113 protein-coding genes and 1 pseudogene (1 of these 114 only partly in view) are annotated in these 112,854 nt (G+C 61.4%); 66 read left to right on the forward strand and 48 right to left on the reverse strand.

From position 1 onward, the window contains the following. Positions 1-257: 257 nt before the first annotated feature. The 4 genes from C2I35_RS08010 to C2I35_RS08025 form a co-directional block, all read right to left on the reverse strand. Positions 258-1,244 carry a nucleotidyltransferase family protein gene (locus C2I35_RS08010; RefSeq protein WP_245890446.1) on the reverse strand — a complete coding sequence of 329 codons (987 nt, stop codon included), beginning with the start codon at positions 1,242-1,244 and terminating at the stop codon, positions 258-260. Between the two features lie 313 nt (positions 1,245-1,557). After that, positions 1,558-2,457 (reverse strand): carboxylating nicotinate-nucleotide diphosphorylase, encoded by a 900-nt coding sequence (gene nadC / locus C2I35_RS08015; RefSeq protein ID WP_103762533.1) that lies wholly within the window; start codon positions 2,455-2,457, stop codon positions 1,558-1,560. After that, positions 2,457-3,425, reverse strand: coding sequence for a quinolinate synthase NadA (nadA, locus tag C2I35_RS08020; RefSeq protein ID WP_103762534.1), 969 nt, complete (start codon positions 3,423-3,425; stop codon positions 2,457-2,459). The genes nadC and nadA overlap by 1 nt, the downstream gene beginning before the upstream one ends. A 90-nt stretch (positions 3,426-3,515) precedes the next feature. Continuing rightward, positions 3,516-4,412 carry an NUDIX hydrolase gene (locus tag C2I35_RS08025; RefSeq protein WP_245890447.1) on the reverse strand — a complete coding sequence of 299 codons (897 nt, stop codon included), beginning with the start codon at positions 4,410-4,412 and terminating at the stop codon, positions 3,516-3,518. Positions 4,413-4,697: 285 nt separating this feature from the next. Here C2I35_RS08025 and C2I35_RS08030 point away from each other — a divergent pair, with 285 nt between their 5' ends. From C2I35_RS08030 to C2I35_RS08055, 6 genes are all read left to right on the forward strand, one after another. Then, positions 4,698-5,384: an IS6 family transposase gene (locus C2I35_RS08030; protein ID WP_103762536.1), complete on the forward strand. Its 687-nt coding sequence runs from the start codon at positions 4,698-4,700 to the stop codon at positions 5,382-5,384. Positions 5,385-5,497: 113 nt separating this feature from the next. Then, positions 5,498-6,670: an ROK family transcriptional regulator gene (locus tag C2I35_RS08035; protein WP_170067158.1), complete on the forward strand. Its 1,173-nt coding sequence runs from the start codon at positions 5,498-5,500 to the stop codon at positions 6,668-6,670. A 25-nt stretch (positions 6,671-6,695) separates the two neighbouring features. Continuing rightward, positions 6,696-7,682, forward strand: a complete 987-nt coding sequence (locus C2I35_RS08040) for a Bug family tripartite tricarboxylate transporter substrate binding protein (protein ID WP_103762538.1) — start codon at positions 6,696-6,698, stop codon at positions 7,680-7,682. 54 nt (positions 7,683-7,736) lie between these two features. Then, a complete protein-coding gene (locus C2I35_RS08045) occupies positions 7,737-8,240 on the forward strand; it encodes a tripartite tricarboxylate transporter TctB family protein (protein WP_103762539.1) in 504 nt (167 codons plus the stop codon). A 15-nt stretch (positions 8,241-8,255) separates the two neighbouring features. Then, positions 8,256-9,809, forward strand: a complete 1,554-nt coding sequence (locus tag C2I35_RS08050) for a tripartite tricarboxylate transporter permease (protein WP_103762540.1) — start codon at positions 8,256-8,258, stop codon at positions 9,807-9,809. Between the two features lie 43 nt (positions 9,810-9,852). After that, positions 9,853-11,748 carry a metallophosphoesterase family protein gene (locus C2I35_RS08055; RefSeq protein ID WP_170067159.1) on the forward strand — a complete coding sequence of 632 codons (1,896 nt, stop codon included), beginning with the start codon at positions 9,853-9,855 and terminating at the stop codon, positions 11,746-11,748. Between the two features lie 155 nt (positions 11,749-11,903). On the opposite strand, the gene minE is transcribed toward C2I35_RS08055, so the two are convergent. The 4 genes and pseudogenes from minE to C2I35_RS08075 form a co-directional block, all read right to left on the reverse strand. Beyond that, positions 11,904-12,188, reverse strand: a complete 285-nt coding sequence (gene minE, locus C2I35_RS08060) for a cell division topological specificity factor MinE (RefSeq protein ID WP_103762542.1) — start codon at positions 12,186-12,188, stop codon at positions 11,904-11,906. After that, positions 12,185-13,033 (reverse strand): septum site-determining protein MinD, encoded by an 849-nt coding sequence (gene minD / locus C2I35_RS08065; protein ID WP_103762543.1) that lies wholly within the window; start codon positions 13,031-13,033, stop codon positions 12,185-12,187. The genes minE and minD overlap by 4 nt, the downstream gene beginning before the upstream one ends. Then, complete coding sequence (gene minC / locus C2I35_RS08070; RefSeq protein WP_103762544.1) at positions 13,030-13,779, reverse strand: septum site-determining protein MinC; 750 nt, start codon at positions 13,777-13,779, stop codon at positions 13,030-13,032. Before minC ends, minD begins: the two co-directional genes overlap by 4 nt. Positions 13,780-14,160: 381 nt before the next feature. Further along, a pseudogene (locus C2I35_RS08075) lies at positions 14,161-14,460 on the reverse strand (helix-turn-helix domain-containing protein); the annotation flags it as partial. Positions 14,461-14,780: 320 nt separating this feature from the next. Between C2I35_RS08075 and C2I35_RS08080 the strand changes: the two are divergent. The 7 genes from C2I35_RS08080 (at position 14,781) to C2I35_RS08110 (ending at position 21,974) form a co-directional block, all read left to right on the forward strand. Further along, the gene (locus C2I35_RS08080) at positions 14,781-16,772 is read left to right on the forward strand and encodes a TonB-dependent receptor domain-containing protein (RefSeq protein ID WP_170067160.1); all 1,992 of its coding nucleotides are present in this window, start codon (positions 14,781-14,783) and stop codon (positions 16,770-16,772) included. Positions 16,773-16,808: 36 nt separating this feature from the next. Further along, entirely contained in the window at positions 16,809-17,732 is a 924-nt protein-coding gene (locus C2I35_RS08085) for an ABC transporter substrate-binding protein (RefSeq protein ID WP_170067161.1), read from the forward strand. After that, positions 17,729-18,796 (forward strand): FecCD family ABC transporter permease, encoded by a 1,068-nt coding sequence (locus C2I35_RS08090; RefSeq protein WP_103762547.1) that lies wholly within the window; start codon positions 17,729-17,731, stop codon positions 18,794-18,796. The genes C2I35_RS08085 and C2I35_RS08090 overlap by 4 nt, the downstream gene beginning before the upstream one ends. After that, positions 18,793-19,545: a heme ABC transporter ATP-binding protein gene (locus C2I35_RS08095; RefSeq protein WP_103762548.1), complete on the forward strand. Its 753-nt coding sequence runs from the start codon at positions 18,793-18,795 to the stop codon at positions 19,543-19,545. Before C2I35_RS08090 ends, C2I35_RS08095 begins: the two co-directional genes overlap by 4 nt. A gap of 17 nt (positions 19,546-19,562) precedes the next feature. Beyond that, positions 19,563-20,216, forward strand: a complete 654-nt coding sequence (locus C2I35_RS08100; protein WP_103762549.1) for an O-methyltransferase — start codon at positions 19,563-19,565, stop codon at positions 20,214-20,216. 68 nt (positions 20,217-20,284) lie between these two features. Next, positions 20,285-21,121: a glycosyltransferase family 25 protein gene (locus C2I35_RS08105; protein ID WP_170067162.1), complete on the forward strand. Its 837-nt coding sequence runs from the start codon at positions 20,285-20,287 to the stop codon at positions 21,119-21,121. Then, positions 21,108-21,974 (forward strand): glycosyltransferase family 2 protein, encoded by an 867-nt coding sequence (locus C2I35_RS08110; RefSeq protein ID WP_103762551.1) that lies wholly within the window; start codon positions 21,108-21,110, stop codon positions 21,972-21,974. The genes C2I35_RS08105 and C2I35_RS08110 overlap by 14 nt, the downstream gene beginning before the upstream one ends. A 14-nt stretch (positions 21,975-21,988) precedes the next feature. On the opposite strand, the gene C2I35_RS08115 is transcribed toward C2I35_RS08110, so the two are convergent. Together C2I35_RS08115 and C2I35_RS08120 are read right to left on the reverse strand one after the other, a co-directional pair. Continuing rightward, positions 21,989-23,083 (reverse strand): DegT/DnrJ/EryC1/StrS family aminotransferase, encoded by a 1,095-nt coding sequence (locus C2I35_RS08115; RefSeq protein ID WP_103762552.1) that lies wholly within the window; start codon positions 23,081-23,083, stop codon positions 21,989-21,991. Continuing rightward, positions 23,080-23,490 carry a sugar 3,4-ketoisomerase gene (locus tag C2I35_RS08120; protein ID WP_103762553.1) on the reverse strand — a complete coding sequence of 137 codons (411 nt, stop codon included), beginning with the start codon at positions 23,488-23,490 and terminating at the stop codon, positions 23,080-23,082. Before C2I35_RS08120 ends, C2I35_RS08115 begins: the two co-directional genes overlap by 4 nt. Positions 23,491-23,605: 115 nt before the next feature. On the opposite strand from C2I35_RS08120, the gene C2I35_RS08125 reads away from it, so the two are divergent. The 3 genes from C2I35_RS08125 to C2I35_RS08135 are packed head-to-tail and all read left to right on the forward strand — an operon-like array spanning position 23,606 to position 26,155. Further along, positions 23,606-24,280, forward strand: a complete 675-nt coding sequence (locus tag C2I35_RS08125) for an acetyltransferase (protein ID WP_103762554.1) — start codon at positions 23,606-23,608, stop codon at positions 24,278-24,280. A 1-nt stretch (position 24,281) separates the two neighbouring features. Then, positions 24,282-25,211, forward strand: coding sequence for a hypothetical protein (locus C2I35_RS08130; protein ID WP_103762555.1), 930 nt, complete (start codon positions 24,282-24,284; stop codon positions 25,209-25,211). Continuing rightward, entirely contained in the window at positions 25,208-26,155 is a 948-nt protein-coding gene (locus C2I35_RS08135) for a GNAT family N-acetyltransferase (protein ID WP_103762556.1), read from the forward strand. The genes C2I35_RS08130 and C2I35_RS08135 overlap by 4 nt, the downstream gene beginning before the upstream one ends. 16 nt (positions 26,156-26,171) lie before the next feature. Here the strand turns inward: C2I35_RS08135 and C2I35_RS08140 are convergent, their stop codons facing one another. The 8 genes from C2I35_RS08140 to C2I35_RS08175 form a co-directional block, all read right to left on the reverse strand. Further along, entirely contained in the window at positions 26,172-27,119 is a 948-nt protein-coding gene (locus tag C2I35_RS08140; protein WP_103762557.1) for a glycosyltransferase, read from the reverse strand. 32 nt (positions 27,120-27,151) lie between these two features. After that, entirely contained in the window at positions 27,152-28,306 is a 1,155-nt protein-coding gene (locus tag C2I35_RS08145) for an FkbM family methyltransferase (protein ID WP_103762558.1), read from the reverse strand. After that, the gene (locus C2I35_RS08150) at positions 28,306-29,163 is read right to left on the reverse strand and encodes a phytanoyl-CoA dioxygenase family protein (RefSeq protein ID WP_103762559.1); all 858 of its coding nucleotides are present in this window, start codon (positions 29,161-29,163) and stop codon (positions 28,306-28,308) included. The genes C2I35_RS08145 and C2I35_RS08150 overlap by 1 nt, the downstream gene beginning before the upstream one ends. A gap of 501 nt (positions 29,164-29,664) precedes the next feature. Beyond that, positions 29,665-30,417 carry an ABC transporter permease gene (locus tag C2I35_RS08155; protein ID WP_103762560.1) on the reverse strand — a complete coding sequence of 251 codons (753 nt, stop codon included), beginning with the start codon at positions 30,415-30,417 and terminating at the stop codon, positions 29,665-29,667. Between the two features lie 5 nt (positions 30,418-30,422). Beyond that, positions 30,423-31,217, reverse strand: coding sequence for an ABC transporter ATP-binding protein (locus C2I35_RS08160; protein WP_211286126.1), 795 nt, complete (start codon positions 31,215-31,217; stop codon positions 30,423-30,425). Further along, the gene (locus tag C2I35_RS08165; protein WP_103762561.1) at positions 31,217-32,029 is read right to left on the reverse strand and encodes an ABC transporter permease; all 813 of its coding nucleotides are present in this window, start codon (positions 32,027-32,029) and stop codon (positions 31,217-31,219) included. The genes C2I35_RS08160 and C2I35_RS08165 overlap by 1 nt, the downstream gene beginning before the upstream one ends. Positions 32,030-32,090: 61 nt before the next feature. Next, on the reverse strand, positions 32,091-33,080 hold the full coding sequence (locus tag C2I35_RS08170) for an ABC transporter substrate-binding protein (protein ID WP_245890448.1): 990 nt from the start codon (positions 33,078-33,080) through the stop codon (positions 32,091-32,093). A gap of 67 nt (positions 33,081-33,147) precedes the next feature. Continuing rightward, positions 33,148-33,801 (reverse strand): FadR/GntR family transcriptional regulator, encoded by a 654-nt coding sequence (locus tag C2I35_RS08175; protein WP_245890449.1) that lies wholly within the window; start codon positions 33,799-33,801, stop codon positions 33,148-33,150. Between the two features lie 206 nt (positions 33,802-34,007). On the opposite strand from C2I35_RS08175, the gene C2I35_RS08180 reads away from it, so the two are divergent. The 6 genes from C2I35_RS08180 (at position 34,008) to C2I35_RS08200 (ending at position 40,125) form a co-directional block, all read left to right on the forward strand. Next, a complete protein-coding gene (locus C2I35_RS08180) occupies positions 34,008-34,694 on the forward strand; it encodes a fumarylacetoacetate hydrolase family protein (protein ID WP_103762564.1) in 687 nt (228 codons plus the stop codon). 308 nt (positions 34,695-35,002) lie between these two features. After that, positions 35,003-35,173: a hypothetical protein gene (locus tag C2I35_RS22120; protein ID WP_170067163.1), complete on the forward strand. Its 171-nt coding sequence runs from the start codon at positions 35,003-35,005 to the stop codon at positions 35,171-35,173. 11 nt (positions 35,174-35,184) lie between these two features. Further along, positions 35,185-36,447, forward strand: coding sequence for an imelysin family protein (locus C2I35_RS08185; protein ID WP_103762565.1), 1,263 nt, complete (start codon positions 35,185-35,187; stop codon positions 36,445-36,447). A gap of 61 nt (positions 36,448-36,508) precedes the next feature. Continuing rightward, positions 36,509-38,065 carry a di-heme oxidoreductase family protein gene (locus tag C2I35_RS08190; RefSeq protein WP_103762978.1) on the forward strand — a complete coding sequence of 519 codons (1,557 nt, stop codon included), beginning with the start codon at positions 36,509-36,511 and terminating at the stop codon, positions 38,063-38,065. Continuing rightward, positions 38,062-39,045 carry an imelysin family protein gene (locus tag C2I35_RS08195; RefSeq protein WP_103762566.1) on the forward strand — a complete coding sequence of 328 codons (984 nt, stop codon included), beginning with the start codon at positions 38,062-38,064 and terminating at the stop codon, positions 39,043-39,045. Before C2I35_RS08190 ends, C2I35_RS08195 begins: the two co-directional genes overlap by 4 nt. A gap of 3 nt (positions 39,046-39,048) precedes the next feature. Beyond that, the gene (locus C2I35_RS08200) at positions 39,049-40,125 is read left to right on the forward strand and encodes a DUF1513 domain-containing protein (RefSeq protein ID WP_103762567.1); all 1,077 of its coding nucleotides are present in this window, start codon (positions 39,049-39,051) and stop codon (positions 40,123-40,125) included. Positions 40,126-40,240: 115 nt separating this feature from the next. On the opposite strand, the gene C2I35_RS08205 is transcribed toward C2I35_RS08200, so the two are convergent. The 6 genes from C2I35_RS08205 to C2I35_RS08230 form a co-directional block, all read right to left on the reverse strand. Then, complete coding sequence (locus tag C2I35_RS08205; protein ID WP_103762979.1) at positions 40,241-41,686, reverse strand: NCS1 family nucleobase:cation symporter-1; 1,446 nt, start codon at positions 41,684-41,686, stop codon at positions 40,241-40,243. Positions 41,687-41,770: 84 nt separating this feature from the next. Further along, entirely contained in the window at positions 41,771-42,619 is an 849-nt protein-coding gene (locus tag C2I35_RS08210) for a bifunctional allantoicase/(S)-ureidoglycine aminohydrolase (RefSeq protein WP_103762568.1), read from the reverse strand. After that, entirely contained in the window at positions 42,616-43,116 is a 501-nt protein-coding gene (locus C2I35_RS08215) for an ureidoglycolate lyase (protein ID WP_103762569.1), read from the reverse strand. The genes C2I35_RS08210 and C2I35_RS08215 overlap by 4 nt, the downstream gene beginning before the upstream one ends. Further along, the gene (gene puuE / locus C2I35_RS08220) at positions 43,113-44,363 is read right to left on the reverse strand and encodes an allantoinase PuuE (protein WP_103762570.1); all 1,251 of its coding nucleotides are present in this window, start codon (positions 44,361-44,363) and stop codon (positions 43,113-43,115) included. Before puuE ends, C2I35_RS08215 begins: the two co-directional genes overlap by 4 nt. A 94-nt stretch (positions 44,364-44,457) precedes the next feature. After that, positions 44,458-45,834 (reverse strand): NCS1 family transporter, encoded by a 1,377-nt coding sequence (locus tag C2I35_RS08225; protein ID WP_245890450.1) that lies wholly within the window; start codon positions 45,832-45,834, stop codon positions 44,458-44,460. Between the two features lie 21 nt (positions 45,835-45,855). Further along, positions 45,856-46,554 (reverse strand): aspartate/glutamate racemase family protein, encoded by a 699-nt coding sequence (locus C2I35_RS08230; RefSeq protein WP_103762572.1) that lies wholly within the window; start codon positions 46,552-46,554, stop codon positions 45,856-45,858. A 127-nt stretch (positions 46,555-46,681) separates the two neighbouring features. Between C2I35_RS08230 and C2I35_RS08235 the strand changes: the two genes are divergently transcribed. Then, positions 46,682-47,365 carry a GntR family transcriptional regulator gene (locus tag C2I35_RS08235; protein WP_103762573.1) on the forward strand — a complete coding sequence of 228 codons (684 nt, stop codon included), beginning with the start codon at positions 46,682-46,684 and terminating at the stop codon, positions 47,363-47,365. Positions 47,366-47,533: 168 nt separating this feature from the next. Here C2I35_RS08235 and C2I35_RS08240 read toward each other — a convergent pair whose 3' ends face one another. The 3 genes from C2I35_RS08240 to C2I35_RS08250 all read right to left on the reverse strand — a co-directional run bounded on the left by C2I35_RS08240 (position 47,534) and on the right by C2I35_RS08250 (position 49,395). Then, the gene (locus C2I35_RS08240) at positions 47,534-47,875 is read right to left on the reverse strand and encodes a DUF2853 family protein (RefSeq protein WP_103762980.1); all 342 of its coding nucleotides are present in this window, start codon (positions 47,873-47,875) and stop codon (positions 47,534-47,536) included. 217 nt (positions 47,876-48,092) lie between these two features. Next, positions 48,093-48,866 (reverse strand): PRC-barrel domain-containing protein, encoded by a 774-nt coding sequence (locus tag C2I35_RS08245; RefSeq protein WP_103762574.1) that lies wholly within the window; start codon positions 48,864-48,866, stop codon positions 48,093-48,095. A 214-nt stretch (positions 48,867-49,080) separates the two neighbouring features. Then, positions 49,081-49,395 (reverse strand): hypothetical protein, encoded by a 315-nt coding sequence (locus C2I35_RS08250; RefSeq protein ID WP_146049989.1) that lies wholly within the window; start codon positions 49,393-49,395, stop codon positions 49,081-49,083. 293 nt (positions 49,396-49,688) lie between these two features. Here C2I35_RS08250 and C2I35_RS08255 point away from each other — a divergent pair, with 293 nt between their 5' ends. From C2I35_RS08255 to C2I35_RS22435, 3 genes are read left to right on the forward strand one after another with little or no spacing between them, the layout of a single operon-like run. After that, positions 49,689-50,255 (forward strand): HD domain-containing protein, encoded by a 567-nt coding sequence (locus C2I35_RS08255; protein WP_103762576.1) that lies wholly within the window; start codon positions 49,689-49,691, stop codon positions 50,253-50,255. After that, the gene (locus tag C2I35_RS22430; protein ID WP_245890451.1) at positions 50,252-50,401 is read left to right on the forward strand and encodes a hypothetical protein; all 150 of its coding nucleotides are present in this window, start codon (positions 50,252-50,254) and stop codon (positions 50,399-50,401) included. The genes C2I35_RS08255 and C2I35_RS22430 overlap by 4 nt, the downstream gene beginning before the upstream one ends. A gap of 35 nt (positions 50,402-50,436) precedes the next feature. Beyond that, positions 50,437-50,742 carry a GNAT family N-acetyltransferase gene (locus tag C2I35_RS22435; RefSeq protein WP_245890452.1) on the forward strand — a complete coding sequence of 102 codons (306 nt, stop codon included), beginning with the start codon at positions 50,437-50,439 and terminating at the stop codon, positions 50,740-50,742. Here C2I35_RS22435 and C2I35_RS08265 read toward each other — a convergent pair. Together C2I35_RS08265 and C2I35_RS08270 are read right to left on the reverse strand one after the other, a co-directional pair. Next, positions 50,731-51,279 carry an ActR/PrrA/RegA family redox response regulator transcription factor gene (locus C2I35_RS08265; protein ID WP_103762577.1) on the reverse strand — a complete coding sequence of 183 codons (549 nt, stop codon included), beginning with the start codon at positions 51,277-51,279 and terminating at the stop codon, positions 50,731-50,733. The genes C2I35_RS22435 and C2I35_RS08265 overlap by 12 nt on opposite strands. Before the next feature lie 71 nt (positions 51,280-51,350). After that, positions 51,351-51,977, reverse strand: a complete 627-nt coding sequence (locus C2I35_RS08270; protein ID WP_103762578.1) for an SCO family protein — start codon at positions 51,975-51,977, stop codon at positions 51,351-51,353. 88 nt (positions 51,978-52,065) lie between these two features. On the opposite strand from C2I35_RS08270, the gene regB reads away from it, so the two are divergent. From regB to hslU, 12 genes are all read left to right on the forward strand, one after another. Beyond that, the gene (gene regB, locus C2I35_RS08275) at positions 52,066-53,460 is read left to right on the forward strand and encodes a sensor histidine kinase RegB (RefSeq protein ID WP_103762579.1); all 1,395 of its coding nucleotides are present in this window, start codon (positions 52,066-52,068) and stop codon (positions 53,458-53,460) included. 71 nt (positions 53,461-53,531) lie between these two features. Beyond that, positions 53,532-54,992: a PAS-domain containing protein gene (locus C2I35_RS08280; RefSeq protein ID WP_103762580.1), complete on the forward strand. Its 1,461-nt coding sequence runs from the start codon at positions 53,532-53,534 to the stop codon at positions 54,990-54,992. A 47-nt stretch (positions 54,993-55,039) separates the two neighbouring features. Next, positions 55,040-55,513: a tRNA (adenosine(37)-N6)-threonylcarbamoyltransferase complex ATPase subunit type 1 TsaE gene (gene tsaE, locus C2I35_RS08285; protein ID WP_103762581.1), complete on the forward strand. Its 474-nt coding sequence runs from the start codon at positions 55,040-55,042 to the stop codon at positions 55,511-55,513. Then, on the forward strand, positions 55,510-56,538 hold the full coding sequence (locus C2I35_RS08290; protein ID WP_103762582.1) for an aminoglycoside phosphotransferase family protein: 1,029 nt from the start codon (positions 55,510-55,512) through the stop codon (positions 56,536-56,538). The genes tsaE and C2I35_RS08290 overlap by 4 nt, the downstream gene beginning before the upstream one ends. Then, positions 56,514-57,206 carry a nucleotidyltransferase family protein gene (locus C2I35_RS08295; RefSeq protein WP_103762583.1) on the forward strand — a complete coding sequence of 231 codons (693 nt, stop codon included), beginning with the start codon at positions 56,514-56,516 and terminating at the stop codon, positions 57,204-57,206. Before C2I35_RS08290 ends, C2I35_RS08295 begins: the two co-directional genes overlap by 25 nt. Next, positions 57,199-60,147, forward strand: coding sequence for a double-strand break repair protein AddB (gene addB, locus C2I35_RS08300; protein ID WP_103762584.1), 2,949 nt, complete (start codon positions 57,199-57,201; stop codon positions 60,145-60,147). Before C2I35_RS08295 ends, addB begins: the two co-directional genes overlap by 8 nt. Next, a complete protein-coding gene (gene addA / locus C2I35_RS08305) occupies positions 60,141-63,500 on the forward strand; it encodes a double-strand break repair helicase AddA (protein ID WP_103762585.1) in 3,360 nt (1,119 codons plus the stop codon). The genes addB and addA overlap by 7 nt, the downstream gene beginning before the upstream one ends. 58 nt (positions 63,501-63,558) lie before the next feature. Further along, the gene (trxA, locus tag C2I35_RS08310; protein WP_057795333.1) at positions 63,559-63,879 is read left to right on the forward strand and encodes a thioredoxin; all 321 of its coding nucleotides are present in this window, start codon (positions 63,559-63,561) and stop codon (positions 63,877-63,879) included. A gap of 335 nt (positions 63,880-64,214) precedes the next feature. Further along, complete coding sequence (hslV, locus tag C2I35_RS08315) at positions 64,215-64,766, forward strand: ATP-dependent protease subunit HslV (RefSeq protein ID WP_057795335.1); 552 nt, start codon at positions 64,215-64,217, stop codon at positions 64,764-64,766. Positions 64,767-64,836: 70 nt separating this feature from the next. Continuing rightward, positions 64,837-65,637, forward strand: coding sequence for an alpha/beta fold hydrolase (locus C2I35_RS08320; protein ID WP_103762586.1), 801 nt, complete (start codon positions 64,837-64,839; stop codon positions 65,635-65,637). A 94-nt stretch (positions 65,638-65,731) separates the two neighbouring features. Beyond that, entirely contained in the window at positions 65,732-66,811 is a 1,080-nt protein-coding gene (locus C2I35_RS08325; RefSeq protein ID WP_103762587.1) for a hypothetical protein, read from the forward strand. A 63-nt stretch (positions 66,812-66,874) separates the two neighbouring features. After that, positions 66,875-68,185 carry an ATP-dependent protease ATPase subunit HslU gene (gene hslU, locus C2I35_RS08330; protein ID WP_103762588.1) on the forward strand — a complete coding sequence of 437 codons (1,311 nt, stop codon included), beginning with the start codon at positions 66,875-66,877 and terminating at the stop codon, positions 68,183-68,185. Positions 68,186-68,221: 36 nt separating this feature from the next. On the opposite strand, the gene C2I35_RS08335 is transcribed toward hslU, so the two are convergent. Then, complete coding sequence (locus C2I35_RS08335; RefSeq protein ID WP_103762589.1) at positions 68,222-70,000, reverse strand: ATP-dependent nuclease; 1,779 nt, start codon at positions 69,998-70,000, stop codon at positions 68,222-68,224. A gap of 313 nt (positions 70,001-70,313) precedes the next feature. Between C2I35_RS08335 and C2I35_RS08340 the strand changes: the two genes are divergently transcribed. Beyond that, positions 70,314-71,537, forward strand: a complete 1,224-nt coding sequence (locus C2I35_RS08340; protein WP_103762590.1) for an MFS transporter — start codon at positions 70,314-70,316, stop codon at positions 71,535-71,537. On the opposite strand, the gene C2I35_RS08345 is transcribed toward C2I35_RS08340, so the two are convergent. The 3 genes from C2I35_RS08345 to C2I35_RS08355 are packed head-to-tail and all read right to left on the reverse strand — an operon-like array spanning position 71,520 to position 73,803. Continuing rightward, positions 71,520-72,110: a Smr/MutS family protein gene (locus C2I35_RS08345; RefSeq protein WP_103762591.1), complete on the reverse strand. Its 591-nt coding sequence runs from the start codon at positions 72,108-72,110 to the stop codon at positions 71,520-71,522. The two genes, C2I35_RS08340 and C2I35_RS08345, sit on opposite strands and share 18 nt — an antisense overlap. Further along, positions 72,107-73,111, reverse strand: a complete 1,005-nt coding sequence (mltA, locus tag C2I35_RS08350; RefSeq protein ID WP_245890453.1) for a murein transglycosylase A — start codon at positions 73,109-73,111, stop codon at positions 72,107-72,109. The genes C2I35_RS08345 and mltA overlap by 4 nt, the downstream gene beginning before the upstream one ends. 29 nt (positions 73,112-73,140) lie before the next feature. Next, positions 73,141-73,803 carry a Tim44/TimA family putative adaptor protein gene (locus C2I35_RS08355; protein WP_103762593.1) on the reverse strand — a complete coding sequence of 221 codons (663 nt, stop codon included), beginning with the start codon at positions 73,801-73,803 and terminating at the stop codon, positions 73,141-73,143. 113 nt (positions 73,804-73,916) lie between these two features. Between C2I35_RS08355 and C2I35_RS08360 the strand changes: the two genes are divergently transcribed. Then, positions 73,917-74,414, forward strand: a complete 498-nt coding sequence (locus tag C2I35_RS08360) for an FxsA family protein (protein ID WP_103762594.1) — start codon at positions 73,917-73,919, stop codon at positions 74,412-74,414. A 75-nt stretch (positions 74,415-74,489) separates the two neighbouring features. Beyond that, entirely contained in the window at positions 74,490-75,005 is a 516-nt protein-coding gene (secB, locus tag C2I35_RS08365) for a protein-export chaperone SecB (RefSeq protein ID WP_103762981.1), read from the forward strand. On the opposite strand, the gene dnaQ is transcribed toward secB, so the two are convergent. From dnaQ to C2I35_RS08385, 4 genes are read right to left on the reverse strand one after another with little or no spacing between them, the layout of a single operon-like run. Continuing rightward, positions 75,002-75,697, reverse strand: coding sequence for a DNA polymerase III subunit epsilon (dnaQ, locus tag C2I35_RS08370; protein ID WP_103762595.1), 696 nt, complete (start codon positions 75,695-75,697; stop codon positions 75,002-75,004). The genes secB and dnaQ overlap by 4 nt on opposite strands. Further along, positions 75,690-76,283 (reverse strand): dephospho-CoA kinase, encoded by a 594-nt coding sequence (gene coaE / locus C2I35_RS08375; protein ID WP_103762596.1) that lies wholly within the window; start codon positions 76,281-76,283, stop codon positions 75,690-75,692. The genes dnaQ and coaE overlap by 8 nt, the downstream gene beginning before the upstream one ends. Then, on the reverse strand, positions 76,280-77,113 hold the full coding sequence (locus C2I35_RS08380; RefSeq protein WP_103762597.1) for a shikimate dehydrogenase: 834 nt from the start codon (positions 77,111-77,113) through the stop codon (positions 76,280-76,282). The genes coaE and C2I35_RS08380 overlap by 4 nt, the downstream gene beginning before the upstream one ends. Next, a complete protein-coding gene (locus C2I35_RS08385; protein WP_103762982.1) occupies positions 77,110-77,709 on the reverse strand; it encodes a Maf family protein in 600 nt (199 codons plus the stop codon). The genes C2I35_RS08380 and C2I35_RS08385 overlap by 4 nt, the downstream gene beginning before the upstream one ends. A gap of 416 nt (positions 77,710-78,125) precedes the next feature. Between C2I35_RS08385 and hemJ the strand changes: the two genes are divergently transcribed. The 7 genes from hemJ (at position 78,126) to C2I35_RS08420 (ending at position 85,477) form a co-directional block, all read left to right on the forward strand. Continuing rightward, positions 78,126-78,575: a protoporphyrinogen oxidase HemJ gene (gene hemJ, locus C2I35_RS08390; protein ID WP_103762598.1), complete on the forward strand. Its 450-nt coding sequence runs from the start codon at positions 78,126-78,128 to the stop codon at positions 78,573-78,575. Between the two features lie 124 nt (positions 78,576-78,699). Continuing rightward, positions 78,700-79,971, forward strand: a complete 1,272-nt coding sequence (gene rho, locus C2I35_RS08395) for a transcription termination factor Rho (protein WP_103762599.1) — start codon at positions 78,700-78,702, stop codon at positions 79,969-79,971. Between the two features lie 23 nt (positions 79,972-79,994). Continuing rightward, positions 79,995-81,281 carry a tRNA uridine-5-carboxymethylaminomethyl(34) synthesis GTPase MnmE gene (mnmE, locus tag C2I35_RS08400; RefSeq protein WP_103762600.1) on the forward strand — a complete coding sequence of 429 codons (1,287 nt, stop codon included), beginning with the start codon at positions 79,995-79,997 and terminating at the stop codon, positions 81,279-81,281. Positions 81,282-81,294: 13 nt separating this feature from the next. Next, complete coding sequence (gene mnmG, locus C2I35_RS08405) at positions 81,295-83,157, forward strand: tRNA uridine-5-carboxymethylaminomethyl(34) synthesis enzyme MnmG (protein WP_103762983.1); 1,863 nt, start codon at positions 81,295-81,297, stop codon at positions 83,155-83,157. Beyond that, positions 83,154-83,765 (forward strand): 16S rRNA (guanine(527)-N(7))-methyltransferase RsmG, encoded by a 612-nt coding sequence (gene rsmG / locus C2I35_RS08410; protein WP_103762601.1) that lies wholly within the window; start codon positions 83,154-83,156, stop codon positions 83,763-83,765. Before mnmG ends, rsmG begins: the two co-directional genes overlap by 4 nt. Then, on the forward strand, positions 83,758-84,567 hold the full coding sequence (locus C2I35_RS08415; protein ID WP_103762602.1) for a ParA family protein: 810 nt from the start codon (positions 83,758-83,760) through the stop codon (positions 84,565-84,567). Before rsmG ends, C2I35_RS08415 begins: the two co-directional genes overlap by 8 nt. Positions 84,568-84,577: 10 nt before the next feature. Continuing rightward, positions 84,578-85,477, forward strand: a complete 900-nt coding sequence (locus C2I35_RS08420; RefSeq protein ID WP_103762603.1) for a ParB/RepB/Spo0J family partition protein — start codon at positions 84,578-84,580, stop codon at positions 85,475-85,477. On the opposite strand, the gene hemW is transcribed toward C2I35_RS08420, so the two are convergent. Genes hemW through rph form a run of 3 tightly spaced genes read right to left on the reverse strand, consistent with a single transcriptional unit; the run spans position 85,474 to position 87,941 of the window. Then, positions 85,474-86,631, reverse strand: a complete 1,158-nt coding sequence (gene hemW / locus C2I35_RS08425) for a radical SAM family heme chaperone HemW (RefSeq protein WP_103762604.1) — start codon at positions 86,629-86,631, stop codon at positions 85,474-85,476. The genes C2I35_RS08420 and hemW overlap by 4 nt on opposite strands. After that, the gene (gene rdgB, locus C2I35_RS08430; RefSeq protein ID WP_103762605.1) at positions 86,624-87,232 is read right to left on the reverse strand and encodes an RdgB/HAM1 family non-canonical purine NTP pyrophosphatase; all 609 of its coding nucleotides are present in this window, start codon (positions 87,230-87,232) and stop codon (positions 86,624-86,626) included. Before rdgB ends, hemW begins: the two co-directional genes overlap by 8 nt. Continuing rightward, positions 87,225-87,941, reverse strand: a complete 717-nt coding sequence (gene rph, locus C2I35_RS08435; protein ID WP_103762606.1) for a ribonuclease PH — start codon at positions 87,939-87,941, stop codon at positions 87,225-87,227. Before rph ends, rdgB begins: the two co-directional genes overlap by 8 nt. A gap of 117 nt (positions 87,942-88,058) precedes the next feature. Here rph and hrcA point away from each other — a divergent pair, with 117 nt between their 5' ends. Then, a complete protein-coding gene (gene hrcA, locus C2I35_RS08440) occupies positions 88,059-89,123 on the forward strand; it encodes a heat-inducible transcriptional repressor HrcA (RefSeq protein WP_103762984.1) in 1,065 nt (354 codons plus the stop codon). A 9-nt stretch (positions 89,124-89,132) separates the two neighbouring features. Next, positions 89,133-89,699 carry a nucleotide exchange factor GrpE gene (locus C2I35_RS08445; RefSeq protein ID WP_103762985.1) on the forward strand — a complete coding sequence of 189 codons (567 nt, stop codon included), beginning with the start codon at positions 89,133-89,135 and terminating at the stop codon, positions 89,697-89,699. 5 nt (positions 89,700-89,704) lie between these two features. Here the strand turns inward: C2I35_RS08445 and mutS are convergent, their stop codons facing one another. Then, on the reverse strand, positions 89,705-92,323 hold the full coding sequence (mutS, locus tag C2I35_RS08450; RefSeq protein ID WP_103762607.1) for a DNA mismatch repair protein MutS: 2,619 nt from the start codon (positions 92,321-92,323) through the stop codon (positions 89,705-89,707). Positions 92,324-92,477: 154 nt separating this feature from the next. Between mutS and C2I35_RS08455 the strand changes: the two genes are divergently transcribed. Next, positions 92,478-93,350: a ribokinase gene (locus tag C2I35_RS08455; RefSeq protein WP_103762608.1), complete on the forward strand. Its 873-nt coding sequence runs from the start codon at positions 92,478-92,480 to the stop codon at positions 93,348-93,350. On the opposite strand, the gene msrA is transcribed toward C2I35_RS08455, so the two are convergent. After that, positions 93,347-94,009: a peptide-methionine (S)-S-oxide reductase MsrA gene (msrA, locus tag C2I35_RS08460; protein WP_103762609.1), complete on the reverse strand. Its 663-nt coding sequence runs from the start codon at positions 94,007-94,009 to the stop codon at positions 93,347-93,349. The genes C2I35_RS08455 and msrA overlap by 4 nt on opposite strands. A gap of 181 nt (positions 94,010-94,190) precedes the next feature. On the opposite strand from msrA, the gene C2I35_RS08465 reads away from it, so the two are divergent. Continuing rightward, positions 94,191-95,099 carry a D-amino acid aminotransferase gene (locus C2I35_RS08465; protein WP_103762610.1) on the forward strand — a complete coding sequence of 303 codons (909 nt, stop codon included), beginning with the start codon at positions 94,191-94,193 and terminating at the stop codon, positions 95,097-95,099. Beyond that, complete coding sequence (locus C2I35_RS08470; RefSeq protein ID WP_103762986.1) at positions 95,099-95,830, forward strand: sulfotransferase-like domain-containing protein; 732 nt, start codon at positions 95,099-95,101, stop codon at positions 95,828-95,830. The genes C2I35_RS08465 and C2I35_RS08470 overlap by 1 nt, the downstream gene beginning before the upstream one ends. A 131-nt stretch (positions 95,831-95,961) precedes the next feature. On the opposite strand, the gene C2I35_RS08475 is transcribed toward C2I35_RS08470, so the two are convergent. After that, the gene (locus C2I35_RS08475) at positions 95,962-97,188 is read right to left on the reverse strand and encodes an argininosuccinate synthase (RefSeq protein WP_103762611.1); all 1,227 of its coding nucleotides are present in this window, start codon (positions 97,186-97,188) and stop codon (positions 95,962-95,964) included. Positions 97,189-97,295: 107 nt separating this feature from the next. On the opposite strand from C2I35_RS08475, the gene ilvA reads away from it, so the two are divergent. Beyond that, complete coding sequence (ilvA, locus tag C2I35_RS08480) at positions 97,296-98,531, forward strand: threonine ammonia-lyase IlvA (protein ID WP_103762987.1); 1,236 nt, start codon at positions 97,296-97,298, stop codon at positions 98,529-98,531. On the opposite strand, the gene C2I35_RS08485 is transcribed toward ilvA, so the two are convergent. Next, positions 98,523-98,855, reverse strand: a complete 333-nt coding sequence (locus C2I35_RS08485; protein WP_103762612.1) for an Hpt domain-containing protein — start codon at positions 98,853-98,855, stop codon at positions 98,523-98,525. The two genes, ilvA and C2I35_RS08485, sit on opposite strands and share 9 nt — an antisense overlap. Positions 98,856-99,041: 186 nt before the next feature. Between C2I35_RS08485 and C2I35_RS08490 the strand changes: the two genes are divergently transcribed. Next, positions 99,042-100,271, forward strand: a complete 1,230-nt coding sequence (locus C2I35_RS08490) for a PP2C family protein-serine/threonine phosphatase (RefSeq protein ID WP_103762988.1) — start codon at positions 99,042-99,044, stop codon at positions 100,269-100,271. On the opposite strand, the gene C2I35_RS08495 is transcribed toward C2I35_RS08490, so the two are convergent. Next, positions 100,246-100,686: an NUDIX hydrolase gene (locus tag C2I35_RS08495; protein ID WP_103762613.1), complete on the reverse strand. Its 441-nt coding sequence runs from the start codon at positions 100,684-100,686 to the stop codon at positions 100,246-100,248. The genes C2I35_RS08490 and C2I35_RS08495 overlap by 26 nt on opposite strands. A 92-nt stretch (positions 100,687-100,778) precedes the next feature. On the opposite strand from C2I35_RS08495, the gene hslO reads away from it, so the two are divergent. The 6 genes from hslO to C2I35_RS08525 all read left to right on the forward strand — a co-directional run bounded on the left by hslO (position 100,779) and on the right by C2I35_RS08525 (position 107,349). Beyond that, positions 100,779-101,774, forward strand: a complete 996-nt coding sequence (hslO, locus tag C2I35_RS08500) for an Hsp33 family molecular chaperone HslO (protein ID WP_103762614.1) — start codon at positions 100,779-100,781, stop codon at positions 101,772-101,774. Then, the gene (locus tag C2I35_RS08505; protein WP_103762615.1) at positions 101,764-102,381 is read left to right on the forward strand and encodes a CoA pyrophosphatase; all 618 of its coding nucleotides are present in this window, start codon (positions 101,764-101,766) and stop codon (positions 102,379-102,381) included. Before hslO ends, C2I35_RS08505 begins: the two co-directional genes overlap by 11 nt. Continuing rightward, positions 102,365-103,522 (forward strand): CCA tRNA nucleotidyltransferase, encoded by a 1,158-nt coding sequence (locus tag C2I35_RS08510; RefSeq protein ID WP_103762616.1) that lies wholly within the window; start codon positions 102,365-102,367, stop codon positions 103,520-103,522. The genes C2I35_RS08505 and C2I35_RS08510 overlap by 17 nt, the downstream gene beginning before the upstream one ends. A 170-nt stretch (positions 103,523-103,692) precedes the next feature. After that, positions 103,693-105,534: an ABC transporter ATP-binding protein gene (locus C2I35_RS08515; protein ID WP_103762617.1), complete on the forward strand. Its 1,842-nt coding sequence runs from the start codon at positions 103,693-103,695 to the stop codon at positions 105,532-105,534. A gap of 3 nt (positions 105,535-105,537) precedes the next feature. Next, positions 105,538-106,761 (forward strand): class I SAM-dependent RNA methyltransferase, encoded by a 1,224-nt coding sequence (locus tag C2I35_RS08520; protein WP_103762618.1) that lies wholly within the window; start codon positions 105,538-105,540, stop codon positions 106,759-106,761. Positions 106,762-106,839: 78 nt separating this feature from the next. Further along, positions 106,840-107,349, forward strand: a complete 510-nt coding sequence (locus C2I35_RS08525) for a L,D-transpeptidase family protein (RefSeq protein WP_103762619.1) — start codon at positions 106,840-106,842, stop codon at positions 107,347-107,349. A gap of 10 nt (positions 107,350-107,359) precedes the next feature. Here the strand turns inward: C2I35_RS08525 and dalA are convergent, their stop codons facing one another. Beyond that, positions 107,360-107,875, reverse strand: a complete 516-nt coding sequence (gene dalA, locus C2I35_RS08530; protein WP_103762620.1) for a divisome-associated lipoprotein DalA — start codon at positions 107,873-107,875, stop codon at positions 107,360-107,362. A 169-nt stretch (positions 107,876-108,044) separates the two neighbouring features. Here dalA and C2I35_RS08535 point away from each other — a divergent pair, with 169 nt between their 5' ends. Next, positions 108,045-108,635: a L,D-transpeptidase gene (locus tag C2I35_RS08535; protein ID WP_103762621.1), complete on the forward strand. Its 591-nt coding sequence runs from the start codon at positions 108,045-108,047 to the stop codon at positions 108,633-108,635. A 247-nt stretch (positions 108,636-108,882) separates the two neighbouring features. On the opposite strand, the gene hemH is transcribed toward C2I35_RS08535, so the two are convergent. Together hemH and C2I35_RS08545 are read right to left on the reverse strand one after the other, a co-directional pair. After that, on the reverse strand, positions 108,883-109,944 hold the full coding sequence (gene hemH / locus C2I35_RS08540) for a ferrochelatase (protein ID WP_103762622.1): 1,062 nt from the start codon (positions 109,942-109,944) through the stop codon (positions 108,883-108,885). Between the two features lie 60 nt (positions 109,945-110,004). Next, complete coding sequence (locus C2I35_RS08545) at positions 110,005-110,820, reverse strand: methyltransferase domain-containing protein (RefSeq protein ID WP_103762623.1); 816 nt, start codon at positions 110,818-110,820, stop codon at positions 110,005-110,007. A 47-nt stretch (positions 110,821-110,867) separates the two neighbouring features. Between C2I35_RS08545 and C2I35_RS08550 the strand changes: the two genes are divergently transcribed. The 4 genes in view from C2I35_RS08550 to C2I35_RS08565 are tightly spaced (at most 35 nt apart) and all read left to right on the forward strand, a layout consistent with a single transcriptional unit that may run on beyond the window. Continuing rightward, positions 110,868-111,566, forward strand: coding sequence for a double zinc ribbon domain-containing protein (locus C2I35_RS08550; protein ID WP_103762989.1), 699 nt, complete (start codon positions 110,868-110,870; stop codon positions 111,564-111,566). 35 nt (positions 111,567-111,601) lie between these two features. Continuing rightward, entirely contained in the window at positions 111,602-111,859 is a 258-nt protein-coding gene (gene grxC / locus C2I35_RS08555) for a glutaredoxin 3 (protein ID WP_103762624.1), read from the forward strand. Next, on the forward strand, positions 111,856-112,686 hold the full coding sequence (locus C2I35_RS08560) for a carbon-nitrogen hydrolase family protein (RefSeq protein ID WP_103762625.1): 831 nt from the start codon (positions 111,856-111,858) through the stop codon (positions 112,684-112,686). The genes grxC and C2I35_RS08560 overlap by 4 nt, the downstream gene beginning before the upstream one ends. Next, positions 112,677-112,854 carry the beginning of a MarR family winged helix-turn-helix transcriptional regulator gene (locus tag C2I35_RS08565; RefSeq protein ID WP_245890454.1) on the forward strand. 278 nt of this gene lie beyond the right edge of the window, so the window shows 178 of its 456 coding nt (coding positions 1-178); its start codon is at positions 112,677-112,679; its stop codon lies beyond the right edge, outside the window. The genes C2I35_RS08560 and C2I35_RS08565 overlap by 10 nt, the downstream gene beginning before the upstream one ends.

The raw sequence follows: 112,854 nt of genomic DNA on the forward strand, positions 1-112,854 counted from the left end.
TACCACGGTCGGGGTCGGACGATCCTGAAAATGAGAGAGGAGATCAAGAAACAGACAATCCGAAAGCGCCGGTTGCAGCACAAAGCCGCGGCCGCCTAAACTCAAACAGAAACCGAACCAGAGCCTCCGTTACCAAAACAAACGACTTGTCCGAAAAACTCTGAAGACGGACAGAGATCGGGCTGGTCGACATCATCACCATGGCGATGATCGCCGTGCCAGTGATGAAATGTACATCGTCGCTACGATGATCGACGTTAAAGTCTGCTCAAAATGTCATGCGTTTCAGGCATGCGGTCAAGTGAGTTTGCAATGTGCTCCCGCCAGCGAGGGCCGACATCCTGGGCCGCGGCATATGCTCGTGATATATCGTCAGGCCGATCCTCCGCCAGCGTTTCTATGAGAAACGCAGCCTGTTCCCTATCCTTGACTGCCTTCAGGCTCCCTGCCCCGTCGCGCCGACGATCCGCGATAATCAACTTGTGAATTGCGTAGCGCTCCGGACGCGGCACCTGGACCAGTATCCCTGACCTATAGATGGCCGCTGCATAAATCGGCTCCGCAATAAGGAAATTGAGGTAGTTGAGTGCCTGCGCGTTGACACCAAGCGCGGGTAGGTCCTTAACGCTCTCGTCCCCGAAAGCAGGCGTCAGGAACTCGACCAATTGGCCGCTGCCCCCTTGCGTCCATCGCCATGTCCGCCCTTTGTCGAGCCCGGGCACCGGATCGAACTTCAACGCCGAAAAGGTCTCGGCCAGACTTGGGTCAACTTGGTCCCGCAACGCGACGCTGAGCTTTTGGAACTGTGCGATGTCGATGTCGCCGGTGTTCGCCATCCCGCCCAATGGCAGCCGTACCCCAAGCTCGCCTTCATATAGGCGAAACGCATTCGTACCGACAATTGTGCCGCCCAATCTGAACGTCCCCGCATCTGCCATCGCAGATAAAATTGAGCCCGTCGCCCGATCGGTCGGTGTCATGCCTTCGGCACGAAGCAGTCGGACCAGGCGAGATTGCTCGGCCTGCCGCTCTTTGGCAGTTTCTTGCAGTTCTTCGATGCGGTCGATGCGTCCACGCGTTTCCTCGTTATCTTCACCGATATAGAAGAAACGCGTGTCGTGTCCGACGCGGCGCGCGGCGTACCAATACGCCTTGTTGCCGCGTTTTTTCAGCGTCGGCTTGCCTTTCACTCCGGAGACTGCTTCATCCCTTAAGAGACGTACCAAATCGGTATATGCGCTCATTGCGATGCTGCTGAGGGAAGGCATGCCTATCACTTTCATGTTTTGCTTGGCACAATATGCCTAGCAAAAATTTAAATTGCTAGGCATTTTCTCAGGCGCCTTATGGATCGTAGATATGAAACAGCCATTCAGTGGAATTCAAGATGCAACGCTGTATCCGGCTATTCGGAACGGTTGCTCAAAATTTAGGGTTGCGAGCTCAATCACCCACAGCTCACAGACTGTTTCTTTCTCAAATCTAAAACTTGCCCAGCCTTTCAGCCGCCACCGGGTTGGCTCATGCACAGCACCGCACACCTCCAGAAGCGGCGCATCATCGCTCTGCCGAGACGAAATCCAGTCCGATATCGAGCACTGGAGCGCTGTGCGTAATCCAGCCAAGCGAGATCAGGTCCACGCCCGAGGCCGCCACCTCGGCAACGGTCTCCGGTGTAACGCCACCTGACGCCTCGGTGATCGCACGCCCGTCGATCATGACTACAGCTTTACGCAGGGTGCCAGGCTCCATGTTGTCAAGCAACACGGCGTCGGCGCCAATCGTCAGCACCTCGGCCAGTTGCTCTAGCGTGTCGACCTCGATTTCGATCTTCACCATGTGCCCGATTTCGGACTGTGCTCGCTTGAGTGCCGGGCCGATTCCGCCCGCCAGCGCGATATGGTTGTCCTTGATAAGCACCGCATCGCCGAGCGAGAAGCGGTGGTTCATACCGCCACCCGCGCGCACCGCGTACTTCTCGAGTGCGCGCAGGCCGGGTGTCGTCTTCCGGGTGCAAACGATGGCCGCTTTCGTCCCGTCTACGGCACGGACCAGACCAGCGGTAGCCGTAGCGACCCCGGAAAGGTGACACAGGAAATTCAATGCGGTGCGCTCCGCGGTCAGGATGCTGCGTGACGATCCCCGGAAGGTCGCGACCCTTGAACCGGGCAGAACAGCGGCGCCGTCCTCGACATGGCGGGTGACGGCGATGCCGGGGTCGATCAGGGCGCAGGCCAGCTCCGCGCAGTCCATCCCGGCAATAATGCCGGGTTGGCGCGTGATGGCGGTACCCACCGAACAATGGTCGGCTGGGATCACTGCCGCCGAGGTCACATCCCCGGCCATCCCCAAGTCTTCATCTAGTGCGCGCCGGACCGCGTTTTCGATGACCGAACGGGGTGGCGGAGTGATCGCGGCCGTTTCCCGACCATCGAAGGGTGTGAAACGGTCCTGCATCAGATCGCCAGCATCCGCTCTACGGCGCGCCGGGCATCTTCAGCGATGGTCGGGTCCACTACAACCTCGTGAGTTCCCTTTTCCAGCGCGACCCGGATATTACGCAGACTGATCTGCTTCATGTGAGGGCACAAGTTGCACGGGCGCACGAACTCCACATCCGGGTGATCCACAGAAACGTTATCGCTCATGGAACATTCCGTCAGCAGGACCACTCGGTTCAGTCCTTTCTGCCCGACATAATCTGACATTACGGCGGTCGAGCCCGAGAAATCAGCCTCCGCGACAACTTCGGGCGGGCATTCTGGATGAGCCAGTACAGTTACTCCGGGCCACCCCTCGCGGATGCCGCGCACGTCCGCCGCCGTGAACAGTTCATGCACCTCGCAATGGCCATTCCAGGAAATGATTTCCACCTCCGTTTCCTTGGCCACGTTCCTGGCAAGGTATTCGTCCGGCACCATCAACACTTTGGGGACGCCCAACGACTCGACCACCTGTTTCGCATTGCCGGACGTGCAGCAGATATCCGACGCGGCCTTCACGGCTGCCGATGTGTTCACATAAGTAACGACCGGCACGCCGGGATTGGCCTGCCGCAACAGCCCGATATCCGCCGGCGTGATCGATTCCGCCAATGAGCAACCCGCGCCGGTATCCGGGATCAGAACAGTTTTTCCGGGGTTCAGCAGCTTCGCCGTCTCCGCCATGAAATGCACCCCTGCCAGCACGATCACATCCGCCTCAACTTCGATGGCCTGCCGTGCCAGCGCCAGGCTGTCCCCTACAATATCGGCGACCCCATGAAAGATTTCCGGGGTCTGGTAATTGTGCGCAAGTATCACCGCACGCTTATCGCGTTTGAGCTGTAGGATTGCCTCTATGTCCCCCTCCATCTGGATCCAGTCCGGTTCCGGGATGATCTTTGCGACACGATCATAAAGCTCGGGAAGGCGAAGTGCGGCCATGGGATTTCTTAATTCTCACTTTGAGTACATTTTCACATGGAATATGCTCCAATTGAGATTAAGTCAACTCCCCTTCCCGTCTGGACCTGACTACCGCGAGACCGGCAAACGTACACTGGTCAGAGCGCGCGCTTCCACAATGTCATTACGGTACCGAAACAGCTTGGCCGGCCGCCCCCGCATGTCGCCCGACATTTCTCCGGTTTCTTCGATCAGCTCCTGTTGGCTGATTTGCCTCCGAAAATTCGGTTTGTGCAACGGCAGACCGGACAGAGCCTCGACCGTGCGCTGCAACTGAAGCAGAGTAAAGCAGTCCGGCATCAGTTCGAACACTACAGGGTGGTATTTGATTTTTGCCCGGAGCCGCGCAATCCCGGTCGCAAGGATACGCCGGTGATCTCCGGTCATGACGCGTCCGAAACCCTGCACACCAGATTGAATAAAGTTTTCGGTCAGCCCGGCCTCGAACATCAGTTCATAGCGCTGCAAAACAAGGTCCTCGTTCCAGGCCATGCCATTCTGGCCGAACAGGAAGTTGATGCGCTGACAACGCAATTCATCGCCTTGCGCCCAATGATGCAGCCTTGCGTACAGCTCGCCCAGAACCTCCGGTCGGGCCGTACGATGATCTTCCCACGGGAAATAGTCATACCATCCGCGCCATTGCGGCCGGTCGGCGCCGAGGGCGTCCTGTTCGCGGACAAGGCCGAGATAGCCAATGGATATCTGGCGAGCTTGCCCACCCACGCCCTCGGCAGACGGGGTACGATCACGATCACCAAAGGTGTAAAGCTGCTCGAGATATCCCACCGGATGCTTTGTCTGACTCTCAATCCAGACGCGAAGGCCACTCTGCAAACTGCGGTGTTCGGATTCGAACGGACCCGAAGGCAACGCATCGCCTGCATTTACAGTCATTACCCTGGGGTCATTGTCTGTGACCGCGACAAGAACAGCGATCAGTTCGGCATGTGCAAGCCCGTTCACCACGTAATCACCCAGTCATTGGTCTTCGTCCGAAAGCGTGCAGCTTGAAGGTGCACGTCTATGACGCTAACGGCTATCAGATACGCTTTTAACCGAAGATTTTGGTGCAGGCGATGGCAATGCACACTCCGACCCGGCGAAAACACTGTCGGCTGAATTGCCACCCAATCCCTGGATAGGATCTGGCGTAATTTGAACGGTTCTGTCGCAAACTTTTGGGTGTTGGGCAGGTTGCCCGTGTTGTGTAAGCAACTGGTCTTTGATTTTGAAGGCGGGTGCTCAAACATGACAATTGATTTCAAAGGCAGCCATTGTCCAAGATCGGTGATCTTGTACGCGGTATTTTTCTATATCCGCTACGGGGTCTCATATCGAGATCTTGAGGAAATCATGGCCGAGCGCGGCGTTGAAATTGATCACGCCACGCTGAATCGCTGGGTCGTGAAGTTCTCACCGTTGATCGCCGAAAAGGCACAGGCCAGAAAGCGGTCAACAGCCAAATCGTGGCGGATGGTCGAAACCTACATCAAGGTTCGTGGCAAGTGGACTTACCTGTACCGCGCAGTTGACCGTGACGGCCAAACCCTTGATTTCATGTTATCTGAACGCCGCGGCACAGCCGCTGCGCGCAGGTTCTTCAAACAAGCGGTTGGCACAAATGGTATCCCTGATCGGATTGCCATCGACAAGAGTGGCGCCAATCTGGCAGGCTTGCAAAGTTTGAACGTCATCCTCAAATTCACTCGGGCGGGACGGACTATCAACATTGTCCAGTCGAAATATCTCAACAATATTGTTGAACAGGACCATCGATTTATCAAGCGCATCACGCGGCCAAGCCTCGGATTCAAGTCGTTCCATTCCGCTGCCGCCACACTTGCTGGGATCGAGGCCGCACACATGATCCGCAAGGGCCAAGTCGGTCAAATAGGGATCTCGCCGTTTAAGCAATTTGCGGCCCTCGCAGAATAAGTGCGTCCTGCGAAAGGCGTTTTTCAAACAACCAAAAACTTTGCGACAAAACCTGAAGAACCTTTCCTTACTAATTAATTTCTTCTAGAATGAAATTAATTAGGAGATTCGGAATGCTTCCGCTTCAATCTAGACAAGTTTTAGGTGAACTACTTCTTAATGGCGCGCTTCCGCGTTCGGTTCTGGCCAAGCGGATCGGGGTGAGCCAGTCGGTTATCACGCGCGTTACGCAATCTCTGATCTCTGATGGGTACCTTCTCGAAGGCAGCGCGCTGTCCAATACGGCCGCCGGTCGGCGTGCAGTGGAATTGCTGCTCCGACCGGATCAGCATCATGTGGTGGGATTGGCTATAAATGCCTACAGGCAATCTGCATCGGTCTCGGACCTGACCGGGCGTGTCATCGCATCGCGCCAGATTCCAAGGATCGCGCAATCGGACCCGGAAAGCACTTTGCAAAAGCTCTCCGAGGTCGCGCGGGAGTTGGTCGCCGAGGCCGGTGTTCCTGAATCGACATTGCTGGCGGTGGGCGTCGCTTGTGTCGGCCAAGTCGACCGAACGGGGCGGTGGATCGCTACCTCGCCGGACCTGGGCTGGAACGACGTGGCCGTCGCCGACCTGGTCGGCGCGGACCTCGGTCTGCCGGTGTTCGTGGACAGTATGCAGAACGCCCTGAACGAAACCGAGCGGAAGTTCGGCAAGGGGGGCGGTATGCAGAACACGCTTCTCGTGTCTGTCGCGCTGGGGATCGGGGCAAGCTGCATCGTCGATGGAAACCTCCTGCGCGGACGACAGCCGGTGGTCGCGACGATGGGCCACATGCCGGTGAACGGCATTGGCCACGGATGCAACTGCGGGCGCAAGGGATGCCTTGCCACCGTGGCGTCTGGTTTCGCGGTGCTGCGCATGTTGGGGCTGGTGGAAGAATATGCCGCGCCTGGCCCGCACGATGCTGCACTCGTACCGATGCTGACCGCGCTGATCGAACGGAGCAGGGACGATGAGGCTGTGAGTTCCGCCTTCAGAACTGCCGGTCATTACCTGGGGCAGGCGTTGAAATCGGCGGTCACGGTGACCTCGCCGGACGCCATTCTGCTCTGGGGGCCGGTCGCGCAGGTCGATACCTATCGCGCGGGTATCGAGGATGCCTTGCGCCCCAATTCTTCCGATCCCTTTGGGTGGGACGGAGAGATTGTGGTGAGCGAAACCCCACTCGATCATGCTGCAGCCCGCCTAGCTCTGGACCGGTTCGCGTTCTGCACGCGGCCAAAGCCCAAAAGAAACTAAAAAATGAACCCAACAGGAGAGAAAAATGACTGGTAAGACATTAACACGGCGTGCGGCTCTTTCGGTCGCTGCGATGACCGCGACGGTGATGGCCGCGGGCCTTGCCCTCGCGCAGGACTTTCCCGACAAACCGGTGCGGCTCGTCGTTCCCTTTGGGGCCGGTGGCGCTACCGATCTGGCCGCACGTGCCCTCGCGAACGTACTGCCGGAGTATCTTGGCCAGCCGGTGGCAGTCGTCAACGTGCCGGGCGCGGGCGGTGCCGTTGGCGTGACCCAGATCATGGAAACGGACGCGGACGGCTATACCATGATCATGGCTGCCATCGGCGCGCTCGCGTTACGCCCGGCCCTGAGCCCGGACCTCAATTATTCCTACGACAGCGTGTCCTACGCGGCGCGCACCCAAATAAACCCGAACGTCCTGATCCTGCCGGACGGCGCATATGAAGATTTCGCTGCCTTCGCCGAGACGCTCGCGAATGCCGACGCGCCCATGCGCTATGGGACCGCCGGGGCTGGGCAGGTTACGCATCTTGGTCCGATCATGCTGGCCGAAAGCCTCGGGCTGGCCGCGGACAGCATCCGCCCCGTCCATTACGACAGCGACAACGGTGCGCTGCTTGCCCTGATGCAGGGCGAAGTGGATTTCGTGCAGGGGAACCTTCCGAGCTTCTCTTCGGCAATCGAGGCGGGGCAGGTGCAGGCCCTGGCGGTGACGACGCCGGAACGACTGGAGGCGTTGCCGGATGTGCCGACTTATGTCGAACTCGACCATCCCGACGTGTCGATCGTTGGATGGCGTGGCGTGGCCGGCCCGAAGGACCTGCCGGAAGACGTGCTGACCGTCTGGCAGGACGCAGTGAAGCAGGCGACGGAAACCGAGGAATGGCTAGAAGCGATCAGTTCGCTTGGCGACGAGGCCGGCTACATGCCGTCGGCGGCGTTCACCGAGTTTGTCGCGAACGACTATGATCGCTACCGCGCCATCGCGGAAAACATCGGACTGCGCTGATCCGCAGACCCGCCTTCGCCATTAGTCCAACCTGCCTGACAAGGATACCGTGTCATGAAACGATGCGCCTATTTTGTCATGCCCGCCATACTGGTCGCAGCCAGCCTGCTGGTCATGTTCTGGGCAATTCCCGTGCAGGTTTCGGTCTTCGGCGGAGGCAGCCCCGGCCTCGGCCCAAGGTTCTTTCCGACGGCGACCGCAGCCCTCGTCGGTCTTTTCGCCCTCATCCGGCTGGTGCAGGTTGCCCTGGGGCATGACCACGGCCTGGAGACGCCTGACGCGGATGCCGGAGACGAAGCGGACAGTACCTCGGTCCCATGGCGTTGGATCTTCCTTTCCGTCTTGGTCTTCGCGATTGTCTACGTCGCGATCCTGCTGATCGGGCTGCTCGCTACCTGTTTCTTCACGCTTCTCGGGTTCACGTATGCCTTCCGCGTGCGGAGCCACACCCAGGTCATCTCAATCTCAGCCATCGGCACGCTCCTTGTTTACCTGTTCTTTACAAGGCTCGCTGCGATCCCCCTGCCGCAGGGCGCAATCAGCGCCTGGCTTCCCTGAACTCGGATCAATTCCATGTCAGATATTCTCGTCGCAATCGGCACCTACTTTTCGGATCTTGGCACAGGCCTCATGGGCGGTGCCGAAATGTTCATGACCTGGAACAACGTGCTGACCATCTTCTTCGGCGTGTTCATCGGGTGCTTCTTTGGCGCGTTGCCAGGGCTCAGCATCAGCCTAGCGGTGGCATTTGTGCTTCCGTTCAGTTTCAGCCTGGAGCCACTGACCGCCCTGTCGCTTTTGAGCGCGGTCTACGTCGGGGCGATCTACGGCGGGTCGATCTCGGCGATCCTGTTCAACACGCCCGGCACGCCAGCGGCGGCCTGTACGACGGCTGACGGTTTCGCGCTGACCAAGCAGAACCGGGCAGGCAAGGCGCTTCAGATGGCCAACCTTGCGTCAATGGTTGGCGACGTCACCAGCACGGTGCTGGTCATTCTGCTGTTCCCGCTGCTAGCGCAGGTGGCGATCTATTTCAAATCGCCAGAGTATTTTGCACTCATATTGTTCGCAGTGATGATCGTCGGAAGTCTTTCGGGAAAGTCGCTCGTTCTCGGCTTGATTTCGGCGGCGCTCGGCTTCGCCCTCTCGACCATTGGCATGGACCCGATCGAGGGATCCGGGCGCTTTGACTTCGGGAATGTGAACCTGCTCAGCGGCATCAGCTTCGTGCCGCTGCTCATCGGAATGTTCGCGCTTCCCGAATTCGTGGCGCAGCTTACCAGGGCGCGCAGACACGACAAGCCGAGCGCGATCGCGCGCTCGGTCGAAGTGGATTCGAACGACAAGCTGACCCGCGAAGAGTTCCGGACCAGCCTGCCGCACATGGTGCGCGGGGGCTTGATCGGTCTCGTCTTGGGCGTGATCCCGGGCCTTGGGGCGACCCCAGCCGCTTTCGTCAGCTATGATCAGGCAAAGAAACGCTCGAAGGCTCCGGAGGCCTTCGGCACTGGCTCGCTCGAAGGGATCGCGGCGGCGGAGGCGGGCAACAATGGCGTCAACGGCTCCACGCTTGCCCCGCTGCTAACGCTTGGTATTCCGGGTGACGTTGTTACTGCAATCATGCTGGGCGCGCTTCTTGTGTTCAATATCCAGCCCGGTCCGATGCTTTTCGTCATGCACCAGGACCTCGTCTACGGTCTCTTCATCGCGCTGCTGATGTGCGATCTGGCGCTACGCGTTGTCGGTCTGATCTTCATCCGGCTCGGACGGCACGTCAGCCGACTTCCCACCAGTTACATCTTCCCCGGCATCATCACGCTTTGCCTCGTCGGCACCTATTCCGTCAACAACAACGTCTTCGACATCGGCGTCATGATCGCGGCGGGGGTCGCGGCACTCGTGATGGGCCGCTGTGGGCTGCCGGTGATCCCCCTCATTATCGCGTTCATCCTGGGGCCGATGCTGGAACGCGGACTGCGCCGGTCGCTGGCAGCCTCGCACGGCGACCCGATGGTCCTGGTCCAGAGCCCGATCGCCCTGGTTTTCTACGGGCTGACCATTATCGCCCTCATCTCGATCATAAGATCCAATCGCAAGCGCGGCTGGCCGCACAAGGCCGACGCTTGAATTCTCGATCCGAATCAAACTGCAATCTACAGGAATGAGTTACATGACCAAGAGACCCAGCGGTGCCCTTAAACTGAAAGCCTGCCTCGTTTCGGACACCCATGTGAACGAAGCAGAGGACCAGTCCGCGTCGCCCTATCCGGCGAACGCGCAGGCCAACCCTCGTGCACGGCACATCTTCGCGCAGATCAACGCAATCGATCCGGCGCTCGTTATTCATCTCGGGGACATGATTAATCCGGTTCCGGAATTGCCTAGCTATGCTCCGGCAGCCGAGAACTTCCAAAAGCTCGCGTCGACGCTCAACGCGCCGCTTTATCTCATGCCGGGCAACCACGATATTGGCGACAAACCCGTGAAATGGATGCCGGCGGGGATGGTGAACCCCGAGTTTTCGCAGCTTTACCGCGACACCTTCGGGCGCGACTTTTTCGCCGTGGAGGAAAACGGGATCCACTTCGTGATGCTGAACTCGCCTCTCGTCAACTCCGGTCAGCCGGAAGAGGCCGAACAGGCGGCGTGGTTCGAAGCGTATCTCGAAAGCAACGCGGGGGCCCGGATTTTCGTGTTCACCCACTACCCGCCGTATATCAACAGCACTGATGAGCCGAGTTCCTACGACAACTACGAAGAGCCGGGGCGGACCTGGTTCCTTGACCTGATCCGAAAGTATCAGCCCGAAGCCGTGTTCGCTGCGCACGTGCATAACTTCTGGTACGACCGGATCGGCGAGACCGAGTATTACGTGACGCCGTCAACCTGCTTCGTGCGGCACGACTATTCCGAGATGTACCGGATCGACGGAGGGTCGCAGAAGGGGCGCAACGATACCGCGAAGCTCGGTTTCCTTACGCTCGAGATCTTTGAAAACGGCCATGTCGCGAAGTATCACCGCAGCTATGGTCAGGGCATGGCGGAAGGCGCCGCCGCACCCGCTGCCCCCCCCCAACACCCGCACGTGAAGACGACGGCGCATGATCGCCTGTTCGTCGATCTGCGGCGTGGCTGGGCCGAGGAAATGGTCATAGCGCCCTCGGGGGGCGTGGATGAGTTTCAGCGTAAGGTCGCGCGCAACGATTATCCTGTCATGGCGATGTGGGAAATGGGACTACGCGGTCTGCGCGTTCCACTTCACGATCTGACCGATGAGCGTGTGCGGCGGCGGATGGCACTCATGGTCGACGTCGGTCACACCTTCCAAGTCTATCTCTACGGCATGCCCAATCCGGCGCAGCTTGAAGTTCTGAAAGCGCATTCGGACTTGGTCGATCGCCTCGAACTGGTGCTCAACTGGGAAGACGTGACATCGCTCGAAGACGAGATCCGCGCGCTGCACGAGGGGACAGGGTGCAAGATCATCCTGTCGCGCGTCAACCGCAAAGACGGAGCAAAACATTCCGGCAAGCAGTTCAACCACCTGATCAGTCACGGCTTCACGACACAGGAAATCGGCGAGTTGAAGTCCCTTATGGCCGCGGCGCCGGGTTTGGTGGACGGTTTCCAGTTCACGATCATGCGCGACGACGATCCGTGGGCCAAAGCAAAGGCGCTGAATGACTTCGCCGCCGATAGCGGGGCGCATGTCACGCTTTACGTGAAATCGACCGGCGCGAGCCCGGCGGAGGCCTTCCTCGACGAAGAGGCGAACACCGAACGGTTCGTGAAAACCGCGATGGCATCCTTCGCCTTCGACATCGACATTGTTCTCGATACGCTTGAGGACGCAGATCGCGGCTATTTCACACGCACCGGGTTGATCGACCGGCGGTTCAATCCGAGGATTGCGGCGATTGCGCTGTCGGAGCTGGTTCAAGCTGCGGACGGCATGGAGTGGAAAGCCGATTTTGATCGCCAGACGCTGACCGGTCCGGGCGGAGTGAGTCTTTCGGTTCAGGCGCTTGTCGATGCAGCCCGGAAACAGTACTGTCCGCAGGAATAATATGTGATGGCATTGCCAACTTGTTTGCCCACCGGCTTTCGCATAGGCAACCGACATTCGCCGTGGGCTGTTCACTGCGAGCGTTTCCGTCTGATCGTTGGTGCATGACCGGCGCTGGAGCAACGGGCGTGTAAGGCCTGGACGGAGCCGTGCCCTCAGGTCTTCGAGTCCGATCCGGGCTTTTTGTCAGCGGGAATCTCGACATTGATCTCGAGGCTTGAGATGTCCCTGCTCCGGTCCATCCGGACGTCGACATCTTCGATCTCGATATCGACGTATTTCCGGACCGCCTGCACGATGTCCCGCTGAAGGTCCGGCAGGTAGTCCGGTGTGCCGGAGCCACGGCTGCGTTCATGCGCAAGCAGGATCTGAAGGCGATCCTTGGCCGTCTGTGCCGACTTCGCACGGCGCGATCCGAGATTAAGGCCGAAAAGGTTCATGCCGACCGTCCAAACAGCCGGTGAAAGATCCCCGGGCGACGCTCGCCCGCGATCCGCATCTCCACCTCCTGGCCGGTTAGCCGCGCAACCGCGTCCTCGTAGGATCGGGACGCAGCCGATGGTTCGTCCAGTATGACGGGCGTGCCGATATTCGACGCGCGCAGAACAGCCTGACTTTCGGGAATGATGCCCAGCAAGGGCACTGCCAGGATTTCCAGCACGTCCTCGACCGTCATCATCTCGCCGTTCTCTATCCGCGTCCGGTCGTGGCGTGTCAGCAGGACCTGTGCCTTGACGGGTTCGGAGCCTTCGGTTTCCGCGCGCCGCGTCTGGCTGCTCAGCAGGCCAAGTACGCGATCACTGTCTCGCACGGAAGAGACCTCGGGATTGGTCACGACCACAGCCTCGTCGGCGAAATACATCGCGAGCTGCGCACCGCGTTCGATTCCGGCAGGGCTGTCGCAGATGATGTAGTCGAACTCCTGCTTCAGTTCGTTTAACACTGTCTCGACCCCCTCCTTCGTCAGGGCGTCCTTGTCGCGCGTCTGCGAGGTGGGCAGGATGGAGAGATTTTCCAACCGCTTGTCACGGATCAGCGCCTGCTTGAGCCGCGCATCACCCTGGATGACGTTGATGAAGTCGAACACCACGCGGCGTTCGCAACCCATGGTCATGTCGAGGTTACGAAGGCCGACGTCGAAGTCGATCACGACGGTCTTGTAACCCATCTTGGCCAGGCCGGCCGAGATGGCCGCGGCCGAGGTTGTCTTGCCAACACCGCCCTTGCCCGACGTGATAACGACGACCCGGCCGAAGGGCGGATCTTCCTTCAATTGCTCCGTCATGTGATCGCCTCCATGCATAGTTTCTCGTCTTCGAGGAAAATTTGCGCGCAACGCCCGCGTGCCTCGGGAGCGAGCGTCTCGCTGGTCTGGTAGAGACCGGCGACAGCCACCAGTTCAGCGTCGAGTTTCTGGCAGAAGATGCGCGCTTTCGCGTCGCCATGCGCGCCTGCCATGGCCCGGCCCCTCAAGGTGCCGTAAACATGAATATTGCCACTGGCGACCAGTTCCGCGCCCGATGCCACGGAGCCGACGATGGTCAAGTCACCGCGTTCGGCGACGACCGTTTGGCCGGATCGGACCGGGACGGTAACGATCTTGTTGTCAGGCGGTAGCAACTTCTCGATCCCACGCTTGCGGCGAGCGCCATCATTCGGACCCGGTGCGTCCCGTCCGGCGGCGACGATCGGAATGAGCCCCATGGCCTGCAGGGCCGGTTGATCCACGGGTCCCGCGTTCTGCACACCGAAAACCAGCAGGTTGCGTTCGCGCAGCGCCTTCGTGAGCCCGCGTATCTTGTCGGTCGTGGCGATGCCGGGGGCCTTGGCGAAATCGAGCACCACCGGAGCCTCGGAAAAGAACTGCGGCGTCTGCTGCAACTGTTCGTCCAGTGCCTGGTAAAAGGTGTCGTCAGGCGGAGCACCTTCGAGCCGGATGGCGAGTGCGGTCAGGAACCGACCGCGAATCTGGAATGGCTTGACAATCGCCGGCACGCCTTCGGGCCGGCCCCTGGGGTGGTGGGAAGACACGGTACTGCTCTGCTCCTGCTCTTATCAGCTAGCGACTCGACTCGCTCCATTTTTGCTCTGGCTATAGGGTTGGTCATCGAGTGCCACGCCGAAAATCGGATCAGGGCAGGTTTCAGCGGGATGCCGCTGTCCGCGATCGTCCGCGAGCGGGTCAAATGTCTCGGCGATGCTTGGATGACAATGATGGAATGGAGGGCGCCGGAAACTCGGCGATCTTGTGCTCGCGTATGGCCTTCAGAAGCGAGCGCAATGGGGCAAACCCAGTCACGCTTTTGAAGGTCGGAGTATCGTTATCTTCTTCATCAAGAGGATTCTTTGCGCCAATGTGCTGGTCAATGGGTCGTTGGTCGAGACGCCGGAACGGTCCGCATCCGGATGTTTTTGGATGCCGTGATAGCGCTCCAGGTACCAGACGATCCGTATCGGGCCGAGATGATACTTGCGTCGTCGATAAAGCACCTTGTCCTCACGCTCAGGCGGCGTCCGATTGGCATGCCACTTGGGAATGGGCGGTGCATTGATCAGGCCAGCTTCGCCGCACTCCGCATAGGCTTGACGCCAACGGTAGAAGCTGGATCGACCTGTCCCGAAATAGCGGCAAGTCCTCGCGACGTGACCGGTCTCCTCCAGATGTCGCAGTATCCGCAATTTGCGCTGAATCTCGCGTTGATCTTTAGCCATGAACATCTCCTTCTTCCCAAACTTGGGAGATTAGAGAAAATGTCCCGCGCGTAACGGCATATCTACGACACATCCGCGCCCGGGTAGCCGATCAATTTTGGTGTGTTGGGTGTTCGGCATTGCCATCCGCTTGACTCCAAACGCAATCCATAGGAGAGAACGCGATTATATTCCGGTCGAACTCTTGGCGCGCGTCTGCGATGGCGTGAGATCAGAGCAGAGCCACCGAAAACCAAAGCAAGGTTCTCCCCAGCTATCCAATGAAATGATGCGCGCGCCTTCGCGAGTGAAGCACGTGCGCCGAACGCATGGGACAGCACATGAACCACAAGAAACTTTCCTTCCTCCGTCCGATACCGCATCTCACCCGCGCCCTTGCTCTTTCCAGCGTCGCCCTGCCCGGTATGGCACTTGCGCAGGACGACGGCGCGCATGACCTCGGCACGCTGGTCTTGACCGCCGCCGGGTTCGAGCAGTTGCTGACCGACGCGCCCGCCTCGATCACCGTGATCGACGCCGAAGACTTCGAGGGTCGCTCGGTCGAGACCATCGCCGATCTTCTGCGCGACACCGCCGGTGTCTCGGTCGAAAAGGGCGGCAAACTCGGTGGGGACAACATCACCATTCGCGGCCTTGGCGAGGATTACGTCCTCATGCTGATCGACGGCAAGCCCATCGGGGCCTCGCAGGATGCTTTCTACAACGGGTGGGGCACGGGCCAGCGCAGCGGTTACCTGCCGCCCGCCTCGGCCATCGAACGGATCGAGGTCATCCGTGGCCCGATGTCGTCGCTCTATGGCTCGGCGGCCTCGGGCGGGGTGATCAACGTCATCACCAAGAACGTGCCCGACAAATGGGGGGGCAGTGTCACGTTGGGTTACACCGCGCAGGAAGACAGTGCGAGCGGCGACGGGTATGCCGGACGCTACTATGTCAGCGGACCGATCCTGTCCGACAAGCTGGGGCTCACCTTTTACGGTCAGCGCTTCGAACGGTACCGCGACAGCTTTGCTGGCGGCTACCCGGGCGGCACCCGGGACACCCACGGGGTCAAGCTGGACTGGGGCGTCACGGAAAATCAGGACCTGCAATTCGAGTACAACTACACTTGGCAGGACTTCGAGAACACGACAGAGAATGCACCCGGCAATGTTGGCTCCGTCCAGAACGAACGCCAATACGGCGCCGTTACTCATGAACTGCGTTGGGGCCAGGGCATCCAGACGACAAGCTTCCTGACCCGAGAAATCGTCGACATCACCAATGGAAACCTCGGCTCGCGTTACGAGCAGACCAACTTCAACACCAAGACGGTGGTGCCGCTGCAAAGCCACATGCTGACCTTCGGTTTCGACTACAAGGACGAGCGCACGCGGCATGACGCGGGCCGGTTCGCGGGATCGATCGACACCGATCTCGACCGCTGGCACTACGCGGTCTTCGCCGAGGACGAATGGAGCCTTACGCCCGATTTCAACCTTACGCTGGGCCTGCGCTGGGACCGGAACGAGAATTACGGCGATGCGCTCACCCCCCGCCTTTACGGGGTGTATTCGCTGAACGACAACCTAACGCTCAAGGGCGGTGTCAGCGGCGGCTACCTCGTGCCCGAGCTCAAGCAGGCCGATTCCAATATCGTTGAACCGGCCGGACGCGGCGCCGGCTGGGATCGGGGTAACACCGACCTGCAACCCGAGGAAAGCCTCAACTACGAGCTTGGCTTCGTCTATGACGGCGCCGGCGGCATTCAGGCCAGTGTGGTCGCCTTCCATACCGAGTTCCGGGACAAGATCGACCGCGAATTCATCTGCCAGTCGCCCCCGGGCACACTGGCCTGTTCCTACAATGGCCAGACGCGCGAGTGGATCCAGCAATACGTGAACCGTGACAAGGCCGAGCTGCGCGGCATCGAGGCCACGCTCGATTTTCCGGTGGGCGCGGTCGATGTCGGCATGAACTACACCTACTCGGACACCGAGATCACATCGGGGACGGCGGCGGGCCAACCCTTCAGTGACGTGCCGAAGCATATCTTCAACGTCGGGCTCGACTGGCAGGCGACGCAGGATCTGGCCCTCTGGGCCGATGCAACCTATCGCAGCGAAGCGTTCACCAACGGTTTCAGTCGCGGGGCGGGCACCCGCACGCCGCCCTACACCCTGGTCGATATCGGGGCGAACTACGATTTCACTGACAGCGTGCGAGGTCACCTGACCGTCTACAACGCCTTCGACAAGACTATCGAAGACGAGACCTACAACAAGACTCTCGACGGCCGTCACTACTATTTCGGCGTCACCAAAACGTTTTGATTGCGGACCGAACCGCACCTCGCAGGAGTCATGAAAATGAAAAGGTTTTTGCCGGTCGCACTCGTGTTGGGACTGATGGCCATGTTGCACCCCGCAGGATCGGCCAGCGCCGAGGTGGTGGATTTGAGTGATGCTCCGGCCTATCCGGAAATCACCGTCACAACCGAAAGCGTAACTGGCTCCCGCGACATCGTGCTGCTGGGGGCGGACCTGGTTGAGATCGCCATCGCACTTGGCGCGTCCGACCGTGTCCTGGCCCGCCATCTTGCACCGGGGCTGACCGGTGTTGACGACATACCCCACGTCTTCCGCGAGCGTCCGGGCATCGAAGGCATCGCGGCCATGCGGCCGGGCACCGTGATCGCGTCAAACATTCGGTTCGACTCGCTGCGCAACGGGCTGGAACAGATAGGAATCCAGACCGCGCTGATTGACCGAACACTTCCTGCCACCCAAAAGGTGCGCCGCCTCGCCGCGCATCTCGGCGCCGAGGACCGCGGCGAGGCGCTTGTCGCCGCGATCGAGCAGGAATACGCAAATGCCCCGACTGTCACCGCGCCCGATGGCGAAAAGCTCCGGATCATGCATGCGTCCAAGGCGGGCGCAGGCGGTAACTTCTCGGTCGGCGGGTCGGGAACAGCGGTGCACAACCTGATCCAACGGGTCGGCGGGATCAACCCGGCGGCCGAGATCGGCAAGGACCGCTACAGAGGCGTCACGCCCGAGGGCATTCTGCTGATGAAGCCGGACGTGGTACTGATCTCGGCCGAGGAGATGGATGTTTTCGGCAACCTGGATCGTTTCTGGACGGAATATCCGGGCATTGCGCTGACGCCCGCAGGCCGCAACAAGCGCATCATCATAATGCGAGACATGCACGTTCGAGCCGACGCCGCTTCCAGCGGTATCGCGACGCGCGCATTGAGCGAAGGCCTGGCACAGATGTTCGAGGAGCAATGAGCAGCGTCGAAAACGTAGCTCCGCAGCAAAGGCGTGCCAGCCGAACCCCGGTCCTGGCCACCCTTGTCGGCATCGCGTTCTGCGGCGTGCTCGTCGCTTCGGTGGCGATGGGGCCGATGATGCTTTCGGTTTCCGACGTGCTGGGTGCGATCGGTGCACGGTTCACCTCCAGCCCGGTCTCCGACACGCAAGAGCTGAACATGGCCGTGGTATGGGACCTGCGCCTCGCGCGGTCCGTCACGGCAATCATCGTCGGCGCCTGCCTTGCCACCTGCGGAGCGGCGATGCAGGGTCTGTTCGGCAATCCGCTGGCCGATCCGGGCATCGTCGGGGTGTCGGCGGGCGCATCTCTGGGCGCCATTGCGGTGGTCGTTCTTCAGATATCGGTTTTCGGGATCTGGACACTCCCGCTCGGCGCGTTCGTTGCCGGTGTCGGTACGACCTTCCTAATCTACGTCCTCGCTCGTCCGGGACGGGAAGGCGCTGACAGTTCGCGCCTGCTGCTGGTCGGTATCGCCATCAATGCGATTGGCGGCTCCATCGCAGGCTTCCTCACCTATCTTGCAACGACAGAGCAGCTGATGACGTTGACCTTCTGGTCAATGGGATCTCTGTCTTCGGCGCGCTGGCTGACCGTGTCCATCACCGTGGTCCCGGCCCTAATCGGTACCGCCTTCCTGCTTATGTGGGCACGTCAGCTCGATTTGCTTGCCCTTGGCGAACGGCAGGCACGGCACCTCGGCGTCGATGTGCGCGCGCTGCGGCGCAAGCTCATCGTCATCACAGCGTTGCTGGTGGCCGCCGCAGTGTCCTTCAATGGCACCATAGGTTTCGTCGGGTTGGTGGTCCCGCACCTGGTCCGTCTCATTATCGGACCGGGCCATCGGCTCTTGCTGCCGTTTGCAGCGGCAGGCGGCGGGCTTCTGTTGATGCTGGCCGACCTTGCCGCACGCACTCTCGATCCCCCCAACGAAATCCCGATCGGGGTCATCATGGGCTCGATTGGCGGACCGTTCTTCCTTTGGATGATCTGGCGCGGCGGTGCAAATGGCAGGGCGGCATGATCAAGGTGTCGGACCTCGTCGTCGGGATCGGAGGGAAGACCCTCCTGCATGGCGTGTCAATCGCCTGCGCGTCGGGCACGCTGACCGCGCTTGTCGGGCCGAACGGCGCCGGGAAATCCACGCTGCTTTCCGCCATCGCCGGTGACGTGACACCAGAGGCGGGGACCGTCCTGCTGGACCATCAGCCGGTCCACAGGATGCGCATCCGTGAATTGGCACAATTGCGCTCGGTCTTTCCGCAGGGGTCTGAAATCCGCTTTGGGTACAATGTCGAGGATGTGGTGGGAATGGGGCGCGCCTTTCGAGATCTTCCCCCCGATGAGGACCGCGCCGCGATAGCTGCCGCCTTGGCGGACTCCGAGGTCGATCACCTCCGGGACCGCAACGCACAGACATTGTCAGGCGGCGAACAGGCCCGCACCACCTTTGCCAGGGTGCTTGTACAGGAGGCTCCGGTCGTCCTGTTGGACGAGCCCACCGCCGCACTCGACCTGCGTCACCAGGAACGCCTGCTCGAGCGCGCCCGCGGGCTTGCCGCTTCGGGCGGAACGGTCCTCGCGGTCCTGCACGATCTCAACCTCGCTGCCGCTTATGCCGACCAGATCGTTCTGATGCGAAACGGCGGCATCGTGGCAAACGGCCCGCCATGGGACGTCCTGACCGAGCCGCTCATCTCCGATGTGTACCGCCAGCCGGTATGCGTGATGGCACACCCCGAGCGCGACTGCCCCGTCGTTCTCACAAAATAACGGAAGGACACCCACCTATGACAGCTCTGACAGATCCGACGCTCAACGCCGTCCTGAAGCGCGAGCACGAGGCCGCGGATGCAGAACGTGCGGCCCGGCGAGCGGCCTCTGATACCCCCGACGCCCGGGCAGATAATCCGGATTTCCGCTTTTCGGACCGAATGAAGACCGCCTATCTGGCCATCCGACCGGACCAGGGGCGTTTCCTCTACGGGCAGGTGGTTGCATGTGAGGCAAGAACCATAGTCGAGTTCGGTTCGTCCTTTGGCATCTCGACGCTGTACCTGGCCGCAGCCGCCGCCCAGACAGGCGGGCACGTCATCGGCACAGAATACCACGAGTCCAAGGCCGAAAGAGCCCGCGCCACATTGTCAGATGCAGGTCTCGACGCAGACATACGCGTCGGCGACGCCCGCGAAACTCTTTCCGGACCCGGTGCAAATATCGACCTGCTGTTTTTGGATGGCGCTAAAGACCTTTACCTTCCTATCCTGCGCTTGCTTGAACCGCGCCTGGCAAAAGGCGCGCTGATCATCGCCGACAATATCCCGACGGACCGCCAAATGCCGTTTCTAACGGCGATCGCTGAGCCCGCATCAGGCTACGCCACAAGCCTCATTCGGTTCGGCAAAGGCGGCATGAGTTGTTCGGTAAGGCTGTCGCCAGTGTAGACTGCAAGCCTTGGAGCAGAAAACCCTGGATGCGAAACTCGTCCGCGCCAGACATTTTGCGGTACGCCATGCCGTTTTCTGAATTGAAGCATGACCTGGAGTGGCATCTCGTTCCGAAAGCCAATACTTGTAAGGAACCGATGTCAGCTCGTAGAAAGGCGGCTGTTTTGAAAGCGGAGTGTATGATTATCCACCTTGAACGTGCGGAGGCCCGTCTGCCGCAGGTTGAAGCCACGAAAAAGACCGTGCCGCTTGACTCTCATGTTGTCAGAGCCGTGGACGGGCAGCAGATGAGCGAGGCCCACGCCGACGCCTATCGCCGGAAGTTGATGCGCCCGACCTATCCTTTCACCATGCGGTCCTCTGAAATCGCGGCCTTTCACAGTCACCGCGCCTGCTGGCAGAAAATCCTCGATGACGATCTGGACGCGGCCCTCGTCCTGGAAGACGACCTGCATTTTCAGGAGGATGTTTTCCCCAAGGCTCTGAACCTGGCGCTCTCGAACATCCAACCGGGGGATTTCATCCGCTTTCCCATCAAGCTGCGCGAGGAGAAGACGGAGGAGATCGATACATCGGGTGGAATCGGGTTGCATCGCTATGACCGGATCGCACTTGGCATGGTCGCGCAGCTGGTCACCCGTGATGCGGCACGCGCGCTGCTTGCCGCGTCCGAACAGTTCGACAGGCCCGTCGATAATTTCCTCCAGATGCAATGGGTCCACGACGTCCGCGTGCTGACGGTTTGGCCGTCCGGTGTGCGCGAAGTGTCTGCCGAACTCGGTGGCAGCATGATCGGGCGGAAAGAGGGCCTTTGGCAAAAACTGCGCCGCGAGATCCTGCGCCCCCTCTACCGGCGCAAAATTCGTGCAATGGCAAGGCAGCATCTGAATGCCTCGAAGTAGCGCCGAAGACCGCGTGACGATCGTCACGGTCGCGTATAACAGCACGGGTGTGTTGCCCGACATGCTGGCCTCGGTGCCGCAAGGCACACCCGTGGTGATCGTCGACAACGCCTCGGACGATCGCGACCGGCTGCAACGGATCGTCGCCGCACGGCAGGACACGACACGACTGGTCGAGAATGAGCGCAACCTTGGCTTCGGTGCCGGGTGCAACAAAGGTGCGGAACAGGCGAACACGGAATTTCTCCTGTTCCTCAATCCTGACACGGCGCTTGGCCCTGACACGTTGCAAAAGCTGATCGATGCGGCGGAACGGCATTCGGATGCGTCAGCCTTCAACCCACGAATTCTGGACGAGGCGGGCAGGGCGGTCGTGAAGCGCCGCACTGACCTCGTCGATCGCTCAAAGTGGTTGCCAAAGCACGAACTGACCAAGGACACGGTCGTTCCGGTCCTCTCCGGCGCCGCACTCTTTGTTCGTCGGCGCGCCTTCGAGGCGGTGGGCGGATTCGATTCCGGGATTTTTCTGTTCTTCGAGGATGACGATCTCAGCCTTCGCCTGTCCAGATCCCGGGGCCACCTGGTTTATGTGGCAGACGCAGTGGTCCACCATGCCGGAGGCGCGTCATCAGGCGGGTCGTTGAAAAGCGAGCGCATCAAGAATTGGCATTGGGGATATTCCCAGATCTACACCACGCGCAAGCACGGCATGCGCGGCAACTGCTATGCTGCAATCCTCAAGACCGGGATACGCGCCCTGTCACCTGCAACGATCTTTTCGTCCCGGCGCCGACAGAAGTACTTTGCGCGTTTCTCGGGGATGATCGCGGCGCTGCGCCAGAACGATAGCTGAATAGGTGCAGGTCCTCAGGCGAGTTCCAACACCTTTTCGATCACGTACTCGGTCTGCGCTGCCGTCTGTCCGGGGCACATGGGCAAGCTGACGACCTCGTTCGCCAGCCGCTCTGCAACCGGAAAGGCGCCTTGCGTATAGCCAAGGTCGGCATAGGCTTTCTGCAGGTGGGGCGGGATGGGATAGTGGATCACGGTCCCGACGCCGGCCTCCGACAGGCGCGCCTGAAAGCGGTCCCGGTCGGGATGTCGCAGCACGTAAAGGTGCCAGACCGGCTCGGCCCAGTCGGGCACGTAAGGAGCGCACAGCCCGGCGCGGGCAAAGGCGTTGGTGTACGCGCGCGCGATGGCGCGGCGGTGCTCGGTCCAACTGTCCAGAACCCGTAGTTTCACCGATAGCAGGGCGGCCTGAAGAGGATCCAGACGGCTGTTGATGCCGCGGATCTCGTTCTCGTACTTCCGCTCGGACCCATAGTTGCGCAGCAGCCTGACGGTCTGCGCGACATCGGCATCCGATGTGGTCAACGCCCCTGCATCGCCCAGCGCACCCAAGTTCTTCGTAGGATAAAAGCTCCAGGCCGCAGTGCCGACGCTGCCGATCCTGCGCGACTTGTAGCGTGCGCCATGCGCCTGTGCGGCGTCCTCCAGAACCTTCAGCCCGTTCTGTTGGGCCACTGCGTTCAGCGCGTCCATGTCGGCAGGCTGCCCATAAAGGTGCACCGGCAGGATGGCCTTGGTGCGCCCGGTGACTGCCGCGGCGGTGCCCTCGGGGTCGATGTTGTGCGTGTCCTCGAGGGGTTCGACGGGCATCGGCACCGCACCGCATTGACTGACGGCAAGCCAGGTCGCGATATAGGTGTTCGACGGCACGATGACCTCGTCGCCCGGGCCGATGCCCAGCGCGCGAAGTCCCAGGTGAAGCGCATCCAGCCCGTTTGCCGTCCCGATGCAGGCGCCGGCTTCGACGTAGGCCGCAAAGGCGCCTTCGAAACGCTCCAGCTCGGGGCCCATGACATAGCTGCCGGAATGCGCGACACGCAGAAGCTCGTGGTCCAGCTCGGCCTGTATGCCGGCCCGGGCCGCCGCAAGATCCAGGAAGGGGACGTTCACGCCGCCCCCACCGCTTTGAGGAATTCGCCGCGGTCGCGGATGTAATCCGTCTCGTCATAGGGGGCCGACGCGAGAACCATGCACACCGACCCGGAGGAGAAATTGTCCAGGTAGCGCCACATCATCGGGCAGACGTATATGCCGTAATAGGGCCGGTTGAGCTGGAACCGCTTTTTCTCGAAGCCGTCATCCAGCAGCAGATCGAAACTGCCGGACATCGAGATCACGAACTGGTGCAGGTCCTTGTGCGCATGCTCGCCCCGGTCGGCGCCGCCGGGAACGTCGTAAAGATAGTAGACCCGCTTGACCTCGAACGGGATGTGGTTGTTTCCCTCGATGAAGGTAAGATTGCCCCGTGCGTCCGAGATCTTGGGTAAATCTATTAGGCGACAGTCACTTAGCGGCAAGGGATTACGACTCGCTTCTGCATTGGTCCATGTTTATAAACCGCGCAACGACGATTTGAAATAGCCGGGCATCGAAGAGAGACGGCCCGGAACACCGGGCACAGAAAGGTTTGGAATGTCAAAAGATATCCTGATCGTGGGAGCCGGCGAGTTCGCGGATATCGCCTACGAGTATTTCACCGTCGACAGCGATTACAGGGTTGTCGGGTTCGCGGTCGAACGGGACTATCTGGACGAAACCGTCAAGTTCGACCTGCCCGTGGTCCCGCTCGAGGACGCCCCGTCGCATTTCGATCCTGGCAAGACTGACGCGCATGTCGCGGTGACCTCGACCAAGCTCAACCGGATCCGCGCGCGTCTGATCGCGCTGACGAAGGAGCACGGATATCACCTTGCCAATTTCGTCAGCCCGCGCGCTATGGTCTGGCGGACCGCCGAACTGGGCGAGAATGTCTTTATCTTCGAGAACAACGTGGTGCAGCATGGCGTACAGATAGACGACGGATGCGTGCTGTGGTCCGGCAACCATATCGGCCATCAGACCCGCATCCGGGAAAACTGCTTTTTGTCCTCGCATATCGTGGTGTCGGGCTATTGCGATATCGGCGCGCGCAGCTTTCTGGGCGTGAACGCCGCCCTGGCCGACAATGTGCACCTGGCCGAGGATTGTCTCGTCGGCATGGCGGCGGCCGTCACCAAGAGCTTCGACACCCCCGGCCTGATCCTGAACGGCAACCCGGCCGAGGCCGCCAAGGTGTCCTCCTACCGCTATTACCGGATCAAGCCCTGACATGGCCTGGGTGAAACAGGGCCATATCTTCAGCCCTGACGGAAGCCTGGAGTGGGCGCAGCATTCCTTCATGACGCCGTGCCCGTGGTTGCGCGACGAAGACACGATACGGATCTTCGGCGGGATGCGCGACGCACATGGCATCAGCCGCATCGGCTGGGTCGATGTCGCCGCTGACGACCCGACCCGGGTCAAGGCCAGCTCCACGGCCCCGGTGCTGGATCTCGGTGCACCGGGCATGTTCGATGACAACGGCCTTATCCTGGGCGATGTGGTAGAAGTCGCGCCCGACGAACTGCGGCTTTACTACGTGGGGTTCCAGCTGGTGGAGAAAGCGAAATTCCTGGCCTTCACCGGCCTCGCCATCAGCCGGGATCGCGGCGACAGCTTTCAGCGGGTTGGTTCGACCCCGGTGCTCGACCGCTGCCCCGACGGGCCCTTCATCGGCGCGCTGCACTCGATCGCCCGCCTGCCGGATGGCAGCTTTCGCGCGTGGATTTCCCGTGGCGACGGGTGGGAGGAGATCGGCGAAAGGCTTTATCCCCGCTATGATTGCTGGACGCTGACCAGCGACGACGGTGTCACCTTCGACAACGCGGCCGCGCAGCGCATCATCACGCCCACGGGCGACGAGTACCGCATCGGCCGCCCCCGGGCGACGCGGCTGGATGACGGCACGTGGGAATTGCGCGCAACCTCCGACACCCGCGCCAAGCAATATGCCGCCTTCCGCTTCACCTCTCCGGACGGTGTGGAGTTCACCCGTACGGATGATGTCGAACTGCCGCTGGGGGCGCCTGAAAGCTGGGACAGTGACATGACCTGTTATCCCGCGCATTTCGTGGCGCCGGATGGTGGCCGGTACCTGTTCTACAACGGCAACGACATGGGGCGGACAGGTGTCGGCTTGGCGAAGTGGCAGGCAGCATGAGCGGTGACATCGAAATCAAGCGCTACACGCCCGCTATTTCGACTTCGTGGAACGACTTCGTCGCCGCCTCCACAAACGGCACGTTCCTGCATGACCGTCGTTTCATGGAGTACCATTCCGACCGCTTCGACGATCACTCGCTGATCTTCGAAAGCGACGGCAAGATAATCGCGTGCCTGCCCGCGAACCGGGTGCGCGATACCTTGCAATCCCACGGCGGCCTGACCTTTGGCGGTCTGCTGATCAAGCCCTCGACCTCCGCCGCGCAGGTGGTCGAGATCTTCGACAGCCTGCGTGACGACCTTGTCAGGCAGGGGATCGGGGCGCTGCACTACAAGCCCGTGCCGCATATATTTCACACTCAGCCGGCCGAGGCCGACATCTATGCGCTGTTCAACGCCGGCGCTCGCCAGGTCCGCACCGACCTGAGCGCCGCCATTCCCCTGCACCGCAAGCTGTCGTTCAGCAGTGGCCGCAAATACGGAGCCAAGAAGGCGGCCAAGGCAGGGCTGACAACAGCCGAGACCACCGATTTCGCCGCCTTCTGGGATATCCTTGCAGAGGTGCTGGACCAGCGCCACGACGCGCGGCCGACCCATTCGCTGGACGAGATCACGCGTCTTAACGCGGCGTTTCCCAAGCGGATCCGTCTGTTCGCGTCCTTCGAGGATGAACGTATGCTGGCCGGCGTCGTGCTGTTCGATTTCGGGCGTAGCGTGCATTGCCAGTACATGGCCTCATCAGGCGATGGGCGTGACCTTGGCGCGTTGGATCTCGTGGTTCAGTCGCTCGTCAACGACACATTCGCGGACCGCGACTGGTTCAGCTTCGGGATCTCGACCACAGCCGAAGGCCGCGAGCTCAATGTCGGGCTGTCCCGTCAAAAGGAAATGTTCGGCGCGCGCAGCCTCGCGATTCCGCAGTATAAGTGGGATCTCGGCTGAGGCGCGATCGGTGTCGCTACGTCGCACCGATGCGCTTTTTGCGCCGCCGGGCCTCGGACACGCCGCGCGAAATGGCCTGCAACGGATGACGCCCGAGAAACGGCGCCAGTCCGGCCCAGCCTTTCTCGATAAAGGCCGCGCGCACTTCGCCATCGGCCACGCGGTCGGCCAGTAGCTTCGAGACCTCATGCGCAGGGCCCAGGCCAAAGGTCTTCGCGTCGGCGGCGCGTTGACGATAGACACAGGTGTTGCTTTCGATCTCGCGCAGGCGTTGCGCCCGGTAACTGTCCGGCGTGAACCTTTCGGGTTTCGTATTGGTCAGCCCCGATCCAACCCGGTAGGTCAGCAACGCCTCGTCAATGAAATGCACCCGGTCCTCGAGAGCGGCCCGAAACCCGAGGATCAGGTCCTCGAAGGTATTGTCGAACATCATCGGCCCGTACTTGCGGTAAAGCGAGCGATGCCACGCGCAGGTGGCACCAAGGTAGAGCGACAGCGATTTCGCGGCGGCCATCCGGTCCGTCGTCGTGTAGAACGTCGCCTTGCGATACAGCGCCGGCGCAGGGGCCCCGTCCAGCGTCGTCACGTCGGCATGTGAGAAAACCAGAAGCGGGTCAGTTGCGTCGAACGCCTCCAGGATCCGCCGGTTGCGGTGCGGGTAATAGAGGTCGTCACCGGCGGCGGCGATGATGATATCCTCCCGACACATTCCAAGGGCTTTCTTGAGATGTTCGTTGACGCCAAGGTTGGTCTCGTTGCGGTTCAGAACGACCTCGTGCGGCCCGTCGTACCGATCGACCACCTCTTTCATGCGCAGGAACGTATCGTCGCGCGAGGCATCGTCCGAAAGAACGATCTGCATCGGTGCGCAGTCCTGCTGCAGCGCGCTTTGCACCGTTTCGGCAACATGATCTTGCTGCTGATAGGTCAGAAGAAGACACGTGGCCTTCGGGGGGCTTGGCATCGGGCGGCCTGCCTTGGAATTGGGTCGTCTGCTCAGAGCGCGTAGCAGATGACGTCCGTCCCATCAACGCCATGCGCCCGCAGGTAGATGCGCCTGTTCGGCAACAGCCGTGCCATCAGGAGGGGCAGTCGCCATAAATCCTCGGGGGCGTGGTAAACGCTGACGGCCAGCTTGGGGTTGTTGTCCGTCACATGCTCCGCCGAGCCGCTGAGCGCGTCCCACTCGGCACCTTCGATATCGAATTTTGCATAGACTGGCTGCCCGGCGGGCATCACGTCGGCCAGCCTCTTTACCGGCATAGAGACAGCGCCGCCTGTATCGAAGGACGCGCTCATGTCAGCCGTGGCATTGAAGGACAAAATACCCGCCCTCGCGCCAAGGCCGCAATTCAGCGCAGTTACGCGATGGCCGAGGCTCTGATCCTTGATGCTCTGTTCCAACCGCGCAAGGTTCTGCGGGTCCGGCTCGATACAGACTGCCCGGCCGAAAAGACCTCCGGTGTGGTCCAAAAAGTGTCCCAACGTGTCGCCGTCATACGCACCTGCGTCGATAAAGACGACATCCGGGTTCAGGCTGATATCAAGGTCCTTCGGGAAGTATATATCGTCCAGTCGTGGAGCGGGAAGCCGGGTGAAGTCGAGGGACATGCGCCAAGCGACCTGCATGGCAAACGTATCGCGCGAGATATCGTCGGCCCAGAGCGCATCGCATTCCAGAATACTGTCTTTTTCGTGCAGGACATTCTCGGGTGCCATTACATTGCAAAGACCCGAAAATTCCTCGGGAAAGAGCCAGCTCAACAGCATGAAACTCTCGGCCTTCAGTCCGGTCTCTGCCAGAAGGGCCTGTGCCTGCACGAAAGTCAGCTTGGGATTGAGAACCGTGACCAGCACGGTGGCGTCGGATTCGAGCGCTTCCGCGGCCTGCTGCCGGCCAAGGACCCGCAGCCCGTCAATCGTGGTGCCCTGCTTGGCGGGCGTGTCGTCGATGAACGCAACCGGCTCGACACCGGCGCGGCGTAGGCGTTTCACGACTTCACGTCCAGTATTGCCCGCCCCGAAGAGGGCGATGTTGCCCATGTCTGGCAGCGCCGCGTCAAGCCTGCGACCGCATCGTGCCCGGGCCTCATCCGGTGTTTCGGACAGGATGGCGTTCAGATCGGTCTGCATCGCTCGCGACAGGGCCACTATTGGCGTCCCTCGGCCGCCCGGGCTGCTTCGATCTTGCCTTCACGCCATTCCTTGACGCTCTTTGGGATCTCGTATTCGAATCCGAGGTAGTCTCGCACCTTCGGATCCTCGACTTCGACGCCTCGCTGCTCGAATATCTCCTTGAAATTGTACTGCTGGCGAAGCATTGGCGGCGTGATGATGTGATTGACCGCGCGGCGAACCCCGTTCGAGCTGTTCTTGCCCGTGCGATGGTACAGCATGGCGTCGAAGAAAATGATTGTCCCGGGCGGGCATTTCACGACCTTCTGGTGGACGCGGACGAATTCGTCCGACGGGAACGTCTCGAAGAGATGCGTCCCGGGCAGCACATAGGTTCCACCGGTCACTTCATCGAACGGATCAACTGCCAGCAATGCGCTCAGGGCCAGCGGCCGGGAAGACGTGTAGTGCTGGTAGTTCAGGTCACGATGCCAAGTGAATTGGTAGTGGTCGCGTCCTGGCTGGTTAAGGATGCCATTGTGAGACATCAAAACGTAATACTGCCTCAGGAATGCGGCAGCGACGTCCATGATGACAGGCAATGTGGCAATTTTCAGCATAAGCGGATCATAGGCGCAGACCGCACGTGCGATATTCGCATCCTTCATGAGGCGCAAATTATCCTCGCCACCGACCTCTTCAGCTTGCTGGTAATAGACCTGGTCCAATACGTCCCGGGCCTGGGCAAGTTCACTGTCGCCTAGTCCGCTCTGCGCAAGCGCATATCCATTGATCCGCAACTCTTCGATACATCTTTCAATATCACCGGAAGTCGTATTCTTCTCCGCCACACCGTGCGTAAGCACATTGGTGTCGAGACCTGTCTGATACATACCGTTGCCCCCCTGTCTTGGCGTGTTGCAAGGAAAACAATCACTGATGTAACGAGGTGAACAAGCTTTGGAACGGCTTGGATAGTATCACGACCACACGTGGCAATCGCAAGTCTAAAGTCCGGCCGGCAATGTCGACATTGATGATCGTGTCGAAATTACGTTTCTGGTGCCGTCCCGGGTATTTTCGCGGTTTCGGGGGTTTTTGGCGGTTTTATTGAATGCAAACCCTAGATTTGTTTGCGTACGAATTCCTGAACTGTCTACGGGAGGCAGGGGCCGGAGGTTCGAAATCTTCTCACTCCGACCAGTAAAATCAGGGCCCGCAGGAAACATTTGTCGCATCAGCCTGCGCCAGATTTTTCCGGCCCCAACTCGGCGTCGTCGTGGTGAAACCGAGTGCCGGAGCCGTAGCGAGATGCTCCAAGCCGGTCTACGGATGGTAGTCCGGCTTGGAGGGGAGTGTCGTGGCCTTAAGGGTGCCGGAACTTCAGGTCGCCCTTAGCTTCGTGCACCAGCATAATATTCAACACGCTGTTCCAGCCGCCCGATCATCTCGGCGAGGCCGAGAGCAAAGGCGAAAAGGATCAGGATCAGAGCCCAGAAATGGGCCATGAGAAAGTTCTGCGAGTAGAGTGCGAAAAGCGCTCCGACCCCGATGATCGAGACAAGCAACTGGCCGATGACGACGCCCTTGACGCCCCGGATCACGCCCAGCCTGAAGCCGGCAAGGATCTCCGGCAGAGCCGAAAGCAGGATGATTTTCATCCGGTGCCAGCGCGAGGCCCCGAAGGACGAGGACATCTCCATCAGGGATGGCGACACATGCAGGACTCCCGCCCGTGTATCCAGGGCGATGATCCAGACGGCGAACATGAAGACGGTTACGATTACCGTTGGCATGCCCATTCCGAAAAGGATCATGATGACCGGCACGAGCGCCGAAAGTGGCGCTGACAGGAATACGTTCACCCACATGTTCAGAAGTCTGTCCGCGGGTTTGACCAACCCCATGAGAAGACCCAGCGAGACGCCAACGACGAGCGCCAGCGCCAGGCCGCCGAGATAGCTCAGCACGGTGATGCGCGCTGCCTCAAGGAAGCTGGGCGTCGTGATGACGTCCGGGATCGCCAACAGGACGTCGCTGAATGGCGGGAACAACATGACGAGTTCGAACTGTCCGATGATTTCCCAGATGACGACCCAGACCAGCAAAGCTGCCATCTTGGGGACCTTGTATCCGTAGAGTTCCATGTGCGTTACTCCACGTAGTCGCGCAGACCGGCCCAGATATCGTCGATCAAGTCGAGATACTCCGGGTTGCGCCGGATGGCTTCGGGATTGCCGGAGCGGTCGATCTCGGGCGTCACAACCTGTTTCAGACGGCCGGGACGCGGTGACAGAAGAACGATCCGGTCGGACAGGTAGACCGCCTCCTCGATTGAGTGGGTCACGAGAATGAATGTCTTGTTCTCGGTCTCGCGCAGGCGGATCAGGTCCTCCTGGAACTTGCGGCGGGTCTGTTCGTCCACGGCCGAGAACGGCTCGTCCATCAGCAGGACCTCTGCCTCGACCGCCAGCGCACGTGCAAGCCCGACGCGCTGGCGCATCCCGCCGGACAGCTCATGCGGATACTTGTCCTCGAAACCGGCAAGGCCGACCTCGTTGATGTAATGGCGCGCCTTGTCTTCCCGTGCTTTCTGACCAACGCCTTTCAGTTCCAACCCGAACGCCGCGTTCTTGAGCACGGTGGCCCAGGGCATCAGCGCGAAGTCCTGGAAGACGAAGGCGCGTTCGGGGCCGGGGCCGGTCACGGTCTCGCCGTTTACGCGGATCTCGCCCGAGGTGGGTTTCAAGAGCCCTGAAATGATCTTCAGAAGCGTGGTCTTGCCACAGCCCGACGGGCCAAGCAGGCTGGTCAGTTCGCCGCGGCCGAAGCCAAGGTTGATGTCCTTCAGCGCGGTCACGGTTTCGTTGTAGACTTTGTGAATTCCGGCGACCTCGATGATCTGGTCCGCCTCGGTTTCCGCGACGATTGGTTGCGTCATGTGCATCAGGTGCCTCTTTTCTCGGGCCGGAACAGCTTGGTTTCCAGCAATTGAAGGAGCGAAACGGTTATTACCGCGAACGCCACGATTGACAGGATGACCGCGTACATGTGGTCGAATTGCGCGACCGACCTGCTGTAGGTGATCAGGTCGCCGATACCTGTCGGTGTGATCAGAAGTTCGGCCAGAACCGCACCGGAGAAGCCTTCCGCGACGCCAAGCCGTATCCCGGCGAACATCATTGGGCTGGCCGCCGGCAGTATGATCCGGAAAACCTGCTGTCGCCTCGAGCCCTGGAACGACTTGCACATGTCGACCAACGAAGGTGATACGTTGCGGACCGACTTGTAGCTGTTGATCGCGATGACCGGCATGGCCAGCATGACCACGGCCAATACCTTTGATGTCATCCCGATCCCGTAGACAAAGGTGATCAGGGGGATCAATGCGGCCATCGGTGCTGCCTGCATCGTGATGAAGACCGGCAGAGTGATCCATTCCGCATCCCGCCGAAGGCCCATCAGAACCCCTGCGCTTACCCCCACGGCAAGGGAGAAAACCAGGCCGATCACCAGGGGCTGGAGTGTCCGCAGGTAGGCGGAAAAGAGCGAGCCATCGGCGGTCATCTCCCAGAGCGCCGTCATGGTCTCGAAGAAGGTCGGGAAGGCGTAGTTGAAATTGGTCCGCCCGGCGATTTCCCACGCCGCGAAGAACAGAGCAAGCGACAGAAGGCGCCACAGAACCGGCGTGTTGTCCGCCAGCACGCCAAGGGCACCGGTCATGGGGCCAGCAACAGCGGTTGGAGATTGTGTTGTCATTTATAGATCCATCAGGGTCAGGGCTCACCCCGGACGTGCCGGGATGAGCACCATTGACGTCTTACTGGGCAGCCTTGGCCGCTTCGAGCGGGCCGAAGTTCCAGTAGTCGGCAGGGTCGATCTCTTCCGGGTTGCCCTCGACCTGGCCCGCCGCTGCGAGAAATGCGATGTCATCCTTCGCATTCTGCGGCTCACCCCCGTCGAGCGGATAAACACCGCCCTCGACAGCCTCGCTGTAGTAGGGCACCGCGTCGGCCACGGCATCATCCGGCAGGTCCGGCAGAAGGCCGTATTCCTCGCGCAGGTCCGCCACGATGCTTGGGTCGGCGTCGATGTCCTTCCAGGTCCGCAGCAACTCCTCGACGAATATCGCCAGATCGTCGCCACGTTCCTCGAAGGTCTCGGCATTGGCATAGAGCGCTTCGTCCGTCGCATCGACGCCTTCCAGCGGAAGACGCGCGAACTTGTCGCCGCCCTGTTGCTGCAACAGCCGGAAATTGGCCGCGTCCACGATCGTGGCGTTGATCGTACCCTGAAGCATGGCGCCCGCCCGCACTTCCGAGCCCGGAACATAGGAAATTCGGGAATACTCGATGCCGTGCTTGCTTTCCATCAGGCGCATCAGTGCCTCGGTGCCGGAACCGCGCGAATGAACCGTGACTTCTTCGCCGTCCAGGTCCTCCCATCCGGAATAGACTTCGCTGTTTACCACCGGGAAGAAAAGCAGGCTCGACATCCGGTAGAACATCCGGATCGGTGCCTTTGCGTTCTGGATAAAGGCATAGGGCGCGCCCACCCCGATATCCGCTTCACCGCCCAGAACCGCCTGAGAAGCGACATCCTCGGAGTTGAAGAAGGTCATCTCCATTGGCACACCACGTTCCTTGGTGCGCTCCATGGCGATCAGCAGGTTCAGGCTTTCGACACTTGCGATGTCACCGAAGGCCACGCGCAGCGGATCTTTGTCCTGCGCGAAAACCGGGCCGGCCATCGCCATTATCGTCCCCGCGGCGAGGCCCGCCACGGATTTCAGAATGGATCGTCTTTGCATATTCATCGTCTCCTCCCAAATTCGATGTTGAATGCCCGGTTGGCGGGCTCTGCGACTTGATCTGCTCTTATCCTTCGTCAAAGAGCCGTCGCGAGACCGACCCGAGATGGACGCGCATCGCGTCGTACGCACCCTCCGGATTACGCGCCTCGATCGCGACGGCAATCGCCTCATGCTCCCTGAAACTTTGGTGGTCTCGGTTCGGACGAACCGTGTCGCGCGTGACGCTGCCCCAGGCCACCGCCCGGCGGACCTGATTGAGCTGGTCGAACAGCGACAACAACAGCAGGTTATCGGCCGCCATCGCGATCGTGCGGTGGAAATGGTCGTCCTGCGCCTCGTAATCGTCCCAGTTGGGCGCCGACTCCGCGCGGTTCATGGCAAGGCGCATCCGCGTCATCGACTCGCTCGATGCATTCATCGCGGCCTCTCGGGCGATGGCGGGCTCGATGCAAAGCCGCGCGCGCATCATGCGGAACGGCGTCAACTGCCGGCCAAGCTGCACAAGCCCACCTGCGCCGCCCGAGGCAGCAGCGCCATTGGCCACAAAGGTGCCCTTGCCGACATGTCGCCAGATCACCCCATCCCGTTCCAGATGGTCGAGCGCACGCCGCAGCATCGAACGGCCCATCGCCAGCGCGCCTGTCAATTCCCGTTCAGGGGGCAGGCGGTCGCCCGGCTCGTAGCCGCCATCGGCGATGAAGGCCCGCAGTCGTGCCACGGCATCATTCTGGTCCGATGGTTCCGGCTTGCTGAGCAAGTCGTCTTGCGAAATTGGTGCACCAATTGATCTCATTCCTGATCGATTCCCAGATTTATCCGCAACCTATACTGCTTTCTTTCGAAAAAACCAGATTGGTTGCGATTGATCTTACCAATCCATATCGCTATTACAAGACACAATCCAAATTTTCCGGGAGGAATCGAATGTCAGACTATGTGATCCCCACGCCACCCGTCGTTGCGCTGCCCGTCGCGGGCAATGCGGCGAAGTTTCCGGTGCGACGCGTTTATTGCATCGGCCGGAACTATGCCGCTCACGCCATCGAGATGGGCCATGACCCGGATCGCGAACCGCCTTTCTTCTTCCAGAAGAACCCTGACAACCTGGACCCGTCCGGCATTTTTCCGTATCCGGACCATTCCTCGGATGTTCATTTCGAGGTCGAGATGGCGGTGATGCTGAAATCGGGCGGCGATAAAATCTCGATCAAGGACGCGGAAAGCCATATTTTCGGTTATGCGCTGTCGCTCGACATGACTCGTCGTGACCTGCAGGGAGAGCAGAAGAAAATGGGCCGGCCGTGGGAAATCGGCAAGGCGTTCGAGCGCTCCGCGCCCTGCGGTCCGATTCATCCGGTTAGCGAGACGGGCCTGCTGAACGAAGGTCGCATCACGCTGTCGGTCAACGGAGAGGTTCATCAGGAGGGCGACTTGAACCAGATGATCTGGAAGGTGCCCGAGATGATTTCCTACCTGTCCGACTACTTCACGCTCGCTGCCGGCGACGTGATCCTCTCCGGCACGCCCGCCGGCGTGGGGCCGATCAATCGCGGCGACGAAATGCTGATGGCTGCCGACGGTCTGGGCGAAGTCAAGATCAAGGTAGAATGATACCGCGCCTGCCCACGGCGCCGGCCATGGGCAGGCTTTTCTAACCTGAGACGCATTGTGGACGACCGGGTCACCCTTGCATCGGGCCGTCCCAGAATTCACAGAAATCACTGATTTTATTGGTGAATCACCAAAGCTGGTCGTGGCCTTGCCTGGCACCTGATCCGGCGCAAGGGTGATCCGGCGTCATGTCCGGACGAGAATCATGCGCCTTCTTGAATCCCTACTGAAAAACTCGACTATTGCATCGTCCGACTTATTCCGTCAGGAATTTGGCAGAGCGCAATCGGTCCAGCGAAAGATGCAGGATGACCAACGCTGATTCGCAACCCGGTGAGATCTGCCGAAACGCGCTGCTTCAGCTGGCAGTCTACGGCATTGCCGGACGGGGTCTGTCGGTCGAGCGGCTTCTGGATCGCATGGCAGGCCCGGATTGCCCGGACGATGAAGCCACGCCGCGCCGCCTTGGAACCCAATAGAGGACAAAGAGATGCTCCGCACCGTATTGACCACCACTGCCATCGCGACCGCGATGTCGGGACCCGCCCTGGCGCAGTCCGCGACAGAAGTGCTCGACACCTATGCCGATATCGCCGAGGCGAACTACGGCGACAGCCTTGAGGCCGCGCGTGTGCTGCAGGACGCTGTGAACGCCCTGATCGAGACTCCGTCGGCGGACACCATGGCCGCAGCCCGCGAAGCCTGGCTGGAGGCGCGTGTTCCCTACCAACAGACCGAGGTCTTCCGCTTCGGCAACCCCATCGTGGATGACTGGGAGGGCAAGGTGAACGCATGGCCCTTGGATGAAGGGCTGATCGACTATGTCGATGGTGCCTATGGTGGTCCGACCGATGCCAACCAACTGGCGGCGCTGAACGTCATCGCCAATCCGACCTTCACCCTGTCGGGCCAGGAGATCGACGCGACCGAGATCACACCTGACCTTCTGGAAAACACCTTGCACGAGGTGGATGGCATCGAGGCCAACGTCGCCACCGGCTATCACGCGGTCGAGTTCCTGCTGTGGGGTCAGGATCTCAACGGCCATGACGACGGCGCGGGCAACCGGCCCTGGACCGACTATGCGCAGGGCGATGCATGTACCAATGACAATTGCGACCGCCGGGCCGATTACCTGTCTGCGGCGACCGATCTCCTGGTTTCGGATCTGGAATGGATCACCGCCCAATGGGCAGAAGGCGGCGAGGCCCGCGATACCCTGATGGCCGACGAACAGGCGGGGCTGTCGGCCATCCTGACCGGTATGGGCAGCCTGTCCTACGGTGAAACCGCGGGTGAGCGGATGCGGCTGGGCCTGATGCTGAATGACCCCGAGGAAGAGCATTCCTGCTTTGCCGACAACACCCATAATGACCACTATTACAACGGTGTCGGCATCCGGAACATCTATCTCGGACGCTACGTGCGCACGGATGGCACCACGGTAAGCGGGCCGTCCTTGTCCGATCTTGTCGCTGCCCGCAATCCCGAGCTGGACACGGAAATGCGCAGCCGTCTCGCCGACGCGGTGCTGGCACTGGGCCGGATCAAAACCGCTGCCGAAGCGGGTTTCGCCTATGACGAGATGCTGGCCCGCGGCAACGAAGGTGGCGAGGCGCTGATCATGGGAGGCGTTGACGGACTGGTCGGCCAGACCCGGTCGATAGAACGCGTCGTTGCCGAGCTAGAACTGGGCGGGATCGAGATCGAGGGCTCCGACAGCCTGGACAATCCCTCCGCCGTCTTCCAGTAACCACACTCAAGCGGGGGTGCGGCGTGTCCGCGCCCCCGGCCTGTCGCACGACGTGAGACCCATGCGAAAGCCGCTGATTTTCCTGCTGCCGCTTGCGGCGGTATTGTCCATTCCAGTTGCCGCACACCTGTCCGAGACTGCGCCATGGTCGGGCTTGGCGGATGTGCATCTCGACATCATCCCGCGCACCGAGGCGGAGCGTGCACGCATTGCGGCGGTGACCGCGCGTCCAACCGATTTCTCTGCGGCCTGGGCATTCGAACAGAACCCCGCAGGCGGCCAGACCGTGCGGGCGCGCAACACGCCCGACGCCTTTTCCCAACCCGCCGCCAACCTGACCTTCGAACAGGAAATGGAGTTCAAGCTTGGCAATGGCATGTTCGAACGCGTCTGGGTTTCGGCACCCGCGTCGACGCTGGCGTCGGACGGGCTTGGGCCGCTCTATAACGCGCGCTCCTGTCAGCGCTGTCACCTCAAGGACGGGCGGGGCCATCCGCCCGAAGGGCCCGACGACAGCGCCGTGTCGATGTTTCTGCGCGTATCGGTTCCGGCCGCGGCGGCAGAGGCCGAGGCGATCCATTCCTTTATCGAGGGGACCTATCCCGTGGCGCCTGAACCGACCTATGGCAGCCAGTTGCAGGACTTCAGCCTGCCGGGCCATGCGCCTGAATATCGGCTTCAGATCGACTACGAGGAGATCGAGGTCGTGCTTTCGGGGGGCGAGGTCGTCACCCTGCGCGATCCGGCCTACACAGCTGCCGATCTGGGCTATGGCCCGCTGCACGAAGCTGCCATGATCAGCCCTCGCGTCGCGCCCCAGATGATCGGCATGGGGCTGCTCGAAGCGATCCCCACGCAGGATATCCTGGCTTGGGCTGACCCCGAAGATATGGATGGCGATGGCATCTCGGGCCGGCCCCAGGTCGTCTGGTCCGACGTGCACGAGCAGCCGATGCTGGGCCGTTTTGGTCTGAAAGCCGGCAACCCGACCGTGCTCGAACAAAGCGCCAGCGCCTTTGCGGGCGATATCGGTATCTCCAATCCGGTCCACCCGGCAGGCTCGGGCGAATGCACCGATGCACAGACCGATTGCACGGCGGCCCTGCATGGTGGCGACGCGGAGCAAGGCGGCCATGAGATTGATCAGGTCGGTCTTGATCTGGTGACCTTCTACAGTCGGACGCTTGCCGTTCCCGCGCGCCGCGACGTGGAGGACGCCCGGGTTCTGCGAGGGCGCGAAGTCTTCTTTCAGACCGGCTGTGCCGATTGTCATCGTCCGAACTACGTGACCCATCGGCTGGAAGGTGACAACCCGGCCAGTTTCCAGTTGATCTGGCCGTTCACCGACATGCTGCTGCATGACATGGGGCCGGGTCTGGCAGACAACCGCCCCGAAGGCCGCGCAAGCGGTCAGGAATGGCGCACTGCCCCGCTCTGGGGGCTCGGCATGACCGAAACCGTGTCCGGCCACACATATTTCCTGCATGACGGCCGCGCCCGGTCGCTTCTGGAGGCGATCCTGTGGCATGGTGGCGAAGCGCAGGCGGCCCGCGACCGGGTTGTCGATATGCCCCCCGCCAACCGCGACGCCCTGATCCGTTACCTGGAGAGCCTATGAGACTGCCCATCCTCGCCACGACGCTTTGCCTTGCCGCGCCAGCCCTGGCCGACGTGGAAAGCGCTTTGGACCGGCACATCCTGCCCGGCTTTGACGCTTTCGCCGAAAGGGCCGCGGTGCTGGCGGAAACCGCGGCCGCGGACTGCCGTCCGAAAGCCGTGGGGCCGGCCTATCAGGCCGCGTTCGACGCCTGGATGCCGGTGGCGGACCTGCGCCTTGGCCCCTCCGAAACCGGCGCCCTTTCGATCGCTTTCTGGCCCGACCCGCGCGGCTTTACCCAGCGCACGCTGACCCGTCTGATCGCCGAGGAAGACCCGATCGCCCGTGACCCGGAAGGCTATGCCGATGTCTCGATCGCCGCGCGCGGTTTCTTCGCGCTGGAAATGCTGATCCATGACCCGGCCTTCGCGGAGTATGCCCCCGGAAGCTATACCTGCGATCTTGTCACCGCCATCGCCGCGGACCTGCACAACCAGGCCAAGGCGCTGGAGGCAAGTTGGGAGGGGGAGTTCGCCGCCACCCTGCGCAGCGCCGGCGCTGCGGGCAATGCCACCTTCCTGACCGAAGACGAAGCCCTGCGCGCGCTCTACACGCAGATCCTGTCGTCGCTGGATTTCACCGCGCAAAAGCGGCTGGGCTTGCCCTTGGGCACCTTCGACCGCCCGCGTCCCGCGCTGGCCGAGGCGAGGCGATCAGGGCGGTCCGTCCGCAACGTTGTACTGGCAGCCGAAGCCGCGCATGGGCTGGCCACGGCTCTGGCGGATTGGCCGACGCCTACAACCGACGCCGCTCTGGAGACCGTGCAAACCGCAGCGGCGCGTATCGAGGCGCCCGCGTTTCAGGACGTGACTGATCCACAGGCGCGGCTGCGCGCAGAGGTCCTGCAACAGGCCGTCAACAGCCTTCGCGAGGCCATTGAGCAAGAGATCGGCGCCCGCTACGGGATCACGCCGGGCTTCAATTCACAGGATGGAGATTGAACGATGGCCACGCGGCGCAGTTTTCTCGCATCGCTCATGGCGGCTGGCGCTGCCCCGCGCCTTGGCTGGGCGGCGGTGGGCGACCCACACTACCTGGCCGCGGCGAAAGACCCCGACGGGGTCTTTGCGCTCTATGGCGTGTCCCGGGACGGCACGACGACCTTTCGGGTGCCGCTTCCGGCACGGGGTCACGCCGGGGCGGGACATCCGCGGCGCGCCGAAGCCGTGGCCTTTGCAAGGCGACCGGGCCGTTTCGCGCTGGTGATCGACTGCGCGACGGGTGCGGTGCGCCACCGGCTGACCCCGCCCGAGGGGCAGCATCTGAATGGGCACGGCGTTTTTACCTCCGACGGCGCGCTGCTGCTGACGAGCGAGCAGCGGGCCGACACCAGCATGGGCATGATCGGTGTCTGGGATGCAGCGCAGGGCTACACCCGGATCGGAGCCTTTCCCACCGGCGGCATAGGCCCGCATGATATTCGGCTCATGCCCGACCACGCGACCCTGGTCGTCGCCAATGGCGGCATTGCAACCGACCCCACGGACCGCAGAAAGTTGAACCTGGACAGCATGCGACCCAGCCTCGTCTACCTGTCATTGGAGGGCGTCGAGCGGGATCGCGTGGAATTGGCCCCAGAGCTGCACCAGAATTCAATTCGGCACCTTGCGGTCCGGGCGGACGGGCTGGTCGGTTTCGCGATGCAATGGCAGGGCGAGGCCGGGGCCGCGACCCCGCTGCTGGGCCTGCACCGGATGGGCGAAGCGCCGGTTCTTGCCTCCGCGCCCCTGGCCGATGAACTTGCGATGGACGGCTATGCCGGAAGCATCGCCTTCAGCGGGGACGGGGACGGCCCCGACCTGGCCATCACTTCGCCCCGAGGCGGGCGATTGCATCGGTTCACGGATGACGGCACGTTCCTGGGCCGCGTGACCCGCGCGGATATCTGCGGCCTGGCGCCACTCGGGTCGGGATACCTGGCCAGCGACGGGCTCGGCGGGCTGTTCGCCATCGACAAGGCCGGACCGCAAGCGCTGGCCCGGCACGACGTCGCCTGGGACAACCATATTGTCATGTTGTGATAGCGGGCGAACCTGAAACCCTCAGGTCGTCGCCCCGGACGCGCGGCACAAGGCTGATCCGGTCCGCGGCAGGCCGGCAGCATCACTCTGCCGCCGGCCGCCATTTTTGCCAGGGTCAGGTCGTGGCAGACGTCTTGGCCAGCGCATAGTACAACGCGCCGCCAAGGCAGGCCCCGATCACCCAGTTATACCCCGACAGGAACCCGAACCACGGCACCCAGACCGTCGCGACCGAGAAGATCGCCGCGATGGCAAAGACCTTGACCGCCGTGAGGTTCCAACCGTTGCTGTAATGATAGCGCCCCCCCGACATGTCATAGAGATCATCCACGTCCAGGATTTGCCCGCGATGCAGGTAGTAATCCACGATCATGATCCCGAACACCGGGGCCAGCGTCGCACCCAGCGTGTTGACGAACCCGCTGATGCCGACCTCGCTGATGAAGCTGGTCCAGAAGCCGCCGATGATCAGCGCCAGGAACGAGGTGATCAGCCCCGCCTTGCGAAAGCTGATCTTTTCCGGTGCAAGGTTGGCGATGCCATTCACCGCCGGGATGAAATTGGCGACAAGGTTGATCCCGACCGTGGCCGCAAAGAAGGTCAGCGCGGCGATGACCCCCAGCAGCACGCTATCCGTGCGCTCGACGATAACGCTGGGGTTGGTGATCTCCTCGCCAAAGACGACAGCCGCCCCCGCGGTGGTCAGCAGGGCTAGCGCCGAGAACAGGATCATGTTGAACGGCAGCCCCACCAGGTTGCCCAGCACCATCGAACGCTTGTCGCGCGAATAGCGCGAGAAATCGCTGAAGTTGATCATCACCGCGGCGAAATAGGCCACCATCGTGCCGACGATCGCGACGAAGCCGTTGAACTCGGTCAAGAAGGTCGCATCCGGATTGGCAAAGATCGTGGCGGTCGCGTCCAGCAGCTTGCCGTCGGCGCGTTGCCAAAGCACGATCAGCAGGCCGATCATCACCAGATAGACGAAGGGCCCGGCGATGTTCAGGAAGGTCTCGACCCAGTTCATGCCACGCCAGAAAATCACGATGTGAAACGCCCAGACGATGAAAAACGACAGCCAGTCGATTCCGGTCAGGCCCAGAACCTCCGCGCCCCCGGCCTCGATCCCGGTCAGGGACCGGATCAGCAACGCAACCGCGGTCGAGGCAAAGTAGACCTGCACACCGTACCAGAACACCGCGACCGTCGCCCGCAGGACCGCGGGCAGGCGCGCGCCGCCGGTGCCAAGGCTGGCGCGGGCCAACACGGGATAGGGGATGCCGTATTTCTCGCCCGGCGCACCGGACAGGTTGACCATCCACATGGTGAACAGCCCCGCGGCGATCAGCGCGGCAAAGGCGGTCCAGCCGCTGACCCCGTAGGAGATGAACAGCGACGCCACCAGCGAATAGCCGAACAACGACTGAACGTCGTTGGCCCAGACGTTGAAGATCGCGAACCATCCCCAGGTCTTTTCCCCGGGCTTGACCGGCTGAAGCGTGTTGCCTTCCGGGTCCAGCGTGGACCCGGCATGGCCGTGGTTGTTATCGATTGCAGTCATGGTGTCCTCTCTGTCCATCGACATCATTATTGTTTTTTGAATTGGCCCGGCGGCGTGTCGACTACCGCTGCCGGGATGCGCCGCTCAGCGCGGCAAGTGACCCAAGGCCCCGGGCGCGAGCGGCATGTGCCGGTTCACGTCCTTGTAAAGAAGATAGCGGAACGGCTCCGGCCCCCCGGCATAGCAGGCCTGCGGGCAGAACGCGCGCAACCACATGAAATCGCCGGCCTCCACCTCGACCCAGTCCTGGTTCAGCCGATAGACCCCCTTGCCCTGCAACACGTAAAGCCCGTGTTCCATGACATGGGTTTCGGCAAACGGGATCACTGCGCCCGGCTGCAGGGTGACGATGGTCACATGCATGTCGTGGCGCAGGTCGTCGGGATCGACGAACCGGGTGGTGGCCCACCGGCCGTCGGTGTCGGGCATCGCGGTCGGTGCGACATCTGCCTCGTTGGTAACCAGCGCCGGGGGCGCGTCGATCCCGTCAACCGCCTGATACGCCTTGCGTATCCAGTGAAACCGGGCCGGCGCCGCGCCCGGTACCCTCAGCTGCCAGTCCGTATCGGGCGGGATGTAGGCGTATCCGCCGGGAGCCATTTCGTGCGCCACGCCATCCAGCGTCAGCCGCAGCGTCCCGTCGACGACGAACAGCACCGCCTCGACCCCTGCTTCGGTTTCGGGCCGGTCGCTGCCGCCGCCGGGCTGCACCTCGGCGATATATTGCGAGAATGTCTCGGCAAAGCCCGACAGGGGCCGCGCCAATACCCAGAACCGGGCCTTGTCCCAGAACGGCAGCTTGCTGGTCACGATATCGCTCATCGTGCCGTGCGGGATCACCGCATAGGCCTCGGTAAACACCGCGCGGCCGGTCAGCAGCTGACTCTGGGGCGGCAACCCGCCCTCGGGATAGGCATAGGTGCGGTCGCTCATGACAGGTCTCCCTGGACTGTGAAAGGTTGCTCGAACCAGTGTTCTTCAAGGTTGTCGCCCGGTCCGATCCGGTCGATCACCAAAAACCGGCCCGGCCCGCCGATCGGGTTCAGGACGCCGTGCCAGACGCCGCGCAGCAGGTTCACCGCCTGTCCGGGCTGGCTGAGAAAGGCGCGCGGTTCGCCGGGGCGGCCCGACGCATCCGGGGCCACGCAGATCAGCATCGCCACGGGATCCATCGGCACGAAGGCCTGGCTTCCCAGCGGGTGACGCTCCATCATCCCGAGGCTGGCGGGCAGGGTTTCCGCCTCGGCGTCGAACAGGCTCAGCCCGGCGCGGCCCTCGTCTCCGAAATCGAGCCGCGCGCGGTCGTGGAACCGGCCACAGCGACCCTGGTTTATCATGATATCGGGCGCGCCCCGAGCCTCGATCACGTCGCCGAACGGGGCAAAGGCCTCTGCCGTCAATGGAGCGGCCTGAATGCGCGGGCCGCTCATGGCAGCAACTCTCGCAGGCGCGGCAGAAGCGCGGTTTCATACGCCGTGCAGGCACGGTCGACGGCGCGCGCGTCTGTCGCCGCTCCGGGATCATCCCCGCCCGCGCCGACCGTCGCGGACTGCGCCGTCCCGGCAAGCTCTTGCGCCAACGCCGCACGCTCCGCGTCAGAGGCGCTGCGCAAGGCGCGGCAAAAGGCATTGTGCAACCCGATGGCGCTGTCATGGCCCGGCCCAAGTTCCAGTGCCCAGGCCCGCGGGGCCAGCCACTTGCCCGCGCCAAGCGTCGGTCCGAACACCTGGATGAACCGTCCCTCTTTCATCGCGCTGGGGCGTTCCTGGCGATGGTGGGGGTGGGTGGCGGCCCAATGCCGCGCGATGTCGCTGCGGAGCGGGCACCAGACGGCATCGTGACGCTGCACATGCTCGATGAAACGGCGCAACCCGGCGATCTTGCCGGGGCGGCCGATCAGGCGGCAATGCAGCCCCACCGTCATCATCTTCGGCGCGCCCGCCGCGCCCTCGGCATAAAGCGTGTCGAACGTGTCCTTCAGGTAGGTCTCGAAATCGCCGCCCGTCACCCAGCCAGGCGTGGCGGCAAAGCGCATGTCGTTGGTTTCCAGCGAATAGGGGATCATGAGTTGATCGCGCCGGGAGAATTCGCGCCAGTGGGGCAGATCGTCGTCATAGCAGTCCGAGATATAGTCGAACCCGCCTTCCTCGGCGACAAGGCGCACGGTGTTGACACTGCACCGGCCCGTGTACCAGCCGCGCGGCCGTTCGCCGACCACCTCGGTATGCAGGCGCACCGCTTCGGCGATTGCCGCGCGCTCCTCGTGTTCGGGCATGTCCTTGTGATCGATCCATTTCAGACCGTGGCTGGCAATCTCCCAGCCGGCGCCGGTCATCGCCGCCACCTGTTCGGGGCTGCGCGCCAGGGCGGTGGCGACGCCGTAGATGGTCAGCGGAATACCCGCCCCTGTGAACAGGTCGTGCAACCGCCAGAACCCCGCCCGCGCGCCATATTCATAGATCGACTCCATGTTCCAGTGACGCTGGCCCGGCCACGGCACCGCACCGGGAATATCCGACAGGAACGCCTCCGAGGCCGCGTCGCCATGCAGAACGCAGTTCTCGCCGCCCTCCTCATAGTTCAGCACGAATTGAACGGCGATCTTCGCACCATCGGGCCAGCGCGGGTCCGGCGGCGTCGCGCCGTAGCCGCGCATGTCACGGGGATAGCGGGTCATGTCTGCTCCTTTGTTGAAATCTGTCCGGGCACGCGTCAGCGGCGGACGGGCGGAAGGGGCCGGCGCGCGGCCCCTTCCGGGCGATATGCGTGCCTCAGCCGTCGAGGAACCGGCGCGCGGCGGGCATGTGCCGCATCAGCAGGTAATAGGTCAGCCCCGCCGGGATGAGGCTTGCATACCACGAAACCGACGAAAAGGTCAGAGCCGCGGCAATCCCCACGGCCATCGCGATCAGCGCCGCCGGGTTGAATCCCTTGTAGTCGCCGGTCTCGTCGTAAAGCTTGTCCAGGTCCAGAACCTGCCGGCGCAGCACGTAATAATCCACCACCAGGATCGCAAAGATCGGGCCGAGGAAGGCGCTGTAGGTCTGGATGAACAGGTTCAGACCGGCGGCGGACTCGTCCTTGACCAGTTCCCACGGGAAGGTGGCGAAGGCCAGCAACCCGACCAGAACAGCCGACGTCTTGTAGTTCAGCTTGAACACATCCATCAGCGCATAGGCCGGCGGCACCACGTTGTTGAGAATGTTGGTCGTCACCTGCGCAAAGGCGATGAACAGCAACGTGATGACCAGCAACAGCTTGTTGTCCACCGCGTTCGAGAACACGCGGATCGGGTCCACCTCGCCGGTCGCACCCGACACCATCAGCCCGATCAGACCCATGAACAGTGTCGCGGGCAGGATCGAGTTGGCATAGATCACCACCTGCCGCGTGCGCCCGACGGAACGGCGCAATTCGCGCGAGTAGTCCGACACGTTCAGCATCATCGTCGCGTAGATCCCGAGGAACAGCATTGTCGCCCCCCAGAACGGCGCGCCCCAGGTGCCTTCGACATTCACGAGGTTCGTGCTGATCTCCTCGCCGTATTTGCCGATCACCGACACGAACATGTAGATCAGCGATCCGATGATGAAGACCGAGCCGATGTTTTCCAGCCACTTGATGCCATGGAAGCCCAGAACCGACAGGAATATCTGCAGGAACTGGAAGCCGATGAAGAACACGACGATGTTGGAATAGCCAAACAGCGTTTCACTCACCAGGTTCAGCGCCCCGGCACCGATCCAGCTTTGAAAGCCGAACCAGACGATGGCCGGAACCGACCGCACCAGCGCGGGAATGCGCGAGCCGGTGAACCCGAAGGCGGAGCGCACCTGCACCATCATCGGAATGCCGTACTTGTGGCCTGCCGCCCCGTTGATCATCAGCGCAACGCCGATGACGGTGCAGCCGATGGCGATGGCCAGAAAAACCTGAAGCAGGTTCAGCGTGCCCACCAGGCCCGACCCGATGGTAAAGGTGCCGATCGACACGCAGCCGCCCAGCCACGCGAACAGGTACGACCAGGGATCCATGATCCGGGTCTCCTGCGGGGCCAGCGATTCCTCGCCCACGCCCTTCTTGTCGATTGCGTGGGGTACGTGGTCTTCCTGGGGCATAACGCCCTCGTTTGTATCCGAAATTGTCATCTGTCTCCTCCCAGTTGTCTGTTATTTCGGGTTGGGTGTGGCGTAGGCTCCGATCTTGCTTGTTTTCAGCCCCGCGCCGACCAGCGCCTCGGCGAATTTCGTCGCCACTGAGACACCGTCGATCACCGGAATGCCTGTCTCCTCCGACAGCCATTCCACCAGATCGGACATACCGGCACAGCCCAGCACCACGGCCTCGCAGCGATCCTCCTCGATCGCGCGCAGGATCTCGTCGCGCACCAGAAGGCGGGCATTCGATCCGGGCTCTTCCAGTGCCAGCACGGGAATCGCCGCCGAGCGCACCTTGCGGCACTGGTGATCCAGCCCATAGCGCCGCACCAGCTCCTCGATGATCGGGGCGGAACGGGGCAGCGTGGTGATCACGCTGAAAGACGTGGCGATCATGCTAGCGGCCTTCACCGCCGCCTCGCACAGCCCCACCACCGGGCCGGTCGCGATCTCGCGGCACGCCCCCAGGCCCGGGTCGTCGAAACAGGCCACGACGATGGCATCGGCATGTCCGGCTTCGGCGTCGCGGACCTGATCCAGAAGCTTGGGCATTGCCATCGCCTCGTCGTAATGGCCTTCGATACTGACCGGCGCGCCGATTCCGGTGCGCGCCTCGATTTCCACGCCCGGCGCGCAGACCGACCGCGCCGTCGCTGCGATCTTGTCTGTCATGCTGACCGTGGCGTTCGGGTTGATGACGGCGATTTTCATGTGCTCCTCCACTTGATCTGCACTTTAGATAACATAAATTGTTAACAATCTAAATAGACAATTTTTGCGGTCGAATTTTGTCGGGAATAATGGCACCTTTCGACACAGGCTGAATTGCGGTGATCCGATGTCCGAAAATCCAGAATTGATGATCGTCGAACATGTTTTGGACGCGGTCGCGGATCAGCGCCTTCAGGCGGGGACCAAGCTGGGGGAACAGGCGCTCTGCGATCTTTTTTCCTGCAATCGCGCGCATGTACGCCGTGCGCTGGCGACCCTTGCCGCGCATCAGGTGGTCGATCTGATCCCCAATCGCGGCGCTTTCGTCGCCACCCCGTCCGAAGCCGAGGCGCGCGACGTATTCCAGGCCCGGCGCGCGATCGAGGCCACGATCATCCGCAACGTCGTGCGCAATGCCAACGCCACCGACCTGACCGCGCTGCGCGCCCATCTGGAGGAAGAAGACCGCGTGCGCAGCGCCAACGACAGGTCCCGGGCGATTCGCGCCTCACGCGCCTTTCACATGTTGCTGGGCCGGATCGGCCGCAACGGCGTGCTGGAAAAATATCTGTCCGAACTGACCATGCGAACCTCACTGATCATCGGGCTATACGGATCCAATCGCGCCAGCCTGTGTGACGATGACGAGCATTCCAGGATCGTCGAAAGCATCGTCAACCGCGACGAGGCGACAGCGCAGTCCATGGTCGACATGCACCTGCGCCACATCGAATCCGAGATCGACTTCAACAAGGAACGCCCGCGCGGCGGTCCCCTGTCGGTCCTGATTCAACCGACGGTTCCCGAATAGAACGCCGGGGCTTTGATGCGGTGAAGATCCGCGCTCGGATAAAGCATTTCGGGCACGCAACGCGGGCGATCTGACAGCTGAAAACCTTGGCCGACCTCTTCAAACAGTCGCCCTGAACGCAAGACGCCCACCACTGGGGGCGGGCGTTTCATTCGGGTCTTGCCGGTCTCAGCGATAGACCGCTTCTTTGCCGAAGTGCTTGGTCAGCATGTAGTAGATCACCGCTCGGTACTTGTTGCGCTCGGACTTGCCGTAGGTCTCGATGCACTGGTTGATCGCATCCATCAGTTGCGGCCCGTCGGACAGACCCAGCTTCTTGATCAGGAAGTTGTCCTTCACCGTCTCCAACTCGTGCTCTTGCCCCGCGGCCACGGTCGCGGCATCGGCATCGTAAATCGCCGGCCCGCAGCCGATCGTGACCTTGGTCAAAAGGTCCATGTCCGGGGTCATCCCGCATTTGGTTTTCAAATCGTCTGCGTATTTTGCAATCAATTCATCACGGCGTCCCATAAAGTCTTCTCCCACCTGTCCCGGCATTCCACCGGGGTGTGTTTTCAGTTCCGGCGCAAAAGCCTCGCGCAGGATAGCCACATACCGTTGCTCGACAAAGGGAATTCTCGCGGCTTTTCCACGGAGCGCACGAATGCGCCGGGGCGATGCCGGAAACGACAACGGGCGCCCCCGTCAAGGGGCGCCCGGCGTCCTGCGTAACGCTGCAGGGTACGATTTACATCGCGCTGTCGAGCGGCACGTCGTCTTCCAGACCTTCCACGCCGGTCTCGTCGAATTCAGGCTGTGCTTTCAGCTCTTCTTCGGTCCACGAGCTCAGCATCATGCCTTCGCCTTCGGGGGCCATCGAGAATTCTTCCAGCGGGATGGCGACGGTGTATTCGCCCAGCCCAAGGAAGCCACCGATGCCGATCACGGCAGCAAGGTCTTCACCCTGGCGCACGATGTAGTCGATCTCGCCCACATCTTCGCCGGCTTGCGTGGTCACGTTCTGGCCAAGGATGTCGCCGACCAGCATGCCGCTGAAGCTGCTGTCCATGCCACCCTCGGTGCTGGTGACGTCGTTGCCTTCTTCAGCATTCATCTCGGTGTCGGCAGCCATGTTGTCCGACGACTCGGTAGCTGCATCGGTCTCGGTGTCAGCAGCAACGTCGCTGTCCGTCATGTCGTCAGCGGCCTCATCGGTCGATTCCGCAACATCATCGGCTGCTTCTTCGGTCGCGTCGGCTGCGCCTTCGGCCATGTCCTCGGCACCCTCGGCTGCATCTTCTGCGGTGTTTTCAACAGCTTGTGCTGTGTCTTCCGCCGCGTCTTCAACAGCATCGCCGGTCTGCTCGGCGCTCTGTTCCAGCTCTTCCGAGGTGTCCTGGCTCTCGACCTCGGCCGATTGCTCGGTCGTCAGCGTGCCTTCGGCATCCGCTTCGGATTGGGCGAACGTTGCGCCGGTCATCAGGGCGATGGCGGCAACAGAAGTTGTCAGTGTCTTATACATTGGATCTTCCTCCTTTGCGTTATGCCGCCTCAACCAAGCCCGCATCAGGATAGTTCCCGGCGGAATCGAAAATGCCGCCCGGCGGGGCGCAGGGCGGCGCTTTTTTGCCGAAAACGGAGTCTTTCCAGCGAGATGTGCCGGTTGCAGGGCTTTCGTACCCACGAGAAGACGAAGCCTTTGCACAAGGCTCGGAACGGTTCGACCGGAACCGGATTTAGCTGGCCGATCCCAGGATATGCGCGTCTGGCCCCTGCTGGTGCCAGTCGGTGCCGGTGGCCACGATGCATGTCATGCCGTCGGGCCTGGTCATCATCACGGTGAAGGTTCCGGTTTCGCGCGAGGACCACACCTCGACCAGCGCCTGGCTGTCATCCGTGGTCTGCAGGCCGGCGGCGGTGGGCTGTTCGTCGTAATGGACGGCGAGCCGCTCCACGACCGTCTCGCGCTCTGCACATTGCGCGGCGATGGCGGGCGTGCCGATGGCAAATGCGCCCAATGCTGCCCCGACCGCTGAGAGTTGCCTGATCATCTCAAGCTCCTTTTACAGGTCTATCAGGGGCACGCCGCAGCAGTTCGGACATACCCTGTCTATGGTCGCGATCACGTCGATGCGGGGCAGTTCTCGATTGTTTTTTGCCTCATAAGCCCGACATCGTTGGCAGCAGTGATGCGATGCGGCCAGTGTGCGGCGGAAATGTGGCAGGAATGTGGCACATCGGACGTGCCAGCGATGCTTTGCAATTCGGCCATCCGATGCATAAACCATGAACAAACCCTGTAGTAACGGAGCCCCCCGTGCCACCTCCCCGTGCCTGGCAAAAGATGCTGTCCGGTCGTCGTCTCGACCTTCTGGACCCGACGCCCGTCGATATCGAGATCGAGGATATCGCCCATGGGCTCAGCTTCGTCGCGCGTTGGAACGGGCAGACAAACGGCGATTTTGCCTATTCGGTGGCCGAGCATTCGTTGCTGGTGGAAAGGCTCTATTCCCGCCTGAACCCGCGTCCGGACCCAAAATGGCAACTGGCCGCGCTGCTGCATGACGCACCGGAATACGTGATCGGTGACATGATCTCGCCCGTGAAAAATGCCGTTGGGCCGGCCTATGACGAACTCGACAAGCGACTGGCGGCGGCGGTGCATCTGCGGTTTGGCCTGCCCGCGGCGATCCCGATGCAGGTCAAGAAGACGATCAAGAAGGCCGACAAGATCAGCGCCTGGATGGAGGCCACGACAATCGCCGGCTTTTCAGAGGCCGAGGCGACCCGTTTCTTCGGCACGCCCCCGGCTGATATCATCGACGGTCTGCACATCGTGCTGCGCCCGCCGATGGAGGCCCGCGCCGATTACACCGCCCGCCATGCAGAGCTGATGCGCCTGACCGAATGATCCACGTTCGTCAGGCCAATCCGCTCGACGCCCGCCAGATGGCGGAACTGCTGAACCGGATCATCGCCAAGGGCGGCACCACGGCCCGGACGACGTCCATCACTCCAAAAGAGATGCAGGCCGAAATGCTGCTCTTCCCGGCCTGAACGCATGGATCCTGGCCGAGGACGACGCGGCGCAGGTGCTGGGCTTTCAGCATATCGGCCCGCATCCCGACCTGCCGCCCGAGGCCGCCGATATCGCCACCTTCGTCCGGCTGGGCCAGACCGGCCTCGGCATCGGCTCGAAACTGTTCGAGGCCACCAAGCGGCGCGCCAGACGCATCGGATACAAATGGATCAACGCCACGATCCGCGCCGACAACGACAGTGGCCTGACCTATTATCAAAGCAAGGGGTTCGAGGATTGCAGGCGCCTGCCCGACACAGTGCTGGCCGACGGCACGACCGTCGACCGCATTTGCAAGCGGTATGACTTATCGCGGTGAGCGTTTCGCCAGGATCCGCTGCAAGGTCCGGCGGTGCATGTTCAGCCGCCGCGCCGTCTCGCTGACATTCCGGTCGCACAGCTCATAGACCCGCTGAATATGCTCCCAGCGCACGCGATCCGCGCTCATCGGGTTGTCCGGTGGCGGCGGCATTTCGTCGTCACTGGCCAACAAGGCGTTGGTGATGTCCGTCGCATCCGCCGGTTTCGACAGGTAATCCGTCGCCCCGATCTTGACTGCCGCGACGGCGGTGGCAATCGCGCCATAGCCGGTCAGCACCACGACCCGGCTGTCGGGACGCTTTTCGCGAATGGTTTCCACCACGTCGAGGCCATTGCCATCCTCCAGCCGCAGATCGCACACCGCGTAGGCCGGTGGGCGCGCCGTGGCAATCGCCTGTCCCGCTGCAACGGAGCCCGCCATCTCGACTTCGAAGCCTCGCTTCTCCATCGCCTTTGCAAGGCGTCTCAGAAAGGGTTCGTCGTCATCGACAAGCAACAATGTCCTGTCGGCTCCGAGCTCCGCGTGTTCCGCCATTGTGCAAGTCTCCTCCCGCTCGCGACTTCAGATGTAGCGCGCCCCTGATCATGCGTCAAACTATCGCAGGGTCAACTGGCATCTAAGTAGCACTGGACACGGTCCGCCATAGCCTCGGCGGTGTCATCCCGCCGAAAAAACTCGACAAATCCGTGCTCGGGCAGGGTGAGATAAGTAAAGGTCGAGTGATCCACGAGGTAGTAATCCGGGTCGTCGCTATCCTGTTTGGACGAAAACGCGCGGTAGGCAGTGGTCGCCGTCTTCACCTGCTCCTCGCTTCCCGTCAGGCCAAGCAGATCGGGGTGAAAGGCGTCGGTGAACTCGCGCATCACGTCGACCGTGTCACGCTCGGGGTCGACGGTGATGAAAACCGGCTTCACGTCCTCGCCGCGCTCTTCCAGCATTTCCACGGCGGCCACGTTGCGTGCGTTGTCGATGGGGCAGACATCGGGGCAGAAGGTATAGCCGAAATAGATCAGTGCCGGCTTGTCGATCACGTCCTCTTCGGTCACCGTCTCACCGGTTTCACTGACCAGCGTGAAGGGCCCGCCGATGGCGCCGGCTCCACCGGCTACCGCACCGCCGCGACATTGGGCGAACTGGTCATCGCCTTCGCCGCCCCGTTGCGTGACGAAATAGGTCACACCCAGCAGCACGATAACGGCCACACCTGCAAGAATCGCGTAAACTCGTGTCATGATGCCTGTCACCTCGCTAGGATTATCCGCTTGCCTGTGGCACATCTAAAGCCACCCTTCGCCGAAGGAAAGAGAGACAAGATCACGCATGGCAAACACCCACGTGACCCCGCAGGAGTTCAGCTCGGGCCGGCAATCGGTTCCGCTGCGCACATTGGTGATGCTGCGCTGGTGGGCGGTGACCGGGCAATTGGCCGCGCTCCTGGTGGCGCAATACGTGCTGGGACTCAGCCTCGCCTTCGGCCTGTGTTATTTCGTCGTCGGTCTGTCCATCATCTCCAACGTCACGGCCTATTTCATCTTTCCCGAAAACAAGCGCCTCAGCCAGCGCGAGACGCTGCTGGTGGTCCTGTTCGACATGCTGCAACTCAGCGCGCTGCTCTACCTGACGGGCGGGCTGCACAATCCGTTCTCTATCCTGATCGTGGGGCCGGTGACCGTGTCGGCCTCGGCGCTGACGGCCGGGTCGACGATCTTCCTCGGCGGCGCGGCGATCCTGATCACGTCGCTGCTGACGCGGTTCTACATGCCCTTGACCACGCAAACGGGCGAACGGCTGTTCATTCCCGACCTGTTCCTTTTCGGGAACTGGATCGCGATCCTGATCGCGGTGGTGTTCCTGGGTGTCTATTCCCGCCGGATCGTCTCGGAAATGTACGCGATGTCCGAGGCGTTGCAGGCGACACAAATGGCGCTGGCCCGCGAACAGAAGCTGACAGATTTGGGCGGCGTGGTGGCTGCGGCGGCGCATGAGTTGGGCACGCCGCTGGCGACGATCAAGCTGACCAGCGCGGAACTGGCCGAGGAACTGGACGACCATCCCGACCTGCGCGACGACGCGCTCCTGATCCGTGAACAGGCCGACCGCTGCCGCGACATCCTGCGGTCCATGGGGCGCGCGGGCAAGGACGACCTGCACCTGCGCCGCGCGCCGCTTTCGGCCGTGCTGGAAGAGGCCGCCGAGCCGCATCTCGACCGGGGCAAGGACATCCGCTTCGAGATCGTCGCCGACATCGCCCATGCCGGGCCGCAGCCCACCATCCTGCGCCGGCCCGAAATCATCCACGGCTTGCGCAATCTCATCCAGAATGCGGTCGATTTTAGCAGGAACAGTGTCTGGATCGACAGTGAGTGGAACGATTCAGCCATCACCGTGCGGATCATGGATGACGGCCGCGGCTATCCGCAGCAATTCCTTGGCCGCATCGGGGAGCCATTCATGCGTCGCCGTTTCACGCGCCCCGATCCACTGCGCCCGGGATACGAGGGGATGGGGCTGGGGCTGTTTATCGCCAAGACGCTGCTGGAGCGCTCCGGCGCCGATCTGGTCTTTGCCAATGGCAGCGACTCGTTCCGCAAGCGCGAAGGCTTTTCCGACCGCACCGGCGCCTTTGTCGAGGTGTCCTGGCCGCGCGCAAGGCTGGAGGAAGACACCCGGCAGGGACGGCAATCATTGGGTGACAACCAGCTGATCGAGACCTGACGCGCGGCTTCGTTAACGACACATTAACCTTGGGGGCTCATGCTGGCGCTAACTGGATCAGGATACGTTGCATGGCCGGCCTCTCGCCTTTCTCGCTTGCACTGGCACTCGCAGTGTCCGCGGTGGTCTCGCTGCTGGTCTTGTGGGTGCTGGGCCGGTCGTGGCAGCCGGCCACGTCCCGTGATGCCGACAACGGCATGCGGTCCTCCAGTTTTCTCTTTCACGACGACACCCTGACATCTCAGGATACCGGACCCGCTACGCTGCCGGGCCCTGGCTGGGGCGAGATTGATCGCTGGTCGGACCTGCGGCATTGGCTGGGCAACCGCTTTGGCCCGCTTCCCGGCTCCCTGAGCGAGCTGGAAAACGGCGAAATCCGCGACCTGCAAGCGACGATGCGCGGCGATCATGCGTCATTGACCCTCTCGCGGCATGACGGTGCCGAGCGGGTCGAGGTAAACGAGCCCGCCACGCTCCCGCCACCGGGCGCCGCCTTCGACAAGGTGCAGACGGTGTTCGATCATGCCCCCTGTGCCGCGCGCATGCTGGGCGGCGACGGCAAAACGATCTGGCAGAATGCCGCTTTCGCCGATTATCCCGACGCGGCGGCAGAGCAGCTCGTCGCGGCTGCCACCGGGGCAAGTGGCCCGACGCGGGTCCACCTTGACGCGCAGGACCGTGTCTTTGAGGTCGAGCATGTGACGGCGGGCGATATCCGCGCCGTGTTCGCCACCGACATCACCCGGGTCACCAATGCCGAAACCGTGCGCCGCGAGTTTATCCAGACCCTGACCAAGATCTTCGCGAACCTGACAACCGGCCTTGCCGTCTTTGACCGCAACCGCCAGCTGGCGCTTTTCAACCCCGCGCTGCTGGACCTGACCGGGCTGCCAGCCCCTTTCCTGTCGTCGCAGCCCCCGCTGATGCAATTCTTCGACAGCCTGCGCGACAACCGCGTGCTTCCGGAACCCAAAAACTATGACACGTGGCGAAAACAGATCGAGGATATGAGCAGCACCGCCGCCGGGGGCCTCTACCTCGAGGACTGGCACCTGCCCAACAGCGTGACGTACCGCGTCACCGGGCGGCCGCACCCGGACGGCGCCATCGCGTTCCTGTTCGAGGATATCACCGACAACGTGTCGTTGGCGCGGCACTTTCACAGCCAGATCGCCCTGCGAGAGGCCGTGCTGGACGCCAGCGATCAGGCCAAGGTGGTCTTTGGCCCGGACAATATCGTGACCCTGTGCAACCTGGCCTGCCGGAAAATGCTCGGGGTCGATCCCGACGCGTCCTTCGCGGACATGACATTGCAGGATTTCCTGTCGGTCAGCCGACAGGCCCTGCCGGGCGCGTTCTGGGAACGGGTCGAACAGGCGGTGCTGGATCGCGCCACGCTCTCGGACTCCGTCACCGCGCCGGATGGAACGCCTGTGTCCTGTCAGGTCGGGCACCTGCCGGGGAATTCATCGATCATCACCCTGATGGCCAAGGGCAATGTGCCCGGCCCGGTGGCAAAAGCTGGACGTTGACGCGCGCTTTGTATTGCAGGTCAGACCCGGCGGTGTAGTGTCGTGCCATGCCCGCCCGCAGCCTGCACCTCACCCTTCGCGGCCCCGACGCCACCTCCACTCTGGCCCGGCGCATCGGGGCCGTCCTTCGGCCCGGCGACGTGCTGTTGCTCGACGGTCCGGTCGGCGCCGGAAAGACGCATTTCGCGCGCAGCCTGATCCAGTCTCTTCTGCCCGAACCCGAGGATGTGCCATCGCCCACCTTCACCCTCGTGCAGACTTATGACGGGGGCGTGTTCGAAATCTGGCATACCGATCTTTACCGTCTGTCCTCACCCGGCGAAGTGATCGAGCTTGGACTGCTGGAGGCCTTCGAGGACAGCGTCACGCTGATCGAGTGGCCCGACCGGCTTGGCGATCTTGCACCGGACCACGCGCTCTCGCTCGATTTCGCGCCGCATGACGACCCCGATCAGCGGGTTCTTGACATCACCTGGCGCGATCCGCGATGGGATGACCGGGCAGGGGAGTTTTCCACATGAGCGACCGCGACACACAGATCGGCGCCTTCATCGAGCGGGCAGGCTGGGGCGATGCGGTGGTCTCGTTTCTCGCGGGCGACGCCTCGAACCGGCGCTACCTGCGCCTGATCCGCCCGTCGAACGCGGAACGTGCCGTGCTGATGGATGCCCCCCCGGAAAAGGGCGAGGATGTGCGCCCCTTTGTCCGCATCGCTGACTACCTGGCAAGCATCAGCCTGAGCGCACCGCGCATTCTCGACCGCGACGAAGACGCCGGGTTCCTTTTGCTCGAGGACCTTGGCGATGCGCTGTTTGCCAGCATCATCCCGCGGAATCCGGACCTTGAAAACAGTCTCTATTCCACCGCGACGGACGTGCTTGTGCATCTGCACGCCCAGACCCCACCCGCCGGTCTCGCCACCTATGACGCGCCGACCGCCAGCGCCCTATCGTCCCTTATCTTCGACTGGTACATCCCCGGCGCAACGGACGATGCCGACACCTCCGCGCGATCCGACGTCGAGCGTTGCCTGCACGACCTGCTGGCCGAACATGCCGGCACTTGCGACGTCCTGATTCAACGCGACTACCACGCCCAAAACCTGCTGTGGCTGCCCGACCGCAAAAGCATCGCCCGCGTCGGGCTGCTCGACTTTCAGGATGCGATGCTGGGCCACCGCGCCTATGACCTCGTCTCGCTGTTGCAGGATGCCCGCCGCGACGTTCCGCCCGAATTGGAGCAGCGGATGCGCGACCGCTACGCGCTGCAGACCGGCCAGAACCCGGACGCGTTCGCGACCGCCTATGCCGTGCTTGGCGCCCAGCGCAACCTGCGCATCCTCGGCGTCTTTGCCCGGCTTTGCATCCGCGACGGCAAGGCGCATTACGTCGACCTGATCCCCCGGGTCTGGGGCCTTTTGCAGCGTGACCTTGCGCATCCGGCCCTTGCCCCGCTGCAGGCCATGCTGGCCGACCGACTGCCCGCGCCCGATCCTTCTCTCCTTGAAAAGCTGAAATCAAAATGCGCGACGCCCCTGACGCAGTGATGCTTTTTGCCGCCGGATTCGGCACGCGGATGGGTACGCTGACCGCGTCCCGGCCCAAGCCGCTTGTCGAGGTGGCGGGCAAGCCGCTCATCGACCACGCGCTCGATCTTGTCGGTGCCTTCGGGCCGGCGCGCACCGTGGTGAACACGCACTACCTGCCGAACCAGATCGCGGCCCACCTTGCCGGGCGGAATATCCAGATCTCGGACGAACAGCCCGATATCCTTGAAACCGGCGGCGGACTGCGAAAGGCGCTGCCGCTGCTTGGTGACACCCCGGTCTTTACCATGAACACCGATTCCGTCTGGTCCGGCCCCAACCCGCTGGCGCAGCTTGCCGCCGCGTGGAACCCGACACAGATGGACGCGCTTTTGCTCTGCATTCCGCGCGAAGACGCCATTGGCCATGCAGGCCCGGGCGACTTCGTGATCGAAACCGATGGCCGCGCCAGCCGTGGCCCGGGCGTCGTCTACACTGGCCTGCAGATCCTCAAGACCGACGGCCTCACCGAGATTCCCGAGCCTTCCTTTTCCCTCAATATTTTCTGGAACCGGATGCTGCGGGAGGGCCGCCTTCATGCCGTGACCTATCCCGGCAAATGGTGCGACGTCGGTACGCCCGAAGGTATCACGCTGGCCGAGGCCATGCTGCACAATGCCCATGTTTGAGCCGCTCGACACCCCGCGCGTCTTCGGCATGCCGCTTGGCGCGGACTTTCCCCGGGAGCTGGTGCGCGGCCTTCTGGCCGCGTATGACGGCCAGCCGCCCGAGGCGCTGGCGCGGGTGCATCTGATCGTCAACACCCGCCGCATGGCCCGGCGCATCCGGGCGCTGTTCGATCAGGGTCCGGCGCTGCTTCTACCGCGGATCAGCCTTGTCACCGATTTCGGCGAAACCCTGGGACTTGCCCATATCCCCGAGCCGATGCCGCCCCTGCGTCGGCGGCTGGAACTGATCACCGTGGTGTCCGCCCTGCTGGAACAGGAGCCCGATCTTGCGCCACGCGCCGCGCTGTACGATCTATCGGACAGCCTGGCCCGGCTGATGGACGAAATGCATGGCGAAGGCGTCGTGCCGGAGGACATCACCGCCATAGATACCGGCGATCAATCCGGTCACTGGGCGCGGATCAAGACGTTTCTGGGCATACTCAGTCCCTATTTCGAGGCCAGCGGCGACGCGCCCGATGTCGAAACGCGCCAGCGCCTCGTCATCGAGACCTATGCGCGGCTCTGGCAGGACCAACCGCCCGATCACCCGATCATCCTGGCGGGCTCCACCGGGTCCCGCGGCGCGACCCGGCTGTTGATGAAGACGGTCGCGCAACTGCCCCAAGGTGCCGTCGTGCTGCCGGGGTTCGATGTCGACCAGCCCGATCATGTCTGGGCACGACTGGACGATCCCCGCAACAGCGAGGATCACCCGCAGTTCCGGTTCGCACAGCTTCTGTCCGATCTGGACACCACGCCGTCTATTATCCGTCCCTGGCCCGGAACAGCGCCTGTTTCACCCGAGCGCAACCGCCTGATGTCTCTTGCCTTGCGGCCCGCGCCGGTGACCGACGAATGGCTGTCGCACGGGCCCTCGCTTGCAGGCGATATCGGTCCCGCCACCGAAGGGATCACCCTGCTGTCGGCCCCCTCGGCCCGGATGGAGGCGCTCTGCATCGCCATGCGCCTGCGCGAAGCGGTCGAACACGGACAGACCGCGGCGCTGATCACCCCCGACCGGACCCTGACGCGCCGTGTCGCGTCGGCGCTGGACCGTTGGGGCATACGGCCCGATGACAGCGCGGGCGTGCCGCTGCACCATTCCGCGCCGGGCCGGTTCCTGCGCCACGTGGCCGAGATGCTAAACGCGCCGCTGGATGCCGCGCAACTGCTGACGCTGTTGAAACACCCGCTGACCAACGCGGGCGACGCGCGCGGCATGCACCTGCGGCTGACGCGAGAGCTGGAACTGTACCTGCGCCGCGATGGACCGCCAGAGCCGGATCTGGAAACGCTCGACGCCTTTGCAGCCGGGTCCGACGATCCCTATCTTGACACCTGGCTTGCCTGGCTGCGCGCCTGCTTTTTCGGCAACGCCGCGCCAGAGGCGCGACCGCTGACCGCCATCGTGGACAGTCATATCACCCTGGCCGAGGCGATTTCTCGCGGGCCCGATGCGAACGCGCCGTTGCATCTGTGGGACGAGGACGCCGGCATCGAGGCCGAGAAATGCGTCTCTAACATTGCCGAAAACGCGCAGTATGCACAGGCGATGCAGGCGATCGACTATATCAACCTGTTTCACGCCGTCCTCTCGCGAGAGGTGGTCCGCAACCAGACCGGCACCGACCCGCGCGTCCTGATCTGGGGTACGCTGGAAGCGCGGGTGCAGGGTGCCGACCTGATGATCCTTGCCGGGCTGAACGAGGGAACATGGCCCGAGATCCCGCCGCGCGACCCGTGGCTGAACCGCGACATGCGGTGCCAGGCCGGCCTGTTGCTGCCCGAGCGGAATATCGGCCTGTCGGCCCATGATTTCCAGCAGGCCGCGACCGCCACGCCCGAGGTCTGGATCACGCGCTCGGTCCGGTCGGACGACGCCCAGACCGTGCCGTCGCGCTGGCTGAACCGTCTGACCAACCTGCTGAAAGGATTGCCGGAAGAGGGCGGAACCGACGCATTGGCGGCCATGACCTCGCGGGGCAACGACGCGCTGGCCCGCGCCGAAGCGCTCGAGGCCGTGACGCCCACCCCCTCGGCCCGTCGCCCTGCGCCGATTCCGCCGGTCCACACGCGGCCCAAAGAGCTTTCGGTGACACGGATCGAAAAGTTGATCCGTGATCCCTACGCGATCTATGCCGACAAGATCCTGCGCCTGCGCCCGCTCGATCCGCTGATGAAACTGCCCGATGCCCGCTTGCGCGGCGAGGTGCTGCACGATGTGCTGGAGCATGTCATCAAGGCCACGCTGGACGATCCCGACAGCCTGACACCTGCCTACCTGACACAGGAGACCGTCTCTGTTCTCGCCAAAAGCGTGCCTTGGGGCGAGGCGCGGGCACTTTGGCTTGCCCGGATCGCGCGTATCGCCGACTGGTTCATCGAGACCGAGGCGGGCCGCCGCGCGCTGGCCCGGCCCACCGCGTTCGAACAGATGGCGCGCGCGCAGGTCGAGCCGCTCGATTTCACCCTGACGGCCAAGGCAGACCGGATCGACATCGACACGGGCGGGCGTCTGCACATCTACGATTACAAGACCGGCGCGCCCCCCTCGCCAAAGTCGCAGAAGGCGTTCGAAAAGCAGCTTTTGCTCGAGGCCGCGCTGGCCGAACGCGCCGGGTTCGGGGAGCTGTCGCCCAGCCCTGTCGAAAGGGCGGTTTTCATCGGCCTGACGGGCGAGCCCAAACAGGTGCCCGCCCCACTGGAAGAGGCCCCGACCGGCCGGACATGGGCGGAACTCAAGGACCTGATCACCCGCTACATGGACCCTGGCCAGGGATACCTGTCACGCCGCGCGATGAAGACCAAGGACATGCCGGGTGACTACGATCAGCTGGCCCGCTTCGGCGAATGGGACATCACCGACGAGGCCGATCCGGAAAAGGTGGGCAAATGGTAGACGACGCCACCCAGCGCCAGATCGACGCCGCCCGCCCCGACCGCTCGACATGGCTGTCAGCCAATGCCGGATCGGGCAAGACCAAGGTCCTGACGGATCGGGTTGCACGGCTTCTTTTGGCTGGAACAGACCCGCAGAATATCCTTTGCCTGACCTACACCAAGGCCGCGGCGTCAGAGATGCAGAACCGCTTGTTCGACCGTTTGGGCGAATGGGCGATGCTACCCGATGACATTCTGGAAACACGCCTGACCGACCTGGGCATCGACGGCCCGATCACTCCCGAGCGCCTGCGCGAGGCGCGCCGCCTGTTCGCGGTGGCGATCGAAACGCCCGGCGGGCTGAAGATCCAGACGATCCACTCGTTCTGCTCCGCTCTCCTGCGGCGTTTCCCGCTCGAGGCCGGGGTCAGCCCGCAATTCACCGAGATGGAAGACCGCGCCGCCGCCCTCCTGCGCGCCGAAGTGGTCGAGAAAATCGCCAACGGCCCTGATGCGCAGGCGCTTTATGACCTTGCCGAGCACTACACCGGCGAGGACCTCGAAAGCCTGACGCAGGAGATCGTCGGCAAGCGGGATCGTCTGTCCAACCCGGTCAGTGAGGCCGATCTCTCGGCGCTCTTCGGGCTGAGGCCGGAGGAGTCTGCGCAGTCGCTCGTTACCTCTGTCTTCCTCGGGGGCGAAGCCCAGTTGATGGCCGACCTCCTGCCGATCCTGACCGCAGGCAGCACCAATGATGCGAAGGCGGCGGTCAAGCTGACGATGGCCGACATTCCCTCGCTTCAGGCGCTGCCGATCCTCGAGGATGTCTTTCTGACCGGCAGTAGTGCAAAATCGCCATTCTCGGCCAAGATAGGGTCTTTTCCAACCAAGGCCCTGCGCGAGGCAAACCCAGGCCTGACCGATGCACTGAATGCCCTGATGGTCCGGGTCGAAGAAGCCCGCGACACGCGCCTTGCCCTTCAGGCGCGGGAGACAGCGCGGATTCTGCACCGTTTCACGGGCATTTTCCTGCCCGCCTATGCCGCCGCCAAGGAGGCCCGCGGCATGCTGGATTTCGACGACCTGATCCTGCGCAGCCGTGACCTTCTGGACGATCCCAAGGTCGCCGACTGGGTCCTGTTCAAGCTGGACGGTGGCATTGACCATATCCTGGTCGACGAGGCGCAGGATACCAGCCCGGTGCAATGGACCCTGATCGAACGCCTGTCGCAGGAATTCACCAGCGGCACCGGCGCCCGCGCCGACCGGCAGCGGACGATCTTTGTCGTGGGCGACAAGAAACAGTCGATCTATTCGTTCCAGGGCGCCGATCCCGAAGGGTTCGACCGCATGAAGGAGGATTTCCGCACCAAGCTGGAGGTGACTGACGCGCCGCTGCAGGACATGGAGATGGAGTTTTCCTTCCGTTCCGCGCAGACCATCCTGTCACTGGTCGACGAAACCTTCCGCGGGCTCGATTCCAGCGGCTTTACCCAGCGCGAAAAGCACAAGGCGTTCCATGATGCGATGCCGGGTCGTGTCGACCTCTGGCCGCCGATCGAGAAGGAAGACGCCGAAGAGCCGCCGGAGTGGTACGACCCCGTCGATATCAAGGCCCCGGGCGACCCGGCTACCCGGCTTGCCGCGCAGATCGCACGCAATATCAAGGAGATGCTGGGCACGCCCTTGCCATCAAAGGAAGGAAACGCCGCGCGGGCCATCACGGAGGGCGATATCCTGATCCTCGTACAGCGCCGCTCCGGCCTCTTTCACGAGATCATCCGCGCCTGCAAATCCGAGGGGCTGAACGTCGCCGGGGCCGACCGCCTGCGCGTCGGCGCGGAACTGGCGGTGCGCGATGTCGCGGCGCTCTTGTCGTTTCTTGCGACGCCCGAGGACAGCCTGTCGCTCGCCACTGCCCTGCGCTCGCCGCTATTCGGGTGGAGCGAGGCACAGCTTTTCGACCTCGCCCATGACCGCCCGCACCGATATCTCTGGCAAACCCTGCGCGAGCGCGCGGCGGAGTATCCCGAAACGCTTGCCGTGGTGAACGACTTGCGCCGCGCCGCCGATTACCTGCGCCCCTATGACATGATAGAGCGAATCCTGACGCGGCACCAGGGGCGCGCCCGCCTTTTGTCACGGTTGGGGCCCGAGGCCGAGGACGGCATCGACGCGCTTCTGTCGCAGGCGATGGCCTATGAACGCAATGCGATCGACAGCCTGACGGGTTTCCTGGTCTGGATGGAAACCGACGACCTGGAAATCAAGCGCCAACTGGACAATGCCGGCAACCGCATTCGCGTCATGACCGCGCACGCGGCCAAGGGGCTGGAATCGGCCATCGTGATCCTGCCAGACAGTGCCAAGCGCGATCTACGGGTCGACGCCAAGCTGATCGGGGCAGGGGACACCGCACTGTGGCGGCCGCGCAAGGATGATCTGCCCACGGCCCTTCAGGCCATCGACACCGCCGAGCGCGATGCCCAATGGGCCGAGCGCGACCGCCTGCTTTATGTCGCCATGACCCGGGCCGAGCAATGGCTGATCGTCGCCGCGGCGGGTGATCTCGATAAGGAAGGGCGCGACTGGTACAGCAAGGTGCGGGGCGGAATGCTGCGATCCGACGCCGTCGAGCACGTGTTCGACGGCGGGCAGGGCTTGCGGCTGGAATCCGGGAATTGGGCCGGAACAGAGCTTGTATCGGCCCCGGTCGATCCCACGATCACGCCGTCCCTTCCCGCGTTCTTTCAGGATCACGCCAAGCCCGCGATGCGCGCTACTGAGACGCTTGCGCCGTCTGATCTTGGCGGCGACAAGGCCTTGCCGGGCGAGGCAGGGCTGGACGAGGACGCCGCCAAGCGCCGCGGCCGGCAAGTGCACCGCCTTTTGGAAATGCTGCCACAGCGCGACCAGGCCGACTGGGCCGGAACCGCCGAGTCTCTGCTCGCCCACGGACCGGACGCCGCAACGGGGCAGGAGCTTGCCCTGCTCCTTGCCGAGGCCGAACACGTCCTTGCGCAAGAGCCCCTGCGCTCCCTGTTTTCACCGCAGGCGCTGGCAGAGGTGGCAATTTCCGCCAATCTCGATGCGCTGGGTGGCCGCCGGATTCACGGCGCGATCGACCGCCTGGTCGTTACCCCGGAAAAAATCCTTGCCGTGGATTTCAAGACCAACGCCGTGGTCCCCAACGCGCCCGCCGACGTGCCCTCGGGACTTCTGCGGCAGATGGGCGCCTATGCCCATGCCCTGCAAGAAATTTATCCCGGCCGCACCATCGAGACCGCGCTGCTCTGGACCCGCACGGCGACCCTCATGCCGCTGCCACACGATCTTGTGACGCAGGCCTTGGCCGACACCCATATAGCTTGACGCTCCCTATCGCTCTACATAGGTTCGCTGTCGAACCTGAGCTCAAGGAGAAACCGAGATGGCCACCGTTGCCGTAACCGACGACACGTTCGATAGCGAAGTGAAGAACTCCGACATTCCCGTCGTGGTGGATTTCTGGGCCGAATGGTGCGGCCCCTGCAAACAGATCGGCCCGGCGCTGGAAGAGCTGTCCTCCGAGATGGACGGCAAGGTCAAGATCGCCAAGGTGAACGTGGACGAAAACCCCAACTCGCCCTCGCAGCTGGGCGTGCGCGGCATTCCGGCGCTGTTCATCTTCAAGAACGGCGAAGTGGTGTCGACCAAGACCGGCGCCGCGCCCAAGGCCGCGCTGCAAGGCTGGATCGAAGAGTCGATCTGAAGCTAATCGGATAAAACAGTCAAAGGGTCGCCCACTGGGCGGCCTTTTTTCGTTTAAGCACCATGCGCGGAACCAAGGCGCGGCCCTGCCGCGCCGCCGCGTATCGTCATGCGAGTAGCATGCCTTCGGCATGACGCCGCCCCCACGGCACGGCGATTGGGCTGGGCATGGCGCTCCGACCTAAACTTTCACGGACTTGGCTGAAATAAAACACCCAGGAACAACGGTAGATCGCCGCACCGCGGCCCGCCAATGCGCGGCTCCATTTGCCCACCCGGGTTGCCACTCCGCCCCGCGCCTTCCATATAGGTCCAAAGATCAAAGGAGCCCCGACCATGAGCGATTTCCCCGGCTGGCACGGCACAACCATCATCGGCGTCCGCAAGGGCGGGCAGGTCGTCGTCGCGGGCGACGGGCAGGTCAGCCTTGGCGATACCGTCATCAAGGGCACCGCCCGCAAGGTCCGCCGCATCAGCCCTGGTGGCTATGACGTGGTCGCCGGTTTCGCCGGCTCCACCGCCGACGCCTTCACCCTGCTGGAACGGCTGGAATCAAAACTCGAAGCGACCCCCGGCCAACTGCAACGTGCCTCCGTCGAACTGGCCAAGGACTGGCGCACCGACAAGTACCTGCAAAAGCTCGAGGCGATGCTGATCGTCACCGACGGCTCACAGCTTTACGTGATCACCGGCGCGGGCGACGTGCTGGAACCCGAACATGACGTGGCCGCCATCGGCTCGGGCGGGAACTACGCGCTGGCCGCCGCGCGCGGCATGATCGACAGCGACAGGTCCGCCGAACAGATTGCGCGGGATGCCATGGCCATCGCGTCGGACATCTGCGTCTACACCAACGGCAACCTGACCGTGGAATCCATCAGCGCCTGAGGACAAGGCGGAACATCACTGCCGCCCACCTCGTTCTCCTGACTGAAGTGCATCGCACGAGGAGGACTCCATGAGCTTGCATATCGAAGACACCGGCGGCAACGGCCAGCCGGTCATCCTGATCCACGGCTGGCCCCTGTCGGCAGAGGCATGGGAATACCAGGTTCCGGCGCTCAACCAGGCCGGCCACCGTGTCATTGCCTATGACCGTCGCGGCTTTGGCCGCTCGACCGCGCCCGACGACAAGTACGATTACGACACGCTCGCCGCCGATCTCGAAGAGATCATAAAGGAAAAGAACCTGAACGACGTCACACTCGTCGGCTTTTCCATGGGCGGCGGCGAGGTGGCCCGCTTCATCGGCAATCACGGCGAGGCACGGCTCAAAAGGGTGGTCTTCGCCGCTGCCGTTCCGCCCTGTCTGATGCAATCGGACGATAACCCCGACGGCCCACTGACCAAGGACGCCGCGCAGGAGTTCGAGGACAACCTGAAGGCAGATCGCGACGCGTTCTTTGAGGGATTCACCAAGGATTTCTTTTCGGCTGATGGCGACCTGAAGGTGACGGAGGAACAGCGGCAACAGGCACTTGACCTGTGCAAGCAGTCCACGCCGGAGGCCGCGCTTGGCTGCATGAAGGCTTGGGCCACGACCGATTTTCGCGATGATCTGGAGAAGATCACCGTGCCCACGCTGGTCCTGCACGGCACCGCCGACGGCATCGTGCCGATCGAAGGCTCCGGCCACCGCACCCACAAGATGGTTGCCCACAGCAGCCTGTGCGAGATCGAGGGCGCGCCGCATGGCTGCAACACGAGCCACGTGCAGGACTTCAACGCCGGGCTTCTGGATTTCCTCGGCAAGCACTGACCTGCCGAGCAGAGCCTTTCCACGTCAGAATGCTGCCTTTCTTTCGGCCAACAGGTCCTTTAGGGCTGGCGCGAAGACGACCCGAGGACCGCCCATGACCCTGACCCAGGACGACCTGCGCGCGGCCACTGCCGCCGGCATCATCGACGAGGCACAGGCCGCGCGCCTCAGCGCCCTGTCGCACGAACGCGCCGGCCGTATCGCACGGCGCGCGAACGAGGATGAACCGTTTGAGCTGTTTTCCGGCTTTGCCGAGATCTTCATCTCGCTGGGGCTGATCCTGCTGACCTCGGGTGCCGTAGCTTTCGCAGCCGCCGCGGGCGGTATTCTCTTTGTCATGGCGGCGCTCATCGCCGTCGGCTGGTTCGCCGCGCATTACTTCACGCTCAAACGCCGGATGAGCCTGCCGTCGATCGTGCTGGTCTGCACCTATGCCACCGGCGCGGGCGGGCTGATCGGCTATGTCCTCGACATGATCGGCCTCACCTCCGGCGCGTTGGCCGCCATCCTGCTGGGCCTCGGTGGCATGGCGTCGATCCTGTTGCATTACCGGCGCTTCCGCGTGCCGTTCTCGATGCTTCTCGTCGGCCTTTACGGCTTCATGACGATCTACGCGATCACCACCGAAACCAGCCCTGTCAACACATTGATGTCCGGCAGTTTCTGGAGCCTCTTCGACCTGCGCCAAGGTGGCTCACTGGCCCTCGGCACGCTGATCTTCGGCATCCTCGCCTTCATCTCCGGCATCTGGTTCGACATGCAGGACCCGCACCGCATCGGCCGCCGCGCCCGCTCGGCCTTCTGGCTGCACCTGCTGGCCGCGCCCGCGCTGGTGAACACCGTGATGATGACCGTCTACAACCTCGACGGCGCCCTCGGCACGATCCTCACCATCGTCGGCTTCCTGCTGGTCACCTGCCTTGCCCTCGTGATCGACCGCCGCTCGTTCCTGACCGCCGGCATGGGCTATCTCGCCGCCGTGATCTACTGGCTCTTCAGCATGGACGGCGGCGGCACGCAGCTTCCGCTCCTGATGCTGGTCATCGGCGCCTTCATCACCGGCCTCGGCACCTTCTGGACCCACCTGCGCGTCGCCCTCATGCGCGCCCTGCCCAACTTCCCCGGCAAGTCCCGCCTGCCGCCCTGGGACGACGTCACCGCAACCTCCGAATAACCGCACCTTGCGTTTCGGCCCCCCATGCTTACGTTCCCCGGTAACGCAATCACAGGACGCCCCATGACCGACCTCACCCCGCGCGAAATCGTCTCGGAACTCGACCGCTACATCATCGGCCAGAAGGACGCCAAGCGCGCCACCGCCGTCGCCCTGCGCAACCGCTGGCGCCGCAAGCAGCTCTCCGACGACCTGCGCGAGGAGGTCTACCCCAAGAACATCCTGATGATCGGCCCCACCGGCGTCGGCAAAACCGAAATCTCCCGCCGCCTGGCGAAACTCGCCCGCGCCCCCTTCATCAAGGTCGAGGCGACCAAGTTCACCGAGGTCGGCTATGTCGGCCGCGATGTCGAACAGATCATCCGCGACCTCGTCGACAGCTCCATCGCCCAGACCCGCGACTTCATGCGTGAAGACGTCAAATCCCGCGCCCACCAACAGGCCGAGGACCGCGTCATCGCCGCCATCGCCGGCGAGGATGCCCGCGAATCCACCCGCGAAATGTTCCGCAAGAAGCTCAAGGATGGCCTGCTCGACGACACCGAGATCGAACTCGACGTCGCCGACACCTCCAATCCCCTCGGCATGATGGACATCCCCGGCCAGCCCGGCGGCGGCCAGATGGGCATGATGAACCTGGGCGACATCTTCGGCAAGGCTTTCGGCGGCCGCACCACCCGCAAGAAGATGACCGTCCGCGAAAGCTACGACATCCTGATTTCCGAAGAGGCCGACAAACTGCTGGACGACGAAACCGTCAACCGCACCGCCCTTGAAGCGGTCGAGCAGAACGGCATCGTCTTCCTCGACGAGATCGACAAGGTCTGCGCCCGGCAAGAGGCCCGCGGCGGCGACGTCTCGCGCGAGGGGGTGCAGCGCGACCTGCTGCCCCTGATCGAGGGCACGACCGTCTCCACCAAGCATGGCCCGGTCAAGACCGACCACATCCTCTTCATCGCAAGCGGCGCCTTCCACATCGCCAAGCCGTCCGACCTCTTGCCCGAACTTCAGGGCCGCCTGCCCATCCGGGTCGAACTGCGCGCCCTGACCGAGGAAGATTTCGTGCGCATCCTGACCGAGACGGACAACGCCCTGACCCGCCAGTACTCCGCCCTCATGGGGACCGAGGAGGTCAACGTCGAATTCACCGAGGACGGCATCAAGGCCCTCGCCCGCATCGCGGCGGAGGTCAACCAGACCATCGAGAATATCGGCGCGCGCAGGCTCTATACCGTGATGGAACGCGTGTTCGAGGAACTCAGCTTCACCGCCCCCGACCGCGCTGGCGAGAAGGTCGTCGTGGACGAAGCCTTCGTGGACGCCAACCTGGGCCAGCTGATGAAGTCGACGGATTTGAGCAGGTATGTTTTGTGAGGGATTAAAGAAAGCCGCAGAAGGCATTGCTTGTGATCATGAGCTAGAAGCGAAATCATCTAGTTCTTGGAATAGAAGCTTGAGATCCGCCGGGACTTCATTGCCACTTATGCTCTGAATAATGCCAAATGGCGTGATGCTAATACCATCAATTTCTCGGAGTGTTTCATTCAAGTGGGATAGTGCACCTTTGCCAGGAACAAGCTCCAAGTACCTTTCGTTCCATTCCTCTTCAATGTACTGAAATACTTCCTGACTTATTGTTGCTTTATGAATTCCGCTTCTCACATCTCGTTCAAACTGTTCTCTCACAGCTGCATACTGTCCAGCGACGTAGCTCTTTGTGTCCTTCGAGTATTGATCAAGTGTCGCCTCGATGTCGCATGTGAACGACGCTTTTTTCGCTCCCCTGCGGATTTTGTCTTCTATGCGTTTGCGAGCGGCTTTCTCAATCGCAGAGGGTACAAGAAGGTAGTTCTCGATTTCCTTTCTTTCGAGAACATGAAAAAGATCGCAGGTGTCCTTTAGTTCCGTTGCAACATGGTCACACTCTTTTTGAGTCCTGAAATCTCTGTCAAAAATACAAGCGGACTTCGGCGTAAATCCTAGTGCTGTTGAGATGCCCTCCACGAGGTTTTTGACTTTCTGTGGGTTAAAACCTTTCGTTTGTACCACAGCAAAATCTCGGCGCGCAGCCAAGCTTGCGAAACCACACTTTTCGGCAAACTTCCCGAGTATTTGAAAATCGTGACCTTCTACAAAGACCACTTTCTTGGTTTTCGCAATTTGCGTCAGCACAGGGTTCAAATTAGAGCCTAGGGTCTGAAATACTCCAGAGAGCTGATCAGCGTTCTTGACTCGGGAAGCCGAATTTCGGCTTTTGTTCACAATTACAATTTCTCGAAACTCCGCTTCGGATAGGATTTCCGTGGAATGTGTAGCTATGAGAATATCTGCATCCAACTGTCTGAGTAGCGAGATCAACTGCCTTTGCAGATCTGAATGAAGATAGATATCGGGCTCATCAATTAGGAAAATCGAAACATCTTCTGATTGAATGATGTGTGTCAGCATCTGACACCAAACCTGAAAACCAAATCCCGCCCAACAAATTTCTCGGGCGCGCCTGTCTTCCGGGCAATACATGAACAATCGTGCCTTACCGTCGACCATTTCGGTTTCAGGCGGCTCAATATCCATGCCCGGCCAAGTGGCTTGTACTGCTCGTCTGAATTCTTCGAATTTATCTGGAAAGTGATGCCATATATTTCGAAAGTTCCGTGCAGCGCCGTAATTGAAGAGAGCAAGTCTAGCTGCTTCTTTTTCATAAAGTTGTTCGTGGTGATCTACCGGGCCAAGAATTGGAACAAACCCAATACGGCAATTGTACTGGGCTCGGAACATACTGGGTGTTGAGCATATTCGGCCATTATCTAATTCAGGTATCAGTACGCACGAACCTACCTCTGCGAAATACAGTTTTAGCCGATTCTTGTTAGAAAGCTTGAACTCGATGCTCGCGGCAGTTTGATCATCGTAATTATGAAAGATGTTTTCGTCCGCAACCGACAGTCCTCTTAGGTCTACCTTGTGACCGTACACTTGCCCTATCGGCCCCGTAACTATTTCGGCCTTGCGGAAACTGGCCCGTCTAAGTGCCGCAGCAAGAATTCGGAATGCTGCTAGAATTGTGGATTTCCCAGCATTATTTGGTCCGACGATAATATTGAACTGCTCAAAACGAATGGAAAATTTCGAAAAGGCCTTAAAGTTGTCGAGTTTTACTTCGACGAACCGATCTAGCTCTTTCTCCATATTTTCCTCAAACCTATAAAGTTCGTTTCGAGTGCTACAATCCGAGGTTGTTGCGGTCAAACCTTTCCAGCAACAAGATGAAAACCATTACTGTCGACTGCGAAACAGGTTGACCAACTCCGTAAACATCACCTTATGCCACCGCCCTCCCTCTTAACCCCAAAAACCCCAAAAATCGCACCGTCGGCATACCACCCGGATACCGACGTGATACCGACGTTCCGTTTTGGCCTGTCCGGGGGGCGTTAACGAATCAGATCGCACCCTCTGAATCCGCTTTTCTTCCCCCCGGTTTCGGGCCACGAAGGGGGCCATGCGGCTCCTCGATTTTCTCCGTGACAACCTCCCCTTCCTGTCGGCGGGTATGCTGCTGACCTTCCTAAGTTCTTTTGGACAAACGTTTTTTATCTCGCTCTTCGCCGGCGAGATTCGGGCCGCGTTCGATCTCAGCCACGGGCAATGGGGTGGCATCTACACGATCGGCACCACCGCCTCCGCCTTGGTCATGGTCTGGGCCGGCGGCCTCACGGATTTTTTTCGCGTCCGCACCCTCGCCCCTATCATACTGATATTACTTGCTTTTGCCTGCCTCTCCATGGCCTTCAACCCGGTCTGGTGGGGGTTGATCGCGGTTATTTTTGCCCTGCGTTTCACCGGCCAGGGCATGACCAGCCACCTCGCCGTCGTCGCCATGTCCCGCTGGTTCATCGCCACAAGGGGCAAGGCCCTGTCCATCGCCACCCTCGGCTTCGCCCTGGGCGAGGCCCTGTTACCCATTGTTTTCGTTGCACTTCTGGCGGTCTACGACTGGCACATGCTGTGGGTCGCCGCCGCCCTCATCGCCCTCTGCGGCGTCCCCGTCATCCACCGCCTCCTCCGCCTCGAACGCACCCCCCAGATGCTCGCCCAAACCGACCAATCCGTCGGCATGGAATCCCGCCACTGGACCCGCAATCAGGCCTTATTTCATTGGCTTTTCTGGTTCATGGTCCCTGCACTTTTAGGCCCCGCAGCCTTCAACACGGCCTTCTTTTTCCACCAGGTCCACTTCGCCGATTTGAAGGGCATCCCCCACGTCCAGCTGGTCGCCCTCTACCCGTTCTACACCGCCGTCGGCATCGTCGCGATGGTCCTGTCCGGCTGGGCCCTGGACCGCTGGGGAACCGCCAGGTTGATCCCGTTCTTCCAGCTTCCCATGGTCGCCGCCTTCGCGATTTTTGCCATATCCGACAATACCTTGACCCTGCTCGCAGGCCTGTTTTTCCTCGGCCTCACCACGGGTGCCAACACCACACTCCCCAACGCCTTCTGGGCCGAATTCTACGGCACCGCCCGCCTTGGTTCGATCAAGGCCATGGCCGCCGCTGTCATGGTCTTCGGCTCCGCCATCGGCCCCGGCCTGACCGGCATGGGCATCGATTTGGGGCTGGGATTGGAGAGCCAGTACCTCATTGTCGCAGGCTATTTCGTCTTCACCACCCTGATGATGACCATCGGCATCACACGGGCCAAACCCCTGCTACCGGTTGCGGCGTAGATACACGTAATACGCCCCGCCACCCCCATGCCGCACATGCGCCTGGGTGATCTGCAAAACCAACCCCGACAACGGTGCCGCGCCCAGCCATTGCGGTACCGCATGGCGCAATACACCATGCCTGGTAGGTATCGGGCCACCGGTATCGTTGTTCCTGCCCTTGCCGGTGATCACCAAAACCAGCCTTTTGCCCTGAGCCTGCGCCCGCAAGATAAAGCCGGTCAGGGCAGGCTGCGCCTGGGCGAGGGTCATACCGTGCAGGTCGATCCGGGCTTCCGGCTCGACCTTGCCGCGTTTCAGACGCGTGTTGGTGCGCTTGTCCATCTGCAGCGGTTGCCGGGCAAGGCGTTCGGGCAGGCCAGGCAAGGTATCGTGGCGATTGGACGGTGTACCGGCCTTTTGGCCGATTTCGAATTGCGGCAACTCGGGCTTGGTTCGCTCGGGCGATTTTCGGGTGGATGGCTGCAGCGAGCGAGGTCTGTCGCGGCTTTTCTCGGGGTCGAGCCTGTCCGCGGTCCGCGCCACCTGTTGCCAAAGTTTCAGTTCCTCCGGCGTGATGCGCCGACGGCTCAAAGGTTCGGCTCCGTCGCAGTGGCATAGGCGCGCTGGATCGGCAGAAGGACGACCATGCGACCGGGATCACGCAGGCGCCCGGCTTTGCGACCAGCATCATCGCCGGTGCCGATGAAGATATCCGCGCGCTGCGCCCCCTTGATGGCAGAGCCAGTGTCCTGCGCAATCATAAGCCTGCGGATCGGGCCGGCCCCCTCTTTCTCGATCCAGACCGGAGCGCCGAGCGGGACATAGGCCGGGTCCACAGCGACGGTGCGGCCCGCGGTGACGGACCGGTTCATCGCACCGAGCGGGCCCATGTGGGCGGGCACGGAATCGATCCGCCGGAAGAACACGTAGGAAGGGTTGTGCCATAGAAGTTCCTGACCGGCGACAGGATTGCGGCGGACCCAGTTCTTGATGACCTGAGCCGAAACCTGGTGGGCCTGGTAGATACCGCGGCGAACAAGCTCGGCCCCGATGGAGCGATATTCGTGGCCATTCGCCCCACCATAGCCCACGCGGATCTTTCGGCCATCGGGAAGGGTCACACGACCAGACCCCTGGATCTGCAAAAAGAACTTCTCGACCGGATCATCGACCCAGACAATCTCGAGCCCGCGGCCCTGCATGGCAACGCCTGCTTCGATTTCTCGACGAGACAACCAAGGTACGGCACCCTGAACCTCGGGTGGTTTGCGGTAGAGCGGGTAGCGAAATCGGCTCCCCGGTGACAAAGACCCGCTGAGTTCCGGCTCGAAATAGCCGGTAAAGAGCGCTTTTTTACCGTCCTCGATGAGAACAGGGCGGAAGAAGAGCTGAAAGAAATCCTTGGCGTTGGGCTTTTGCTGTGCGAGTGCACACAGGGCGCGCCAATCGGGATCATTGAGGTCGGGACAGGTCAGAAGAAAGGCTTCGAGCGCCTTCTCGTGATCATCGGCCTCCCAACCCTTCAGGTCGTCGAAGTCGAGAACAGTATGCGTCACTTCCTCTGCTCTGACGGCGATTGTGGCCATCAGCATAAGGAATAAAGCCGCTGTCGCCCGTCCGATCATTCGTCCGTGGCAACAAGCCGCCAGTTGGGATCGTCGGAGCCCATCACACGTTCGAAGGTCCAGATATCCTTCTGCTTTTTGGATTTGCCAGGCTCACCCTCGACGATCTCGCCATTCTGGTCGCGCACGACCGAGATCAATTCACCGATGAAGCGCACGGTTATCTCGGCAGTATTGGTCGCGTCGTCGAACCGAGCGCCGGCCAGCGTGGTTTCGCGGACACCGACGAATTCAGCCTCGATGGTCAGGCCCTGTTGGGCACGGGACTCGACCACGCCGTTGAATGCCTCGAAGACGTCATCACCAAGGAACGGTCGCATCTCGTCCATCTGGCCGCGCTCAAAGGACATAAGAATCCATTCGTAAGCCTGCTTCGCGCCCTGCAGAAACTCGCCGACAGAGAAACTGCTTTCAATGCGTTTCATGTCTGCAAGCGCCTTGGCATCCTCGGACCCTTCGGGCACATGATCGGTGATGTCGTGATCGGGGCCCCCCTCGATTACTTCGAATTCCTGCCGGCGCGAAGGCGTCTGCGTCGAAGGGCGCGACTGTTGCGAAGGCTCGTACCCGTCGCGGGTGCCAAGAACACTTTTCAGGCGGAGTATCAGGAAAATCGCTATGCCCGCGAGGACAAGCAACTGAAGCAGGGGCGAATTCATTCATACCTCTCAACGTGCCCAGGATGGAAACCTCCCGGTGTTGTTCTTATGTAGGGTGTTGATCCGGGCGAGTCCACCGTACCCGCCTTTAGAAACCAAGGAGGATCATGCTCATGTGGCTATTTGTAGCCTTTCTGTTGGTGCCGCTTGTCGAAATCGCTTTGTTTATTCAAGTTGGCGGGTTCATCGGTTTGTGGCCGACGCTAGGGATTGTGGTACTGACCGCGATCATCGGCACTTGGCTGGTGCGCACGCAGGGGGCAATGGCCATCGGGCAGCTTCGGTCGTCGTTTCAGAAATTGGATGATCCGACCGAGCCGCTGGCCCACGGCGCCATGATCCTGATTGCCGGTGCGCTTCTGCTAACACCGGGGTTCTTTACAGACGCGGTGGGGTTCTCGCTACTTGCACCGCCCATTCGCAAATCGCTGTTCCAATTTCTTCGCAAGCGGATCAAGGTACGGCGTTTCGAAATGGGCCCCGAAGGCCCGCGCGACATGAAGCGAAAGCCGGGACCGCGCCAGCGGGATGACGTTATCGAAGGCCAATACGAGGAAGTGGATCCGCCGAAGACGCCGACGCATGGCAGTTCGGGCTGGACCCGCCACTGATATGCAAAGCATTGAGGCGCGTTCGGCATCCTGCTAATGCTTCGCACGATGAATTTTTCCGCCTGGAGACAGTACATGGCCGAACAGAATAACGGTGCCGCCAAGACGGACGCCCAAGCTACACAAACCGGACCGAAAATGAACGTGCTGACGCAGTTCATTCGGGACATGTCGTTCGAGAACGCATTGGCCCAGCGTGGATCGGGTGGCGAGGTGAACCCCGATGTTCAGGTCGCGGTAAACCTCGACGCAAAGAAGCGGTCTGCTGAGCATCAGTTCGAAGTCATGATCAAGCTTGTGATCACGTCAAAGAACAAGGGCACTGAAGAAACCCTGTTTCTGTTAGAGTTGGAATACGTCGGCGTATTCCAGATCGAGGATGTGCCGGACGACCAGATGCATCCTTTCCTTCTGATCGAATGTCCGCGGATGATCTTCCCGTTCGTTCGCCGCATCGTCAGCGATGTGACGCGGGACGGGGGCTTCCCACCGCTGAACCTTGAGACGATCGATTTCGTGCAGCTTTACCGCAACGAGATCAAACGCCGCCAAGCCGCCGCGGCAGAGGAAAAACCGACGCCCGACGCCTAAGTCAGTTGTTTCCAGAGCGCGCCGTCGCCCATGTGTTCCACGAATGCCTGGTGTGCGGCGCGTTCTTCTTCATTCAGGCGAGACGGCAGCGGTTTCGACCGTGGTCCGGGATGCCAGTCGGTTTCGGCGCTGTCTTCCGTGGTTTCCGGAGAATAAGCGCCAGCCAGTCCGAAATCCGGCTGTCGGCCGCCAATCAGTTCCAGGTAAACCTCGGCCAAGATCTCGGAGTCGAGCAGAGCCCCGTGCAGAGTGCGCGACGAATTGTCGATACTGAACCGGCGGCACAGTGCATCAAGCGATGCGGGCGAGCCCGGAAACTTGCGCCTTGCTATGTCGAGGGTGTCGATCGCCTGTTCCCAGGGAATTTTAGGCATGTTGAGCCAGCCAAGCTCGGCGTTCAGAAACTTCATGTCGAAGGCCGCATTGTGGATCACCAGCTTGGCGTCTGAAATGAAATCGACGAAGCTTTGGGCGATCTTCTCGAATACGGGTTTGTCGCGCAGAAAATCATCGCCAAGACCGTGAACCTCAAACGCTTCCTGCGGCATGGAGCGAAGCGGATTGATGTATTCGTGAAAGGTGCGGCCCGTCGGCATGTGGTTGTAAAGTTCCACCGCGCCGATCTCGACGATCCGGTCGCCCTGTTCGGGATCGAAGCCCGTGGTCTCGGTATCAAGCACGATTTCACGCATGGTTCTGCCTTCCCCGAATGTCCTTCAGGATATTCTGAACCTGCACGCGGGCATGTTCAAGCGTATCGGTCACGATGACAAAGTCGGCGCGCGCGCGTTTTTCCTCGTCGGGCATCTGCTTGGACAGGATCGCGTTGAACTGGTCTTCGGTCATGGTGCCACGGGCCAAAACGCGGTCCTTCTGAGTTTCGGCGGACACGGTGACGCAGACGGTGGCGTCCATCTGCGCGTCGCCGCCGGTTTCGAACAGCAGGGGAATATCCAGCACCGTAATATCAGCGTCTGTACCGGCCAAGAAAGCCGCACGGTCTCGAGCAACGAGGGGATGGACGATGCTTTCGATGGTTTCGAGGTCATGTGGATCTTCGGCGATAAGTGCCTTGAGTCGGTCGCGCGACACCGAGCCGTCTTTGACCGCTGTAGGGAAGGCGCGGCCGATGGGGGCGACTGCCGCACCGCCCCGAGCGTAAAGACGATGAACCGCCGCGTCGGCATCCCAAACCGCACAGCCGTTTTCGGCAAAGAGTTTTGCCGTGGTCGATTTTCCCATTCCGATGGAACCTGTCAGGCCCAGCTTGAAGGTCATCGGAGCGCTGCCGCCCGGGTCGCGCTGTCAACCTCGGGACGCACGCCGAACCAGCGCTCGAACGCGGGCACGGCCTGATGCAGCAACATTCCCAGGCCATCAACCGTCTGGCAGCCCAGCGCCTCTGCCTCGGCCAGAAGACGGGTCTTGAGCGGGGCATAGACAAGGTCCGTGACCAGCGTGCCCTTGTGCAAACCGTCGAGCGGAACGCGCAACGGCGGTTTGCCCATCATGCCAAGTGCGGTGGTGTTCACGACTGTTGCGGCATCTTCCATCATGTTCCCGGCCTGCACCCAGTCGACCACCACGATCCGCTTGCCGAACTCGGTTTTCAGCGCGTCGGCACGGACCCGCGTGCGGTTGGCGATCATGATTTCCGGCACGCCGACTTCAAGCAACGCCGAGATAACCGCCCGTGCCGCTCCACCAGCGCCCAGCAAAGCGGCGGGGCCAGCCTTGGGATTCCAGTCAGGCGCATTCTGGCGAAGATTCTGTATAAAGCCGACGCCATCTGTATTGTCGGCATGGATTTTGCCGTCCTTGCGGAAAATAAGCGTATTGGCCGCGCCGATCAGCGTGGCGCGATCGGTGATCAGGTCAGCGATTTCCAGCACCTTTTCCTTGTGTGGAACGGTGATATTGACGCCGACGAACCCCATCTTCGGAAGAGTGCGCAGGACATTTTCCAGATCATCCGCAGCGACGTCCATTGGAACGTAATAGCCGGGGATCCCGTGTGTCTTGAGCCAATGGCTGTGGATTTGCGGAGATTTCGAATGCGCAACCGGAGATCCGATCACGGCCGCCAGAGGAATCCTTTTCTCGGTCATGTCTCGATCTCTCCGCGCAATGCCAGGTATGAAAGCAATTCCAGAAGTGGCAGGCCAAGAACGTTGAAATAATCCCCGTGAACCTGGCTGAACAGCCGGATGCCTTCCTCTTCCAGCTTGTATGCACCGACGGCGTGCCGGATGCTATCCCAGTTACGGGTGACATACCCTTCGAGATAGTCATCCGAAAAATCTCGCATCGTCATCCGTACCACACCAACATGTCTCCAAACCGGCTTGCCGTCTTCGCAGATCACTGCGGCTGAAAGCAGTTCGTGCCGTTTGCCACGCATCGCCCGAAGCTGATCGAGCGCCTGTTCCGGCGTTTCGGGTTTGGACAGGATGCGGCGCTCGAAGCTGAGAACCTGATCGCAACCGATGACCAGCGCACCGGAGAGCTTCGTGCTTTGCTTGACGGCCTTCATTTCCGCCAGCGCATCGGCAATATCGCGTGGTGGCGCATCATCGGCCACCATGGAATCTCGGATCGCGTCCTCATCCACGCGGGCCGGCGACACCTCGAATTCCACCGCGGCGTTCCGGAGCAGCGTCTTCCTGATATCCGACCCCGAGGCCAGAATTATCCTGCGTGACATGTGGATATCCCGTTGCATATCTCTTCGGGTTTTTAGGGATAGAACGACGAAATTTCCAACACTTCCGGCGGAGACCTGAAAACCCCACCAGATCGTCATCTTCCGCCTATCTTTTACACGTGGGGAAAAGGAAAACCTGTTCTACTGGATAAGCGCGATCAGGCGACCTCGGGCAGTAGTTAATCCACTGTGAGCTTCAATCTCTGATAACTGAAAAACGATTTGAATTTAGCATTTTATCGGAAAATTATAGAAATTCGGAAAAGGTATTAACAAGTTTATCCACACAATCCCGGCACTCGGGACAAATCGGGTATAATTACATAATCCCCAGCTTGACCTGCCCCTACAAAATCATCATCCTTTTTCTTTTTATATTTATTAATTAGGAGGAGAGAACGTAGATAGGGAAAAACATGACAGACCTCCTTGCCTCGCTTTATCCATGGACGAAGGCGCTGCATATCATGGCGGTGATTTCCTGGATGGCAGGGCTATTCTACCTTCCCCGTCTTTTCGTTTATCACGCAGAACAGTCCAAGCCGGGTGACAGTCGTGACGAAGTGTTCCAGACGATGGAGCTAAAGCTTTTACGCGTCATCATGACTCCGGCGATGATTGTGGCCTGGGGTGCGGGGATCATACTGGTCGCCACGCCGGGTATCGTGGACTGGAGCGCTGTGTGGCCATATCTCAAGCTGGCCGGCGTGCTCGGCATGTCGTGGTTCCACCATTGGCTTGGACAGCAGCGAAAAGCCTTTGCCGGTGGTACCGCGACATTGTCGGGCCGACAGTACAGGATGATGAACGAAGTGCCTACGATCCTGATGGTCGTCATCGTTCTTGCGGTGGTCGTGAAGTTCTGAGATTGACTCGTGCCGTAGCTGATCTTAGGTAGCGTCAAACGGCGCCCGTCCGGGTTACCCGTCTTCCGTATAAAAAATCTGAACACGCGCGCGCACCACGCGTCGATGCCGCAAGGACCTATCCATGTCTGACGAACGTTTGAATCTGTCCGATCTCAAGAAGCAGACCGCCAAGGATCTGCTTTCGATGGCTGAAGAGCTCGAGATCGAGAATGCCTCGACCATGCGCAAGGGCGAGATGATGTTCCAGATCCTCCGTGAGCGCGCTGACGAGGGCTGGACCGTTTATGGCGACGGAACGCTTGAGGTCTTGCAGGATGGTTTCGGATTTCTGCGCTCGTCCGAAGCGAATTATCTGCCGGGCCCGGATGATATCTATGTCTCGCCAGAGACGATCCGCAAACATTCTCTGAGGACCGGCGACACGATCGAAGGCGAGATCAAGGCTCCCGAGGAGAACGAGCGGTACTTCGTGCTGACCTCGGTGACGCAGATCAACTTTGCAGATCCGGAAAACGCCAAGCACAAGATCGCATTCGACAACCTGACGCCGCTTTACCCTGACGAGCGGTTTCAGATGGAAATTGACGATCCGACGATCAAGGACAAGTCCGCCCGGGTGATCGACCTGGTCGCGCCAATCGGTAAAGGTCAACGGTCGTTGATCGTGGCGCCGCCGCGGACGGGTAAGACCGTCATCCTTCAGAACATCGCAACCAGCATCGAACGGAACCATCCCGAATGCTATCTGATCGTTCTACTGATCGACGAACGTCCCGAAGAGGTGACGGACATGCAGAGATCGGTGAAGGGAGAAGTCATCAGCTCGACCTTTGACGAGCCGGCCGCGCGGCACGTCGCGGTGGCGGAGATGGTGATCGAGAAGGCCAAGCGTTTGGTCGAACATAAACGAGATGTTGTTATTCTTCTCGATTCAATAACAAGACTTGGTAGGGCTTATAACACTGTTGTGCCGTCGTCGGGCAAGGTTCTGACAGGTGGTGTGGACGCCAATGCGCTGCAACGTCCAAAACGGTTCTTTGGTGCGGCCCGGAACATCGAGGAAGGTGGTTCGCTGACGATCATATCCACCGCGCTGATCGACACCGGCAGCCGGATGGACGAGGTGATCTTCGAGGAATTCAAGGGTACGGGTAACTCGGAACTGATCCTGGATCGCAAGATTGCAGATAAGCGCGTGTTCCCGGCCATCGACATCTTGAAATCGGGTACGCGGAAAGAAGACTTGTTGATCGACAAGGTAGACCTGCAAAAGACCTACGTCCTGCGTCGTATCTTGAATCCGATGGGGACGACGGATGCTATCGAGTTCCTGCTTGGAAAACTCAAGCAGACCAAGACGAACTCGGATTTCTTCGATTCGATGAACACTTGATGTAACACCCTGTCGGAAGACTGATGGACACGATTTTTGCCCTTTCGACGGCACCCGGAAAGGCAGGTGTCGCCATCATCCGTGTTTCTGGCGCTGGTGCATTTGCCGGGGTCAGGGCGTTGGTGGGTGACCTGCCGTGCGAAAGGCAAGCGGCTTTGCGCACGGTCCGGTCGCAAAACAGAGAGGTCATCGATAAAGCACTGGTGCTCGTGTTCGAAGAAGATCGAAGCTTTACGGGCGAGTCAACGGTTGAGCTTCAATGCCACGGCTCGTCCGCTGTCATTTCGGCGATCCTGGAGGCGCTTGGTCAGCAAAATGGATTGCGGCCGGCCGACCCTGGTGAGTTCACGCGGCGTGCTCTGGAGAACGAGCGGCTGGACCTTGCCCAAGTCGAAGGGTTGGCCGATCTTATTGACGCCGAAACCGAAGCACAACGAAGGCAGGCGCAGCGGGTCTTCTCCGGCGAACTTGGCGCGCGGGGCGAGCTTTGGCGTAGCAAGCTGATCCGGGCAGCGGCCTTGCTGGAGGCGACGATAGACTTCGCGGATGAAGAAGTGCCCGAGGACGTGTCGCCAGAGGTGAACGCGCTTCTGTCCGAAGTTCGCAGTGAATTGGACCTCCAGATTTCTGGCGTCCGTACTGCAGAACGCATCCGCGAGGGTTTTGAGGTTGCGATCGTAGGAGCGCCGAACATTGGCAAATCAACGCTTTTGAATGCGTTGGCCGGTCGTGACGCCGCGATCACGTCTGAGGTTGCGGGCACAACACGTGACGTCATCGAAGTGCGGATGGATTTGCACGGATTTCCAGTAACGCTTCTCGATACTGCGGGATTGAGGGAAACCGAGGACGTGGTCGAATCGATTGGAGTCGAGCGCGCGCGGGCACGGGCAGAGAATGCAGATCTTCGGGTATTTCTCGTACAGCCAGGTGGCGCGCCCGAGATTTTACCTCAAGAGAACGACTTGGTGCTCGTAGGAAAAGCGGATCTCTATGGTAATCCGCATGACGGCGTATCCGGTGCAACGGGACATGGGGTGTCCGGTCTTGTCCAGCGGATAACTGATGTTTTCAAAGACAGGGCCTCAAACGCTGGGGTGGCCACGCGTTTGCGGCACAAGCGGGCCTTGGAAGCCGGGAGCGCTTATCTTCAAGGTGCAACGGACATGCTGAACACTCCGGAGGGCGCATCGGATCTTGTCGCAGAAGAGCTGCGAAGTGCTGTGCGCGCCCTTGATTCTCTGGTAGGACGAGTTGATATTGAGAACGTTTTGGACGAAATATTCTCGAGCTTCTGCCTGGGTAAATAGCGGAGTGTTTCACGTGAAACATTTTGATGTCATCGTTATTGGCGGCGGTCACGCTGGCGCTGACGCGGCGCACGCGGCGGCGCGAATGGGCGCGCGCACGGCGCTTGTTACGCTGACACACGCGTCTATCGGTGTGATGTCGTGCAACCCAGCGATTGGGGGGTTGGGAAAAGGGCACCTCGTACGAGAGATTGACGCTTTGGACGGTATCATGGGGCGCGTCGCGGATGCGGCGGGTATTCAGTTTCGTCTTTTGAACCGTCGGAAAGGTCCAGCGGTACAGGGCCCTAGAACCCAGGCTGACCGCAAGATTTACCGCGAGGCGATACAAAGCGAGATTGCTGCTCAGCCAAATCTCTCGGTCATTGAGGGTGAGGCGGCAGATTTTCTGTTTGAGGGCGAAGCGGTCGCAGGCGTACTGCTTGCGGATGGCAGCAGCATTTCTGCGCATTCAGTGGTGCTAACGACCGGTACATTCTTGCGCGGTGTCATTCACATTGGCGACGTCTCGCGCCCCGGCGGTCGTATGGGAGACAAGCCATCTGTAAAGCTTGCCGAGCGAATTGATGAATTCGGACTTCCCTTGGGTCGGCTCAAGACGGGCACACCGCCCAGGCTGAACGGAAAGACGATCAATTGGGATGGGCTGGACGTGCAGCCGGCAGATGAAGATCCGGTGATGTTTTCCTTCATGTCCAAGGCGCCAACGGCCCGGCAGATTTCATGCGGGATTACGCATACCAACGAGACTACACACGACATCATTCGAGCCAATCTTAAGCGCTCAGCCATGTACGGTGGGCATATAGATGGGGTCGGACCACGCTACTGCCCCTCCATCGAGGATAAGATCGTGCGGTTTGCGGACAAACAGTCTCACCAGATCTTCCTTGAGCCGGAAAGCCTGTCTGATGATGTGATTTATCCAAACGGTATTTCGACATCGTTGCCAGAAGACATCCAGCAAGAGTACGTTCACTCGATTAACGGCCTTGAGAATGCTGAGATTCTTCAGCCTGGTTACGCGATAGAATACGATTACGTGGACCCGCGGGCGCTAGATACGACGCTCGCGGTGCGATCGGTGCCCGGACTTTATTTGGCTGGTCAAATCAATGGGACTACCGGTTATGAAGAGGCCGCCGCGCAAGGGGTGGTGGCAGGATTGAACGCTGCGCTCTCGGCTTTGCGGCGTGAGCCGGTCATTTTCAAACGCTCTGAAAGCTATATCGGGGTCATGATAGATGATCTGACCATGCGTGGCGTGACGGAGCCGTACAGAATGTTCACGTCCCGCGCAGAGTTCAGGTTGTCGCTGAGAGCAGACAATGCGGACCAGCGCCTGACACCTATCGGTTTGAGCTTGGGGTGCGTCGGGGAAAACCGTCGTGCCGCGTTTGGCGAAAAGATGAAGCGGCTCGAGGCCGGTAAGGACAAGATCAGCACACAAAGCTACACACCCAAACAGTTGAATACAGCAGGCATCAAAGTAAACGAGGATGGCTCGAAGCGTGATGGGTTTGCGCTGCTTGCGTATCCTGACGTACAGTTCGAAGATCTGCTCGCTCTTGACCCATCTCTTTCCGAGATTGATGTGGAATCGCGTCGCCAGCTTGAGAGGGATGCGCTTTACGCGAATTATATCGAGCGTCAGAACCGTGATGTCGAGCTTATGAAGAACGACGAAAAGCACGCGATACCGAATGGCTTCGACTTCAGTTGTGTCGAAGGATTATCGAGTGAGCTGAAAAGTAAGCTGACTGCTGCACGACCGGAAAACCTTTCCCAAGCGAGTAGAATCGACGGAATGACGCCGGCTGCTTTGACAATCATATTGGCCAAGCTCCGCCAGCAAAAAAGATCGAGGTCGGCATGAGCGTCATTGGCGACTTGCGTGTTTCACGTGAAACAATCCAAAAGCTGGAGCATTACGCAGACGCGCTCAGAAAATGGAACCCCAAGATCAACCTCGTCTCCAAGTCGACTATTGATGATCTTTGGCGCCGACACTTTGTCGATTCTGCGCAGATCTTGGAGCTTGCGCCTTCGGATGCGAAAACATGGGCAGATCTTGGCGCCGGTGGTGGTTTTCCAGGCTTGGTTGTCGCTATTATTGCCGCAGAAATTCAGCCAAAACTTTCTATGACACTTGTGGAATCGGACCATCGAAAATGCACATTTCTCCGTAGCGTATTAAGGGAAACCTCGATCAAGGCAAACGTAATCTCTCGTCGTATCGAAGAGATCCCGCCGTTGCAGGCTTGCGTTATATCGGCACGTGCTTTGGCGGAATTGCCAAAGCTTCTTTCGTTGTCGCACGGGCATTCAGCAAAAGGCGGTGTAATGCTGTTTCCAAAGGGCGAAAACTGGCGAACAGAAGTGTCTGAGGCGCAATCGAAGTGGCGTTTCGACCACCAAGTTGCTAAAAGCAAGACGAACACAAAATCCGTCATTCTACGCATTTCAGGAGTTTGCCGTGCTTGATCTCACGCGCACTGCCGGACCGAAAATCATCGCGATCGCAAATCAGAAAGGCGGCGTCGGGAAAACCACAACAACAATAAATCTGGCAGCCGCCTTGTCAGAGGACGGGTTCAAAGTTTTGATCGTCGATCTTGATCCACAGGGCAACGCATCGACCGGCTTGGGAGTTGAGCCTGGCGAGCGGGAATACACCACATACGAGCTTTTGCTTGAGGAAATCGAGCTTGGCCGGGTAATCCAAAAAACGGCTCAGGACAACTTGAGTATCGTGCCTGCCACGGTCGATCTGAGTTCTGCGGACATGGAGCTTATTTCGAACGAAAAGCGAAGCTTTCTTTTGCATGACGCGCTGCGTCAGCCCGCAATGGACGGTTTTGCGTTCGATTTCATTCTGATCGACTGCCCGCCTTCGCTTAATCTGCTGACCGTGAACGCGATGGTGGCGGCGCACTCCGTTCTTGTGCCATTGCAATCCGAATTCTTCGCACTCGAGGGGTTGTCTCAGCTGATGTTGACGGTGCGCGAGGTACGTCAGTCCGCGAACAAGGATTTACGGATCGAAGGTGTTGTCTTGACCATGTATGACGGCCGGAACAATCTGTCATCACAAGTCGAGCAAGATGCCCGCGACAACCTTGGGTCACTGGTGTTTCAGACGAAAATTCCGCGTAATGTCAGGGTGAGCGAAGCGCCATCTTATGCCCTTCCGGTGCTTTCCTACGACCCGGCATCCAAAGGTGCGGAGGCGTACCGTGCGCTTGCACGGGAACTGGTACAAAACAACAAGCGCCAGGCGGCGTAAGGAGAGCGGGATGTCCGAAAACAGATCAAAACGAGGCCTGGGACGGGGGTTGTCGGCGTTGATGTCAGATGTGGCAGAGTCGCAAGATGCGCCCGAGAACGCGGCAAAGGCTGCGGACAAGGCGGTACCGATTGAAAAGATCGAGCCGAATCCCGACCAGCCGCGGCGGGACTTCGACGAAGCAGCGATGCAAGACCTTGCGTCGTCGATCGGGGCAAAGGGCATCATCCAACCTTTGATCGTACGGCCGAACCCCAGAAAGAGTGGCGCCTACGAGATTGTTGCAGGCGAACGGCGTTGGCGGGCCGCGCAACTCGCCAAGCTTCACGATGTTCCGGTGATCGTTCGGGAGTTTGACGATACCGAGGTTCTGGAAGTCGCCATTATTGAGAATATCCAGCGCGCCGACCTGAATCCAGTCGAAGAAGCGGCTGGATACAGCCAGCTAATGGAGCGGTTCGGTCACACCCAGGAAAAGCTGGCCCAGGCCTTGGGTAAGAGTCGCAGTTACATTGCGAACCTTGTTCGTTTGCTTGGTTTGCCAGATGACGTCCTGACATATTTGCGCGACGGGAGGTTGAGCGCAGGCCATGCGCGCGCCCTGATAACATCTGACGATCCGTCCGGACTTGCCAGCCAAGTGCTGAAGAAAGGGCTGTCAGTGCGCGAGACCGAGAAGTTGGCCAAGAAAAGCGAGGGCAACATTTTTTCGGATGAAGGCAAGCCGAAGAAGAAGGGCTCGGCGCAGAAGGACGCCGATACAAAGGCACTGGAAGGCGATCTGGCGGCGAACCTCGGGATGAAAGTTGCGCTGAACCACAAGCCGGGGGCGGAGAATGGGAGCATGACCATTTCCTATACTAGCCTCGATGAACTGGACGATCTGTGCCGAAAGCTAACCGGCAGTTAGTCGTTGAGCAGTTCCGCAATGACGCGGTTAAGGAGCAGCCGGCCAGCAGGCGTGACCGATAACCGCTCTCGCTGAACCTCCAGTAGGCCAAGTTCTGTTAGCTCGGTTATTTTAGACGGCGAAATTGGCGCGCCAGACAAAGCATGGTGCCTGTACAGATCAATGCCTTCGACGATCCTCAGGCCCATCAGAAGATGCTCGGCCTTCTGATCTACGCTATCTATTTTACTGAATAATTTCAGTGACTTACTTTCTTCTGAGCGCGTCAGCCATTGCTCCGGGTTGGACCAGGCTTCCGTCTCGTGTCGCGCGCCGTTCAGCGTGATCCGGCCATGGGCGCCGGGGCCGATGCCCACGTAGTCGCCATAACGCCAGTAGACGAGATTGTGCCGGGATTCGGCGCCCGGCTTGGCGTGATTTGAAACCTCGTAGGCGCTGAATCCGGCTGCTTCGCACAGTTCCTGCGTCAGTTCGTACATATCGGCGGCAAGATCGTCCGATGGAAGGCCACGCAGACCGCCCCGAGCGCGCCTTTGAGAGAAGATCGTGCCGGGTTCGATGGTGAGTTGGTAAAGAGAGAGGTGATCGACAGCGAGCGCAAGGGCCTCGGAAAGCTCCTGGCGCCAATCCGTCAGGGTTTGATCCTGCCGGGCATAAATGAGATCGAAACTGACCCGGTTGAAATGGGCGCGGGCGATTTCATAGGCGCTGATGGCCTCTGCCGCGCTGTGAATGCGCCCGAGACGGCGCAGGTCGTCGTCGCGCAAGGATTGAACGCCAAGGGACACCCGGTTTACACCAGCTTGGGAAAACCCGGCGAAACGATCCGCCTCGACCGAACCGGGATTCGCCTCAAGCGTGATTTCGATATCGTTGGCAGGCGTCCAGATCCGACAGGCATGTTCGATGATGGTCGCCACCAACTCCGGCTTCATAAGGCTTGGCGTGCCACCTCCGAAAAAAATGGAGTTCAAAACCCGGCCCGGGAGGCGTTCGGCAAATCGGTCAAGTTCTCGCAAATAGGCTCTAAGCCACCGCGATTGATCGATCTCGCTCCGAACGTGGCTGTTGAAATCGCAATAAGGGCATTTCGCCTCGCAGAAGGGCCAATGAATGTAGAGGCCAAAGCCGCCAGCCTGCCAATCCTCAGTCAAAGCAGCCCTTCACAAGTTTGGCAAACGCATCGGCGCGATGACTGATCTTGTTCTTCTCCGACCCGTCCATCTCACCGAAGGTAATGTCGTATCCGTTCGGTTGAAAAATCGGGTCGTAGCCGTGGCCGTGCGTTCCGCGCATCGGCCAAACAATTTTCCCGTCAATGGTGCCGGGAAAAACTTCGTCATGCCCATCGGGCCATGCCAAAACCAAAGTGCAGCAGAACCGTGCTGTCCAGGGCTGTGCTGCACCAACCTCCAGGATGCGGTCATGTGCCTTGACCATCGCCATGGCAAAATCGCGACCAGTCTCTGTTTCAGCCCAATCCGCTGTATAAACGCCCGGAGCGCCCCCAAGCGCGTCAATCTCGATACCACTGTCGTCGGACAAGGAAGGCAGCCCCGTCGCCTGCGCGGCGGCATGGGCCTTGATCCGGGCATTGCCAACAAAGGTGGTTTCGGTTTCATCGGGCTCGCCCAGTTGCATTGCTGCGGCGCCGACGACCTTGATACCGTAGGGTTCAAGCAACGTTACGATCTCTTCAAGTTTGCCCGCGTTGTGGGTGGCAACCAGAAGTGTATCGCCCGAGAACTTACGCATCCGCAGCCGCTTTCTGTATCGCGACAAGCTCGCCGACGCCTTTTTCCGCGAGGTCCATGAGGCTCTCCATCTCGGTCCGGCTGAAGGTTGCACCCTCGGCACTCATCTGGACCTCAATGAGGCGGCCGGTGCCGGTCATGATGAAATTGCCGTCGACACCGGCGTCGCTGTCCTCCGGGTAGTCCAGATCAAGGACGGGCTGGCCCGCATAAATGCCACAGCTGACGGCGGCCACGGGATCGACGAGCGGGTCACTGAGTATGTCGCCGATTTTGAGCAGTTTGTTGACCGCAAGGCGCAGCGCGACCCAACCTCCGGTAATGGAGGCGCAACGTGTTCCACCATCAGCCTGAATTACATCGCAATCGACGGTGATCTGACGTTCGCCCAAGGCCACACGATCGACACCGGCGCGCAGACTGCGCCCGATGAGGCGCTGAATCTCAACGGTCCGTCCACCCTGTTTGCCTGCAGATGCCTCGCGCCGCATACGCGACGTGGTCGAACGCGGCAGCATTCCGTACTCTGCCGTGACCCAGCCGAGGCCGGAGCCCTTGATGAACGGCGGAACACGATCCTCGATCGTTGCGGTACACAGGACGTGGGTGTCGCCGATGCGGATCATGCAGGATCCTTCGGCATGTTTGGTCACGCCCGTTTCGATTGAAACCGCGCGCATTTCACTTAAGTCTCTTCCCGAAGGACGCATGCCAGATCTCCTTGTTTGCCTGTTCGGGATACAGGCGACCGAAACCTGATAGCAACCCCGATTGACCTTTTCGGCAAGCCGTTATTAATGGCACTTCACGGGGTGACAGAAATGAAGATGGATAACGCGCGACAGATCCTCGAAGAGATGAACGACCGCTCGCGGGAAGTGTTTCGGCGGGTTGTCGAAGGGTATCTCGCCACCGGCGATCCTGTGGGGTCGCGTACGCTGACCCGCGACATGAGCGAGAAAGTGTCCGCGGCGACTATTCGAAATGTGATGCAGGACCTCGAGTACCTTGGGCTGCTGGACAGCCCTCATGTCTCGGCCGGGCGCGTCCCGACGCAGCAGGGCCTCAGGATGTTCGTCGACGGACTGCTGGAGGTCAGCGACCTTGAACTGAATGATCGGGAGAAGATCGACGCGACGTTGGGCTCCAACTCGGATGACGTCAGTCTTGCGCTGGATCGGATCGGCTCTGCTCTTTCTGGTGTGACACAGGGCGCCTCGCTGGTTTTGGCGCCGAAGCGCGAAGCGCCGATCAAGCATATCGAGTTCGTCGCGCTGGGCCACGATAGAGCGCTGGTTGTTCTGGTTTTCGCCGACGGGCATGTCGAGAACCGTATCTTCCATCCGCCGCCGGGACAGACGCCAAGCTCGATGAGAGAGGCGGCAAATTTTCTGAATGCCCTGATCGAGGGAAAAACACTTTCCGATGTCCAGACGGTCATCGCCAAAGAGATCGACAATCGTCGCCAGGAAATCGACGGACTTGCGCATCAATTGGTCGAAAGTGGGCTGGCCGTATGGGAGGGCGAGGCTGACAGTTACGAGAGGTTGATCGTGCGGGGGCGTGCGAATCTGATCAACTCAGAGGTTGAACAGGAGGACCTTGACCGGATGAAAACCCTGTTCGACGACCTTGAACGGAAACGAGACATCGCAGAATTTCTCGAATTGACCGATCAAGGCGAGGGTGTGCGCATTTTTATCGGGTCAGAGAACAAACTTTTCTCACTTTCGGGTTCCTCTTTGGTGGTCTCTCCATATATGAACGCTGATCGTAAGATCGTGGGCGCGGTCGGTGTGATTGGTCCGACGCGCTTGAACTACGGTCGAATTGTTCCAATCGTGGATTACACCGCGCAGCTTGTCGGAAAGCTGATCGCGGACCGAAAGTAGAGGATGAGCATGGCACAGTCGAAAGAAGACCCGTTTCTGGACGACGTGGAGCAAGCGGAAGAAGAAGAGCACGCTGCAATGACCGAAGAAGACGCTCCGGAAAGCCCGGAGCATCAAATCGAGGCGCTGCGGGCTGAGCGTGACGCGTTCCAAGACAAGTTCATGCGGGCCCTTGCCGATGCCGAAAACGCCCGGAAACGGGCTCAGCGGGAGCGCACGGAAGCCGAGAATTATGGCGGGTCGAAGCTGGCCCGGGATATTTTGCCGGTCTACGACAACCTGAAGCGTGCGGTCGAGACCGTGACCGACGAACAGCGCAAAGAAGCGGCGGCTCTGATCGAAGGTGTCGAGCTGACAATGCGCGAACTGGTCAACGTGTTTTCCAAGCACGGTATTCAGGTGATCGATCCCCAAGTGGGCGACAAGTTCGACCCGAAACAGCACGAGGCAATGTTCGAGGCGCCTGTGCCCGGCACCAAGGCGGGTGAGATCATCCAGGTTTCGGCACAGGGCTTCATGTTGTACGACCGTATCTTGCGCCCGGCGCAGGTGGGCGTTTCTTCCTTTTCAGGCTGACGCTCTCAGAGATCGCGAGACAAACCTTTCAGCTCGTAGAGCAGATCCAAAGCCTCTTTGGGGCTAAGGTGATCCGGTTGAATTTCTTTTAGCCGCGCGTCGACCACTGAGTCTTTTGACACAGGTTGGGGTGCGGGCGGCGGGGACGCGGCAAAAAGAGGCAGATCGTCGATCAAGGCGGCACGCTTGCCGCCGCCCTCGCGCTCGCCCTTTTCCAAAGCATCCAGAACGACGCGGGCGCGCTCAACTACAGCGGCGGGCAAACCGGCCAGCTTCGCCACCTGCACGCCATAGCTGCGATCCGCTGCGCCACGCCGGACCTCGTGCATGAAGATCACGTCGCCCTCATGCTCTTTAACAGCGACGGTGGCATTATCCACGCGCTCCAGCTTGTCGCTCAGCCGTGTCAGTTCGTGGTAATGCGTAGCGAAAAGGGCGCGGCAGCGGTTGGTTTCATGAAGATGCTCCAACGTCGCCCACGCGATGCTGAGCCCATCGTACGTGGCCGTGCCACGGCCAATCTCGTCCAGGATCACCAGCGCCTTGTTGTCAGCCTGGTTCAGAATGGCCGCGGTTTCCACCATTTCGACCATGAAAGTGGAGCGGCCACGGGCCAGATCGTCAGAGGCGCCGACGCGGCTGAACAGTTGGCTGACAAGCCCGATATGCGCCCTTGTTGCCGGAACGTAACTGCCCATCTGGGCGAGAACTGCGACAAGAGCATTCTGGCGCAGGAAGGTCGATTTACCGGCCATGTTCGGCCCGGTCAGCAGCCAGATATCGCTGATCTCGCCGAGAGCGCAGTCATTCGCGATGAAAGGTGCCCCGCCTTGCGATCGGAGGGCTGCCTCGACAACAGGGTGACGGCCCGCTTCGATGTCGAGCGCGCGGCTTTCATCGACCTTGGGGCGGCACCAGTGTTCGGCCCGGGCGAGATCGGCAAGGCCGGCGGCGAGGTCGAACTCGGCCAGTGAGCGTGCCGCTAGCGATACGTCTCCGGACCGCTCCAGAATCGCGCGCTTCAGGGTGTCATAGAGCCGTTTTTCAATCTCCAACGCCCGACCGCCTGCGTTGAGAATGCGGGTTTCCATCTCGCTGAGCGGAACGGTGGTGAACCGGACCTGGTTCGCGGTGGTCTGGCGATGCTTGAAGGTTTCGTTGAGCGGCTCTGACAGCATCTTGTCGGCGTGGGTGGCGGTGACTTCGACGAAATAACCCAGAACGTTGTTATGTTTGACCTTCAGGCTTTGAATCCCGGTCGTCTTTGCATAATCCGCCTGCATTCCGGCGATGACGCTACGCCCCTCGTCGCGCAGCTTGCGCGCCTCGTCCAACTCGGTGTCATAGCCGTCGGCGATAAAGCTTCCGTCGCGGGCGAGCAAAGGCGGCTCGGCGATCAGGGCTTCATCGAGCAGGTCGAGCAGCTCATCGTGGCCGGTCAGCGCCAAAGACACTTCCTGAAGCGGTTTTGGCAGGTCCTGTCCCTCAAGCATCCGCGCAACCTCGGCGCTTTGCGCGAGGCCGTTACGAATGGCAGCGAGGTCGCGGGGGCCGCCCCGGTCGAGCCCGAGACGCGACAAGGCCCGGTCAAGGTCGGGAACCTTGCGCAGCGCTTCGCGCAGATCCTGAGAGAACCGTGCATTCTGAACCATGAACTCCACGCAATCGAGGCGATCCTGAACCACATGCAGAACGCGGCTGGGGCTGGAGATGCGCCGCTCGAGCAAGCGACCGCCCCCGGCGGTTACCGTACGGTCGATGCAAGACAGAAGCGAGCCCGCCCGCCCGCCGGTCAGTGACTGGGTCAGTTCCAGATTTCGACGCGTGGCGGCGTCGATCTGAATGACACGCGCCTCGTTCTCGCGCACGGGTTTTTGCAGGAGCGGCAGCTTTCCCTTCTGCGTGATTTCCAGGTACTCGGCGATCGCGCCCATTGCGGCGATTTCTGCGCGTTCGAACTGACCGAAGGCCTCGAGCGTGTTGACGTCGAACAAAGAACAGAGCCGCCTTTCGGCGCCTGCGCTGTCAAATGCCGAGCGGCCGAGCGGGGTGATCGAGATGCCATGTTCCTCGGTGATGTCACGAATGTCGGCTTCGTCACTATCGGCCACGATCAGTTCACTGGGCGCAAGGCGGGCGAGCTCAGGCGACAGGCGCGGGCCGGCCAGCGGCATGACATGAAACGCGCCGGTCGAGATATCGACCCAGGCCAAAGCAGAGCTTTCACGTATCTTCGCGAATGCGGTCAGAAAGTTGTGGCGGCGCGCCTCGAGTAGACTTTCCTCGGTCAGCGTTCCGGGGGTCACCAGGCGCACCACGTCACGTTTGACCACGGATTTCGAGCCGCGCTTCTTGGCCTCGGCGGGGTCTTCCATCTGCTCGCAGACGGCAACGCGAAAGCCCTTGCGTATAAGGGTAAGAAGGTAGCCCTCGGCGGAATGTACGGGCACGCCGCACATGGCGATATCTTCGCCCAGATGCTTGCCGCGCTTGGTAAGGGCGATATCCAGCGCCTCGGCGGCGGCAACGGCGTCTTCAAAAAAAAGCTCGTAGAAATCACCCATGCGGTAGAACAGAAGTGCGTTCTGGTACTGTGCTTTCAGTTCCAGATATTGCGCCATCATCGGCGTCACGGTTGTTGTCGTGGATGCCACATTGCCCCCTATAGGCTTTGGCCGGCAGCTTACAAATCGCGGGCAGGGGGTGAAAGGCAAAAGCGAAGCAAGGCTTGAAAACTGCGCCCATGCGCGGAAGCTGTGAAAAGCGATGGAGGGGCGAATGATCTTCAACCTGGGCTCTGTGAATACCGACTACGTCTATCTGGTGCCGCACCTGCCGCAGCCGGGCGAGACGCTGGCGGCGGCGTCGATGTCGGTCGAACTGGGCGGCAAAGGCGCCAACATGTCGGTAGCGGTTGCAAAAGCGGGAGGACGCGTGCGCCACATAGGTGCGGTGGGACCAGATGGCGCCTGGGCCAAATCGCGGTTGGCCGAGTACGGCATAGACGTGGAACATATTAAAAAGATCGATGTGCCGACGGGTCACGCGATCATCAACGTCGATCCGCAGGGCGAAAATGCCATCGTGATCTTTCCCGGCGCCAATCATGAGCAATCGCACCAAGGGATTGCCGTGGCCTTGGCGGAGGCGGGTGCGGCTGATCTTCTGGTGCTTCAGAACGAAACCAATGGCACGGCGTTTGCCGTGGCGCAAGCGCGGGAACGGGGATTGAGGGTGATGTATGTACCTGCGCCCTATGATGAGAAGGCGGTAATCGGGTTACTTCCGCACGCGCATATCCTGGTGTTGAACGAAGTCGAATTCGGCCAGATGGTGCAGGCCACGGGGCGGGATGTAGCAACGCTTGGAGTACCGACCATCGTCGTGACACGCGGGGCGCAAGGGGCCCTTCTGCTGGAGGAAAGCTCTGGCTGGTCGGAACGGAATTTCCCGGCACCGAAGGTTGACGCGGTTGATACGACAGGCGCGGGAGACACGTTCGCTGGATATCTGGCCGCCGGGCTGGACTCCGGCTATTCGGCCGAACACGCGGTGGAGCGCGCCGTTTTCGCGGCGGCGTTGAAGGTCACGCGGCGCGGGACGGCGGAGGCTATTCCGTCCTTGGCCGAGGTTCAGGCCTTCGTCGATTAAGAGCCGACGAACGGCGCGTTGTCGCCCCAAAGCTGGCGGATGCGTTCGTCGCGGCCACAGGCCTCGCGATATGCCTTGTAGGCTTTGGCCTGGGTCTTCGGGCCGAAGCGCGTGATGATCAGGCGGTCGCCCTTGTAGTAATCCTGATGATAGTTTTCCGCCTCGTAGAAGTTCGACGCGGACAGGATCGGGGTGACAATATCTTGGCCGAGGGTAGCGGCGGCCTTGGCCTTGGCAGTCTTCGCCGCTTGTTCTTCGGCGGCACCGTCGGCAAAGATCGCGGTGCGATAGCTGTCGCCACGGTCGCAGAACTGGCCGCCGGCATCGGTCGGATCGACCGAGCGGAAAAACAGCGACAAGAGTTCCTCGCGGCTGACTTGTGCCGGATCGTATTCGATCTGCACCGCCTCGTAATGGCCCGTTCCGCCGCGCACGACCTGCTTGTATGTGGGGTTATCCACGGTGCCGCCGGTGTATCCCGATACGACTTCGCTGACGCCCTCGACGGATTCGAAATCCGCCTCGACGCACCAGAAGCAACCGCCCGCCACCGTAAGCGTTTCGGTTTCTGCGGCCTTGGCGGCGTTGGTCTGGACGCCAAAGCCGATGACGATGGATATGGCGAGCACGGTCGCCTTGATGTTACGCAGATGGTTCATGGCACAGCCTCCCTTTGCCTGAGGTCAAACTGCCGCGTTTGTGCAACTGTTCCAACTCACCTGCTTGTGAGGTCACGGGGCGGTGAAGCGAATTTATCTCTTGGCACCGAAATGGCCTGTTCCTAGCGTGGGCTGAAACAAATCGCGGGGGTGGTTTGTAACAAAGTGAAAGGCGACAGGCATGGCAGAGCATCAGACGACACACCAAGCAGAAGAGGATGCGCGAAACGAGGACATCCTGATCTGGCTGAACGGGCGGATTGTGCCCAAGGCCGAGGCGGTCGTCAGTGTCTATGACAGCGGGTTCATGCTGGGCGATGGAGTGTGGGAGGGTTTGCGACTGTATAACGGGACGTGGGCTTTCGTAGACGAGCATCTTGATCGGTTGTTCGAAGCGGCAAAGGCGATTGACCTCGATATTGGCCTGACGCGGCAACAGGTCTTGCAGGCGCTTCTGGACACGCGGACCGCCAACGAGATGACGACGGACGCGCACGCCCGCCTGATGGTGACGCGGGGCATCAAGACCCGGCCGTTTCAACACCCCAGCCTGTCGCGGCAAGGACCGACGATCACGATCATCATGGAGCATTCGCGCCCCAAGATCGCGCGGCCCATACGGCTGGCCACGGTGCCGCATATCCGGGGCTTGCCGATGACGCAGGACCCGAAGCTGAATTCCCATTCCAAGCTCAACTGCATCCTGGCGTGCATCGCCGCGGAAAAAGCGGGTGCAGACGAAGCCCTGATGCTGGATGTGCATGGGTTCGTGAACACGACTAATGCCTGCAATTTCTTTATCGTTCGTAAAGGGGCCGTTTGGACCTCGACCGGGGACTACTGCATGAACGGGATCACGCGGCAGAAGGTGATCGACCTGTGCCGGGAAAGTGACATCCCGATCTACGAGCGGAATTACTCTCTGGTGGACACCTATGGTGCGGACGAAGCATTCCTGACCGGCACATTCGGCGCGCAGACACCGGTGAGCGAGATCGATGGGCGGCCCATTGGCGACGGCGAGGCCGGGCCGGTGACGCGAAAGATCCAGGGGCTGTACAGGGACCTGATCGCGAAGGAATGCGCCTGATGCGGATCGCGATGTGGTCGGGGCCGCGAAACCTGTCGACGGCGATGATGTATTCGTTCGCGGCGCGGGGCGATTGCGCCGTGATCGACGAGCCGTTCTATGCCGCCTACCTGACGATGACAGGGCTGGAGCACCCGATGCGGGACCAGATCATTGCCTCGCAGCCGAGCGACCCGGCAGATGTGGTCGCGGGTCTGATGGGGCCTATCCCACGGGGAAAGCAGCATTATTACCACAAGCATATGGCGCAGCACATGATAGACGGCATGCCGCGCGACTGGATCCGGGACGTGGTGAACGTGTTCCTGATCCGGCATCCGGCGCGGGTGGTGGCGAGTTTCTCGGCCAAGTACGAAAAACCCACGCTGGACGATATCGGGTTTCGCCAGCAGGCGGAGCTGTTCGACCAGGTCAAGGCGCTGGGCGGAGATCCGGTGGTTATCGACAGTGCGGATATACGGCGCGATCCGGAGGGGCACTTGCGGGCCTTGTGCGACCGGATCGGGCTGGACTGGACGCCGGACATGCTGCGCTGGCCCAAGGACGGGCACGCGGATGATGGGGTCTGGGCCAGTCACTGGTATGGGGCGGTACATGGCTCGACCGGGTTCGCATCGGCCGAGGGAGAGGTGCCGGAGTTGACCGGGTGGAAGGCGGATTTATCCGCCGCCGCAATGCCCTATTACGAGGCATTGCGCGGGGAAGCGGTTAAGGCGCCGTTACAGGGTTAATGGCCGAATCAGGGTCTGAAATGGCACGTCGGTAACGCGGCGGTATTTGAGTGGTATTGCGACGGTGCCATTTTCGCGGTACCCCGTGGTAAACGGGCCGAACGTTCGTCGGCCCGCTTGGGCTGCGTTGCTTAACCTTTCAGTCGGCGGTTGCGGGCAGCCAGAAGTTTCAGACGAAGCGCGTTCAACTGGATGAAGCCAGCGGCGTCTTTCTGATCGTAAGCGCCGGCGTCTTCCTCGAAGGTCACGTGCGCCTCGGAATAGAGCGAGTGATCGGACCAGCGGCCGACGCAGGTGGCCGACCCTTTATAGAGCTTCAGTCGGACGGTGCCGGTGACGTGTTCCTGGCTTTTGTCGATGGCGGCTTGCAGCATCTCGCGCTCGGGGCTGTACCAGAAGCCGTTGTAGATGAGCTCGGCATAGCGCGGCATCAGGCTGTCCTTGAGGTGGCCTGCGCCGCTGTCGAGGGTGATCTGTTCGATGCCGCGATGCGCCTCGAGCAGGACCGTGCCGCCGGGCGTCTCGTAGATGCCGCGGGACTTCATGCCGACAAAGCGGTTTTCCACGAAGTCGAGCCGGCCGATGCCGTGCTTTCCGCCAAGCTCGTTCAGCTTGGTCAGGATCGTGGCCGGCGACATCGCCTCGCCATTGATCGAGACGGCGTCACCTTTCTCGAACCCGATCTCGACGAGTTCGGGCATGTCGGGCGCATCCTCGGGGTTGGTGGTGCGCTGGTAGACATAGTCGGGCGCCGGCTCGGCGGGGTCTTCCAGCACCTTGCCCTCGGACGAGGTGTGCAAAAGGTTGGCGTCGACGCTGAACGGCGCCTCGCCGCGCTTGTCCTTGGCGATGGGGATCTGGTTCTTCTCGGCGAACTCGATCAGGCGGGTGCGCGAGGTCAGGTCCCATTCGCGCCAGGGGGCGATGACCTTGATATCGGGGTTGAGCGCGTAGGCAGCCAGTTCGAACCGGACCTGGTCATTGCCCTTGCCGGTGGCGCCGTGGGCGACGGCATCGGCGCCGGTCTCTGCCGCGATCTCGACAAGGCGCTTGGAGATCAGCGGGCGCGCGATGGAGGTGCCGAGCAGGTACTGGCCCTCGTACAAAGCGTTGGCGCGGAACATCGGGAAGACGAAGTCGCGGACGAATTCCTCGCGGATATCCTCGATGTAGATATTGTCGGGGTTGATACCGAGGAGTTCGGCCTTCTTGCGGGCCGGGTCAAGCTCCTCGCCCTGGCCGAGATCGGCGGTGAAGGTCACGACCTCGCAGCCATATTCGGTTTGCAGCCACTTGAGGATGATCGACGTATCGAGGCCGCCGGAATAGGCCAGCACGACTTTCTTGGGCGCGGACATCTTGGTACCCCTTTGCATGATGTTGCAGGGGCGATTACCGGGTTTTCACAGGCGGGGCAAGGCGGCGGAGGCTTGTCATGCGGGTCGTGATGGGCGAAGGACGAGGCATGAGCGATTTCAGAACCCAAGCCCGGGCCGCCGAGGCCGAAATGCGCGCCGTCTTCGAGCCGACGCCGTTGCAGCGCAATGCGCACCTGTCCGACAAATACGGCGCGGAGGTGTATCTGAAGCGGGAGGATCTGAGCCCGGTTCGGTCATACAAGCTGCGCGGTGCGTTCAACGCGATGCGCAAGGTGATGGCGGCGGGTGAGGATGCGCCGGTGTTCGTTTGTGCCAGCGCGGGTAACCATGCGCAGGGCGTGGCGTTCATGTGTCGGCATTTCGGGGTGAAGGGCGTGATCTTCATGCCGGTGACGACGCCGCAGCAGAAGATCGGGCAGACGCGCAAGTTCGGCGGCGATGCCGTGACGATCCGCATGGTTGGAGACTATTTCGACGATACGCTGGCGCAGGCGCAGGCCTATTGCAGCGATGTGGGCGGGCATTTCCTGTCGCCGTTCGATGATGAGGATGTGATCGAAGGGCAAGCCTCGGTCGCGGTGGAGATCGAGGCGCAGCTGGGCGCGGTGCCCGACCGGATCGTGCTGCCGGTCGGTGGCGGCGGGCTGTCGTCGGGTGTGCGCAGTTACTTCGGGTCGGAGGCGAACATGGTGTTCGTGGAGCCGGTGGGCGGGGCCTGCCTTGCGGCGGCTTTGCAGGCCGGTGCGCCGGTGCGGTTGAAGTCCGTGAACACCTTTGCCGACGGGGCCGCGGTGGCGCAGATCGGGGCGCGGACGTTTGCGCGATTGCGCGATGTCGATCCGGCCAATGTGGTCGCCGTGGCCGAGGATCGGGTCTGCACCACGATGCTGGAAATGCTGAACATCGAGGGCATGGTGCTGGAACCGGCAGGCGCGCTGGCGGTGGATGCGTTGAAGGATCTCGACATCAGCCCCGGCGAGACGATCGTCTGCGTGACCTCGGGCGGGAATTTCGATTTCGAGCGTCTGCCGGAGGTGAAGGAACGGGCGCAGCGGTTCGCGGGGCTGAAGAAATATTTCGTGCTGCGGATGCCGCAACGGCCCGGGGCGCTGAAGGATTTCCTGACCATTCTTGGACCCGACGACGATATCGCGCGGTTCGAGTACTTGAAGAAGTCTGCGCGCAACTTTGGTTCGGTCCTGATCGGGATCGAGACCAGCGATGCCGCGAATTTCGAGCGGATCGAGGCGGAAATGACCGCGGGCGGGTTCGAGCATCGCGACATCACCAATGACCAGATCCTGGCGGAATTCCTAATCTGAGGCGAGGTGCGGCAGCGCGCCCAGGAACTTGGTTTTGGACGAGGTGTAGGTCTCGACGATATTGGCGAGGTCGATATCGGAGGCGTCGCCGCGAGCGGCCGTGAGCTCGACATCCTTACAGAGCCTGGAAAAGTCATCGAAGCCGAGGTTGAGCGCGCTGCCCTTGAGGAAATGCAGCTTGGCCTCGAGCGTTTCGGGGGCCGGGTTGGTGCGAAGCTCGGCAATCTCTTCCTCGACCTCTTCGAGGAAGATCTCGACCACCTCGTCGAAATCCTCGGCCCCGATTTCGTCGCGGAGCTGGGTGACGCGGTTCCAATCGATCATGGCATCCTCCTTGGACTTGAACGCTAGGCGCGGCGAATTAAGGGCGGGTGAAGAATGTGGGCGAATTAGACGGCATTTTAGGCTTCACATGGCATTAAGAGGCGCGTGCTTGCATATGGGCGAAAACGCATAGGCAAGACCGTGTCGGCCCACCCCAGCAAGGCGATAGACCCGCCGCCCGATCAGATGAGCATCCGCCGTGTGCTGGTTGTGGATGACAGCCGGTTGCAGCGGCGCATCATCACCGCGGCCCTGTCGCGGCTGGGGCTGGACGTGGCCGAGGCCGGATCGGGAACCGAGGCGCTTGCCATTTGCGAAGCGGTGCCGCCGGACCTTGTGATCAGTGACTGGATGATGCCCGGGATGAACGGGCTGGAGCTGTGCCGCGCGTTCCGGGCGCTGCCGCGGGAGGATTACGGGTATTTCATCCTCGTCACCTCGAAAAGCGAGAAGGAAGAGGTGGCGCTGGGCCTGGAGGCCGGGGCGGACGATTTTCTGACCAAGCCGATCAACCCCGGTGAGCTGCGCGCAAGGATCGCGGCAGGGGACCGGATCGTGCGGATGCAGCGGGAATTGAGCGAGACAAACCGGCTGGTGCGCGAAACGCTGGAAGAGCTGCAGGGCCTATACGAATCGCTCGACAATGACCTGATCGAGGCGAAAAAGCTGCAACAGTCCCTGATTTCAGAGCGGTTCAGGGACCTTGGGCCGGCCCAGGTGTCGTTGCTGTTGCGCTCGGCGGCGCATGTGGGGGGCGACCTTGTGGGGGTCTTTCCGGTCAGCGAGACGCGGATCGGCCTGTATGCGATCGACGTGTCGGGGCATGGTGTGAGTTCGGCACTGATGACCGCAAGGCTGGCGGGGTACCTTTCGTCCACGTCGCCCGAGCAGAACGTGGCGCTGGCGCAAGGGCCGGACGGGTTTCTGCCACGGCCGCCCGACGAGGTGCTGGCGGACCTGAACCAGATGTTTCTGGGTGAAATAGAGACTGAATTGTACTTTACGATGTTGCTGGCCGATGCGGACCTGGCGACCGGGCGCGTGACCATGGCACAGGCAGGGCATCCGTGCCCGGCCATCCAGCGCGCCGATGGGCGGGTCGAGATCGAAGGCCCCGGGGGATTGCCCGTGGGGCTGATCGACGGCGCAACCTATGAGCGGTTCGACGTGCAGCTTTATCCCGGTGATCGGTTGCTCCTGCATTCCGACGGGGTGGACGAATGCGTGGATGGCACGGGCAGGCTGTTGGGCGAGGACGGGGTGCGGCGCATCCTGCAGGAGTTGCGGCAGACCGAAGGCATGGCGTTTCTGGAATCGGTGATCTGGAAACTGGCAGAGTATGCCGGGCGGGACGATTTCGACGATGACGTGTCGGCGGCGTTGCTGGAGTTCAAGCCAGTCGGAAAAGTGCCCTGACGAAATGCCTGTCGCCCGGATTGCCGACGTGACGTGCGGCGGTTTCCGGATCCGCGAAAAAGGCGGTATGGCCCGGCTCGGACGGCGCGGAGAGCGGCCGGACCGGACGGGCGTGGTAGATGATGCAGATCTTGTCGGCCCAGAGATCGTATTCCGGCATGTAGACGAAGCGCCGGAAGGAGCCCAGCCGCTGGGGCGAAGCGATGCGCCAGCCGGTTTCCTCGAACACTTCGCGATGCAGCGCTTGCAGGGGCGATTCGCCGGGGTCGATGCCGCCGCCGGGCAGTTGCATCTCGGGCTTGGGCTCTTCCTGCCAGGTCAGGAGCAGTTTTCCGTTGCGCGGCAGGATGGCGTAGGCGCCGGGACGCGCGGTGTAGCGGATATCTGGCCTTGGCGGCTTGCCGAAGCGTCGCATGGCGGGCCCCCCTTGGAGTATGCCTTGTTGCGCATATATAGTCGCGATATGCCAAGAACGGGCGCCCAAGAAAACCCCCTTAAGGATACGCGATGACACTCGGCCAGAAGATCGCCTGGGACGATACCGTCCTGCCATTTCAATTGGACCAATCGGACGTGCGCGGCCGCGTGGTGCGGCTGGACGGTGTGCTGGATGGTGTGCTGAAGCAGCATGACTATCCCGCGCCGGTCGAGGCGCTGATCGCCGAAATGGCGCTGATGACGGCGCTGATCGGCCAGACGATCAAGCTGCGCTGGAAGCTGTCGTTGCAGGTACAGTCGCAAGGCCCGGTGCGGATGATCGCCACCGATTACTTTGCGCCGGAGAACGAGGGCGAGGCCGCGTGGATCCGCGCCTATGCCAGTTTCGATCCTGATGGGATTACCGACGCGCCCGCGTTCGAGCAGTTGGGCGACGGGTATTTCGCGGTGATTTTGGACCAGGGCCAGGATACCGCGCCTTATCAGGGGATCACGCCGATTGCGGGCGAGCGGCTGAGTGACTGTGCCGAGGCGTATTTCGCGCAGTCGGAACAACTGCCGACGCGGTTCGCGCTGAGCTATGGACGGTCGACCGAGCGCGATGGGCGCGAACATTGGCGCGCCGGTGGCGTGTTGCTGCAACTGATGCCCAAGGCGTCGCCCTTCGCCACGGGCGGCGGTAGCGGCGAGGACGGATTGTTGCAGGCCTCGGATATCCTGGACGAGGACAGCGAAGAGAACTGGAACCGGGTGAACACCCTGTTGGACACGGTGGAAGACCTCGAGCTGATCGGGCCTTCGGTGTCGTCCTCGGACCTGCTGGTGCGGTTGTTCCACGAGGAGGTGCCGCGGGTGTTCGACGTTCAGGCGGTGCGGTTTGGATGTACCTGCTCGGAAGAGAAGGTACGTAGCAGCCTGTCGATCTATTCGGCCAAGGATATTGCGACGATGACGACCGAAGAGGGCATCGTGACCGCCGATTGCCAGTTCTGCGGCGCACATTATGCGATGGACCCCAAGACGCTGGGGTTCGAGGCCGAAGCGCAGGACGGCGATGAAGAGTGACCTTGTCGCGACCCTGCGCGCAGCGTTGCAGGGCGAAATGGCGCCGTCGTCGGATTACGACCTGAACCCGGACGTGGTTTTGCCGGAGGGGCGCAAGCTGCGGCCCGCCGGCGTTCTGGTGCCGATCGAGGTGACGGAGACGGGCGCAAGGCTGTGGCTGACCAAGCGGTCCTCGGCCTTGCAGCATCACCCCGGGCAAGTGGCCTTTCCCGGCGGCAAGCAGGAAGAGGGTGACGCCGATATTGTTGCTGCCGCGCTGCGCGAGGCGCACGAGGAAATCGGGCTGGCACCGGGCATGGTGGAGGTCATGGGCACGTTGCCGCCGCACGAGACGGTGACGAGTTTCCACGTGACGCCGGTGATCGGGGTGATCTCGGAGCCGTTTTCGCCGGTGCCCGAGGCGGGCGAAGTGGAGGAAGTGTTCTCGGTTCCCTTGGATCACGTGTTGGAATTGGGCCGGTTCAGGGTCGAATCCCGGCGCTGGCGCGGGACGCGGCGGCACTATTTCGCGGTACCCTACGGGCCCTACTATATCTGGGGCGCGACCGCGCGAATGTTGCGCGCGATGGCCGAGGCTGTACGTTTGCAGCATGATGCTGACAGGTGACTGGATCGATGCGCGCGAGACGCAGGATGTGTGCCGGATGCTGGAGGCAGCCGGGCACCGGGCGTTGATGGTCGGCGGCTGCGTACGCAACGCGCTGTTGGGCGTGGCGGTGAATGACATCGACATCAGCACCGATGCGCGGCCCGAGGTCGTGGTCGCGCTGGCCGAGGCGGCTGGAATGAAGGCGGTGCCGACGGGCATTGAGCATGGCACGGTGACGGTGGTCTGCCGGGGTGTGCCGTTCGAGGTAACGACCTTTCGCAAGGACGTGGAAACGGACGGTCGGCGCGCCGTGGTCGTCTTTGCCGATGATGTGGAAAGCGATGCGCGGCGGCGGGATTTCACGGTGAACGCGCTGTATGCGACGCGAAAGGGCGCGGTGATCGACCCGCTGGACGGGCTGCCTGATATCGAAGCGCGGCGCATTCGGTTCATCGACGATGCCGAAACGCGGATTCGGGAAGATTACCTGCGTATCCTGCGGTTTTTCCGGTTTCACGCCGCTTATGGCGACCCTGCCGAGGGGTTGGACCCGGATGGTCTCGCGGCCTGCGCGGCGCTGGCGGACGGGATCGACGGGCTATCGAAAGAGCGGATCGGGGCGGAGATGGGCAAGCTTTTGGCCGCGCAGGACCCTGCGCCGTCGGTGGCGGCGATGCGGCAGGCGGGGGTGCTGGCGCATGTTCTGCCCGGTGCCGATGACCGGGCCCTGGCGCCGCTGGTGCACCTGGAAGAGAAGCATGAGGTCTCAGCCGAAGCCGCGCGGCGACTGGCAGCATTGGGTGGGGAAAACCCCGTCGAGGCGCTGCGGCTGAGCCGCAAGGACGCGCGGCGGCTGGAGGTTTTGCGCGACGAGGCCGCGGGTACGCAAACACCCGAGGCGCTGGGCTATTTCCACGGTGCGCAGACGGCGCGGGATATCGTGCTGTTGCGCGCCGCCCTATTCGAGATGCCGGTTCCGCGTGATGCTTTCGCTGCCGCAGACTTGGGCGCGAACGCGGTCTTTCCTGTCAGCGCGCAGGACTTGATGCCGACGCTGGAAGGTCCGGCATTGGGCAAGGCGTTGAAAACGCTGGAGGACGCGTGGATCGCGTCGGGCTTCACGCTTGACCGGCAGGCGCTGCTGAGCCTCGCGACATGAAAGGGTCATTTGACTTCGCCGGGGTTTGGCGGCATCTTGCCCGCACCACATGGAGGTTGAGACATGTTTATCGGGGATTTTGAACGCTCATAAGCGCCGGATCGCAGGAGTGATCCCGTGCGCGGCGTCGCGCCCCTTTGCCATGTCTTTCCCTTCGCGGAGTTCCCTCCATGTTCAAGCTTTTCGAAAATCTGGTTGATCCCTATGTGCCGTACGAAGAGACGGACAGGCCGCCGACGCGCCTGTGGCCGTTCATGCGGCTATACATGGCGCCGTTTCGCCGGGTGTTCTGGATGGCCGGGATCATGTCGGTGGTGGTGGCTGCCATCGAGATCTGGCTGATCTATTACATGGGACGGATCGTCGATATCCTGGCGGGCGACCCGATGGAGGTGTGGGAGCAATACGGCACCGAGATCATCGTGGTGGCGGTCTTCATCCTTCTGATCCGACCCGCGATACAGGCGTTCGACGTGATGTTGCTGAACAACACGATCCTGCCGAATTTCGGCACGCTGATCCGCTGGCGGGCGCACAAGCATGTGCTGCGGCAGTCGGTGGGATGGTTCGAGAACGACTTTGCCGGACGGATCGCCAACCGGATCATGCAGACCCCGCCCGCGGCGGGCGAGGCGGTGTTCCAGGCGTTCGACGCCATCGCCTTTTCCATCGCTTACATCATCGGGGCGGGCATATTGCTGAGCGATTCCGATCCGCGACTGATGCTGCCCCTGATCGGGTGGTTGGCGTTGTATGGCTTGCTGGTGCGCTGGACGGTGAAGCGGGTGCAGCCGGCGTCCAAGGCGGCGTCGGATGCGCGGAGCCTTGTGACGGGGCGGGTGGTGGATGCCTATACCAACATTCATTCGGTGAAGCTCTTTGCGCACAACACGCGCGAGGTGGAATACGCCAAGGACGCCATCGAACACGCGCGGCAGACGTTCCAGAACGAGATGCGGATCTACACGGTGATGGACGTGGTCCTGACGCTGCTGAACGGCCTGTTGATCGTGGCGGTGGTGGGTTGGGCCATGTGGTTGTGGATGCAGGGGCAGGCGAGTGTCGGCGTGGTGGCCGCGGCGACGGCGCTGACCCTGCGACTGAACGCGATGACCGGGTGGATCATGTGGGCGCTGACTTCTTTCTTTCGGCAACTGGGTGTCGTGGCCGAGGGGATGGAGACGATTGCCCAACCAATTACGCTGGTGGATTCAAAAGAAGCAAAGCCGTTGGATATGCAGGAAGGCCGGATCGAGCTGCGCGAGCTGTCGCATCATTTCGGGCGTGACAGCGGCGGGTTGGACCGGATTTCGCTGAGCATTCGTCCGGGCGAGAAGATCGGGCTGGTCGGCCGGTCCGGGGCCGGGAAATCGACCCTGGTCAAGCTGCTTTTGCGGTTTTACGACGCCGAGAAGGGTCAGATCCTTATCGACGGGCAGGATATTTCCCAAGTGACTCAGGACAGTTTGCGCGACCGGATCGGGATGGTGCAGCAGGACAGTTCGTTGCTGCACCGCTCGGTGCGGGACAACATCCTCTATGGCAAGCCCGAGGCAAGCGAGGCGCAGATGCTGGAGGCCGCGAAGAAGGCCGAGGCGCATGAGTTCATCTTAGACCTGGCGGATCCGCAGGGGCGCATGGGCTATGACGCGCATGTGGGGGAACGGGGTGTGAAGCTGTCGGGCGGGCAACGGCAGCGGATCACGCTGGCGCGGGTGATCCTGAAGGATGCGCCGATCCTGTTGCTGGACGAAGCGACCAGTGCGCTGGACAGCGAGGTCGAGGCAGCGATACAGGAGACGCTCTATGGCATGATGGAGGGCAAGACCGTGATCGCGATTGCCCACCGCCTGTCGACGATTGCGCAGATGGATCGCATTATCGTGCTGGATCAGGGTCGAATTGTCGAGGAAGGCGGCCATGCCGAACTGCTGGCGCAGGGCGGGCTTTATGCCCGGTTCTGGAGCCGTCAGTCGGGCGGGTTCATCAATGCGGACGAAGCGGCGGAGTAAGGCATGTCCGAGTTTGTGATCGAGCGGTTGGGCCATCTGGGTGACGGGATTGCCGAGGGGCCGGTCTATGTGCCCGGCGCCCTGCCCGGCGAGCGTGTGGCCGGGACGCTTGAGGGCAACGTGCTGCGCGAGGTCAAGATCGTGGAGCCTTCGGGGACTCGGGTGAAGGCGCCGTGCCGACATTACAAGTCCTGTGGCGGGTGCCAGTTGCAGCATGTGGATGATGCTTTCCTTGCCGAGTGGAAGACGGGGATCGTGCGCGAAGCGCTGGCGGCGCAGGGGATCGAAACCGAGTTGCGCGAGATCGCGGTATCCCCTGCGAATGCGCGACGCAGGGCCGGGTTTTCGGCGCGGCGTACCAAGAAGGGTGCGACGGCGGGGTTTCACGCCAAGGGATCGGACCTGATCGTCGAATTGAGCGAATGCCACGTGGTGGTGCCCGAATTGCTGGAGGGCGCAAGGGTGGCGCAGGAGCTGGCCCGGATCGGCACCAGCCGCAAAGGCGAGTTGAGCGTTTCGGTCACGCTGTCGGAGGCGGGGTTGGATCTGCGTGTGGAGGGCGGCAAACCGCTGGACGGTCCGCTGCGGATCGCTCTGGCGCAACTGGCCGAGAGTGAAGACCTGGCGCGGCTGGCCTGGGACGATGAAACCGTGGTCACCCGGCGACCGCCGATACAGCAATTTGACGGGATCGCCGTGACGCCGCCACCAGGGGCGTTCTTGCAAGCAACGAAGGACTCGGAGCGTCTGTCACAGGAGGAGGTTTCGGCAATTTTGGCCGGAACAGAGCCTGTTATCGACCTGTTTGCCGGCTGTGGCACCTTTGCCCTGCCGCTGGCGCGCGCGCGAGCGGTCCACGCCGTCGAAGGCAGCGCGGCGATGACCCGTGCGCTGGATGAAGGATGGCGGCACAGTGAGCGGTTGAAGAAGGTCACGGTCGAGGCGCGGGACCTGTTCCGTCAGCCGATCATGGCCGAAGATCTGAAACGTTTCGGTGGTGCCGTGATCGACCCGCCACGCGCCGGGGCCGAGGCGCAGTGCCGCGAGCTGGCCGAAGCGCAGGTGCCGGTGATCGCCTATGTCTCCTGCAACCCGGTGACCTTCGCGCGCGATGCAAAGATATTGGCGCAGGCGGGCTATGAGGTGGAGTGGGTGCGGCCGGTCGACCAGTTCCGGTGGTCGGTCCATGTTGAGCTTGTGGCCGCAATCCGCCACAAAATAAGCTGATCGGGGCAAATTTGAAATGACGTGGCGGGTCTGACGCGGTAAAAGGCTGTCAGGGACAGGCAACAGGTTTATCGAGCAATGAATCGCAGGAATTTCGTACTTCTGTCGGTCGCCAGCGCGTTTCTGGCGGCCTGTGGATCCAAGTTCAAATCTTACAATGGGCCCGAGGTGACTCAGGTTCTGATCAGCAAGAGCCGGCGGCGGATGTATCTTTTCCACCACAACGAGGTGCTGAAGGCGTATGACGTGGACCTTGGTTTTACCGCTGCGGGGCACAAGCAGTTCGAGGGTGACGGCAAGACGCCGGAGGGCGATTACACGATCGATCGGCGCAATCCGAACAGTTCGTTCCACCTGTCGCTGGGTATTTCGTATCCCAACGAGGCCGACCGCGCCTTTGCCGAGGCGCAGGGGAAGAAACCTGGTGGAGATATCTTTATCCACGGAGAGCCCAATGATCTGGGCTGGGTACGCAAGCGGCGTTTGGGCCGAGACTGGACCGCCGGGTGCATTTCCGTGCGAAACAAGGAAATTGAAAAGATCTATGCGATGGTGCGAAACGGCACCCCGATCCGCATTACGCCGTGATGGGCTGGGCTTACTTGCCCATCACCATCGTCCACCAGATCTTGCCGTTGCGCTCTTGCTCCCAGGAAAAGCCCATTTGCCGGGCGTCCGGCGCCATGATGACCTGCTTGGTCGACGGCTCGTCCATCCAGGCAGTCAGGGTTTCCAACTCGGTCTCGTAGGTTTCCGAGATGTTTTCGCCGACAAGCTCGCCGCCATAGCCAACGCGGCGAACGCGGTCGATCGGAGAGGAGCCGTCGGAGCCGAAATGCCAGGGGCGGTTCTGGACCGACATGTCGCGTGAATGCGTGGCGGCGGCGGCGTTGAGTTGAGCGTTCAGTTGAACGGCAGGCCGCCCGGCCGCCTGGCGCAGGGCGTTGACCGCGTCGAGCATCCGGTACTGGATTTCGGCGGTCTGGCCCGAGCGGATGCGATAAACTTGGGGCACCGGTTCGCCATTGGGGCCGACAGTGGTTTGCGGCGGCGGCGGGGCGCAGGCCGACAAGAACACAAGTGCGGAAACCAGCAGGCCGAAAATACGCGTCATCAGTGTCTACCACCCAGAAGTTCGTTCGACTCGCTCCTTAGCGCGGCTTGCGTGGTGTTTCAAACCCACAACCGCGTCAGGTGGGCGAATGTTGCCGGTTTGATTTGCGACTGAGACATTCGCGCCATATGATTCGGTCAGTTCCAAAGCAGACAGTTGGAAAACAGACATGTCCATTGATCTTAAAAATACTTTCAGTCGGCGCGCTTTCCTGGTCGGAACCGCCGCAAGCCTGGGCGCGCCTGCCTTGGCGCAGACCGGCACGACCGAGATGGAAAGCGCGATTACCCAGACGGTACAGCGCAACATCTCGAGCTTTCGCGCTGCGGACTGGCGGCCGCATTTCAGCAGCTTGAGGAATGGCGCGATCCTGGTCGATATTTCGTCGCGCGCGTTGCATTTCTGGGACGAGGACGGGCAGACGAAGTTCTTGTTCCCGTCGAGCATCCCGATGTCCGAGGAATTGACCCGCCGTGGCCGGACGCGGGTGGTGCGCAAGGTCGAGGGCCCCGACTGGCGTCCGACGCCGTCGATGCTGAAGCGGAACCCGGACTGGCCGTCCTACGTGCCGCCGGGGCCGGACAACCCGCTGGGCACGCACGCGCTGTACCTGGGCTGGACCTATTACCGGATCCACGGCACCCATGACACGCGCAAGATCGGGCGGCGGTCGTCGAACGGGTGTATCGGGCTTTACAACGAGCACATCGCGCAGCTGTTCGCGCGGGCCAAGGTTGGTACGCAGGTTCTGGTGATCTGAGGCGGATTCCACTGGATTAGAGACGAATATAGGCAGCGTTTCGGCGCTGCCTTTTCTTTTGTTTGGAGGGTCAAGCTACTTCGCGCGGAGACAAGGCCGAAGGCCGCCGCGCGATCGCCAGACCGCCCCCCGGGCTGGCGATTGGCTGACACAGGCGCGTCGATCAAAAGTTCTGCGGAAGTGGCCGAAATAAACTGCGTCAAACCAATGTTGGGTCGCCATCCCGCGGTCTGGCAATCGCGCGGCTCTAGTCCAGCCAGCCCTTCAGGTTGTCCTCGATCACCGTGCTCAGCGCCTTGATGTGGGCGTCGCTGTCGTTGAGGCAGGGGATATAGAGGAACTCCTCGCCGCCGGCTTCCTCGAAGCTTTCCTTGATCTCTTCGTTGATCTCTTCCAGCGTCTCGATGCAGTCGGCGGAAAATGCGGGGGCGATGACGGCGATGTTCTTTTTGCCGTCCTCGGCCAGCTTGGCGACATGTTCGACCGTGTAGGGGCGCAGCCATTCCTCGGGGCCGAAGACCGACTGGAAGGTGGTTGTGATCTGGGTGTCGTCCCAGCCAAGCCGTTCTTTCAGCAGGCGCGTCGTTTTCTGGCACTGGCAGTGGTAGGGGTCGCCCTGTTTGAGATAACGCTGTGGCATCCCGTGATAGGAGACGACGAGGATCTCAGGCTTCGTTTCAGTCTCTGCATAGGCCTTTTCGACCGATTGGGCCAAAGCCTCGATATAAAGCGGATGCTCGAAATAGGGTTCGACCACGCGGGCGATGGGCTGCCAGGTTTCGTCCATCAGGGCGCGGAAGAACTGGTCGTTCGCGGTGGCGGATGTGGCGCCGGCATAATGCGGGTAGAGCGGGAAAAAGAGGATCCGGGTGCAGCCGGCCTCGACCAGTGCGCGGACCTTGGACTTGGTCGATGGGTTTCCGTAGCGCATGCAGAAATCGACCATGACGTTGTCGCCGTAGCGGGCCTGCAGCGCCTCGGACAGTTTTGTCGTCTGGTCCCGGGTGATGGTCATCAGGGGGCTTTCGCCCTTGTCCTCGTTCCAGATGGATTTGTAGGCCTCGCCGCTGGTAAAGGGTCGTTTCGACAGGATCACCAGTTGCAGCAGCGGCTGCCAGAGCCAGGGCGAATAGTCGATGACGCGGCGGTCCGACAGAAACTCGTTCAGGTAGCGCCGCATCGACCAGTAGCCATAATCGTCGGGCGTGCCGAGATTGGCGATCAGAACCCCCGTTTTCGGTTCCGGAATGGCCGGATGGTCGGACGGAGCATGGACAGGACAGGTCTTGTTCTTGGCGGCGTCAAACATGGGCGGGCGTCTTTTCTTGTCGGATTGGATCACGGACACATAAAGGATTGCAGTCGGTCGTCAATCTTTGAGCTTGGTCTCGGACGTGCCGAGCGCATCGGCGAGACGTGTTGTCGCGCTTCCGGGGCGGAGGGGCTGGGGTTGGTCTTCGGACGGGGCCCAGCCGGTGAGGGTGATAAGCTCGAACGTGGCGGGGATGCGGCCGTCGGGCGTGCTGAAAGAGCTGGCGTAGAGGTCGGCGGCGCGCAGGAGCACGTCGCGGCGGGTGAAATTGCGGGGCCGGGCGTCGAGCGCGTTGGCCTCGCCCATGGCGCGCAGGTCGTGCATCAGGGCGATGAGGCTTTCGTAGCTGACATCGAGCGGCAGGGTGTCGGCGACCGGAAGGGCGAAACCGGCGCGCTGCAGAAGCGCGCCAAGGTCGCGGATGTCGCCCATGGGCACGACCCGGGGTGAGAGACCGCCGCGCAGGTCGGATTCGGCCTGGGCCAGTACGGCACGCAGCTGGTGCAAGGTCTGGCCGCCGAAGAACACCGCGATGAAGAGGCCATCGGGGCGCAGGGCGCGGCGGGACTGGATCAGCTGGCCCACCGGGTCGTCGGCCCAGTGCAGGGACATGGCGTGCAGGATCAAGTCGCGTGATTCAGTCTCTAACGCGAGGGTTTCGGTATCCTCTACGATCTGCGCGTCGGGGAACGCGGCCTTCCATGGGTCGGGCAGGCCTGTGACGATGCTCGCATCCGTAAAGGATTTGTTAACGAAACTCAGCCGATCCTGTACCTCGTCGATCGCGGTCTCGTGCAAGAACAGCGCGGGGTCGCGGCTGGCTCGTTGGCGGTTGCGCTGAAGCGCGCGGCGATCGGTGAGGGTTCTGGTCATGGTGGCTAAATAGAGTGGCTTTCGAGGCAATTCAAACGGCGCTTCGCGTGGTCTATCCCCCGCGCTGCACGCTATGCGGCGGGTTGGTGGACAGCGAATTCGGCCTGTGCGGGCCGTGCTGGCGCGATACGCCGGTGCTGGCCGGGCTGGTCTGTGACCTGTGCGGCTGTCCCCTGCCCGGCGAGGAGTCGAGCGGGGACGCGCGGTGCGACGATTGCCTGCGCGTGGCGCGGCCCTGGCAGAAAGGGCGGGCGGCGCTTATCTACAAGGACAACGCGCGCAAGCTGGTGCTGGCTTTGAAACACGGTGACCGGCATGACGTGGTGCCGCTGGCGGCGACGTGGATGAAGCAGGCGGCGGGACCGCTGATGGTGCCGAATTGCCTTTTCGTGCCGGTGCCGTTGCACTGGACACGGCTGTTGAAACGGCGGTTCAACCAGTCGGCGCTGCTGGCGCAGGCGGTGGCGAAGGAGGTGAACGCGGCGTGGTGCCCCGATGTGATGGAGCGGGTGCGGCGCACGCCATCGCTGGACGGGATGGGCATGGAGGCGCGGTTCGCCACGCTGGACGCGGCCATAGGTGTGCGGCAGGGGCGTCGCGTGAGGATCCAGGGGCGTGTGGTGATATTGGTGGATGACGTGATGACCTCGGGCGCGACGCTGGCGGCTTGCGCAAGCGCCTTGTTGGCGGGGGGCGCGGCGGAGGTCAGGACACTGACACTGGCGCGTGTGGTCAAGTATGCTTAAGTAGGGTCCAACCACGGAAAGGATTGGACCCTGTCATGAGACCCGTTGAAATCTACACCTCGCAGCTTTGCGGATTTTGTCACGCGGCCAAGCGGTTGTTGTCGCAGAAGGGTGTGGACTACACCGAGATCGATGTGGGCCGGGAGCCCGAGAAGCGGGCGGAGATGACGCAGCGTGCGAAGGGCGGGCGGACGGTGCCGCAGATCTTCGTCGGCGATGTGCATGTCGGTGGCTGTGACGAGCTTTATGCGATGGACCGGGCGGGCAAGCTGGATGCGTTGCTGAAGGCATGAAAACGGCTCTGATACAGCTTAATACGTCCGATAGCCCCGACGACAACCTGCCGGTCACGCAGGGTTTTATCGACGAGGCGGCGGCGGGTGGCGCGGGGTTCGTGCTGACACCGGAAGTGACGAATTGCCTGTCGGCCAGCCGCACGCGGCAGAACGAAGTTCTACGCCACCAGGAGGACGATCCGACGCTGGCCGGACTGCGACAGCAGGCCGAGCGGTTGGGGATCTGGGTTTTGATCGGTTCGATCGCGGTCAAGACGCATGACGCGGATGGGCGGTTCGCCAACCGGTCTTTCCTGATCGATCCCAAGGGAGGGATCGCGGCGTGGTATGACAAGATTCACATGTTCGACGTGAAAGTGTCCGAGACCGAACAGTACCGGGAATCGGCCGGCTATCGCCCGGGCGACCGGGGTGTGACGGCGGAGACGCCGTTTGGCACTGTCGGCCTGACCGTATGCTATGACCTGCGGTTTCCCAAGCTTTACCGGCGGTTGGCGCAGGCTGGGGCGGAGATTTTGACCGTTCCGTCGGCCTTTGCGGTGCCCACGGGCGAGGCGCACTGGGAGACGTTGCTAAGAGCACGCGCAATCGAAACGGGATGTTATGTGCTTGCCCCGGCGCAAACCGGGCAACATTCGGCCACGCGGGGCAAGGAACGCCGGACTTATGGGCATTCGCTGGCCGTGGGGCCGTGGGGTGACGTATTGGCAGATGCCGGAACCGAGCCGGGTGTGGTATTCGTGGACGTGAACCGGGACGAGGTGGCCCAAGCGAGGGCACGGATACCGGCAGTAAACAGTGAGGTTGATATCACTTGGTCGTAACCACGGATAACACGCTGCATTCGATTGCCGTTTCGCTGTTCAGCGAGGTTCTGGCGAACGAGCAGTTGATCCGGAGCCGGTTGAGCCGGGTTCTGCCGAAAGGCATGGAGATCTCGCATTTCTCGGTGCTGAACCACCTGGCGCGGGCCAATGGCGAGCGGAGCCCGG

This window comes from Roseovarius confluentis (assembly GCF_002917925.1).
Lineage (GTDB): Bacteria > Pseudomonadota > Alphaproteobacteria > Rhodobacterales > Rhodobacteraceae > Roseovarius > Roseovarius confluentis.

Coding starts and splice junctions, on each gene's coding strand:
- C2I35_RS08010 (WP_245890446.1), bottom strand. CDS start 1,244: ATGAGCGCATATACCGATTTGGTACGTCTCTTAAGGGATGAAGCAGTC.
- nadC (WP_103762533.1), bottom strand. CDS start 2,457: ATGCAGGACCGTTTCACACCCTTCGATGGTCGGGAAACGGCCGCGATC.
- nadA (WP_103762534.1), bottom strand. CDS start 3,425: ATGGCCGCACTTCGCCTTCCCGAGCTTTATGATCGTGTCGCAAAGATC.
- C2I35_RS08030 (WP_103762536.1), top strand. CDS start 4,698: ATGACAATTGATTTCAAAGGCAGCCATTGTCCAAGATCGGTGATCTTG.
- C2I35_RS08035 (WP_170067158.1), top strand. CDS start 5,498: ATGCTTCCGCTTCAATCTAGACAAGTTTTAGGTGAACTACTTCTTAAT.
- C2I35_RS08040 (WP_103762538.1), top strand. CDS start 6,696: ATGACTGGTAAGACATTAACACGGCGTGCGGCTCTTTCGGTCGCTGCG.
- C2I35_RS08045 (WP_103762539.1), top strand. CDS start 7,737: ATGAAACGATGCGCCTATTTTGTCATGCCCGCCATACTGGTCGCAGCC.
- C2I35_RS08050 (WP_103762540.1), top strand. CDS start 8,256: ATGTCAGATATTCTCGTCGCAATCGGCACCTACTTTTCGGATCTTGGC.
- C2I35_RS08055 (WP_170067159.1), top strand. CDS start 9,853: ATGACCAAGAGACCCAGCGGTGCCCTTAAACTGAAAGCCTGCCTCGTT.
- minE (WP_103762542.1), bottom strand. CDS start 12,188: ATGAACCTTTTCGGCCTTAATCTCGGATCGCGCCGTGCGAAGTCGGCA.
- minD (WP_103762543.1), bottom strand. CDS start 13,033: ATGACGGAGCAATTGAAGGAAGATCCGCCCTTCGGCCGGGTCGTCGTT.
- C2I35_RS08080 (WP_170067160.1), top strand. CDS start 14,781: ATGAACCACAAGAAACTTTCCTTCCTCCGTCCGATACCGCATCTCACC.
- C2I35_RS08085 (WP_170067161.1), top strand. CDS start 16,809: ATGAAAAGGTTTTTGCCGGTCGCACTCGTGTTGGGACTGATGGCCATG.
- C2I35_RS08090 (WP_103762547.1), top strand. CDS start 17,729: ATGAGCAGCGTCGAAAACGTAGCTCCGCAGCAAAGGCGTGCCAGCCGA.
- C2I35_RS08095 (WP_103762548.1), top strand. CDS start 18,793: ATGATCAAGGTGTCGGACCTCGTCGTCGGGATCGGAGGGAAGACCCTC.
- C2I35_RS08100 (WP_103762549.1), top strand. CDS start 19,563: ATGACAGCTCTGACAGATCCGACGCTCAACGCCGTCCTGAAGCGCGAG.
- C2I35_RS08105 (WP_170067162.1), top strand. CDS start 20,285: ATGCCGTTTTCTGAATTGAAGCATGACCTGGAGTGGCATCTCGTTCCG.
- C2I35_RS08110 (WP_103762551.1), top strand. CDS start 21,108: ATGCCTCGAAGTAGCGCCGAAGACCGCGTGACGATCGTCACGGTCGCG.
- C2I35_RS08125 (WP_103762554.1), top strand. CDS start 23,606: ATGTCAAAAGATATCCTGATCGTGGGAGCCGGCGAGTTCGCGGATATC.
- C2I35_RS08130 (WP_103762555.1), top strand. CDS start 24,282: ATGGCCTGGGTGAAACAGGGCCATATCTTCAGCCCTGACGGAAGCCTG.
- C2I35_RS08135 (WP_103762556.1), top strand. CDS start 25,208: ATGAGCGGTGACATCGAAATCAAGCGCTACACGCCCGCTATTTCGACT.
- C2I35_RS08140 (WP_103762557.1), bottom strand. CDS start 27,119: ATGCCAAGCCCCCCGAAGGCCACGTGTCTTCTTCTGACCTATCAGCAG.
- C2I35_RS08150 (WP_103762559.1), bottom strand. CDS start 29,163: ATGTATCAGACAGGTCTCGACACCAATGTGCTTACGCACGGTGTGGCG.
- C2I35_RS08155 (WP_103762560.1), bottom strand. CDS start 30,417: ATGGAACTCTACGGATACAAGGTCCCCAAGATGGCAGCTTTGCTGGTC.
- C2I35_RS08160 (WP_211286126.1), bottom strand. CDS start 31,217: ATGCACATGACGCAACCAATCGTCGCGGAAACCGAGGCGGACCAGATC.
- C2I35_RS08165 (WP_103762561.1), bottom strand. CDS start 32,029: ATGACAACACAATCTCCAACCGCTGTTGCTGGCCCCATGACCGGTGCC.
- C2I35_RS08170 (WP_245890448.1), bottom strand. CDS start 33,080: ATGCAAAGACGATCCATTCTGAAATCCGTGGCGGGCCTCGCCGCGGGG.
- C2I35_RS08180 (WP_103762564.1), top strand. CDS start 34,008: ATGTCAGACTATGTGATCCCCACGCCACCCGTCGTTGCGCTGCCCGTC.
- C2I35_RS22120 (WP_170067163.1), top strand. CDS start 35,003: ATGACCAACGCTGATTCGCAACCCGGTGAGATCTGCCGAAACGCGCTG.
- C2I35_RS08185 (WP_103762565.1), top strand. CDS start 35,185: ATGCTCCGCACCGTATTGACCACCACTGCCATCGCGACCGCGATGTCG.
- C2I35_RS08190 (WP_103762978.1), top strand. CDS start 36,509: ATGCGAAAGCCGCTGATTTTCCTGCTGCCGCTTGCGGCGGTATTGTCC.
- C2I35_RS08195 (WP_103762566.1), top strand. CDS start 38,062: ATGAGACTGCCCATCCTCGCCACGACGCTTTGCCTTGCCGCGCCAGCC.
- C2I35_RS08200 (WP_103762567.1), top strand. CDS start 39,049: ATGGCCACGCGGCGCAGTTTTCTCGCATCGCTCATGGCGGCTGGCGCT.
- C2I35_RS08205 (WP_103762979.1), bottom strand. CDS start 41,686: ATGACTGCAATCGATAACAACCACGGCCATGCCGGGTCCACGCTGGAC.
- C2I35_RS08210 (WP_103762568.1), bottom strand. CDS start 42,619: ATGAGCGACCGCACCTATGCCTATCCCGAGGGCGGGTTGCCGCCCCAG.
- C2I35_RS08215 (WP_103762569.1), bottom strand. CDS start 43,116: ATGAGCGGCCCGCGCATTCAGGCCGCTCCATTGACGGCAGAGGCCTTT.
- puuE (WP_103762570.1), bottom strand. CDS start 44,363: ATGACCCGCTATCCCCGTGACATGCGCGGCTACGGCGCGACGCCGCCG.
- C2I35_RS08225 (WP_245890450.1), bottom strand. CDS start 45,834: ATGACAATTTCGGATACAAACGAGGGCGTTATGCCCCAGGAAGACCAC.
- C2I35_RS08230 (WP_103762572.1), bottom strand. CDS start 46,554: ATGAAAATCGCCGTCATCAACCCGAACGCCACGGTCAGCATGACAGAC.
- C2I35_RS08235 (WP_103762573.1), top strand. CDS start 46,682: ATGTCCGAAAATCCAGAATTGATGATCGTCGAACATGTTTTGGACGCG.
- C2I35_RS08240 (WP_103762980.1), bottom strand. CDS start 47,875: ATGGGACGCCGTGATGAATTGATTGCAAAATACGCAGACGATTTGAAA.
- C2I35_RS08245 (WP_103762574.1), bottom strand. CDS start 48,866: ATGTATAAGACACTGACAACTTCTGTTGCCGCCATCGCCCTGATGACC.
- C2I35_RS08250 (WP_146049989.1), bottom strand. CDS start 49,395: ATGATCAGGCAACTCTCAGCGGTCGGGGCAGCATTGGGCGCATTTGCC.
- C2I35_RS08255 (WP_103762576.1), top strand. CDS start 49,689: ATGCTGTCCGGTCGTCGTCTCGACCTTCTGGACCCGACGCCCGTCGAT.
- C2I35_RS22430 (WP_245890451.1), top strand. CDS start 50,252: ATGATCCACGTTCGTCAGGCCAATCCGCTCGACGCCCGCCAGATGGCG.
- C2I35_RS08265 (WP_103762577.1), bottom strand. CDS start 51,279: ATGGCGGAACACGCGGAGCTCGGAGCCGACAGGACATTGTTGCTTGTC.
- C2I35_RS08270 (WP_103762578.1), bottom strand. CDS start 51,977: ATGACACGAGTTTACGCGATTCTTGCAGGTGTGGCCGTTATCGTGCTG.
- regB (WP_103762579.1), top strand. CDS start 52,066: ATGGCAAACACCCACGTGACCCCGCAGGAGTTCAGCTCGGGCCGGCAA.
- C2I35_RS08280 (WP_103762580.1), top strand. CDS start 53,532: ATGGCCGGCCTCTCGCCTTTCTCGCTTGCACTGGCACTCGCAGTGTCC.
- tsaE (WP_103762581.1), top strand. CDS start 55,040: ATGCCCGCCCGCAGCCTGCACCTCACCCTTCGCGGCCCCGACGCCACC.
- C2I35_RS08290 (WP_103762582.1), top strand. CDS start 55,510: ATGAGCGACCGCGACACACAGATCGGCGCCTTCATCGAGCGGGCAGGC.
- C2I35_RS08295 (WP_103762583.1), top strand. CDS start 56,514: ATGCGCGACGCCCCTGACGCAGTGATGCTTTTTGCCGCCGGATTCGGC.
- addB (WP_103762584.1), top strand. CDS start 57,199: ATGTTTGAGCCGCTCGACACCCCGCGCGTCTTCGGCATGCCGCTTGGC.
- addA (WP_103762585.1), top strand. CDS start 60,141: ATGGTAGACGACGCCACCCAGCGCCAGATCGACGCCGCCCGCCCCGAC.
- trxA (WP_057795333.1), top strand. CDS start 63,559: ATGGCCACCGTTGCCGTAACCGACGACACGTTCGATAGCGAAGTGAAG.
- hslV (WP_057795335.1), top strand. CDS start 64,215: ATGAGCGATTTCCCCGGCTGGCACGGCACAACCATCATCGGCGTCCGC.
- C2I35_RS08320 (WP_103762586.1), top strand. CDS start 64,837: ATGAGCTTGCATATCGAAGACACCGGCGGCAACGGCCAGCCGGTCATC.
- C2I35_RS08325 (WP_103762587.1), top strand. CDS start 65,732: ATGACCCTGACCCAGGACGACCTGCGCGCGGCCACTGCCGCCGGCATC.
- hslU (WP_103762588.1), top strand. CDS start 66,875: ATGACCGACCTCACCCCGCGCGAAATCGTCTCGGAACTCGACCGCTAC.
- C2I35_RS08335 (WP_103762589.1), bottom strand. CDS start 70,000: ATGGAGAAAGAGCTAGATCGGTTCGTCGAAGTAAAACTCGACAACTTT.
- C2I35_RS08340 (WP_103762590.1), top strand. CDS start 70,314: ATGCGGCTCCTCGATTTTCTCCGTGACAACCTCCCCTTCCTGTCGGCG.
- mltA (WP_245890453.1), bottom strand. CDS start 73,111: ATGCTGATGGCCACAATCGCCGTCAGAGCAGAGGAAGTGACGCATACT.
- C2I35_RS08355 (WP_103762593.1), bottom strand. CDS start 73,803: ATGAATTCGCCCCTGCTTCAGTTGCTTGTCCTCGCGGGCATAGCGATT.
- C2I35_RS08360 (WP_103762594.1), top strand. CDS start 73,917: ATGTGGCTATTTGTAGCCTTTCTGTTGGTGCCGCTTGTCGAAATCGCT.
- secB (WP_103762981.1), top strand. CDS start 74,490: ATGGCCGAACAGAATAACGGTGCCGCCAAGACGGACGCCCAAGCTACA.
- dnaQ (WP_103762595.1), bottom strand. CDS start 75,697: ATGCGTGAAATCGTGCTTGATACCGAGACCACGGGCTTCGATCCCGAA.
- coaE (WP_103762596.1), bottom strand. CDS start 76,283: ATGACCTTCAAGCTGGGCCTGACAGGTTCCATCGGAATGGGAAAATCG.
- C2I35_RS08380 (WP_103762597.1), bottom strand. CDS start 77,113: ATGACCGAGAAAAGGATTCCTCTGGCGGCCGTGATCGGATCTCCGGTT.
- C2I35_RS08385 (WP_103762982.1), bottom strand. CDS start 77,709: ATGTCACGCAGGATAATTCTGGCCTCGGGGTCGGATATCAGGAAGACG.
- hemJ (WP_103762598.1), top strand. CDS start 78,126: ATGACAGACCTCCTTGCCTCGCTTTATCCATGGACGAAGGCGCTGCAT.
- rho (WP_103762599.1), top strand. CDS start 78,700: ATGTCTGACGAACGTTTGAATCTGTCCGATCTCAAGAAGCAGACCGCC.
- mnmE (WP_103762600.1), top strand. CDS start 79,995: ATGGACACGATTTTTGCCCTTTCGACGGCACCCGGAAAGGCAGGTGTC.
- rsmG (WP_103762601.1), top strand. CDS start 83,154: ATGAGCGTCATTGGCGACTTGCGTGTTTCACGTGAAACAATCCAAAAG.
- C2I35_RS08420 (WP_103762603.1), top strand. CDS start 84,578: ATGTCCGAAAACAGATCAAAACGAGGCCTGGGACGGGGGTTGTCGGCG.
- rdgB (WP_103762605.1), bottom strand. CDS start 87,232: ATGCGTAAGTTCTCGGGCGATACACTTCTGGTTGCCACCCACAACGCG.
- rph (WP_103762606.1), bottom strand. CDS start 87,941: ATGCGTCCTTCGGGAAGAGACTTAAGTGAAATGCGCGCGGTTTCAATC.
- hrcA (WP_103762984.1), top strand. CDS start 88,059: ATGGATAACGCGCGACAGATCCTCGAAGAGATGAACGACCGCTCGCGG.
- C2I35_RS08445 (WP_103762985.1), top strand. CDS start 89,133: ATGGCACAGTCGAAAGAAGACCCGTTTCTGGACGACGTGGAGCAAGCG.
- mutS (WP_103762607.1), bottom strand. CDS start 92,323: ATGATGGCGCAATATCTGGAACTGAAAGCACAGTACCAGAACGCACTT.
- C2I35_RS08455 (WP_103762608.1), top strand. CDS start 92,478: ATGATCTTCAACCTGGGCTCTGTGAATACCGACTACGTCTATCTGGTG.
- msrA (WP_103762609.1), bottom strand. CDS start 94,009: ATGAACCATCTGCGTAACATCAAGGCGACCGTGCTCGCCATATCCATC.
- C2I35_RS08465 (WP_103762610.1), top strand. CDS start 94,191: ATGGCAGAGCATCAGACGACACACCAAGCAGAAGAGGATGCGCGAAAC.
- C2I35_RS08470 (WP_103762986.1), top strand. CDS start 95,099: ATGCGGATCGCGATGTGGTCGGGGCCGCGAAACCTGTCGACGGCGATG.
- C2I35_RS08475 (WP_103762611.1), bottom strand. CDS start 97,188: ATGTCCGCGCCCAAGAAAGTCGTGCTGGCCTATTCCGGCGGCCTCGAT.
- ilvA (WP_103762987.1), top strand. CDS start 97,296: ATGAGCGATTTCAGAACCCAAGCCCGGGCCGCCGAGGCCGAAATGCGC.
- C2I35_RS08485 (WP_103762612.1), bottom strand. CDS start 98,855: ATGATCGATTGGAACCGCGTCACCCAGCTCCGCGACGAAATCGGGGCC.
- C2I35_RS08490 (WP_103762988.1), top strand. CDS start 99,042: ATGAGCATCCGCCGTGTGCTGGTTGTGGATGACAGCCGGTTGCAGCGG.
- C2I35_RS08495 (WP_103762613.1), bottom strand. CDS start 100,686: ATGCGACGCTTCGGCAAGCCGCCAAGGCCAGATATCCGCTACACCGCG.
- hslO (WP_103762614.1), top strand. CDS start 100,779: ATGACACTCGGCCAGAAGATCGCCTGGGACGATACCGTCCTGCCATTT.
- C2I35_RS08505 (WP_103762615.1), top strand. CDS start 101,764: ATGAAGAGTGACCTTGTCGCGACCCTGCGCGCAGCGTTGCAGGGCGAA.
- C2I35_RS08510 (WP_103762616.1), top strand. CDS start 102,365: ATGATGCTGACAGGTGACTGGATCGATGCGCGCGAGACGCAGGATGTG.
- C2I35_RS08515 (WP_103762617.1), top strand. CDS start 103,693: ATGTTCAAGCTTTTCGAAAATCTGGTTGATCCCTATGTGCCGTACGAA.
- C2I35_RS08520 (WP_103762618.1), top strand. CDS start 105,538: ATGTCCGAGTTTGTGATCGAGCGGTTGGGCCATCTGGGTGACGGGATT.
- C2I35_RS08525 (WP_103762619.1), top strand. CDS start 106,840: ATGAATCGCAGGAATTTCGTACTTCTGTCGGTCGCCAGCGCGTTTCTG.
- dalA (WP_103762620.1), bottom strand. CDS start 107,875: ATGACGCGTATTTTCGGCCTGCTGGTTTCCGCACTTGTGTTCTTGTCG.
- C2I35_RS08535 (WP_103762621.1), top strand. CDS start 108,045: ATGTCCATTGATCTTAAAAATACTTTCAGTCGGCGCGCTTTCCTGGTC.
- hemH (WP_103762622.1), bottom strand. CDS start 109,944: ATGTTTGACGCCGCCAAGAACAAGACCTGTCCTGTCCATGCTCCGTCC.
- C2I35_RS08545 (WP_103762623.1), bottom strand. CDS start 110,820: ATGACCAGAACCCTCACCGATCGCCGCGCGCTTCAGCGCAACCGCCAA.
- grxC (WP_103762624.1), top strand. CDS start 111,602: ATGAGACCCGTTGAAATCTACACCTCGCAGCTTTGCGGATTTTGTCAC.
- C2I35_RS08560 (WP_103762625.1), top strand. CDS start 111,856: ATGAAAACGGCTCTGATACAGCTTAATACGTCCGATAGCCCCGACGAC.